General features: G+C 45.8%; 93 protein-coding genes and 5 pseudogenes (1 of these 98 cut by a window edge). 70 read left to right on the top strand and 28 right to left on the bottom strand.

The genetic code is table 11. The features are described from left to right. Window positions 1-681 precede the first annotated feature (681 nt). The 10 genes and pseudogenes from rpmH to EKN56_RS20755 all read left to right on the top strand — a co-directional run bounded on the left by rpmH (window position 682) and on the right by EKN56_RS20755 (window position 8413). Window positions 682-822, top strand: a complete 141-nt coding sequence (gene rpmH, locus EKN56_RS20800; RefSeq protein ID WP_115458131.1) for a 50S ribosomal protein L34 — start codon at window positions 682-684, stop codon at window positions 820-822. 17 nt (window positions 823-839) lie between these two features. Then, entirely contained in the window at window positions 840-1205 is a 366-nt protein-coding gene (gene rnpA, locus EKN56_RS20795) for a ribonuclease P protein component (protein WP_130593539.1), read from the top strand. Next, window positions 1169-1429, top strand: a complete 261-nt coding sequence (yidD, locus tag EKN56_RS20790; protein WP_130593538.1) for a membrane protein insertion efficiency factor YidD — start codon at window positions 1169-1171, stop codon at window positions 1427-1429. The genes rnpA and yidD overlap by 37 nt, the downstream gene beginning before the upstream one ends. Window positions 1430-1431: 2 nt before the next feature. Continuing rightward, entirely contained in the window at window positions 1432-3096 is a 1665-nt protein-coding gene (yidC, locus tag EKN56_RS20785) for a membrane protein insertase YidC (RefSeq protein WP_130593537.1), read from the top strand. A gap of 98 nt (window positions 3097-3194) precedes the next feature. After that, window positions 3195-4559 (top strand): tRNA uridine-5-carboxymethylaminomethyl(34) synthesis GTPase MnmE, encoded by a 1365-nt coding sequence (gene mnmE / locus EKN56_RS20780; RefSeq protein ID WP_130593536.1) that lies wholly within the window; start codon window positions 3195-3197, stop codon window positions 4557-4559. A 207-nt stretch (window positions 4560-4766) separates the two neighbouring features. Next, a pseudogene (locus EKN56_RS20775) lies at window positions 4767-5987 on the top strand (tyrosine-type recombinase/integrase). Window positions 5988-6323: 336 nt separating this feature from the next. Then, complete coding sequence (locus tag EKN56_RS20770; protein WP_130593535.1) at window positions 6324-7118, top strand: PoNe immunity protein domain-containing protein; 795 nt, start codon at window positions 6324-6326, stop codon at window positions 7116-7118. Window positions 7119-7175: 57 nt separating this feature from the next. Then, window positions 7176-7410 (top strand): annotated as a pseudogene (locus EKN56_RS20765) (transposase); the annotation flags it as partial. A gap of 434 nt (window positions 7411-7844) precedes the next feature. Next, window positions 7845-8126 carry a CopG family ribbon-helix-helix protein gene (locus EKN56_RS20760; RefSeq protein WP_130593534.1) on the top strand — a complete coding sequence of 94 codons (282 nt, stop codon included), beginning with the start codon at window positions 7845-7847 and terminating at the stop codon, window positions 8124-8126. Continuing rightward, window positions 8114-8413 carry a type II toxin-antitoxin system RelE/ParE family toxin gene (locus EKN56_RS20755; RefSeq protein WP_130593533.1) on the top strand — a complete coding sequence of 100 codons (300 nt, stop codon included), beginning with the start codon at window positions 8114-8116 and terminating at the stop codon, window positions 8411-8413. Before EKN56_RS20760 ends, EKN56_RS20755 begins: the two co-directional genes overlap by 13 nt. Before the next feature lie 81 nt (window positions 8414-8494). Here EKN56_RS20755 and EKN56_RS20750 read toward each other — a convergent pair whose 3' ends face one another. Together EKN56_RS20750 and EKN56_RS20745 are read right to left on the bottom strand one after the other, a co-directional pair. After that, window positions 8495-8830: a type II toxin-antitoxin system RelE/ParE family toxin gene (locus EKN56_RS20750; protein ID WP_130593532.1), complete on the bottom strand. Its 336-nt coding sequence runs from the start codon at window positions 8828-8830 to the stop codon at window positions 8495-8497. Between the two features lie 11 nt (window positions 8831-8841). Next, entirely contained in the window at window positions 8842-9114 is a 273-nt protein-coding gene (locus tag EKN56_RS20745) for a hypothetical protein (protein ID WP_130593531.1), read from the bottom strand. Between the two features lie 247 nt (window positions 9115-9361). Here EKN56_RS20745 and EKN56_RS20740 point away from each other — a divergent pair, with 247 nt between their 5' ends. Together EKN56_RS20740 and EKN56_RS20735 are read left to right on the top strand one after the other, a co-directional pair. Then, the gene (locus tag EKN56_RS20740) at window positions 9362-9964 is read left to right on the top strand and encodes a YdcF family protein (protein WP_130593530.1); all 603 of its coding nucleotides are present in this window, start codon (window positions 9362-9364) and stop codon (window positions 9962-9964) included. 236 nt (window positions 9965-10200) lie between these two features. After that, window positions 10201-10602 (top strand): DUF2628 domain-containing protein, encoded by a 402-nt coding sequence (locus EKN56_RS20735; protein ID WP_130593529.1) that lies wholly within the window; start codon window positions 10201-10203, stop codon window positions 10600-10602. 80 nt (window positions 10603-10682) lie between these two features. Here the strand turns inward: EKN56_RS20735 and EKN56_RS20730 are convergent, their stop codons facing one another. From EKN56_RS20730 to EKN56_RS20715, 4 genes are all read right to left on the bottom strand, one after another. Then, the gene (locus tag EKN56_RS20730; protein ID WP_210405321.1) at window positions 10683-12815 is read right to left on the bottom strand and encodes an OPT family oligopeptide transporter; all 2133 of its coding nucleotides are present in this window, start codon (window positions 12813-12815) and stop codon (window positions 10683-10685) included. A 322-nt stretch (window positions 12816-13137) separates the two neighbouring features. Beyond that, window positions 13138-13983: an EamA family transporter gene (locus EKN56_RS20725; protein ID WP_130593527.1), complete on the bottom strand. Its 846-nt coding sequence runs from the start codon at window positions 13981-13983 to the stop codon at window positions 13138-13140. 231 nt (window positions 13984-14214) lie between these two features. After that, window positions 14215-15558, bottom strand: coding sequence for an MFS transporter (locus EKN56_RS20720; protein WP_130593526.1), 1344 nt, complete (start codon window positions 15556-15558; stop codon window positions 14215-14217). Window positions 15559-15633: 75 nt separating this feature from the next. Then, complete coding sequence (locus EKN56_RS20715) at window positions 15634-16800, bottom strand: M20 aminoacylase family protein (protein WP_130593525.1); 1167 nt, start codon at window positions 16798-16800, stop codon at window positions 15634-15636. 561 nt (window positions 16801-17361) lie between these two features. Here EKN56_RS20715 and EKN56_RS20710 point away from each other — a divergent pair. The 8 genes from EKN56_RS20710 to ggt all read left to right on the top strand — a co-directional run bounded on the left by EKN56_RS20710 (window position 17362) and on the right by ggt (window position 24416). Beyond that, complete coding sequence (locus tag EKN56_RS20710) at window positions 17362-18405, top strand: hypothetical protein (protein ID WP_130593524.1); 1044 nt, start codon at window positions 17362-17364, stop codon at window positions 18403-18405. 13 nt (window positions 18406-18418) lie between these two features. Next, complete coding sequence (locus EKN56_RS20705; protein WP_130593523.1) at window positions 18419-18979, top strand: LemA family protein; 561 nt, start codon at window positions 18419-18421, stop codon at window positions 18977-18979. Continuing rightward, a complete protein-coding gene (locus EKN56_RS20700; protein ID WP_130593522.1) occupies window positions 18960-19346 on the top strand; it encodes a hypothetical protein in 387 nt (128 codons plus the stop codon). Before EKN56_RS20705 ends, EKN56_RS20700 begins: the two co-directional genes overlap by 20 nt. A 113-nt stretch (window positions 19347-19459) precedes the next feature. Beyond that, entirely contained in the window at window positions 19460-19852 is a 393-nt protein-coding gene (locus EKN56_RS20695) for a hypothetical protein (protein WP_130593521.1), read from the top strand. Between the two features lie 119 nt (window positions 19853-19971). Further along, on the top strand, window positions 19972-20901 hold the full coding sequence (locus EKN56_RS20690; RefSeq protein WP_130593520.1) for a DMT family transporter: 930 nt from the start codon (window positions 19972-19974) through the stop codon (window positions 20899-20901). Window positions 20902-21016: 115 nt separating this feature from the next. Then, window positions 21017-21991, top strand: coding sequence for a 23S rRNA (adenine(1618)-N(6))-methyltransferase RlmF (gene rlmF, locus EKN56_RS20685; RefSeq protein WP_130593519.1), 975 nt, complete (start codon window positions 21017-21019; stop codon window positions 21989-21991). A gap of 89 nt (window positions 21992-22080) precedes the next feature. Further along, the gene (locus EKN56_RS20680) at window positions 22081-22476 is read left to right on the top strand and encodes a GFA family protein (protein WP_130593518.1); all 396 of its coding nucleotides are present in this window, start codon (window positions 22081-22083) and stop codon (window positions 22474-22476) included. Between the two features lie 212 nt (window positions 22477-22688). Continuing rightward, a complete protein-coding gene (gene ggt / locus EKN56_RS20675) occupies window positions 22689-24416 on the top strand; it encodes a gamma-glutamyltransferase (RefSeq protein ID WP_130593799.1) in 1728 nt (575 codons plus the stop codon). A gap of 1040 nt (window positions 24417-25456) precedes the next feature. Here the strand turns inward: ggt and EKN56_RS20665 are convergent. The 5 genes from EKN56_RS20665 to EKN56_RS20645 all read right to left on the bottom strand — a co-directional run bounded on the left by EKN56_RS20665 (window position 25457) and on the right by EKN56_RS20645 (window position 29316). Further along, window positions 25457-26029, bottom strand: coding sequence for a LemA family protein (locus tag EKN56_RS20665; RefSeq protein ID WP_130593516.1), 573 nt, complete (start codon window positions 26027-26029; stop codon window positions 25457-25459). Next, on the bottom strand, window positions 26029-26529 hold the full coding sequence (locus EKN56_RS20660) for a hypothetical protein (protein WP_130593515.1): 501 nt from the start codon (window positions 26527-26529) through the stop codon (window positions 26029-26031). Before EKN56_RS20660 ends, EKN56_RS20665 begins: the two co-directional genes overlap by 1 nt. Continuing rightward, on the bottom strand, window positions 26508-27062 hold the full coding sequence (locus tag EKN56_RS20655) for a hypothetical protein (RefSeq protein WP_130593514.1): 555 nt from the start codon (window positions 27060-27062) through the stop codon (window positions 26508-26510). The genes EKN56_RS20660 and EKN56_RS20655 overlap by 22 nt, the downstream gene beginning before the upstream one ends. A gap of 106 nt (window positions 27063-27168) precedes the next feature. After that, window positions 27169-28329, bottom strand: coding sequence for a serine hydrolase domain-containing protein (locus tag EKN56_RS20650; protein WP_130593513.1), 1161 nt, complete (start codon window positions 28327-28329; stop codon window positions 27169-27171). Between the two features lie 66 nt (window positions 28330-28395). Beyond that, a complete protein-coding gene (locus tag EKN56_RS20645) occupies window positions 28396-29316 on the bottom strand; it encodes a Gfo/Idh/MocA family protein (RefSeq protein ID WP_130593798.1) in 921 nt (306 codons plus the stop codon). A gap of 114 nt (window positions 29317-29430) precedes the next feature. On the opposite strand from EKN56_RS20645, the gene EKN56_RS20640 reads away from it, so the two are divergent. Then, window positions 29431-30174 carry a hypothetical protein gene (locus EKN56_RS20640; RefSeq protein ID WP_130593512.1) on the top strand — a complete coding sequence of 248 codons (744 nt, stop codon included), beginning with the start codon at window positions 29431-29433 and terminating at the stop codon, window positions 30172-30174. Window positions 30175-30183: 9 nt separating this feature from the next. On the opposite strand, the gene rfaY is transcribed toward EKN56_RS20640, so the two are convergent. The 10 genes from rfaY to EKN56_RS20600 all read right to left on the bottom strand — a co-directional run bounded on the left by rfaY (window position 30184) and on the right by EKN56_RS20600 (window position 44076). Further along, on the bottom strand, window positions 30184-30960 hold the full coding sequence (gene rfaY, locus EKN56_RS20635; protein WP_246019912.1) for a lipopolysaccharide core heptose(II) kinase RfaY: 777 nt from the start codon (window positions 30958-30960) through the stop codon (window positions 30184-30186). Window positions 30961-31188: 228 nt separating this feature from the next. Continuing rightward, a complete protein-coding gene (locus EKN56_RS20630) occupies window positions 31189-31755 on the bottom strand; it encodes a LemA family protein (RefSeq protein ID WP_168189695.1) in 567 nt (188 codons plus the stop codon). Between the two features lie 213 nt (window positions 31756-31968). Beyond that, entirely contained in the window at window positions 31969-33336 is a 1368-nt protein-coding gene (locus EKN56_RS20625; RefSeq protein WP_130593510.1) for a hypothetical protein, read from the bottom strand. Further along, on the bottom strand, window positions 33333-34103 hold the full coding sequence (locus EKN56_RS21690) for an AAA domain-containing protein (protein WP_407656567.1): 771 nt from the start codon (window positions 34101-34103) through the stop codon (window positions 33333-33335). Before EKN56_RS21690 ends, EKN56_RS20625 begins: the two co-directional genes overlap by 4 nt. Before the next feature lie 24 nt (window positions 34104-34127). Then, complete coding sequence (locus EKN56_RS21685) at window positions 34128-36326, bottom strand: DEAD/DEAH box helicase (protein WP_210405319.1); 2199 nt, start codon at window positions 36324-36326, stop codon at window positions 34128-34130. Between the two features lie 48 nt (window positions 36327-36374). Continuing rightward, window positions 36375-39644, bottom strand: a complete 3270-nt coding sequence (locus EKN56_RS21050) for a protein kinase domain-containing protein (protein WP_210405318.1) — start codon at window positions 39642-39644, stop codon at window positions 36375-36377. 21 nt (window positions 39645-39665) lie between these two features. Continuing rightward, a complete protein-coding gene (locus tag EKN56_RS20615) occupies window positions 39666-40295 on the bottom strand; it encodes a 4Fe-4S single cluster domain-containing protein (RefSeq protein ID WP_130593509.1) in 630 nt (209 codons plus the stop codon). Further along, the gene (locus EKN56_RS20610) at window positions 40295-42145 is read right to left on the bottom strand and encodes an AAA family ATPase (RefSeq protein WP_130593508.1); all 1851 of its coding nucleotides are present in this window, start codon (window positions 42143-42145) and stop codon (window positions 40295-40297) included. Before EKN56_RS20610 ends, EKN56_RS20615 begins: the two co-directional genes overlap by 1 nt. 348 nt (window positions 42146-42493) lie before the next feature. Beyond that, entirely contained in the window at window positions 42494-43585 is a 1092-nt protein-coding gene (locus EKN56_RS20605) for a methyltransferase (RefSeq protein WP_246019910.1), read from the bottom strand. Window positions 43586-43674: 89 nt separating this feature from the next. After that, the gene (locus EKN56_RS20600) at window positions 43675-44076 is read right to left on the bottom strand and encodes a hypothetical protein (RefSeq protein WP_130593507.1); all 402 of its coding nucleotides are present in this window, start codon (window positions 44074-44076) and stop codon (window positions 43675-43677) included. A gap of 335 nt (window positions 44077-44411) precedes the next feature. On the opposite strand from EKN56_RS20600, the gene EKN56_RS20595 reads away from it, so the two are divergent. From EKN56_RS20595 to EKN56_RS20490, 22 genes and pseudogenes are all read left to right on the top strand, one after another. Further along, window positions 44412-45137, top strand: coding sequence for a beta-ketoacyl synthase chain length factor (locus tag EKN56_RS20595; protein ID WP_130593506.1), 726 nt, complete (start codon window positions 44412-44414; stop codon window positions 45135-45137). Continuing rightward, window positions 45125-45937, top strand: a complete 813-nt coding sequence (locus tag EKN56_RS20590; protein WP_130593505.1) for a lysophospholipid acyltransferase family protein — start codon at window positions 45125-45127, stop codon at window positions 45935-45937. The genes EKN56_RS20595 and EKN56_RS20590 overlap by 13 nt, the downstream gene beginning before the upstream one ends. Further along, the gene (locus tag EKN56_RS20585; RefSeq protein WP_130593504.1) at window positions 45937-46197 is read left to right on the top strand and encodes a phosphopantetheine-binding protein; all 261 of its coding nucleotides are present in this window, start codon (window positions 45937-45939) and stop codon (window positions 46195-46197) included. The genes EKN56_RS20590 and EKN56_RS20585 overlap by 1 nt, the downstream gene beginning before the upstream one ends. A gap of 16 nt (window positions 46198-46213) precedes the next feature. Further along, window positions 46214-46462: an acyl carrier protein gene (locus EKN56_RS20580; RefSeq protein ID WP_130593503.1), complete on the top strand. Its 249-nt coding sequence runs from the start codon at window positions 46214-46216 to the stop codon at window positions 46460-46462. Window positions 46463-46480: 18 nt separating this feature from the next. Then, on the top strand, window positions 46481-47068 hold the full coding sequence (locus EKN56_RS20575; RefSeq protein ID WP_130593502.1) for a COG4648 family protein: 588 nt from the start codon (window positions 46481-46483) through the stop codon (window positions 47066-47068). Then, window positions 47035-48414: an AMP-binding protein gene (locus tag EKN56_RS20570; protein WP_130593501.1), complete on the top strand. Its 1380-nt coding sequence runs from the start codon at window positions 47035-47037 to the stop codon at window positions 48412-48414. Before EKN56_RS20575 ends, EKN56_RS20570 begins: the two co-directional genes overlap by 34 nt. Then, a complete protein-coding gene (locus tag EKN56_RS20565) occupies window positions 48411-48755 on the top strand; it encodes a 3-hydroxyacyl-ACP dehydratase FabZ family protein (protein WP_130593500.1) in 345 nt (114 codons plus the stop codon). Before EKN56_RS20570 ends, EKN56_RS20565 begins: the two co-directional genes overlap by 4 nt. Then, entirely contained in the window at window positions 48746-50476 is a 1731-nt protein-coding gene (locus EKN56_RS20560) for a glycosyltransferase family 2 protein (protein WP_130593499.1), read from the top strand. Before EKN56_RS20565 ends, EKN56_RS20560 begins: the two co-directional genes overlap by 10 nt. After that, complete coding sequence (locus tag EKN56_RS20555) at window positions 50466-50894, top strand: acyl-CoA thioesterase (RefSeq protein ID WP_130593498.1); 429 nt, start codon at window positions 50466-50468, stop codon at window positions 50892-50894. The genes EKN56_RS20560 and EKN56_RS20555 overlap by 11 nt, the downstream gene beginning before the upstream one ends. Then, entirely contained in the window at window positions 50891-51517 is a 627-nt protein-coding gene (locus EKN56_RS20550; protein ID WP_130593497.1) for a LolA family protein, read from the top strand. Before EKN56_RS20555 ends, EKN56_RS20550 begins: the two co-directional genes overlap by 4 nt. Further along, entirely contained in the window at window positions 51492-53816 is a 2325-nt protein-coding gene (locus EKN56_RS20545; RefSeq protein ID WP_130593496.1) for an MMPL family transporter, read from the top strand. Before EKN56_RS20550 ends, EKN56_RS20545 begins: the two co-directional genes overlap by 26 nt. Next, window positions 53813-54391, top strand: coding sequence for a DUF3261 domain-containing protein (locus tag EKN56_RS20540; protein ID WP_130593495.1), 579 nt, complete (start codon window positions 53813-53815; stop codon window positions 54389-54391). Before EKN56_RS20545 ends, EKN56_RS20540 begins: the two co-directional genes overlap by 4 nt. Next, on the top strand, window positions 54388-55557 hold the full coding sequence (locus tag EKN56_RS20535) for a beta-ketoacyl-[acyl-carrier-protein] synthase family protein (protein WP_130593494.1): 1170 nt from the start codon (window positions 54388-54390) through the stop codon (window positions 55555-55557). Before EKN56_RS20540 ends, EKN56_RS20535 begins: the two co-directional genes overlap by 4 nt. Continuing rightward, on the top strand, window positions 55554-56039 hold the full coding sequence (locus tag EKN56_RS20530) for an ApeP family dehydratase (protein WP_130593493.1): 486 nt from the start codon (window positions 55554-55556) through the stop codon (window positions 56037-56039). The genes EKN56_RS20535 and EKN56_RS20530 overlap by 4 nt, the downstream gene beginning before the upstream one ends. Beyond that, window positions 56036-56767 (top strand): annotated as a pseudogene (locus EKN56_RS20525) (3-ketoacyl-ACP reductase FabG2). The gene EKN56_RS20530 and the pseudogene EKN56_RS20525 overlap by 4 nt, the downstream one beginning before the upstream one ends. Further along, the gene (locus tag EKN56_RS20520) at window positions 56764-57993 is read left to right on the top strand and encodes a beta-ketoacyl-ACP synthase (protein ID WP_130593492.1); all 1230 of its coding nucleotides are present in this window, start codon (window positions 56764-56766) and stop codon (window positions 57991-57993) included. Before EKN56_RS20525 ends, EKN56_RS20520 begins: the two are co-directional and overlap by 4 nt. A 3-nt stretch (window positions 57994-57996) precedes the next feature. Beyond that, window positions 57997-58716 (top strand): 4'-phosphopantetheinyl transferase family protein, encoded by a 720-nt coding sequence (locus EKN56_RS20515; RefSeq protein ID WP_130593491.1) that lies wholly within the window; start codon window positions 57997-57999, stop codon window positions 58714-58716. A 57-nt stretch (window positions 58717-58773) separates the two neighbouring features. Beyond that, window positions 58774-59790, top strand: a complete 1017-nt coding sequence (locus EKN56_RS20510; protein ID WP_130593490.1) for a hypothetical protein — start codon at window positions 58774-58776, stop codon at window positions 59788-59790. 42 nt (window positions 59791-59832) lie between these two features. Continuing rightward, entirely contained in the window at window positions 59833-61710 is a 1878-nt protein-coding gene (locus EKN56_RS20505) for a hypothetical protein (RefSeq protein WP_130593489.1), read from the top strand. Between the two features lie 727 nt (window positions 61711-62437). Further along, on the top strand, window positions 62438-74446 hold the full coding sequence (locus EKN56_RS20500) for an Ig-like domain-containing protein (RefSeq protein ID WP_130593488.1): 12009 nt from the start codon (window positions 62438-62440) through the stop codon (window positions 74444-74446). 125 nt (window positions 74447-74571) lie between these two features. After that, the gene (locus tag EKN56_RS20495; protein WP_130593487.1) at window positions 74572-74838 is read left to right on the top strand and encodes a hypothetical protein; all 267 of its coding nucleotides are present in this window, start codon (window positions 74572-74574) and stop codon (window positions 74836-74838) included. 102 nt (window positions 74839-74940) lie between these two features. Next, entirely contained in the window at window positions 74941-75924 is a 984-nt protein-coding gene (locus tag EKN56_RS20490; protein WP_168189694.1) for an OmpA family protein, read from the top strand. A gap of 60 nt (window positions 75925-75984) precedes the next feature. Here the strand turns inward: EKN56_RS20490 and EKN56_RS20485 are convergent, their stop codons facing one another. Next, window positions 75985-77319, bottom strand: coding sequence for an NCS2 family permease (locus EKN56_RS20485; RefSeq protein ID WP_130593485.1), 1335 nt, complete (start codon window positions 77317-77319; stop codon window positions 75985-75987). Window positions 77320-77574: 255 nt separating this feature from the next. Between EKN56_RS20485 and yieH the strand changes: the two genes are divergently transcribed. The 4 genes from yieH (at window position 77575) to mdtD (ending at window position 82010) form a co-directional block, all read left to right on the top strand. Beyond that, window positions 77575-78243, top strand: coding sequence for a 6-phosphogluconate phosphatase (gene yieH, locus EKN56_RS20480; RefSeq protein WP_130593484.1), 669 nt, complete (start codon window positions 77575-77577; stop codon window positions 78241-78243). Between the two features lie 114 nt (window positions 78244-78357). After that, window positions 78358-79602, top strand: coding sequence for a multidrug efflux MFS transporter MdtG (gene mdtG, locus EKN56_RS20475; protein WP_130593483.1), 1245 nt, complete (start codon window positions 78358-78360; stop codon window positions 79600-79602). Between the two features lie 290 nt (window positions 79603-79892). Beyond that, entirely contained in the window at window positions 79893-80612 is a 720-nt protein-coding gene (locus tag EKN56_RS20470; protein WP_130593482.1) for a FadR/GntR family transcriptional regulator, read from the top strand. A gap of 3 nt (window positions 80613-80615) precedes the next feature. Continuing rightward, the gene (mdtD, locus tag EKN56_RS20465) at window positions 80616-82010 is read left to right on the top strand and encodes a multidrug transporter subunit MdtD (RefSeq protein ID WP_130593481.1); all 1395 of its coding nucleotides are present in this window, start codon (window positions 80616-80618) and stop codon (window positions 82008-82010) included. Window positions 82011-82219: 209 nt separating this feature from the next. On the opposite strand, the pseudogene kup reads toward mdtD, so the two are convergent. Continuing rightward, window positions 82220-84075: pseudogene (gene kup / locus EKN56_RS20460) on the bottom strand (low affinity potassium transporter Kup). A gap of 212 nt (window positions 84076-84287) precedes the next feature. Between kup and ravA the strand changes: the two are divergent. Both ravA and viaA read left to right on the top strand, forming a co-directional pair. Then, window positions 84288-85811 (top strand): ATPase RavA, encoded by a 1524-nt coding sequence (gene ravA, locus EKN56_RS20455; RefSeq protein WP_130593480.1) that lies wholly within the window; start codon window positions 84288-84290, stop codon window positions 85809-85811. Next, on the top strand, window positions 85805-87259 hold the full coding sequence (gene viaA / locus EKN56_RS20450) for an ATPase RavA stimulator ViaA (RefSeq protein ID WP_130593479.1): 1455 nt from the start codon (window positions 85805-85807) through the stop codon (window positions 87257-87259). Before ravA ends, viaA begins: the two co-directional genes overlap by 7 nt. Here viaA and asnA read toward each other — a convergent pair whose 3' ends face one another. Beyond that, window positions 87260-88249: an aspartate--ammonia ligase gene (gene asnA, locus EKN56_RS20445; RefSeq protein ID WP_130593478.1), complete on the bottom strand. Its 990-nt coding sequence runs from the start codon at window positions 88247-88249 to the stop codon at window positions 87260-87262. A gap of 154 nt (window positions 88250-88403) precedes the next feature. On the opposite strand from asnA, the gene asnC reads away from it, so the two are divergent. The 15 genes from asnC (at window position 88404) to EKN56_RS20370 (ending at window position 101442) form a co-directional block, all read left to right on the top strand. Next, window positions 88404-88865, top strand: a complete 462-nt coding sequence (gene asnC / locus EKN56_RS20440) for a transcriptional regulator AsnC (RefSeq protein ID WP_130593477.1) — start codon at window positions 88404-88406, stop codon at window positions 88863-88865. A 92-nt stretch (window positions 88866-88957) separates the two neighbouring features. Continuing rightward, window positions 88958-89407: an FMN-binding protein MioC gene (mioC, locus tag EKN56_RS20435; RefSeq protein ID WP_130593476.1), complete on the top strand. Its 450-nt coding sequence runs from the start codon at window positions 88958-88960 to the stop codon at window positions 89405-89407. A gap of 373 nt (window positions 89408-89780) precedes the next feature. Next, on the top strand, window positions 89781-91670 hold the full coding sequence (mnmG, locus tag EKN56_RS20430; RefSeq protein ID WP_130593475.1) for a tRNA uridine-5-carboxymethylaminomethyl(34) synthesis enzyme MnmG: 1890 nt from the start codon (window positions 89781-89783) through the stop codon (window positions 91668-91670). 48 nt (window positions 91671-91718) lie between these two features. Further along, window positions 91719-92297 (top strand): 16S rRNA (guanine(527)-N(7))-methyltransferase RsmG, encoded by a 579-nt coding sequence (rsmG, locus tag EKN56_RS20425; protein ID WP_407656566.1) that lies wholly within the window; start codon window positions 91719-91721, stop codon window positions 92295-92297. Window positions 92298-92901: 604 nt separating this feature from the next. Continuing rightward, window positions 92902-93285 (top strand): F0F1 ATP synthase subunit I, encoded by a 384-nt coding sequence (atpI, locus tag EKN56_RS20420; protein WP_130593473.1) that lies wholly within the window; start codon window positions 92902-92904, stop codon window positions 93283-93285. 25 nt (window positions 93286-93310) lie between these two features. Continuing rightward, entirely contained in the window at window positions 93311-94129 is an 819-nt protein-coding gene (atpB, locus tag EKN56_RS20415; RefSeq protein ID WP_130593472.1) for a F0F1 ATP synthase subunit A, read from the top strand. Between the two features lie 47 nt (window positions 94130-94176). After that, the gene (atpE, locus tag EKN56_RS20410) at window positions 94177-94416 is read left to right on the top strand and encodes a F0F1 ATP synthase subunit C (protein ID WP_000429386.1); all 240 of its coding nucleotides are present in this window, start codon (window positions 94177-94179) and stop codon (window positions 94414-94416) included. Window positions 94417-94469: 53 nt separating this feature from the next. Then, complete coding sequence (gene atpF, locus EKN56_RS20405) at window positions 94470-94940, top strand: F0F1 ATP synthase subunit B (RefSeq protein WP_108900913.1); 471 nt, start codon at window positions 94470-94472, stop codon at window positions 94938-94940. A gap of 14 nt (window positions 94941-94954) precedes the next feature. Then, on the top strand, window positions 94955-95488 hold the full coding sequence (atpH, locus tag EKN56_RS20400; RefSeq protein WP_130593471.1) for a F0F1 ATP synthase subunit delta: 534 nt from the start codon (window positions 94955-94957) through the stop codon (window positions 95486-95488). Between the two features lie 12 nt (window positions 95489-95500). Continuing rightward, window positions 95501-97042, top strand: coding sequence for a F0F1 ATP synthase subunit alpha (gene atpA / locus EKN56_RS20395; RefSeq protein ID WP_130593470.1), 1542 nt, complete (start codon window positions 95501-95503; stop codon window positions 97040-97042). Between the two features lie 46 nt (window positions 97043-97088). Next, complete coding sequence (gene atpG / locus EKN56_RS20390) at window positions 97089-97952, top strand: F0F1 ATP synthase subunit gamma (RefSeq protein WP_130593469.1); 864 nt, start codon at window positions 97089-97091, stop codon at window positions 97950-97952. A 33-nt stretch (window positions 97953-97985) separates the two neighbouring features. Further along, window positions 97986-99365 (top strand): F0F1 ATP synthase subunit beta, encoded by a 1380-nt coding sequence (gene atpD / locus EKN56_RS20385; RefSeq protein ID WP_130593468.1) that lies wholly within the window; start codon window positions 97986-97988, stop codon window positions 99363-99365. Window positions 99366-99384: 19 nt separating this feature from the next. Next, window positions 99385-99807, top strand: a complete 423-nt coding sequence (locus EKN56_RS20380; protein ID WP_130593467.1) for a F0F1 ATP synthase subunit epsilon — start codon at window positions 99385-99387, stop codon at window positions 99805-99807. Window positions 99808-99917: 110 nt separating this feature from the next. Then, window positions 99918-100637 (top strand): L,D-transpeptidase family protein, encoded by a 720-nt coding sequence (locus tag EKN56_RS20375; protein WP_130593466.1) that lies wholly within the window; start codon window positions 99918-99920, stop codon window positions 100635-100637. 22 nt (window positions 100638-100659) lie between these two features. Next, entirely contained in the window at window positions 100660-101442 is a 783-nt protein-coding gene (locus tag EKN56_RS20370) for a hypothetical protein (protein WP_130593465.1), read from the top strand. A gap of 292 nt (window positions 101443-101734) precedes the next feature. Here the strand turns inward: EKN56_RS20370 and mglC are convergent, their stop codons facing one another. From mglC to EKN56_RS20350, 4 genes and pseudogenes are all read right to left on the bottom strand, one after another. Then, on the bottom strand, window positions 101735-102745 hold the full coding sequence (gene mglC / locus EKN56_RS20365) for a galactose/methyl galactoside ABC transporter permease MglC (RefSeq protein ID WP_130593464.1): 1011 nt from the start codon (window positions 102743-102745) through the stop codon (window positions 101735-101737). 19 nt (window positions 102746-102764) lie between these two features. Then, window positions 102765-104284 (bottom strand): annotated as a pseudogene (mglA, locus tag EKN56_RS20360) (galactose/methyl galactoside ABC transporter ATP-binding protein MglA). Window positions 104285-104350: 66 nt separating this feature from the next. Continuing rightward, complete coding sequence (mglB, locus tag EKN56_RS20355) at window positions 104351-105343, bottom strand: galactose/glucose ABC transporter substrate-binding protein MglB (RefSeq protein WP_168189693.1); 993 nt, start codon at window positions 105341-105343, stop codon at window positions 104351-104353. Window positions 105344-105958: 615 nt separating this feature from the next. Continuing rightward, window positions 105959-106852: a LysR family transcriptional regulator gene (locus EKN56_RS20350; RefSeq protein WP_130593462.1), complete on the bottom strand. Its 894-nt coding sequence runs from the start codon at window positions 106850-106852 to the stop codon at window positions 105959-105961. A gap of 256 nt (window positions 106853-107108) precedes the next feature. On the opposite strand from EKN56_RS20350, the gene EKN56_RS20345 reads away from it, so the two are divergent. The 6 genes from EKN56_RS20345 to EKN56_RS21405 all read left to right on the top strand — a co-directional run. After that, window positions 107109-108167, top strand: coding sequence for a LuxE/PaaK family acyltransferase (locus EKN56_RS20345; protein ID WP_246019908.1), 1059 nt, complete (start codon window positions 107109-107111; stop codon window positions 108165-108167). A gap of 65 nt (window positions 108168-108232) precedes the next feature. Next, entirely contained in the window at window positions 108233-109243 is a 1011-nt protein-coding gene (locus EKN56_RS20340) for an acyl-CoA reductase (RefSeq protein ID WP_168189692.1), read from the top strand. Then, entirely contained in the window at window positions 109240-110268 is a 1029-nt protein-coding gene (locus EKN56_RS20335) for an NAD-dependent epimerase/dehydratase family protein (protein WP_130593460.1), read from the top strand. The genes EKN56_RS20340 and EKN56_RS20335 overlap by 4 nt, the downstream gene beginning before the upstream one ends. Before the next feature lie 10 nt (window positions 110269-110278). Beyond that, complete coding sequence (locus tag EKN56_RS20330) at window positions 110279-112510, top strand: penicillin acylase family protein (protein WP_130593459.1); 2232 nt, start codon at window positions 110279-110281, stop codon at window positions 112508-112510. Between the two features lie 66 nt (window positions 112511-112576). Further along, window positions 112577-113158 (top strand): radical SAM protein, encoded by a 582-nt coding sequence (locus EKN56_RS21410; RefSeq protein WP_246019906.1) that lies wholly within the window; start codon window positions 112577-112579, stop codon window positions 113156-113158. A gap of 171 nt (window positions 113159-113329) precedes the next feature. Beyond that, window positions 113330-113600: the beginning of a hypothetical protein gene (locus tag EKN56_RS21405; protein ID WP_246019904.1), read on the top strand. The gene runs 395 nt beyond the window's last position; the window shows 271 of its 666 coding nt (coding positions 1-271); the start codon lies at window positions 113330-113332; its stop codon lies off the right edge, out of view.

Below are 113600 nucleotides of genomic sequence, written 5' to 3'. Positions count from 1 at the left end.
CAACGGGTAAAATTGTCCGACGGAAACCAGTGTTACTCTCGATCCTGTGGCTAGGATCAAATCATCGGTATCGACATATGATAGCGTAAAGTAGCGCTGAGATCTTCCTTTCCATGCAGAAGATCGTCACTTTATCCACAGGCTTTGAGGAGTGTACCTGAATAAATAGGATAAGTTGTCACTTAGATCAAAAACTACTGATAAAAAATAGTAAAGATGGGCCTGTTCCAGCAACTCATTGGAAAAGAGGTCACTGAAATATGTGGTTTTTACTCTTGCTGTGGATAACCTTATGCATAAAGGCGACAGACCAACGATCGCCATCACGATCCCATATAGATGAAAAGGATCTATTCACGATCCTTGCGATTTTTTAGGGAGTACGTATAATCCTCAGCCCTACTTGTGGCGCTTCTCGCTCTTTAGGTTTATCGCTTTCCCAAATCCTGCGTTAACTTTTTAATAAAAAGGTGAAGCAAGAGGACGAAAAAGGCCGAAAAACTGAAGATCGTAGTAGTAACTACGAGTTTTTAAGCAGAGATAAGCGTTCTGAATTGACTCGGGGCTGTACAATTATTACAATCCCGCCTCTTTGTACATTGTGATTGAGGCGTCGGTCGTTTTCACGTCGGGTAGCCAAACGCATTGACAGTAATAATTAAGATTTAGGTAGAGATCGCCATGAAACGCACTTTTCAACCGTCCGTATTAAAGCGTAACCGTAGCCACGGTTTCCGCGCACGTATGGCAACTAAAAACGGCCGCCAGGTTCTGGCTCGTCGTCGTGCTAAAGGCCGTGCTCGTTTAACTGTTGCCGGTTAATCGAGTTAACCATCTGTGTGGTTAAGCTTAAGCTAGCATTCCCTAGGGAGTTACGTTTGTTAACTCCCAGTACTTTCACATTTGTTTTTCAGCAACCGCAACGAGCCGGTAGTCCTCAAATCACCATTCTTGGCCGACTAAATACGCTGGGTCACCCGCGCCTTGGTCTTACTGTTGCAAAAAAATACGTGAAACGAGCTCATGAACGTAACCGAATTAAACGCCTCACCCGCGAAAGTTTTCGTACACGTCAACATGATCTCCCCTCCATGGATTTTATTGTAATCGCCAAAAAAGGTATTGCCGATCTGGATAATTGCGCGCTGACAGAAACATTGGATAAGTTATGGCGTCGTCATTGTCGGCTGGTTCCCGCATCTTGATTATGTTGATTCGGGGTTATCAACTGGTAATCAGCCCGTTAATTGGGCCACATTGCCGGTTTCGTCCTACCTGTTCTCAATACGGAATTGAGGCATTGAGCAGGTTTGGCGTAGTGAAAGGTAGTTGGTTGACAATCAAACGCGTATTAAAATGCCATCCTTTACATGCGGGTGGTGATGATCCAGTTCCGCCTAACAATACTGACCATAATAGAGAACATTAATAATGGATTCTCAACGTAATCTTCTTCTTGTCGCCCTGCTGTTTGTCACTTTTTTGATTTGGCAGGCATGGGAAACAGATAATGCACCACAGCCAGCACCAACGGCGCAGAAAACCACTGCGACTACCACTGCTGGATCTGCCGGCTCCACTCAGTCAGAACTGGCTGCAGGTGAAGGCGGTCTTATCACGGTGAAAACTGACGTTCTTTCTATGACTATCAACACCCGCGGTGGTGATATTCAGGAAGCCGACCTGTCAGCTTACCCTGATACTTTAGGTTCAAAGCAACCGTTCAGACTGCTGGAAAAAGCACCTGACTTTGCTTATCAGGCACTTAGTGGTCTGGTAGGTAAAAATGGTCCGGACAACCCGGCCAACGGTCCTCGTCCGCTTTATACCACTACACAAGACGTGTTTGAGCTGGCTGATGGTCAAAACGAACTTGCTGTTCCAATGACTTATACCGACAGCAATGGTGTGAAATACACCAAAACCTTCGTGTTTAAACGTGGTGAGTATGTAGTGAACGTTAACTACATCGTGAACAATACCAGTCAGCAACCAATGGATGTTGTGCTGTTTGGTCAGTTAAAGCAAACCGCTAAGCTGCCAAAAGCACGTGACAATGGTAGCAACAACTTTGCACTGCATACCTATCGTGGCGCAGCGTACTCTTCGGATGACAACAAATATAAGAAATACAGTTTTGATGACATCGCCGATGAGAACCTGAAACTCGATACCAAAGGTGGCTGGGTTGCTATGCTGCAGCAATATTTTGCTACTGCCTGGATCCCAAATCGCGATAGCCAAAGCACATTCTTTACCACCCATGGTGATGATGGTCAGTCATCTATCAGCTTCAGAAATGCACCGGTCATTATTCAGCCAGGCGCATCTGAACAGCTTGGTGCTCAACTGTGGGTTGGTCCTGAAATTCAGAACCAAATGGCTGCCGTTGCTGAACACTTAGACCTGACGGTTGATTACGGTTGGTTATGGTTTATCTCTCAGCCACTGTTTAAGTTACTGAAATTTATTCAGGGCTTTGTCGGTAACTGGGGCTTCTCCATCATTGTTATCACCTTTATCGTGCGTGGTATCATGTACCCGCTGACAAAGGCTCAATACACCTCCATGGCCAAGATGAAGCTGTTACAGCCGAAACTGCAGGCAATGCGTGAGCGTATTGGTGATGACAAACAGCGCATGAGTCAGGAAATGATGGCGCTGTATAAAGAAGAAAAAGTTAACCCACTGGGCGGTTGTTTACCATTAATCATTCAGATGCCAATCTTCCTGGCGTTGTATTACATGTTAATGGGCTCCGTTGAACTGCGTCATGCGCCGTTTGCCCTGTGGATTCATGACTTATCTGCACAGGATCCGTACTACATTCTGCCGCTGTTAATGGGCGGAACCATGTTCCTGATCCAGAAGATGTCACCAACGCCGGTGACTGACCCAATGCAGCAGAAGATCATGACTTACATGCCAGTTATTTTTACCGTCTTCTTCCTGTGGTTCCCATCAGGTCTGGTTCTGTACTATATCGTGAGTAACCTGGTTACTATTATCCAGCAGAAACTGATCTATCGTGGTCTGGAGAAGAAAGGCCTGCATAGTCGCGATAAGAAAGACAAGAAAGAGAAGAAAACCGCTTAATGCGACGGTAAGACCTCAGCAATATGCTTGATAAAAGGCGGTCACCATGACCGCCTTTTTTATATAATGACTTAATACACTTTTCAGAGAGCCAAATCATGAATACAACCGATACTATCGTAGCCCAAGCCACCCCTCCGGGACGCGGCGGCGTCGGCATACTTCGGGTTTCTGGAAAGCAAGCCGCAGAAGTGGCGATGCAGCTGCTGGGTAAAATTCCACAGCCGCGCTATGCGGACTATGTACCGTTCAAAGATGCAGATGGCACGATTCTCGATCAGGGGATTGCACTCTACTTCCCTGGGCCAAACTCTTTTACCGGCGAAGATGTGCTGGAGTTACAAGGGCATGGTGGTCCGGTCATTCTTGATTTACTGCTAAAACGAATTCTGACCCTGCCAGATGTACGTATTGCTCGTCCCGGGGAGTTTTCTGAACGCGCGTTTTTGAATGGTAAGCTGGATTTAGCACAGGCAGAAGCCATTGCTGATTTAATCGATGCCAGCTCAGAGCAGGCCGCCCGTTCAGCGGTGAATTCATTGCAGGGCGTTTTCTCCAGCCGTGTCCACCAATTAGTGGAAGCACTCACTCACTTACGCATCTATGTTGAGGCAGCTATCGATTTTCCTGACGAAGAGATCGATTTTCTTTCCGATGGCAAGATTGAAGCTCAGCTTCAACAAGTCATGGAGGAGTTAAACGGTGTCAGGGCCGAAGCCCGTCAGGGAAGCCTGTTGCGTGAAGGCATGAAAGTGGTGATAGCCGGACGCCCTAATGCCGGTAAATCCAGCCTGCTAAACGCGCTGGCAGGCCGTGAAGCCGCTATTGTGACCGACATTGCCGGTACTACCCGTGACGTGCTGCGTGAGCATATCCACATTGACGGTATGCCGCTGCATATTATCGATACCGCCGGCCTGCGTGAAGCCGGCGATGAAGTTGAACGTATCGGTATTGAACGGGCATGGAATGAAATTGAGCAGGCCGATCGGGTGTTATTTATGGTTGATGGCACCACCACCGATGCCACCGAACCTGAGCATATCTGGCCAGAGTTTATGGCTCGCCTACCCAAGACTCTGCCAATTACCGTAGTGCGTAATAAAGCCGATTTAACCGGCGAAACGCTGGGTATCAGTGAAGTAAACAGTCACTCACTTATTCGCCTGTCAGCTCGTACCGGTGAAGGTGTGGAAGCGTTACGTAATCATTTGAAAGAGAGTATGGGCTTTACCAGCAATACCGAAGGCGGCTTTCTGGCTCGCCGCCGCCACCTTCAGGCGCTGGAAACCGCCGCCCAACATCTTGATCAAGGTATGGATCAGTTAGTAAGCGCTCGCGCAGGAGAGCTGCTGGCAGAAGAGCTTCGCCAGGCGCAACAGGCGCTCAGCGAAATTACCGGTGAATTTACTTCTGATGATTTGCTGGGACGGATTTTTTCGAGTTTTTGTATCGGCAAGTAACCTTTCGTCCGTATTCATGCATAAACGTCTACAACCTGCAATAACTATCAGTTAATGCAGGTTTTTTTGTCCATATTCGTTTATAGCCGTTCATATACATCCGCCATTTTTGCATCCATTAATGTGTCCATCGTGGTTTTTACCATGTGTCATTGTTCAATTTTTGAGCTTCAAATCACATCAATGGACACAACGTCGAGGTGAAAAATGGCTCTTTCAGATACTAAACTACGCACACTAACTCCGAGAAGCCGCCCTTGGCAGCTTGCCGATCATGATGGACTAGTGATTGAAGTCCTTCCTTCTGGACGAAGAATCTGGCGTTTTCGCTATCGTTTTGACAACAAGTCGCAAAAAATTACTTTGGGAGAGTATCCAGCCTTCTCTCTTTCTGAGGCTCGCATATGGCGTGAAAAATGCCGCTCAATGGTTGCCCATGGTGTTAACCCTGCACAGAAAAAGCAGGAAGATAAGCTTAAACAAAAAGATCCAACAACAGCAAAAGCGTTCGCTAAACGCTGGCAGACTGAGATCGTCGAAAAAAATAACAAAAACCCGCGCAACGTTACCCGCATCATCGAAAAAGACATTGTTCCTATCATCGGTAAGCTGGAGATTGAAGAGTTAACAACCGTTCATATCCAAGTCGTGATCGACAAAATCAAGCAAAGAGGTTCCGATCATGTCGCTCTGTTAGTGCGAAACGTGCTGAAGCGAATGCTAGCCTATGCAATTTCCCGGGGAATCATCTTCAACAACCCTGCGGCAGCGATTGAGGCACGCTACATTGCACAGGCTTCAAGCCGTGATGTTGCACTGACTGCAGAAGAAATTGGCATCCTGCTACAAGGGATCTACACCTCCAACATGAACTAACGCCACAAGTTGGCCCTGCACTTACTGATTATCTGCATGGTGCGTAAGTCGGAGCTGATTGAAGCAACGTGGAGTGAAGTAAACTTCAACGCGTTGGAATGGCGTATACCCGGCGAAAGAATGAAAATGGACAATCCTCATATTGTCCCGCTGTCAAAGCAGGCATTGGCTATGTTCGAAGAGCTAAAATTTCTGGCGGGAGATTCTCCCAATGTATTCCCCAGCCGCAACGATTACCGGAAGCCAATTTCCAAAACAACGCTTAACTGTGCAGTGCGTACTCTGGATCTGAACGTTAGGGATTTTGTTATCCACGACTTCCGGCGTACTGCCAGCACATTGCTACATGAACAAGGCTACAACTCAGATTGGGTAGAAAAATGCCTTGCTCATAAAATCGGCGGTGTTCGTGGCGTCTACAACCGTGCAGAGTACCTGAACCAGCGTCGAGAGATGCTTCAGTCATGGGCTGATTTTGTTGATGCGCAGATTGAGGAAGGACGGAAAGTAATTATAGGGAAGTTTGGGAAGTCATATGAATCAATATATTAAAGACAATATGGAAAATGGGTGCTTGAGCAATTATTCACCGAGCTCATTTTTTAGAGTTTATCAATGCCCAACAGTGTAGAGGCGCTGTTCAAATGCTGGTGCATTTGTCCAAGTTTGGGCACCAGATTTAAATAAACTTGTTATTTTATAAAGGTTTTTTCTTTCTGATGATCGGTTCTTCACTGAATTCCTTTCAATTATTCACTCTGTTCCAGAGTTCGCCCAGCAGGCCAGTATTAGCGTTATTGTTTGAATGTTGCACAGATAAAATACTTACTGTATAAAATGGGCGAAAGAAAACGCGTAATCGGCCATAGTGGAAAAGAAGAAAGATAAATGTCAGAATTTGAACAAAAAATTAGACAAAAACTTATAACAGAACAACATTATTATCGTTATCTACAGCGTTATAATTATTTACTTGAAAGTATGGAGAAAGCTAAAATAGGGGTAAAAAGACCCTATATGGGACCCTTTCTTGAACTTGCATATGAAAAACTCTGTTTTGATTACACTGTTGGTGAGCCTATTACTAGTCTTATTCCTTACATGGAAAATATCATTCAGTATACAAACCAATCATTGGTTATTGTAAATGAAGATGGAGAGAAAGTTTGGCAGGAATCTCAGGTGACAATCGATGTATATAATAAAATGGCGGAGAAAGAACTGTTACCTAACTTATTAGGATTATGTATATTATTTGAAAGAACAGACTGGTTAGAGACTATTGTTTCTGCAATTAGCCCAATTGATGATGAAATAACAATAGATGTTTTAATTGCTATGAAAATACCTGATTATCCAATAACAGATGAAAAATCGCCGGGCATTTTCTCTTTTAGAAGACCATTATTAAAGGCCATTTTGGCAACGACAGAAAAAGAGACATTAAAGCATTTAGATGATTATTTAAACCGTTGGTATAAGGGAATGAAGAGATTAGTTGGTGAATATATTGACTCGCATTTATATCAAGGCACTGATATTTGTGGGTTCTTTGGCTATTGGGCATTTGACGCAGCGGCAGTAGCTTATTTGAAGAATATTGATGATAGCTCTTTATATAAATATCTTTATTATCCTAAAGATATGGTGAGTTATGCACATAGTAAAAGAGACTGTAAATGAAATTATGTAATTGCCTGTTTTTGATATGTTCATCCTAACAAAGAAAACAGGTATATTATGGACGAAAAGAAACTAAAGGCATTGACTGCTAAATTAGCTAAAGGCATTAAAAACAGAAGCTGACCTCAACTAGTTTTCCCGCATGTTAACTAAGCTCACGGTCGAAACCGCCATCAATGCGGAGTTAACCGACCATCTTGGTCATGAGAAAAATACCCCGAAATCCGGTTCAAATACCCGCAATGGCTACTCATCCAAAACCCTGCTGTGTGATGAAGGTGATATCAAACTCACTAGGTAATCCTCCCATTTTTAACAGGAGTTATAAGTAGAATTAAATGACTCGTTGTATATGTTGCATCGGCGTATAACCCTTTAGTGCCATATTAGGCCGTTCATGATTAGGTAATCCCCCCATAGACACTCTACTAAGAAAAAATAGAGTAATAATTTTATATAGTTAGCTCTATTTTCCAGCTTCTGTATCGATCCAGCCTGTCTCATGGCATCAATCTTGTTTGTCTTCTGATGTGGTCAGTTACGGCTAATGACGCTTACTATCTAAAGGAAGTAAAAGGCCGCGATGTCTGGAATCCATTTGAGGGTATTTTTTAATATTTTGGATATTTATTCAGAGCAATAATCTGTTCGATTATTGCTCTGATACTATTCACTGACTATACTGGTAAAAGGTAACACTAAGTATTCCATCAGAGATTCGATCCTATGCCTACATCAACTACTACGCTAAAAATCGACAATAAGCTTAGAGAACGCATCAAAAAACTGGCAGATTCGCGCGATCGTAGCCCACACTATTTGATGCTGGCAGCGATTACTGAATATATCGAACGTGAAGAAGCACAAGAAAGCTTTAAACAAGAAGCTCTGGATTCCTGGAGAGAGTATCAAGAAACAGGCTTACATCTGACTGGTGATGAAGTAAAAACTTGGTTACGAGGCTGGGGTACGGAGGCGGAAACGGATATTCCCGAATGCCACAAGTAATTATTACTCAACAAGCAGCAATAGGACTCGTTCGCTGCCGGGAATTTCTAAGAGGCAAGAATACTCTGGCTGCTATCAAAGCAGGTCAAATTCTTGAGCAGCATTTTGAGTTACTGAAAAACGATCCTGAAATTGGCAGACCATTTCCTGAACTACCGATACTGCGAGAGTTAATGATTAAATTCGGTGATTCTGGCTATGTTGCATTATACCGTTATCATAAAGAGGAAGAGCGAGTTTATGTGTTAGCCTTTCGCCACCAGAAAGAAGCTGGATATTCGCTTTAACTAAACATACATAGATGGTTATCGTCCCTGAGCGATCACCTTTAATAGGGTGGCAGTTACACAGAATTATTTACAGGGTCATTAAACGCTAATCAGCAACTGATACAATAACTGCTCTAAATCCTGCTTAACACTGATATACAGCAGAACATAGACTTCATTATTTTCAGTAACTTCATAAAGTACCCGATGCTTCTGCTCTTTATCGTACCATTGCCTCAAGCGTAATCCCTTATCAGTCGCCATATGATTGTAACCATAACGTAATGGTGACTCTGCTATTTCTTTTGCAGACAAGCTAAGTAGGTTATCTGCCAGCTTCTGAGCTTCAGCTACACCATGCAAAACGGTTTGATAATCCTCAATCACTTCCAGCGATCGAAATGCCGTTTCAGCAATAAAAAGACGATAAGTCATATCATTCCAAACTATTTATTACGCGCTTCTTTACGCCGACGAAGTGCTTCTTCCGGAGTCATTACGCGCTGATTATCAACATCCTGTTTTGCCAGCATAGCCAGTTTCAACAGTGCATTCGATTGCCGTTCCATAGAGCGTGCAACCAGTTCTTCTTCACGTTCCGCGGCTGTTTGAATAAATAATTCAGCTACGCCATTTTTCGTTACCAGTACACCACCAGAAAAATTCTCTGGGGTTCCCAACATTTCTCTTGCGGCTTTTTGTGAGATGGTTGTAGTCATTTTCCATACCTCGTCTGTTCCAGCACCAGATACACTAATCTGTTTTATTGCACGGTAAACAAATTAGGTGGTCGATATCTTAGTTGATACCTGATCTTTCCATTATATAGCCTAAAACCAAAGAGGGTAAAATTTATTACTAATTTTACCCCCAGATAATCTTCATCAAAGATCTGGTTCATTTCACCAACGCTTCACATAACGAGTTTAATATTCTGATTCTCATACTTCACTATGGATAGCATCAATGGCAGGGAAACTACTCAAATACAGCCTTTCGTTCCTGTTACCGTTTTTTATTATCGGCAACGTACTGATCTCTCACTATAAAGGAATTGAACCGGAGCCTGGTGCCGACACAATGATTATTCTTGGTGCACAGGTTATTGGTAATCCGGCCAGACCCAGCCTAACACTGCGCGAGCGTTTAGACGTAGCAATTCCCTATCTAAAAGAAAATCCCAATACCAAGGTCATTGTTTGCGGTGGTCAGGGAGGAAGAGAGACCGCGACAGAGTCCAGCGTAATGCAAAGCTATTTAATCAATAACGGCATAGAAAGCGAGCGGATCTATGAAGAGGATCAATCTACCCGCACCGCTCATCAATTTATCTATTCCCGTTCACTGACTGAGCTTGGTAAAACGGTTATCGTTACCAGCGATTTTCATATGTTACGTTCATTTATGCTGGCTAAACGTTCGGGAATTGAAGATATTTCAGGGCTACCCGCCGCCGTAGGAAGAGAAAGTCGGGAAACGAGGCGGGCATTCTTTCGTGAACCATTAGCGTTATTAAACTCATTCTTGTTTGACCATCCGGGGCAACAGCTCGATAAGATGACTCAATAAGATATTTATATCGAAGTCCCCTTAAATAACTATAGATTTAACAAGTAATAATAACCAATTGATTAATAAATAAAATAATATGACACGCATTAGAAAAAATATAATCAATTGTTTAATAGTCATTTTTATACTTGCATATCTTATAACTCAAACATAGTATTTTTCGTCCGACTTATTGAATATATGTAAGTCGGTCAATGATTAGTAAATAATTATAACAAGGACTTAGAAATATAATGGATAGAAGTAAATACTCTGAAAAATGGCAAACTCGTTTTGCTTTCTTTGATCAGCATGGTTCACCAAAAACGCCTGAACATAAAGCAGCGATTAAAGCTGAAAAACCAATGCGTAGAATTTTATTCAGTATGAATATCATCGCATTCTTTTTCGGCTTTATTTATTTCTTTGTTTTAGGCCTGTGGAAAAAGAATCTGGTGTTGTTCGGTATTGCTATTGGCATTGGCATTATTATCGTTGTTATTGAAACGATAACCGGTACCTACCTGCCAAAAGGTGCAAATACCGGGATTAACGTAGCTTGCGCCATGATGTGGTCAATGACGGCTAATTACGCCTACTATCTAAAAGAAGTGAAAGGCAGCGATAGCTGGAACCCGTTTGAAGGTATTTTTTAATATTGTGATTCTCTGTTAGTCATAATAAAAAAAGCCCACCGATTCTTATCGATGGGCTTAATAGTGCTCTCAGTTATAACTTATTTGGTTTTCAGTGCACTCAGCACGCGTTTGACAAACAAGATACAAACAATCACGAATACCGCCAGCCCCAGCAGTTGTTCAACCACGCCGGAACTACCGAAGACCGGTTCAAGCCATGAGCTGATAGACAGAGGCGCATCGCTACCGCCATTACTAATACTGATTACAATCAGCACCGCCAGCGCAACACCCACTAAGCTTTCACCGACAATCAGACCAGAGGCAATCAGGGCACCTTTACGCTCAACCGGCTTATACATCTCTTTGAAATCACCATTCTGTGCCCGAGCACGTTTTTTCACCTGAGACGCAACCAGCCAGGAAAGAACTGAACCAATGATCAGCGGAGCGGTAATAGCCGGTGGCAGGTAAATACCCATACCTACAGCCAGTGCAGGAATACGCAGCTTGCTGCCTTTCTTGGCCAGCATCACATCAATCATAATCGCGACTGCACCCACCACCAGACCGGTGATGATCATGGTCCACTCCAGTTTATGGGAGAAGATACCTTTGGCAATAGTGGTCATTAAAGTTGCCTGCGGAGCAGCCAGCACCTGATTTGGGTCCATATCCGGACGCGGTGTTGCACCAGTAAAGCCATAAGCGTTATACAGCAACTCAAGCACCGGAGAGATAACTGCCGCACCGACAATACAACCAATCAATAATGCAACCTGCTGACGCCATGGCGTCGCTTTTACCAGATAGCCGGTTTTCAAATCCTGCAGGTTATCGTTAGAAATAGTCGCAATAGCCAATACCGCACTGGTGGTAAAAATCGCCAACGCAGTCGCAAAGTTAGTGCCTTGCTCGGTTTCCAGCATCCCGTTCAGGCCGCCTAAGAACAACAGCAGCAAAGAGATGGCCGTAATCGCAATAATACCGATACCGGAAATTGGACTGGCAGATGAACCCACTAAACCCGCCATATATCCACAGGCCGCAGCAACCAGGAAACCAATCAGGAAAGCAAAAATAACGGAAGCAAACACTAAACCCCAGGCCGTTGTAGCAGATAAACCGCTATCAGCAACGAAAGAGTAGAAGGTTCCAATCAGTACCAAAAACATCACTACGCTGATTAATAAAACAATCTTCGGCGACAGATCCAGCTCGGTTCTTGGAATAACTTCCCCTGTGTTATTTTTATTTAACGCACGCAGGGAGGTTTTCATGCCTTCAATAATTGGCTTAACCAGCGTCAGCAGAGCCCAGATAGCAGCGATCGCTAACGTACCGGCACCAATAAAGCGCACGTTGGTTTTCCACAATGTCATCGCCAGTGCGCTAATAGAGCCACTATCGACGATATCCATAGGCACTGAAACACCCCAGGAACTTAACGTCGCCAGTCCTTCTGCACTGTCGGTTAATGAGCTAATAATTGGGATAGCAATGCCCCAGGCAATGATTGAACCCACCAGAATGGCAATACCCGCGGCAATCCCAATCAGATAACCCGCACTCAACAATGCTAAAGAGAAACCTAACGGAATCTGGAAAATGGCACGGCCCTGAGTAAACCAGTAGCTGGCGCCGTCCGCCAAAACGCGTAAACCATTGGTCGCGAAGCTAACGGCGGCGGCAATAAAACCACCAAACAGAATATCGCGAAAACCATTGTCTTTATCTGCACCAACACCGTCGTTGGTACTGACTAACTTATCGTTCTCATCCACATAGTCATTACAACCGGCTTTCAGAATCTCTGCCGCAGCAACCCCTTCCGGATACGGTAGATTGCTCTTCACCACCATCGCATGACGCAATGGAATGGAGAACACCACCCCTAACATTCCCCCCGCAGAACAGATCAATAACGTCTGCCAGAACGGGAAGCTGTTCCAGTAGCCGATCATTAGCAGGCCAGGAAGGATAAAAATAACGGATGACAGCGTACCGGCAGCGGATGCCTGCGTCTGAACCATGTTATTTTCTAAAATATTCGACTTCGAAAAGAAGCGGAGTACTGCCATTGAAATGACGGCAGCAGGGATTGCGGATGAAAAGGTTAAACCAACCTTCAATCCTAAGTAGACGTTTGATGCAGTGAATACCACGGTAATCAACGCACCAATGATAATTCCGCGCAGCGTAAGCTCGCGGATCTGTGATGTATTTTCCATATAATTCATGCTGTTAGTTTGCTTTCGTTATTTTTTATGCGGCCTGATACTTTCCGGCACGCTGTATATGTATCGGACAAATCAAAACGTACATATTTTGATGGGCCGATTATATCGAAATAATGACAAAGTAACTTCTAATTATTTTAGCAACGAAAGCATAACTTACTGGATATTGATATAAATCTTGTAACATTCAATTAATACTATCGTCTCATGCGATAATTTCATTGAAATCAGAGATCAATATTCACTATCGGAATTAAAAAATCATCATAGCGTTGGTTTTTTGGCGAGCATGAAACAAAAAGCAAAAAGGTGGTTAGCCTAATCGCGTCATTACCACACCGGTGACAATAACCAGACCTGCCAGAATGCGCATTTTATTCAGCGGCTCTTTCAGGAAATAAACCGAGATCACCATAGCAAACAAAACGCTGGTTTCACGTAATGCGGCCACTAACGCAATAGGCGCCTGACTCATGGCCCAAATTACGATGCCATAGGACAACAGGGACATAATGCCGCCAATAGTACCGGGCCGCCAATGCCGTTTGATTTTATCCCAGCTGGAAGATTTATATTTCAGATAAAAAATAAACGCCATGATGACGCCATTAATGGCAAACAACCACAGGGTGTAGGATACCGGATTCAAACTGGCGCGGGAGCCCGCACCGTCCGATAGGGTATAACATGCGGTAAACATCGCGGTAATTAGCGCATAAAGCAATGTTTGTCCGCTCATCTTTGATGCACTTCGTCTGCCGGAAATCGCCATTAACAATACACCGCTAACCAGCAGCATAGCGCCAACCATCCCCAAAAATGGTGGAACTTCACTGAGAATCATCCAACTTAACAATGCCGCCAGCATTGGCGCACTGCCCCTGGCGATCGGATAAACCTGTCCTAAATCTCCACTGGCATAGGCCCGGCTGAGAAACAGACAATATCCGGTATGAAACAGCATGGATAACGCTAACCACGGTAATGATTCTGCGGCAGGAAAATCGACGAAAAACAGCCCTATCAACGCCACTACCCCGGAAAATACCGCGACTAAAGTAACGCCAAGAAAACGGTCACTGCCGAATTTGACCATCGCGTTCCATCCGGCATGAAGCAAAGCCGCAGTCAGAACCGACAGAAATAGAAAGGTGGTCATGGCGCAAATATCCGATGATAGTTTTTATTGATATCGCCTGTGGGATAAAACACAGATACAGGCGAACGATCATATTGATTTTTCAATATGATAACTATCATCTTTTTGCTGAAGTTTCTACTGTGTTGTAGCTATATCGCGTTGAACAAAGCGTGAGTAAAGGAATAAACAAAAATTCCAAAAAACTGAACCGACCGGATATCATTTTTCAATTCCGGTCGGTTCGGTAAATCACTCTTCCAGACGTTTCGGATCTTTAAAGAATGGTAATGCCAGCATGGACAGCAGCGTTGCGCCCCCCAGATACCATGCAGGCGCAGTCAGGCTGTCTAACCAGACAATCGACTGAGTAGCAAAGAACTGAGCAAAGCCACCAAAAATGGCTACCCCGATGCTGTAAACCAGTGCAAACCCCAAAGCACGAATACGTTTTGGTAGTAATTCAGAGATAACCAACATTACCGGCACCGCTCCCAGCGTAGTGAAACACACCATCACAAACACTACTGAGAGTAAAACGGCAGGCTCAGGGTAATTCACCAGCAGCCAGAATGATGGATAGGCCAACAGCAGGATCACCGTTCGGGAAATCATCACCAGCTTTTTCCGCCCCACATGGTCACTTAATATCCCGACTAACAGACCACCAATAAAGGTTAATATGCCGGCTAACAGCATGGCCGCATAAGCATAGTTCTGGTCCATCTTCAGGTATTTAGCGGCATAGGTACCGTAATAGTACAGAGAGATGTAGGTAGCCACCGTGCTGCCAATGGTCAGCAGAATACCAATAATGATCACCCGAATATGCTGCCCCAGTAACTTCACTGCACTTTCACGCACTACCGCAGCTTGCGTTTTAGCTGCCTTTGGATGCGGCATATCATTTTCCAGACTCAGACGCAGCCAGCAACCAATAGGTGCCAGAGCCACACCAATGAAGAACGGCACACGCCATCCCCATTCAGACATCACATCAGGAGAGTTGGTTATTACCGGTAAATAAGCGCTCAGGCTTAACGCCACCAGACCACCAAAGGTCGTTGCCAGACCTTGAGTCGCCAATGCCCAGCTGCTGTAGAAACCACGGCGATTTGCCGGGGCAGATTCCACCAGCATTGACATAGAAGCACCCACTTCACCACCGGCAGCAACCCCCTGAATCAAACGGGCCAGCACCAGTGTGATCGTTCCCCAATAACCCGCGCTGGCATAAGTGGGAGCAATACCAATCAGTAAGGTACCCAAACTCATTAATGAAATGGTCAACACCATCGCCGGTTTACGGCCAAAGCGGTCGGCGTAAGCACCAATTAAAATGCCGCCTAAAGGACGCATAAAAAAGCTAACGCCGAAGGTGGCGAAAGCCAGCAGCAGTCCGATATTAGGATCGCTGGTCGGAGGGAAAAACAGTACACCGATATACACCACGAAGAAGTTGTACACCCCGAAATCAAAAAACTCTAAAGCATTACCAAACGCCGAAGCGAAGATAACGCGTCGACCGCTAACCTTCTTTTCCGGTTTAGCGACCGCAACCTCCTCTGAGGCGGTTGAGGTTAATGTATCTGCCATTTTTCCTGTCCTTAGTCATCCATAATGAAAAGCAATTTTTAATTTACTTCTTGTTTTCAATATTATTTTTATAATTTATTTCAAATAAGCTTCGGTCAGTGCGCACCAATAGGTGCTGCCTGGCACCAGACACTTATCGTTAAAATCGTAGCCCGGGTTATGCACCATGCAGGAACCCTCGCCTTTCTCCCCATTTCCCACTATCAGGTAACAGCCATTCGGGTTGGCATCCAACATAAAGGCGAAATCTTCACTGCCCATCAGCGGTTTGGCACCATAGATGGCTCGCTCTTCACCAAACTGCTGTTTCGCCACCTGCCAGGCAAACTGTGTCATCTGTTCCTGATTCACCAGCACAGGCGTGCCGTTGAGGTGGTTGACATCCGCCGTGGCACCAAAACTTTCAGCCTGTGCTTTTACCAGTTCAGGAATGCGCTTCAGCAACAGCTCCCGGGTAGGACGACTCAGGGAACGGACGCTGAGCTTCATCACCGCCGTATCAGGGATAACGTTAGCTGCTTCACCGGCAATAATGCTGCCAACGGTGATGACTGCCGCTTCCAGAGGATCAACATTGCGTGACACAATGCTCTGTAACGCCGTAGTGATATAAGAAGCAACCACTACCGGATCGATAGCTTTATGAGGCATGGCGCCATGTCCACCACATCCCTTAATGACAATTTGATACTGGTCCATTGAAGCCATAAACGCCCCAGGCTGAAACAGGAACTGTCCCGTAGGGAAACCCGGCATGTTGTGCATGGCGAAAATGGCATCACAAGGGAATTGTTCAAACAGCCCCTCTTTCACCATAATTTCACCGCCATTAATCATCTCTTCCGCAGGCTGGAAAATCAGGTGCAGGGTACCGTTAAACCGACGTGTTTCCGCCAGATACTTAGCCGCTCCCAGCAGCATAGTAGTATGCCCATCATGACCACAGGCGTGCATTCTGTTAGGAATTTTACTCGACCAGGGCTTACCACTGGCTTCATGAATAGGAAGCGCATCCATATCAGCACGAATACCCAACGTCTTTTTACCGTCACCCACTCTCAAAGTGCCGATCACGCCAGTGGATGCCATACCACGATGAACCTCATAACCCCATTCAGTTAATTTTTCTGCGACCAGATTGCTGGTTTTAATCTCTTCCAGTCCCAGCTCCGGGTTTTCATGAATCTGATGGCGAATATCCTGTAACAGGGTTTCATATTCACGAACTTTCTGTTCAATCATGATGGTTCCTTATTTTTAAATCTTACTACTGAGTATTAATAACCAGTGAGAATAATAGATCGTACTGTTATTACATATAGCATCGCTATCAAATGAAATAACCCAAAAGGTATATCCAGTTAACATCGCGAATATAAAGAATTTTGAGGGGAATGGATCAATAACAATTCACAATCAAAATGCTTTTAAGTGGGAGATTTCTCAGAAATATCAGATTAATGACATTTTTCTAAAAGAGTTAAAACTATTATCTGAACCGTTTTGAAATGTCTGTTTTTAGCAACATTAATGATAGTCAGACAGGCATCAATCGATATACTTAAAAAGATGCCATAAAAATAGCCACGGAGACAAGTGGATTATTTAATACCTATAAACCCAAACCTGATAAATAAAAAATAGCATGATGCACTTTCATTTTAGCTATTTATCATTCCTTTTAGCTGCTTATTAGGCTAAGTAATGGAAGAGTATTTGGTGGGCCGCGGTAGTTTTAAAGCCAGGGTTGTCAATATGCGGCTTAAGGTTACAATCATACTATCGCAACAGAATGGACTCATTATGGCATTTTTTATCGCCTTCTTTGCCGCAGCCATTGGTGGTTTTATCACGTTGGTTTTGCGTTTGCTGTATAACCTGAGCTCTCTGCCAGTTTGGATTGTACCTTTAGCCGCAGCAATCGCTGCCGGTAGCGCTTTCACTGTCGATGACCAATACGGATTTTATACGCTGGTTGGCCTGTTCATTCTGACGGCAGTGCTATTTATTGCTGCGTTTATCTACCAATTCTTCAGCGGATTAAAAGAGCGTTTTATTGAAGAGCAGCAAAAAAGCCAATCCACGCCAAAAACCATTCTCAAGTTTGTTGCCTCCGGATTATTACTACTGATTTTTTATGGCGCATTAATCTATGGCCCTATCGCTTTTGTTGGCCTTTTTCTGCTTATCTTTATTATTTCCTGGTTAAAACCCACCACTAAAGGCCAATTTTTTAAGCTACAGCAAATTTTACCTACGTCAAAAATCCGCTCGCTGGCAATGGGACTGGTTGAAGTGGAAGGGAAAGTGTCATCATCAAAACAGCTCACCGCCCCACTCAGTAAAGAGAAATGTATTGCTTACTATTATACGGTACACGAAGTCAGCCGTGACTCAGATGGTGATAAGCACTATCGCCTGATATCCATATCAGAGGAGTATCTGCCGTTTGAAATCAGTGACGAAACCGGAACGGTTTCCGTCGTACCGGATGGTCTGGAACTGGTGAGTTTTTCCCCTTCTGCCGAGCAGGAGTATGGCGGTCGTAGTCATACTGAATATGCGCTGTTTAATAACGACAAAATGATGTTGATTGGTGCCGCCAACGAGCAGGATAACCAGGTAGTGATTGTTAAAGACCGGGTGAAAAATATTCTGGCCATATCACCCGTCACCAAAGTATCCCTGTGGAATAAAAGCCGCCCGCTGGTGAATACGGCGCTGGTTTTTTGTGGTACTACCGCTTTTCTGATCGCCATCATATTAACCATCCCCTATACCTTTGATGGTCATACCCTCACGCTGAATTTTTGGCAGTCGCCGTTTTTCAGCTGGCTAAAACCATAACGGGATAAATGGAATGAATTCACTGATTGCACTAGTCATTGTTGTGGTACTGGCCCTACTGATAGTTCGCTATCTGGTCGTGCTGTATAACAAAATTGTTACCCTCAAAAACTATGTGGAAAAATCCTTTGCCAATATCGATGTGTTACTGAAACAACGGGCAGATGAAATACCGGAGCTGATTAAAGTGGCAGAAAAGGTAATGACACATCAAAGTGAGCTGTTTATTCAGCTAGCCCAATTACGCAGCCGTTATCTAACCAGTCGAAAAACTGAAGAAAAAGTTCAGGCGACCAATCAAACCGATGTACTGCTAAAACAAGTTTTTATGCTGGCAGAAAACTATCCGGAACTAAAAGCGATACACAATCTAACTGCATTACAACAGCGCCTCTCTCTGCTGGAAAATCGCATCGCCGATCGCAGGGAATTTTTTAACCAAAGCGTGATGCTCTATAACATTGGCATTCAGGAATTTCCCAATCTCATTCTGGCCAAACTGCTGGGCTACCAGACCCGCTCATTATTAAATATCACTGAGGGAGAGAAGCAATATGATGGAATTACCCTTTGAGCTGTTTGGTTTTACCCGGTTGATTGAAAATGAACCGGCAAGAATGGCATTTGTTGCCTCATTTGGTGTACTGATAACGGCTTGTATTTTTGCTTTATTAAGTCGCCTTCCACTATTAAACACCATCTTCGGCATTATTGCCGGAGGGCTTGCCCTGGCGCTGTTTCCCGGATTTGCAGTCTGTATGATTTTTGCCTTTTCCGGTATTGCCGGTATGCATATCTTTTTCTCCTGGGTCGTGATTGTTATCGCCTGTATATTGTTTATGCTGCTTAATTATCAAAGGGTCACTGTCACCCTGAGCGATGTTGTGGAGGTAAAAGGTATTCTGCGATCGTTTATCCCCTCAAAAAATAGAGAAATTTAACCAAAGCATGGCGCTATATATCTTCGGCCTTCAGATAGTTAAATATAATTCGGGTCAAACTACCGGCGATTAAACCTACTCATCATTGAACATCACTGAGGGAGAGAAACTATATGATGGAATTACCCTTTGAGCTGTTTGGTTTTACCCGATTTATTGAAAATGAACCGGCGATGATGGCGTTTGTTGCCTCGTTTGGCGTACTGATAGCCGCTTTTATTATTGCGTTATTTATTCGCCTTCCTTTATTGAAGACTTTCTTCGGCATTATTGCCGGAGGTCTGGCACTGGCGCTGTTTCCCGGATTTATTGTCTGTATGATTTTTGCTTTTTCCGGCATTGCCGGTATGCATATCTTCTTTTCCTGGGTCGTGATTGTTATCGCCTGTACGGTATTTGTGATGTTTAATCACCAGAGATTGGTCAGTCTGATGGGTGATATAACACCGCTAAAAGAGAATGACGTTAAAAAGGCCACGCCAAAAAAGAAGAAGAAGTCGCGGTAATTCTCTCCAATTCCATCTGGTTGATTTTAAAACTTGAAATACCGTTTCAATTCGTCCAGCATGTGCGGCTAACGTATTAATATTAGCGTCTTATTTTATCGTCAAACAGGAACGCCGCCGTGCAGGACAAAAGCGTATTCTTTACCCAAAAACACGTAGTTTACCTGACGGCTGCTTTTTGCTGCCTGCTTTGGGGCAGCGCCTATCCGGCGATCAAAATGGGCTATGCCCTGTTGAATATTACCGCTGATGATATCCCTTCACAGATCCTGTTTGCCGGTTATCGCTTTACTCTGGCTGGTCTGGTGTTATTGGCTCTGGCGGCTATTACGGGCAAACCCATTGCCCGTATGAATCGAATTCAGTTTGGGCAGTTAACCCTGCTGGGGCTCACGCAAACCACTATCCAATATATCTTTTTCTATGTTGGCCTCTCAGCGGTATCCGGGGCTAATGGATCAATAATTAACGCTACAGGCACTTTTTTTAGCGTCATCATGGCGCACTTTATCTATAAGAATGACCGTATTTCGATGAATAAACTGTTGGGCTGCCTGTTTGGGTTCGCTGGCGTACTGATAGTAAACTTCAACGGCAGCCTGATGAATTTTCACTTTACCCTCAGAGGGGAAGGGCTGGTGATGCTGGCGGCTTTTGTTTTGTCCGCCACCAGTATTTATGGCAAACGAATTTCCCAAACTATGGAGCCCGGTGTGATGACCGGTTACCAGCTAACCATTGGTGGCGTGGTTCTGACCGCTGTTGGCTTCCTGTGTGGTGGTCGCCTGACCGGCTTTGATTTAACTTCTGTTCTGCTATTGGCCTATATGGTGCTGCTTTCCTCTATGGCCTTCTCACTCTGGAGCATTCTGCTGAAATATAACCGTGTGGGAATGGTCGTTCCGTTTAACTTCCTGATCCCGGTATCCGGCACTGCACTATCGGCACTGCTACTGAAAGAGAATATTTTCCAATGGAAATATGCGGTGGCGTTGGTACTGGTTTGTACCGGTATTTATCTGGTTAATCGGGTGAAGAAAATCACCTGAGGCACTAAACCGATTTCTTCTGCCAGTCGGTTTCTAATTCACGTACAATGCTCCCATTGCGGTTCAGTTAACTGAACCTGACATTTCACCTTCTGCAATGGTAGCTGACACCACTATGACGCCATCTAAAAAGCCGTTTCCGACGCAAAAATCAGAATTGCACCCGCGTAATCTGCATCGCCAACGCTATGACTTCCCTGCGCTGATAGCTAGCTGCCCCGAACTTGCCCCTTTTGTATCACCCAATAAATATGGCGACCTTTCAGTCAATTTTTCCGATCCGGCTGCGGTAAAAATGTTGAATAAAGCGCTGTTGAAGCACTTTTACCGTATAGAACAGTGGGATATTCCGGCCGGTTATCTTTGTCCGCCGATTCCCGGTCGGGCTGACTACATTCACTATCTGGCAGATATTCTGGCACAAAACAATAGCGGGCAGGTTCCACGCGGTAATGCAGTACATGCGCTGGATATTGGCGTGGGTGCTAACGCCATCTATCCGATTATTGGTCATATCAGTTATGGCTGGAAGTTTGTGGGTACGGATATCGACCCGGTATCGGTTAGCAGCGCCAGACTTCTTGCAGAAGCCAACCGTAATCTGGCAAAAGCATTGGATATCCGCCTGCAAAAAGAAGCTGAGCGAATTTTCAATGGCATCATTAAACCCACTGACCGGTTTGATATTACCCTGTGTAATCCTCCGTTCCATGCTTCCGCCCAGGAAGCCGAAGCGGTTAACCTGAAAAAACAGCGTAATCTCGGCCATCTGAAAAATGATGATAAGCCAGTGCTCAATTTTGGCGGTAAAAACCATGAGCTTTGGTGTGAAGGGGGAGAGGAGCAGTTTGTGCGCCAAATGACACAGGAAAGCGCAACCTTTGCTCAACAGTGCCTGTGGTTTACCACGTTGGTATCGAAAAAAACCACGTTGCCCGTTCTGTATCACGCCCTGCGTTATGCAGGAGTCACTGAGATAAAAACGATTGATATGGCTCAGGGGCAGAAAGCCAGCCGTATTGTGGCATGGACTTTCTTATCTGATGAACAACGAGCGCAATGGGCTACAACCCACTGGCAAAGGGCCTGATGCGATAAAGACAGCTGTTGTTCAATTTGCAGCATCAGTCAATCAGTATATATTTTAATCTATCAGTGATTATCAATCCGGAGCGTACCATGTTAAAAGGCAGTTGCCTGTGCGGCACAGTAACCTATCAATTAGATGAACCTATTGACCAGCTGTTTTTCTGTCACTGCTCTAAGTGTCGTAAAGCAACCGGAACGGCATTTAATTCCGCTGCGCTGATTCATTCTGACAAATTCACCCTGCTGACCGGCAGAGAGTGTCTAAAAAGCTTTTCGTCTACCCCGGGAGTTCATCGTATTTTCTGTGGTGAGTGTGGTTCTCCACTCTACAGCGCCAGAGATAATCAACCCGAAGCCTATCGCCTGCGCATAGGAACGCTGGATACCCCCATCAACCCAACAGAAAAAATGCATATCTTCACCGCGTCAAAAGCCGAGTGGGAAGATCTGTGTGATGATAATCCAAAGTTTGAAGAACGCCCTTAAGAGTAAAGTTCAGGGGCAATGCCCCTGAATCTATTTTTGTTCCATCGGTTATTATTACAAAATGCCAGTTTTGTTTTAAAACGTGATGTTCCCCAAATTTCTGCCCCTATTCTTACCATTTCTTTGCTGGTCAAAGTCTAAATAATCCTCTAATGTAAATTTATTGTTACAAAATCAGGCTATTTCATCACAGAGGAAACGTTATGTTGAGTATGTTAAGAAAAGGCAGTGTGCGATATCTGATCTTAGCTTTTCTGCTGTTTTGGCAGGGAACACTAGCGGCAAAAGTCGTCTCCTACGGTGTTGAAGAGGATATCTTCCACCCGGTTTATGCGAAAAACGGTATGGTTTCCTCCGTGAATAACACGGCAACGCAGGTAGGGGTCGAGGTACTTAAACAGGGTGGTAATGCCGTTGATGCGGCCGTTGCCATTGGATATACCCTTGCGGTTACCCACCCACAAGCCGGAAATATTGGCGGTGGTGGCTTTATGCTTATTCGTACTAAAGATGGCAAAACAACCGCTATCGATTTCCGGGAAATGGCGCCATCAAAAGCGACGCGGGATATGTTTCTGGATGAGAAAGGCAATGCTGACAGCAAAAAATCACTCACCAGCCATTTAGCCTCAGGCGTTCCTGGCACCGTTGCCGGTTTTGCTTTAGCCAATGAGAAATATGGCTCAATGCCGGTGGCTGAGTTGCTGAAACCGGCAATTAAGCTGGCAAAAGAGGGCGTTGTGGTCAACGATGCGCTGGCAGATGACTTAGAGGTTTACGGTCGGGAAGTTTTACTTGATAACCCTAATAGCCGCGCTATTTTCATTAAGCCAGATGGCACCCCGTGGAAAAAGGGCGAAACGCTGGTTCAGACCGATCTGGCAAACAGCCTGAGTTTAATTGCCGCTAACGGCCCTGCTGCTTTTTATCAGGGAAAGATTGCTGATGAAATAGCCGATGAGATGGCAAAGAATGGTGGCCTGATTACCAAACAAGATCTGGCGACGTATAAAGCCGTTGAGCGCACGCCAGTTTCCGGTACCTACAAAGGCTATGAGATCTACTCAATGCCAGCTCCATCTTCTGGCGGTATTCATATTATTCAGATTCTGAATATTCTGGAAAACTTTGATTTGAAATCCATGGGCCAAAACAGCGCTGATGCTATTCACGTCATGTCAGAAGCCATGAAGTATGCCTATGCCGACCGCTCAGAATATCTGGGGGATCCTGACTTCGTTAAAGTACCGGTTAGCGCGCTGACCAGTAAGAAATACGCTAAACAACTGGCGTCACAAATTCATCTGGATAAAGCTAACCCATCCAGCGCCATCAAACCGGGCAAGCTGGAGCCATATGAAAGCGACCAAACCACCCACTACTCGGTGGTTGACTCTCAGGGCAATGCCGTTGCGGTAACCTATACCCTGAATACTAACTTTGGTAGCGGTATTGTGGCAGGAAAAAGCGGCATTTTGTTAAACAACCAAATGGACGACTTTTCTGCCAAGCCCGGCGTTCCTAACGTATACGGTTTAATCGGCGGCGAAGCCAATGCGGTCCAGGCTGGTAAACGTCCGCTGTCGTCCATGTCACCCACTATTGTCACTCAGGACGGTAAAGTGGTTCTGGTCACCGGTAGCCCTGGCGGCAGCCGCATTATTACCACGGTATTACAGATTGTCCTCAATACTATCGAGTTCAATATGAATATCGCCGAAGCCACAAACGCACCACGAATTCACCATCAGTGGTTGCCGGAAGAGATCCGGGTTGAGAAAGGCATTGGTATCGACACCATTAAACTGTTAGAGAAGAAGGGTCATAAAGTCAGCGTCAAACCAACAATGGGCAGCACACAGAGTATTGTAGTGACACCGGAAGGACTGTTTGGGGCAGCGGATCCGAGATCGAAGGATGATTTAGCGGCGGGGTATTAAGTCATATTTTGGTTGGAAGCCCATCTGCTTTTGATTCTGGTGTTCGGCGGGCTAAGCCCGCCAATTGGCACTTTTACTATTGGCTGCGGTGGGTATTCCGGCTGGAAGATCGTTTGTACTTAAGCTATGTGTACGTCGGCCTTGCCGACGATTGGCTTTTGGATAGTTGGAACCTGAGGATATTCCGGCCGTAAAGACCAGTATGTTCATATTATCTCTGTGCTCGGCCGGAAGACCACCCATACATAAGTCCAGAGTATGTCGGGCCTAGGCTGCCTACGGGCTGTTATGAAACACCTTGCGGTGTTTCACCCTTCGGGCCAGCGCAAGCGCTGTTCAAACAGGCTTTGCCTGTTTGTCGTTGGCTTACGCCAAGTCGACCCCCACGGCACCCTCTCCCGACAATTAACAATGTTAACTGCCAGCCAGATGATTCGTTCAGACATTTATTTTTATATTTAGCCCTTTGCCCTTTGCCCTTTGCCCTTTGCCCTTTGCCCTTTGCCCTTTGCCCTTTGCCCTTTGCCCTTCAGGTTAAAGCATCCGAATGTTGCCTCAGCCAATAAAAAAGTAGCACGACCAACATGGATGTTGGTCGAGGCGCAGCGACGTCGGGAGCGGCTCTGCGCCGGTGCGTTGGCTTTTTTATTGGCTGAGGTTGCCGCCGCAACGCGGCGGTCAACAGTCGGCTGCGCAGGCGCGGGGAGTGCAGAGGGGCGTTCGCCCCAACGCCCCTTTGCTCGACGCAAGCTCCACTACCAAGATAAACACAGCACTTAAAGCGGCGAAACTTAAGCCGGACCAAACATTCAAACAACGACGTCGGGAGCGGCTCTGCGCCGGTGCGTTGGCTTTTTTATTGGCTGAGGTTGCCGCCGCAACGCGGCGGTCAACAGTCGGCTGCGCAGGTGCGGGGAGTGCAGAGGGGCGTTCACCCCAACGCCCCTTTGCTCGACGCAAACTCCACGGCCAAGACAAACACAACTCTTAAAGCGGCGAAACTTACACCAGACCAAACATTCAAAAGCGACCAACTTCCATCAATGTATATCCGGCCGATACTCAAACCCACTCTCCGCCTGCGCATCACTAAACGTCTTCAACTTTCTCTTCTTATTAAACAAGCTATTAATCAGAGAATTAGGAACCACTTCAATACCGTTATTAAAGTCTTCCACATTCTGATTAAAGATACGGATAGCGGCACCGATGTTTTCCTGCTGTTCCGAAATTTCAGCCATCACATTGTTATACAACGATGAAGCCTTCAGATCCGGGTAGTTTTCGGCTACTGCATACAAACCACTTAGCAGACTGCTGGTTTTAGTCCGGGTTTCTGACAGCGTCGTCAAATCCATATCTTCGGTATTCAAGCGATTCAGTGAAGTACGCAGTTCCGTAACCTTAGCCATAATGGATGATTCATATTGGCTGTATTGAGCCGCAATCTTCTCCAGATCGGGAATAATGTTGTTTTTTTGCCGTTCCTGAACCACCACATCAGCCCAGGCGCGGGCAACGGCGTTCATGCGGCTAACGATACCGTTATAAATCACGATACCAATAATAATCACCAGTACGATGATGCCTAAAGGGATCCATAGCTCTAACATTATGTGGTTTTCCTGAAGTTACTGTCTGAATAGACCATTAAAGTTTCTATATGCGCTAATGCTGTTTTCAGCTTTGGCAGTTCATTATGTTGTCTGATTAACTGAATAAAATCATCAGGCGCGTTAAAGTCGCTGCTTCTTGGCAACGTAATGACATCGCTGTCCCTGAAAGACATGCACAATTCAGCCTGCGGATTGAACTCAAAATTCAGTTCACTCAGTGTTCCGGCTATCTCCTCGCAGGCAAGTACCAAAGCAGGCTTAAGGAATTTAGCCGCGGTCATTTCACTATCGCCAACCACTCGATAGAGTTTATTAAACCGGTTAGAGGCTGGCTTATAGGTGGAGCCTGACAACCCGCTAACAGATTTACCAACCAGCGCCAGATTGTTGACGTAGTTAAAGGGTAAATAGATACCATAACGATCGTAATGATCGTAGGTAGTGCGAGTTCTGGGCCTTCCCTTGCTGTCCGTGGTTACCGTAGTACGCTTATCCACATAGTGGAAATGGTAAAAGTGATAGTCAAAGGCATGCTCTTTTCCCTGATAATGCCCCTGAAAAGTGCTTTAATCTCCTGGGAATAGTTGCCACGATTGAACTCATGAAACCGTGACATCAATTCGCTTGCCGCTTCTTCTGGTTCAACACTTACCTGTTGCAGGCCGTTATCAAACAGTAAATCCTGTTGAAACAGCTCATCTGCCAGATTGCTGATGGAACTGTTTTTACGCCAGCTCCAAACCATCATGGCGATCGCCGTTATTGCCAGCAACACCAGCAAAATAGTGGTGCCGCTGCTCAGATGACGATATTGATACCATTGAACACCGGCAATAATAAAACCGGCCAGCACGGCAACAATCGCCACCGCATAGCGTTTACCATGGTTAAATTTTAGCGGCCCACCAAAAGCTTTAACCAGCTCGATAGCTTCAATCAGCTGTTGTTGATCCTGCGCGATATTTACCTTCTCTTTCACAGAAGCTAAAAGCGCACTTAGTTTTTGATTGTGGTTTTTAGGTTCAACCATATTGGATGGTTACATCCTTGTCATATAGGCCAATATCCTGGCTATCATAACCTATTTTTCACCACGCCTTATCATCAACAACTAAATCCAATAGCGGCTACTTATATCATGATGCCTTGGCTAACAGCGCCATATAAACCGTGTCGCGAATGTCCTCAATAAACTCGCCAAATAATCCTTCCGGAGCCGTATTGGTCATCACCACGACGCTGAGATCCTGTTCAAAATCGATAAACCAGCTATGGCCGTATACGCCTCCCCAGCCAATCGTACCCGGTGATTGCGGAGAGTTAGCCAATAGCGGGTCTCTTAATACCTGCCAGCTGGAAGCAAAACCCCAACCCGGATTAAACTCCAAATCCCCGGCCCGATCGGTTAACAGCTGGTTTAGGGTTTGCTTACCAAACAGAGGATGACCTCCGGTTCGGAACACCTGTAATAGCCGTTCAACATCTTCAGCAGTGCCCTGCATACCTGCACCGCCAGAGAAAAACTCATCAGCCTTCAACGCTCTGCCGGGAGAGAAATGGATACCGCCAGCAATCCCGGCTTCAGGATCAACCAGCCATTCATCTGCTTCCATCTTTCTTGGTTCGGGTGAGCTATTAACATAAGGCACAGCAAGCCGTTCTGGTTGAGAAATGCTAAACCCGCTGTCGGTGATTCCCAGAGGTGCTGTAACCAGTTGATGGATAGCATCGGCCAGATTAGTCGCACATACCTGAGCAATCACTGCGCCTAAAACATCTGTTGCCACCGAATATTGCATTGAGGTTCCCGGCGGATACAGCAACGGTGCACTAGCTATGCGCCGGAGATTCTCCTCCAGCGTCAATCCGGAAATATCCAGTCCATCTGAAACCCCTAACTGGTGATAGGGGCCATCCGGCTGTTCAGAAAAACCATAATTTAATCCGGCAGAGTGAGAGAGCAGATGGGCAATAGTAATATTGGGCTGGCTACCGTCCGGTAGAGATGGCATAAAATCAGGCAACCATTTAGTAATAGAGTCATCCAGCCCGATTAGCCCCTGTTCCAACAGTACGCCCGCCGCTGCCGTTACAAAAGGTTTAGTGACAGATGACAAGCGAAACGGCGTATCCAACATCATCGGGATCTGGTTTTCCCGATCAGCATATCCGGCAGCTCGTTGATATAACCGTTTTCCACATTGCGAAACTAATACCCCTGTACCAACAATAGTTGGCGTCAGGCCCGCTTCTGGTTGAATGGCTTCCTCAATAACTCGGTCTAAAGAACGCTGCATAGTCCTATCCTCGCTGGTAGGGCGTTAAGCCGGGTAATTCATCCCGGAACATAATTCTATTTTAGGTTACTCACTGCGGCTCTGCAGAAGTTGCTCTACAATCCGCTGCGCATAAATTGCTTGTTCTCCAGAGGTTTCTGGTTGAGTCTGATTGCTCACCGCTTCAACAAAATGGCGAATCGCCCCGTCAAAGCCGCGCTGTTCGAGTGTGGTCAGCCAGCCGGGTGTCGGTAATTCAACGATTCCCTGCGCACTTTCACTCTGCCAGCGGCGCATATCATCAACCTGAAAAATAGCCCCTGAGGTGACCGCCTGTATGCTTTCTCGCTGACTGCCTGCCTGTCGGTGCATACTGGTGGTAACAATCGTATTGCCACAGCGAAAATGATGCTCAGCATACAGCATCTGTTTTTGCTGATTATTCAACAGCTGTTCGCTCATTAGTTTAGCCCCCTGACCAGCCAGCCAAAGAGCGGTATCTACAACATGCAGGTAATCATCCAGCATGGTAAAGCGCACATCGTTTGGCCCTACGCTATTGGTACGATGCTTATCCATACGCAAAGAAGAAGCCTGAGCCATGTTCTGTTTAAGCTGCTGATACAACGGAGCAAAGTGTCGATTAAATCCCACCATCAACATTTTTCGCTGCTGGTGAGCCAGTTCAATTAACTGCTCCGATTGTTCCAGCGTTTCCGCCAGCGGCTTATCCACATAGACATGAACTCCCAGCTTTAGTAATTCACTAACAACCTGAAAGTGGCTGGCGGTACTGCTGTGAACAAAAACCGCATCGCAATGGTGAGTCAGTTCAGACAGGCTGGAAAAGCAAGGAATACGGTAGCTATCGCAAATCACTCTGGCCTTTTGCTGATTTGGCGAAAAAGCCCCAGTCAGAGCCCAATTTTCAGCCCGACTCAGGATCGGTAAATAGGCTTTTTGAGCAATACCCCCCAACCCGGCAATACCAATGCGTAATTGAGACATCATCTCTCCAGAGAATAAAAAGTTTCTGATATGATTTAGTTTATACGAAGCAGGTAAGGTTCCCTCATCAATTCCTGTCGTCACATTGATTATAAAAAGATTCCGCCATTTAAAATGATAGAAAAATCACTACATTCTTCCGAAACCAAAGAACAGCACCTGATAAAGATAGCGGAACAGACTGACGAACCGGCCTGTATGCTGGTACTTACCGACTTCTATCTGACAGAACAGCCACAACCACAGCAACTTTGGTACTGGCTGAATAAACTCTTGGCGAGGGATTACCTGCCAGCTTATCTGGTACAGGCGCAGCTGTATTTATCAGGTAACACCGTTGAACAAGATCTGAATAAAGCCGCCACAATATTTGAACAATTAGTGGAGCGTTACAGCCAAAGTGAAAATATTGAGACTAACCTTCATCAGTTAGCATTCTGTCACCTCTCACTGGCGCGGATATCCCATAGCCGGCGCCATACCGCCCCGATGTTAATGCACTACTTCTATGCTCTACAGTTTGACAGCGTAGAAGCTGCGGAAGATCTGGCCGACATGTTCTCTCCGGATAGGGCGAAAAACTCACAACAGACAGAATACCTGGCGATACTACAGTGCGTTTTCTTAACGCTGAGCGCTGTATTTTTACAGCAACAGAGCGATGACAGTAATGATGAACCGCAGCAGCAGACACTGTTGCAACATTATGCCGAACGAAAAAATCAGATACAGGAAAACATCCATCGTTATCAACTAACCGCCTCTCAGCGAGACGACATTCGTCAGCGAGTCAGGTTATGGAATGAGGGAGAACATCAGTATTTGATGGAAGAAGTCGTCAGCTATATTAATAACTGACGACTTCGATTAGTGTGAAATGCTATCAGCTCGCGATTTTAACCGCATCCGGAACTCTTTCAGATAAGCTCGAATATTTGTGCGCCAGGTAACAATATAGTAGCCCAAATCTTTCTGGGTATTTTGAATACCCAGCCGCTTCTCTAAATCGATGCGATCTTCTGCCCGACGAATAAAGTTGCAGTTCTTCCCTGATAAATCAATAATTCTTAGCCCTTGGTCGGTAACAAAAAAATTACCACCATTGGTATCACCCGAAATCATATCGTGCTGATGTAGCTCATCTATTAATTGTTTTGCATCCTGCTTAAGCTCATCAGTAATCTCTGGCATGTTCCACAGTTCAGTTCCCTCAATATACTCAACCAGCATGATATAGGTGCTGACATAATTGAAGGTTTTTTTCGTTGCCAGCAAATAGAAATCATTTGGCGCGTTCAAGCCGCGTTTACGAACCCTATTTATTTGGCGAATTAACTGAACGTAGTAATTACGTTTGAAAATAGACTTTATAACGCGTTCTAATTTTTTTTGTTTAGGAACAAATATTTTAAGTACAAATTTTCCCCAGTCGGTGTCAATTAACCAAACCTTAGTTTTATAATTACTCCTCATCACCTTAATAATAGATATCTTTCCATGCATAAAATCATCAAAAACAGATAAATACCTATCATCAGGTTGTCTGGAGTGCACATGATAGCCATGCAGGCGACGTGATACGATCATGCCGTTTCTCCAAAATTTCACATCCTGAAAAACGAATATACGATTACCATACGCCACTAACAACTCTTTAAGCACAAATAGCTTATTTATTAGCTCAATTATTTATATTTAATTTAAATAATAAATAAAGGTTATTATAATCGTGTTTTTAGAGTATTAAATTAATTATAAAAATAAAAACAAATATAATAACTAATTAATAAATATATTAGAGGACTATATATTAGCAATGCAGGTAAATATTTGGGGACAATTATCCCCAAAGATTAATAATGGCAGGAATGGTTAGCTGTTAAATTTAACGCCATCATAAGCGGTCTCTTCAGCATTGATTTTTAGCATCGACATCCGTTGGTAGCCCATCGCTTTGGCACACAACACATCAGGAAACAGTGCAATACCAATATTATAGAGATTGACGGCATCATTAAAGAATTCGCGGCGATGAGCAATTTTATCCTCAACTTCACTAACCGATTTTTGCAACTCAATAAAGGTTTCACCAGAAATAAGTGTTGGATAATTTTCTGAAATGGCAATCACCGATTTTAAAGCTGTTTCCATCTGATTGGCCGCATCCACCTTATCTTTTATTGAACCTGCATTCAGATAAGCCGCTCTGGCTTCACTTAAGCTGGTAAAGGTCTCTTGCTCATGGGACATGGCTTTAGAGACCACCTGAATCAAGGCGGGGATTTGGTCTGCACGCTGCTTTAAAATCACATCAATATTGGCAAAAGACGCATCAATATTATTACGCAGCGCCACTAAACGGTTATAAATACTTATTGCCCAGCCACCCAGCGCCAGTACAACAAAAATGATAACCACAATCGTAATCAGTAATTCCATCTCGATCTGCTCCCTGGTCTGTTAATTTAGTGGCTGAAATACAAGTTGCTCATTATATGATGACAAAGTCTGATTTGTTCAGTTGAGTACAGACAGTTTACCGACCGCTATCGGTGCCGATATAAGCACAGTGTTTTTACGGTCGGAATATTCGCAGGCGCTGATTTATTAAAGTTTGTCATCCATCTCCGCTACTCAGTATAACAACCCACCTTAGTCAAGACTACGGCTCCCCTCGCCACGATGATGGTAATCAGCCTGTTCCGCAGGGGCATCTGCCGGTCGGGCAACTTTAAGGGGTGAAGCCCCCGCCGCCATAGCGCGTTCTACAGTTAAAGTATCGCCAGTTTCTGCCAGTATCTGCTGAAGCTGCTGGTGTTCACCACACCAGATTGACTCAATGTCGGCATCACGTTGGGTATCCCGCTGTTCTGAAAACGCCACCGCCCGAACCTGAAAACGTTCGCTTCCTTTAGCACCCGCTAATTCCAGGCCATAGCCCGGCGTCGCTGATTTGCGAATCACGACTTTGCCATCATCCAGCCATACTTCCGCATCGCTCTCACGAACTTCATATCCCAATTTTGCCAGCCCATCAAGAATCGCTTCGCGTCTGGCTAACGCGGCAATATTCTGCTGCTGTTGTTCTGTGGCAGCCTGAGCGGTAGCAATAGCTTCAATCAGTGGCTGTAGCTCGCGGCAAGTAAGTACCAGATTCAGCTTCTCAATCAGTGCTGATATTTCGGAAGAGTGATAGCTCTCAAGCCCGGCAATCAGTAAACCGAGCTGCTGTGTTTTTTCTGCCAGCGTTCTGGCATGGCGGGTCGCCTGAGCCAAATCCAGAATCAATGAATCCGTTAACAGGTTCCAGTTCGGATCTTGCGTCAGCCGATCCAGTTCTGCAGCACGGTGAATAAAGGAGGCAATCTCCTGCTGAGGGTCCAGTACCGCCAGTTCGGCAATATGCCGGTCAATGCGCTGTAAAGCTTGACGGGTGTGATGGTCATCCTGTTGAGATATCGCCAGCTGCTCCTCAGGGGCTGACTCTTTCAAACGCTGATCCATCGTCCGCTGGGCTTCCGTCAGGCGGGCGGGTTGCTGGCTCATCATCAATACCGCCTGACTTAATACTTTTTCTGCGCTGCTGGTTTGCTCGCCTTTTGTCACTTCAGCAAGCTGCTGTAATAACGTTTGCTGTTCCGGCATTCGTTGCTGCAGGAGGTTCAACAACATTGCCGCATTTTCCTGCTGCGCACGCTGATGCTGGCGTTGTACGGTATGTTGTTCAATCAGCGCTTCCTGCATCTGTTCAATATCCTGACCCACAAACTCAATCATGCCGGGGATCTGCCCGGTTAAATGGGCAAATGCATCTGCGCTATACTGGCGAATATCCTTTTGATATTGCTTCATTTCCTGAAAGCGCTGACGTATTTGTTCAATCTTCAGTACATCCACATCACTGGATTGTCGGTTAACCGCCTCCCATTGCTTCATCAGCGCGCTCAGACAGGCCATAGAACGGCGATATTCTGCAATATCTTCACTTCTGGCTCGAATAATATGTACTGATGAACTCATGGATTTTCCTCGCTTATGTTTTGAGAGGTAGTGATGACAGCCTCAGGCTGTTGCGCATTGATTGCCTGCAAAATGGCCTGTTTTAACCGAGTCTTTTCCTGCGGGCCATTGTTATACCAATTCTGTATTGAGATACGATGGCGGAATGGTGCAACCCGCTTCAGTACTGACGGACGCCATAACTCACGAGCTCGGGCATGTTGCAACAGGCCATGACGAGGCATATCGCACTCAATTCCTAACAGATAGCGTCCCGTTTGCGGATCTTCAATAATACAGTCAAAGTAAAAAGCGCCTTCCTGACGGGACTCCGCAATCAGCCACCCCTGAGAGTGAATATACTCCACAACCGACGCAATAAAGCCATCATGTTGCCCGGTCTGCGCTCTGCTGGCTAATTCTGTCCGATGCATTCGTGTTAGTAGCGTCTGACTACTGGCAAATTCACTCGCCGACAGGCTACGGGCGTATTCCAGATAGCCTTGCAGAAAATCGCGAGGAATATCAGGCTGGCGACGAGTAGAGAGCAGATCTGAAATCTCTTCAATTGGCATGGAAGACATGATCATTACCTGTTTTCTGGCTCGGGTAATGGCAACGTTTAACCGCCGCTCGCCGCCCTGCTGACCAAGAATACCGAAATTACGCCGGAAGGTACCCTGCCGGTTACGCCCAAAGGTGGTGGAGAAAATAATCACATCCCGCTCATCTCCCTGAACGTTTTCCACATTTTTCACAAAGAACGACATATCCTCATCATCTTCCAGACGTTGCTGCTCTTCATAGTAAGCCTAACGGAACCCTTCATCCTGCTCCGCTTTTGCCTCAAGGACATTTTGAATAAGCTGAGCCTGCTTCTGGTTAAAGGTAACCACACCAACGGAAGGACGCTGGACGTAAGGCTGTTGCCAGATTTCCGCCAGCGTAATGGCAACCTGTTCCGCTTCCTGCTGGTTGCTCTGATTTTGGTACAGGCCATTCACCATCATCAAAGAGACCGGCTTAACGGCATCAATCACTTTGCTAGAGTGCTGTACTGGGATATTTAAGCGATTCTCATAGAATGCATGGTTGGAGAAATTAATCAGTTCCCGATAGGCAGAACGATAGTGAATCTCCAGAGTTTGTACCGGCAAGACGGTGCGGGCCAGATGCAGCAAGTCCGGACAATCGTTAATTTGTCGATAGTTCCAACTCTCTGCGGCGGCTTCCTGCTGAGTATCTTCTACCTCCAGCTCATCTTCATTATCATCGTCGTCGACAATACCCCTGCCGGAGAAGAAGGTGGATGGCGGCATCTGTTTCTCATCGCCGCTGACGACCATATTCCGGCTGCGAAACAGGGTAGGCAACGCATACTCTACCGGCATCTGCGAGGCTTCATCATAAATTACCGTATCAAACAGCCCGGCCTTTAACGGTAATACCTGGCTGGCAACGTCCGGCGTCATCAACCACACAGGACGTAGTTGCATCAATCCCAGAGTCGTTCCCTGATCCATAAACTCCCGTAATCGCCGTGCCCGTTTCCCCGTCAGGCGGGTGATCTCTTCCCATGCCCGCAATGGGCTAATATGGTTGGTTTTGATAACTTCAGTAAGTTCCAGTCGGTTCAGCGCCCTCATCTGACTATCCGCATTGGCCAACTGTTCAATCTTGTCATTGAGGGTGGTTTGCTCCTGCAACAATATGGGTAAGCGCCACTCCATCTGCTGTTTCCAGACTAAACGCACTTCGCGATCCAGCGCCCGTGCCACTACCAGTTCCAGCTGCGACTGATTGAAATCGTTCAGAATCGCCTGTTGCTGCCGCAAAATCCCCAGCACCGTTAAGCAAGTGTTATCCAGTTGAGCAGCCACAGGGCGGAACTGTTGATAAGCTGCCAGAGACGGTAACGCAGCCGTAATAGCATCAAGTGCGTCAGTCAGAGGATGGTTCTGATTAACCGCTAAAGTAAATTTGTCAGTTGCCGATGCTTCCAGCCAGCCCCGCAGGTTTTCCAGTGCGCTTAAGCTTGCAGCCCGTGCCTGACAGCGGCTAATAGCGGCAGCAACTTCCTCGCATTCCCCATCAAAACCCGCTTGCTGACGTTCAATAATCGCCGGTACTAATCGGTTAACGTCCGGAGAAATAGACAGCGGCTGATACAGTGAAGCACTGCGCCGAAAATCCCGCAGGGTAGAACCCAACTGATTAGTCAGCTCCAGACTGTCCAGCAGCCCGACTTGCGGCAGTCCCAAACGCTGATGCAGACGGTTAAGCTCGGCTCTGACTCCGCGCCATTGCTGTTCTGAACGAGCAGAAATCAGCAAACGAACCACGGTGTCATGGCTACTGTGTAGCCCTTGTTGCAATAAAAAAGCTCGCAATTTACCGCGACGCAGATAGTAAAACGGATTCAGTGCCTGAAGGAATCCGCGTTTTTCTGTTTCTGCCGTTGCAGCGGCAATCAGCTGTAACAGCAGCTGGCTATCACAATGAGCCAGCGGTTCAAACAGCAGTTGGTCACTGCCAAAGGAGTCTATTTGCTGTAACCGACCGGATAATTGCTCCAGCTGAGCTAATATCTGCTCACCCTGCACAATACTGCCGTTATAAGCGAAAAACAGCGGTAACCATCGGGCCAGATTCTCCCACTCGACGGAAGTTAGCCGTGCCAGTGATGTTCGGCAATTGGCCAAACTTTCCCGATGTTGATGCTCATCCATTACCTCAAAAGCACGATGTGGGTTAGCCAGAATCACATCTCTTTGCTGCTCTGCCTGACAAAACTGTTCAAAGCGACCCGTGAAATCAAGCAACGTTGCCTGATTCGATAAGAAAGGACTCAGTTGCACCAGCGGGCTTTGCTCGTAATTCGCTTCCAGCCATAGCGCAATGCCGGGAATAATTGCCCGTTTAATATCTTCAATTTGTTCAAGAGTACAATGCTGCAATATCGGTTGTAGTGCAGGGATATCCAGACGCTCCTGACAGGCCTCCAGCATCATTAGCTCACCTAACAGTGAACGGTAACTGATACCCGTCTGCTCATCTGATTAATACAAAGCCTGATAGTAACTATCCAGATCCTGTTCCAGCCGATCGAGATGGCGCCCGCTCTTTTCTCTGGACATGACCCATGGGTTAACGTCGCTGGTTTCTGCCGGTTTATACAACGTCTCGAGCTGAGCACGCACGTTGCGAATAATCGTATCGCGATCTTTTTGCGCATCTTTTACCATCACAATGCGATCGCCCAATCCACCCGCCATGATGCGCTTAAACACCACTTCCAGTGCCGCTGGCTTCTGGCAGATAATCAACAGACTGCGTTTCTGGCCAATGGCATCTGCCACCATATTAACGATAGTCTGGCTCTTACCGGTTCCCGGAGGCCCTTCAATCAATAATCCCGGCGCATTACGGGCAGCCAGAACCGCAGACTCCTGAGAAGGATCGCTGGCGGCGGTAAAATAGCATTCACCCGCGTTGACAGGCTGCCCTACGGTATGAACATCAGAATTCAGGCCCAGAGCCGTTTCCAGCGATGTTCCTCCCGGAGACTGAGTACTGAGCTGGCGTAAATCTTCACTGATCGCCTGACCAATAAACGAGGCATGAAACAATACCGCAGAACACACCAGCTGACTGGCGTTTTCCGGCACTTCGACATCCAGCGGCGGTAACCTGACCAGTTGATTCTCCCGGGCGGCCACCAGGGTGGAGAAGCTCTCCATCACCTCTTCGACGCTTAAAGCCGCCTGACTCAACAATTGATCTGCTACTTCCTGCCAGCGTTTTATTGCCGGAATACCAACAAAGTTCTCCAGTGCCGGGTTTAAACGTACTGCGCCACGATCGTGATCGAAACGCAGGCTGGCAACCCCACGAATACCCGCTTCCATATTGATATTCACCGGCCACAACAACAGTGGTGCAATGCGCGGTTTCATCTGCTTAGGCTGGGTATTAATCAACAGGAAAGGGAAGCCGAGATACATACCGTTAATGCCGGTATCTCGCATATAGAGCTGGGTCTGGGAATTCAGGGTCCGTAAGCGTCCACTCACCAGCTCATTATCCAGCAGAGTTTGACTATCGACAGGAATCGCCTGTCGATTACGCGTCAGCAGATGGTTAAGCAGCGCTTCTGAACTCTTTTTCTCTCCACCCAGTTCATAGAGGTCCACTCGCCCTGCGTGGGGGCTGATACTCATACGAACCAGTGAGCCGCGCATGGTGGAGGCGGTAATTTTTCGAGTAAAGAAATCCAGAACCTGATGAATATAGCGCTGTTTTTCCGGCACCATCCAGTGTTCTGGCGGTATCGCCAGCATCACCAGCACCTGTTCCAGCGGCAGACGACGCGTCAGTAAAAAGCGCTCGGCCCAGCTATCAATATCGGCAATATTACAGCGGTTAAAACCATCCAGACGATCGGCTAATTGCTGATAAATATCGGTGCGGGGAAGCGCCAGTAACGTGCGTAATTCTTCCCGATCGAAATTCATCACGTTGTAGCGCTCGGCTAACGCGCTGGCTTGCACCAGTAAGCTTTCCGCTGAGGTAAACTGCCCGATATCAGCACTTAACAGCAGAATCAGCTCATCTTCATTCAGGTTACGCCTGTCGATCAGCGTCCTCAACCCGCTATGGGTGGTATCCGGAAACAGCTTGCGCTGCTCCTCCCAAATAGCCAACAGCCGAGCCCGGGAAGTGGCCAATAAATGAATGCGCAATGCCTCTTCATCAAAGGCGATTCGCAGACTTTTCCCCCGCTGTCGAACCTTTACCTGCCGTATTTTTATTTGTGACAGCCAATGGCCCGATTCCATCTGACCAAGTAAATCGGGCAATGGGCTGAGTAATAACGCATAGCCTTCCAGCGGATGCTCCAGCAGCCAGCCTGGCGTTACAATCTCCCCCTGAAGAATCAGCGGCATATTGGGGTTCAGCAGTTTTAACACCAGCATCAGACGGTAGTTATCATCCAAATCCGTCAGTTCAGCCACCTGTTGTAACATACTCAATAACCCGTCAGCCAAGCCCGCCTGCTGTGCCCATGACGTTATCACTCCGCGTTGCATTAGCTCCAGCGCTTCCTGCCAGCATTGTTGTCTGGCGGCGGCTAAGGCAAAAATAGCTGGCTGGGTATAGTGCTGCTGGTTTAGCGTGATACCAAAATTTTGGTGACCAGAGACAGATAGGGTCTCATCCGCCACCGCTACTGGTCGACCATCCAGCCAGGCCTGTACTTCTGGCCACTGCCAGCGCTGGTGACGATCGCGGGTTAATAACCCTCGCAGCAAAAGGCGCAAATTGGCATCGAGGCTTTCGGGCAGCGTTACGCCATTAGCCAATACCTGAATGAGAAATGCATGAGGATGAATATTTTCAAAGCAACGGCCCTGCGTCACCTGCTCCAGCAATATAATGCCCAGACTCCACCAGTCCGAAGCGGCCGCTACGCCACCTGCTAAGGTTTCGGGTGCGCTATAGCGGCTAATTTCCAGTGGAGAAACAATATCCAAATCAAACTCGGACAGGCAGGCAGAGCCAAACTCGATAATCACGATATCCAGCGGATGGCGGGTGCGGATCAACAGGTTGCCAGGGCGAAGATCACGGTGGCGCAAACCATGCTCAGAAAAACTGGATAACGCACTGCCCAGCTCGCGGACAATATGAGGAATTTCATCCGGCAGCCAAAAGTCACCCCGGGTTGCGGAATCTGCCAGTGAACCGCCGGTCAGCTCCTCAGCCACCTGCCAGGCCCGATCGTTCCAGCGACCAGTTTCTATAATATCCGGCACATGCTCACGGGGCAGCCTGCGGATCACTTCATAGATGGCCGGATCAGGTTCAGCACCATAGGTATACAGGGTTAATACACCTTGCTGACCGCTTTGCTGGTGCAGTGCCTGATAGCGCTCACGAATACTGTCATTACGGTTTATACGGCGCAGTATTTGCCAGTTACCGATACAGGTCACGGCATGAGTATCGGCGACGTCCACAGGCCCGAAAGATGAAGCATCTGAATAATCTGGCGTGGCGGCATCCGCACCGCACTCCATACAAATCAAATCGCCTTCTTCCATCAGATGGCCGTTTTGGCAATGGATAGCTGCTGATTGGGTAACTACGCTTTCAACGGTTTCCTCAACCACATCCTCAGCGCTGATAATGGCAATGGGCCGCCAGCCTTCGGCATGAATAGGTTCCGAAGAGAGATCCCAACCGCAGGGATGATGGTCGATGTGCCCCTCACAGAAAATTTCTGTTAATGCACGTTCCGTGTGGCAATTTGGGCAAAAACGCATCATAGCGATAAATTCCGGGCCGGGTTATTTAGTTATTGGGGCAAAATGGTGCCCCTGCTGTTGAAGAATCGCCTGCAGACGCGTCATATCATCGCGGCGGGGAATACCTATCAGATTAACCATACCCTGCTCATCGATGGTCATATCCAGTACTTTTTCTTTATCATTTAATCGCTGGTTAAAGTCACCGAAGTTTGCCTTACCCCTCTCTGTCAGCAGGTGTAATACCTGATTATCACTGCCTCTGAGTTTAAGAGTCTGTGAACTCTGCTGCTCAAAAGGACCGGAAACCAGAGCGTCAATCAATCCATTCATCTCATCAAGATAAGCGCTGATTGCCGTATATGAATAACCGCTAAACACCAGAATATCGCCCTGAAAACGCTGACGAATGGTACGTAACAGTGCACTTAACGCCTCCGGCTGATCGAAAGGTTCACCACCGGAAATAGTGATGCCATCCGCCAGTGAAAACCAGGGGACGATTTGCGCTACCAGCGCCTCTGTTGCTATTTTGCTCCGGGTAAAACGCCATGTTTCCGGCGAAAGGCAGCCAACACAGCGAATTGAGCATCCCTGAAACCAGATGCCAATACGCTTTCCCGGCCCCAGCGTGGTGACCGGAAAATGTAACCGCGACAGGCCAATCGTCATCAGAATGATGGCCCCTGTTTAGTCAACGCTAACTGTGTTGATTCCCCGGTAAGTAAACCCGTTATCTGGTAGCTGTCCCCGGGTTGTGCATCCATATCAAACAGTGCACGGGAAAGAGGATTAACCAGATGTGCTTCCAGATGGTTACGAATTCCCCGTCCACCGTTAGATAAATCCGCCAGACAGAGCTGACGTAATACATGTAGCGCCGTTTCACTGATAGTGACCGTCAGGTCGAGCTTGGTTAATCCTTCCAGCGTATTGTCTACCATCTGGCTGAATATCTGTTCAGCCACCTCAGGACGAATAAAGTCGAAGACAATAATATTTTCTCCGATACGGTTAAGCAGTTCAGGGCGATTGAGCACCAGCTTAAAGTGACGCTCAATTTCTGCCTTCACATTTTTTTGTACCGTTTCGAATGGTTCTTCGGGCCTTACGTTAGCGACGCGCTCACCGCTGTGATCCAGACGATAAATCCCCAGATTAGAGGTGAAAATAATCAGCGCTTCAGAAAAATAAACCCGATCGCCACGACCGGAAGTCAGCACACCATCATCAATAATCTGTAGAAATTTATCCATCAAACGCGGGTGAGCTTTTTCTATCTCATCAAACAGCACTACACTAAACGGCTTTTCCCGAATGGCATTAGTGAGCTCACCACCAACGTTATAACCAATATAACCCGGAGGGGCACCAATCAGGCGCTGGTCCGCATGTTCAGCGCTAAATTCTGACATATCGAAACGAATATAGGCACTTTCGTCACCAAACAGTAATTGAGTGACGGTTTTTGCCAGTTCAGTTTTCCCCACCCCGGTAGGACCCGCCAGAAAAACCACGCCACGCGGTCGCCCACCCTGTTTTCCGCCACCAACGCCAGTTACCGCCCGCTTGATAATATCCAGCATATGGGTAACGGCGTGAGTCTGCCCCTTCACCCGTTTTTGAATAATGGTTCCGGCGTTACGGATTTTATCTTTTTCAATTTTTAACCATGGGTCTTCAGTAATACCCACTTTGTAACGGCGAACCGCATCGCTGATGCGCTCCTGACTAACTCCTTCAATACGGGCCAGTTGAGCGATAGCATTCATATCCAGCAGCAGTAACCATTCGGTTTCATCAACAAAATCCTGCGCGGTTTTTTCCTGCATCACAGTATCTTCAGACTGCCCCGGCAATGAACGCAACAGTGCCGGCGCTAAAGCCCGACGCGCAATGCGATCCGGTTTGGCCACCGGAATAGGGCGAATACGCGGGTTATTTATCAGAAACCAGTCGGGTAAATCTCCCTCTTTTTCCACCACCCACAGTACGCTATTAAAGAAAGCCTGACGCTGTTCACCACAGGGGCGTGCACGAGCCTGATGCGAAAGCACCAGCGCACGGGTAAACAGGTTATGTTCTACAGGAGAAAGGTTATCCCGATGGTTAATCAGACAGGAGGCAAAATCGACGATGAGTGCAACCGGCTCTCCCGGCAGCTCAATCAGTCTCTCCAGCATGCTGCTGAGCAAATCAATCCCACCGCTGACCCGGCCTTCAACCACATTCAGGCCTAGCTGACCAAGTAATTTCTGCGTAGGGGCGGGGTCGTCTCCCGGCGGTACCATCGGCGAGAAGCCATTAAGAGGATTAAATACAATAATGTGCTGATAGCCCGCTTCCCTCAGTGCATTATGCAGCGCATGGTTAAACGGCAGAGGCGTCACAATATCAGGACTAATCTCACTGGCCTGAAGATCCCGAACGTTACCAGAAAGCACAAACTGACTTTTTAACGGTAAAAAGCGTAGCAAATCACGCATCCAACGGGGTTTCTGATAACGATAATGCTGCTGCATTGAGATTCCTTTCTGTGCTTTTTCTGCGGATGTGGTCGATTGTACTCCCTCAGAATAAAAATCCGAACCACCCAGATAGTCAATCTGGCACGATATATGTTCAATAATTATTACAGACAGAATAATGCTATCCAAGGCATTAATTTGGTTAACCTGAAATAGAATATGAAGTAATTACTTATCAAACGCCTTCAGAATAGCGAAATATAAAATAATTCATCTTTTGTTATTAAAACAAAAAGCTATCAATTCGTTATTGTGTGAATAAAACTGAAATAAAGAGAAAATTAAAAGAGAAAGGAATTAATGGATAGCGTTAAAAGAACTTAACGGTATCCATTACAAAAATTAGTCAGGTAAGCGCTTACAAATCAGCAGGGTATGACCTAAACCTAAATTATCAATATCTTGTTGCACGTAAAATCCGGCTTTACGCAGGCAATCATACAGTACCCGAGAGTGATAAAAGCGACTGTTACCATTAGCCATACAGGTGAAGTAGAGGGATGAGGCATTCAGGCTTAGCGCCCCAGCTTCAAATGGTTGGCGATCCCAGAACACTTCCATAATGCAAACCTGCGCATCCGGCTTCATGCTTTTACCAATCAGCTTCAGAATATGCACGACTTGTTCCTCACTAAAACAGTCAAGGAACTGACTCATCCACCAGACATCCGCTTCACCTGGTAGTTGATCTGCCGTTAATAAATCAACGCCATAACCGTTAATACGCTCGCTGTATCCTGCGTTTTCAATGTTCTTTTTAGCTAAAGCAATTTGCTGAGGAAGGTCCAAAATGGTGACATTAACCTGCTCATCATTTTTAGCGCAGCACATCGCCCACTTTCCGGTATTTCCGCCAACATCATAAATATGCTGTGGATTTAAAAGAAAAATATGTCTGAATGCCTCATTGAACGCCGCATCGGAATAGAAATGGTCAAAAGCAAACCAGCTTTGTTGCGCGGCATCAGGTAACTGACTTAATGCAGGATAGATCGTTGCCCAGTCGCCAAATACTTTAAGACCGGAAGGTTGGCTTTTTTCCAACGCTTCATTGAGATGGAACATTCCCTGATAACAGACATCCTGGCTAAAATCCATATTGACCCGGGTCATTTTGTCATGCAGTAAAAAATGACCAACTTTACCCAACAGGAAGCGCTCACCATTTTGATAAACAATGCGACTACTTAAACCAACATCCAATAACAGCTGAATAGCATAGTGATTTAGATTAACCGATTGGGCTATTTCTTCAGGGCTTGCGCCCTGTTTACCGGCTTTATCCAGTGTGGTCAGTATTCCACTGTCACGAAGATTTAGTGCGGCTTGAAATAACATTGGGGCAAACGCAAGCTTCTGCGCTTCAGTGATAGCTTCTAATGCTGTGAAGGGGTCCTTATCATAGCCATAGCGTACTTCAGTCTCTGTACTCAAAAAATATTCCCTTATTTCTTATAGATAACACAAAAGCATACGAGTCAGGTCGTATGCTTTTTTGGAAACTAAATGAAAAACTAAAGTAGTTAGTTATACAGGTTCTGCTGTTCCAGCAGCTTAGTTTGAATATCCTGATCTAACTTGGTTGCCCAACGATTGTAATTATTAGGCACTTTTTCAGTGTCAGGAGTCAGGTTCTGGCTACCAACATACTCAATAGAATATTGAGATGAAGTATAAGGAATTCTGATTTCTGTCGAGTAACCACGGGTAACAATTTTGCCGGTGATTAAGCCATCACGCATCTTTTTCATTGCCCAACCGCGAGCTTTACCTGAGTCGATAATGGCTTTTTCAATTTGTTGTGATGTAAAGCTACCATTTATATCAGAGGTAATATCACGAGCCGCACGATTTCCACTACAGCCAGCAATAAAGATAAGGGCAATAATGCCAACCAGTAATCCTTTTAAACGATTTATTTTCATTTGATCAACTCTCCATTAATATCTTCAAATCCGCTGTAATAGCCATCATTCCGTATGGTTATTTATTTTTCAGGCCAGATAATAACCTAAGACATAACGGTTTATCTACAGATGAATAAAAAAGTACAATAAGTTAATAAACTAAACATTCCCTATAGAAAAATAAGAAAATATCCTGATTAATAATATGAAATTTAAATCATTCTGATAAAAACAGGATTTGCAGCAGCAAAAACATTTTCATTTATATATCATGTTATCCAATATTTTTGATTCAGGTATCAATCACCGCGCCAGGCATTAACAAGGGGTCGCTTAAAAAGCATTAATCATCAATGACATATTCATTTAACATTCTGGATTGGTGCGCACTGGCTCCGGGACTATCAAGCGTCGAACAATGGCAAAACTGGTCAATACATCCAAAAACAGACTGGGATGGCACCTTACCCAAAACCCAGCATATTCCGATGATGACCGCCCGCCGCATGAGTACTGCCAGTCGACTCAGCGTAGAAGTAGGCCTCACCTTACTGAACCAACAGCCCGATGCCGCTATTTTTATCAGCCGACACGGTGAACTTGAGCGAACCTGCAAAATTATTGAAGGGCTTTGCCAACAGCAAGATATCTCACCAACCGATTTTGCTATGTCCGTTCATAACACCGCATCCGGATTGTTAACCATTACCGGAAAACAGCCATTACCAATAACCTCTATTGCCGCAGGCATTGATGGTTTTCAACAGGGGATGCTGGAAGCACAGGCAATGCTGGCTGATGGCGCGAAAAAAGTGCTGCTGGTTGATTTTGATGGTGCAGTTCCTGATGCTTATCAGACACGGATAGTGCACCGAATACCGGCTTATGCCGTTGGTTTTTTGATATCTGCGGGTGAAAACCTCTGCTGTCAGCAAATAGATAAAAGCGTATCTCATTTACCTGTCGAAACAGAGACTCCCGCATTACCACAAAGCATCACTTTTATGCAGCACTGGCTGGCAAAAGATTCTCAATTCACACTACAGGGAATGAGGTCTGACTGGCAATGGCATCAATAGTAAATGCTCAGCAATCTTCCATTCTGAATCGTATCTGGCGTATTGCCGCTACCGGATTTTGCTTTGCCGTATTTGGTCTTGGTGGATTGCTGCTGTCTACTTTTTGGTTCTCAACGATACGTCTGTTAGTTAAAGACAGACAACGCTGCACCCAACTAACACAAAACAGTATCCGCTACAGTTTTAAGCTTTTTATCTGGCTTATGCGTTTTGTTCGTGTACTGGATTACCAGTTTTATAATATCGATAAGCTAAAACAAGATGCAGGCTGTATTATCGTCGCCAACCACCCGAGCCTGTTGGACTACGTTTTTTTAGCCTCTTGTATGCCACGCTGTGACTGCATCGTTAAACAATCTTTATTACATAATGTTTTTGTCCGCGGCGTGATTAAATCCGCCGGGTATATAGCCAATTCCGAATCAGAAATTTTATTACCGCAATGCAAAGAAATATTAAATAACAAAGGGATGATTTTGATATTTCCGGAAGGAACGCGAACGACTCCCGGCCAGGAAATGCATTTGCAACGCGGTGCCGCGAATATTGCCGTGCGATGCGATGCTGATATTCGGTTGGTCACGATCCATTGCGACCAACCAATGCTGACGAAACAGGGAAAGTGGTATAATATCCCGAAAATGAAACCCTTGTTTCAAATCGTAGTAAAAGAAAAAATTAGCGCAAAGGATTACGCTGCTGAGGGCGACGCTTCGCCAGCTATTGCCGCTCGCCGTTTGACGCGAATTTTAAGTCAGAAGCTCATCCCGGAGCCGATAAAAACGAATGAGAAAAAATAATGGATGTATTAAATCAAGATATTAAGCTGCTTATTATTGAATCACTGAATTTAGAAGGCATGACTCCGGAAGATATTGATACGGATGCACCTCTGTTTGGTGATGGTTTAGGTTTGGATTCAATTGATGCATTAGAGCTAGGTTTAGCCATTAAGAATCGCTACGGCGTTGTCCTTTCGGCTGAGAGTGAAGATACCCGCAAACATTTTTATTCCGTCGCCTCTCTTTCAGCGCTTATTGCTTCACAACGCGGCAAATAATTAAAGGTAAACAATAATGGATAAACAACAGATTCTTAATGAAATTCAAACCATTATGGTAAAGCTTTTTGAGTTAGATGCTGACGATATCAAACTCGATGCCAAACTATATGAAGACTTAGAGCTGGACAGTATTGACGCGGTTGATTTGGTTGTTCACCTGCAAAAAATGACGGGAAAAAAGATTAATCCTGAAGTTTTTAAATCAGTGCGTACTGTTGAAGATGTCGTTAATGCCATCGACCAGTTACTGAAAACTCAGTAACCACTGTCGTCATTGTTGATGAGTAGCGACAAGCCATTCCGGTTTTCCCCCTCAATAATTATTCAGGGAATAACAGCGCTGGCCGTTATCGGTTATCCATTTGCTGTCTATTTTGGTTTAACTTATTGGGGGTCATCAGTATTAGCTCCTGCATTGATAATCCTTTTTGCCAGCCGTTTAATACTGGCTCGGGGGAAGATTCGACAGCTATCCTGGCTGATGAAAGCCTTTGCGCTATTAGGTATAGCATTAGCCCTTACCAGCTGGCTGTTGAAGCAAAATCATTGGTTACTTTACTATCCGGTAGTGGTTAGCGTTCTGTTACTGGCTTTGTTTGGTCATTCACTGTTTAATCCGCCAACCATCGTCGAACGATTAGCAAGATTAACCGAACCTGATTTACCCCCTGAGGGCGTACGCTATACGCGAAAAGTGACTCAGGTTTGGTGTCTGTTTTTTATCTTGAATGGAAGCATAGCGCTCTTCACCTGTTTGTACGGCGATATCCAGTTATGGACCCTGTACAATGGCGCTATCAGTTATGTTTTAATGGGATTATTAATGAGTGCAGAATGGATAATCAGAAAAATGCTGCGTCACGCATAACATTACGCCTGCGTGACACGTTAAGCACTCAACGCCCCGATAATACGCTGATAGCCTGGCGCGGCGAGCAACTGCTCACGTTATCTGATTTTCGCCATCAAATAATAGCGCTAATCCGGCAACTTCAATCCTCGTCAGAAAAACGCTGGGCTATTTGTTTTAATGATAGCTATCTCTTTTCTGCCGCTATGCTAGCGTTACTTTACAGTAATAAAACCCCTGTCATTCCGGGGCATTTGCGTCAGGCTCAACTGCAGGAACAGCAACAACAAGGCGCTTTTGATGCGTTACTGACCGATTTACCGCTCCAAGTGAGCTGCCCGACCATCCAGATATCAACAACGGCACCAGAACAAAGCGCCTCCTTTTTCGACCTTCCTGACTGGCCAACACAGGCCGAAATTATTCTGTTTACCTCAGGTTCAACCGGACAACCGAAAGCCGTTTCTAAACCCGTCAGGTTACTGGAAGCGGAAAGCGAAATTCTGGCACGCTATTGCTCCAGGCAACTGGAAAATACCCGGGTGGCAGCAACGGTCTCCCATCAGCACCTTTATGGTTTAACCTTCCGTATTCTTTTACCTCTTGCTCTGGGGCTACCCTTTAATGCACTGGCAACAGAGTATCATGAGCAATTACAGCCCGTTGCTGGCACCCCACTGATGTTGGTCGCCAGCCCGGCCTACCTGAAACGGCTGGATTGCAGCCTTACGCCATTAAACTGTGTGATGGTTCTCTCTGCCGGAGGGCCATTAAATCGGGAAGAAGCCCAGCGTGTACAGCAATGTCTGGGGGTTTTACCTTTGGAAATTTATGGCACCAGTGAGACCGGCGTCATCGCCCATCGTATCCAACAGCATGCCGAACAACCCTGGCAGGCCTTTGACGGTATTGATATCGCCCAACTTCAGGACGATACCATCCATGTTACATCCCCCCTGTTTGAAGATGATTCCGGCAGTACTATTTACGATATCATTCGTATCGATGACCATGGATTTCACCTGTTAGGACGTAAAGATAAAATCATTAAGATTGAAGAGAAACGGCTTTCCCTTACCGACGTAGAGCAGCGCCTGCTGTCGTTAAATGAAATCAGTGATGTGGCTATTATTCCACTCACGCAGGGAAACCGAACCATTCTGGCGGCGATTATCGTACTAACAGAATCCGGTAAGCGATATTATCAACAGAGCGAGATCGTCCTGACCCACCATTTGCGCCAACAATTAAGAGAATGGCTTGAGCCGGTTGCGATACCGAAACGCTGGCGAATAGTGGAAGCCATTCCGCTAAATACTCAAGGCAAGCGCGCCTACAGTGAATTACAGGAACTGTTTTTATGAAGTTGCCACAGGAACATGCCCGTCAAATCTCTGATGACGGAAGTGCCACTCTCCATTTGAAACTCCAACCAGAACTGTTCTGGTTTAAAGGTCACTTTCCTGAACAGCCAATATTACCTGGCGTGACTCAAATTCACTGGGCGATACATTATGGCGCTGAGATTTTCCCACTCTCTCCGGTATTTAGCGCTATTGATGTAGTGAAGTTTCAACGCCCGCTCTTTCCCGGCGAAGAAATTACCCTGACCCTTAGCTGGGATGAAACAAAATCCCGGCTTAATTTCCAATATTGCTGTGGTGAAACGGTTGCCAGCAGCGGCAGGATAAACTTATGTCAGTAATACCATCAGGGAATCGGTTCAATCCCTGCCTGATCATTCCCTGTTACAACCATGGCAAAACCATGGCCGCTACCTTACAGCAGCTTGAATCTTTTCACCTGCATTGCGTTATTGTTGACGATGGCAGCCAAAAAGAAACCGCCAGTGAGTTAGACAGACTCAGTCAGCAATATGACTGGGTAACGCTGGTTCGACACCCTCATAACAAAGGGAAAGGCGGAGCAGTACTCAGCGCATTAAAAGAAGCGCAACGTCAGAAATACAGCCACGGCATACAGATTGATGCTGATGGACAACATCATCTGGAAGACATTCCCAAACTGTTGGCTGAAGCACAACAATATCCTGACCAACTGATTTCTGGTCAGCCCATTTACGATGACAGCGTGCCTAAGTCCCGGCTTTATTCCCGCTACATTACCCACGTTTGGGTGTGGATTGAGACACTGTCGCTATCTATTCGCGATAGCATGTGCGGATTTCGCGCCTACCCGGTAGATGTTGTTTTGGCTTTGGCGGATAAAGTCCCCCTTGGGCAGCGGATGGATTTTGATACTGAAATCATGGTGCGGCTCTACTGGCAAGGCACTCAATCCCGTTTTATTCCAACCAAAGTCATTTATCCTGAAGATGGTTTGTCTCATTTTGATGTCTGGCGCGACAACCTGCGAATTTCGTGGATGCATACCCGACTATTTCTTTCTATGTTACCCAGAATGCCGTCACTGATAATGCGACATTTCACAGCAGAAACTCACTGGTCGCGCACCAGTGAGCGTAAAGGCTTGTGGGGTATTCGCCTGATGGTAAAAACCTATCGCCTGTTTGGTCGACGGGCATTTAATCTTCTGCTGTATCCGGTTATTGGTTTTTACTGGCTAACAGGGAATCAACAGCGCAAAGCTTCAGAACACTATCTGCATCAGCTAAAAAAATATGCAGCACAACAGAATCATCCGCTACCACCTCACCTCAGCAGCTATCGCCACTTTATGCGCTTTGGTGAAGCCATGCTGGACAAACTGGCCTGTTGGTTAGGTGATATTAAGCTGGATCAGGTCGATTTCCCGGACAAAAATGAGTGCATGAACCAAATGGCAGCTCAACAGGGCACCCTGATCCTTGGTTCACATCTGGGCGATTTAGAAGTTTGCAGGGCTCTGGGCGAACTCTCCTTTGATTTAAAAATTAATGCGCTGGTGTTCACTCAGCACGCTGAGCGTTTCAACCAGGTGATGCAAGAAATTAATCCCGCATCCAATATCAATCTGATTCAGGTCAGTCATTGGGGCCCGGAAGTTGCCATTTTGCTAAAACAAAAACTGGATGCCGGAGAATGGGTCGCCATCGTGGGAGATCGCACGCCGGTCAGTCAATATCATCGGGAAAGTGAGCAGCGCATTGTTTGGGCCGACTTTTTAGGGAAGCCGGCCCCCTTTCCTCAGGGACCTTTTATTTTAGCGTCTGTATTGCGCTGTCCGGTATATCTCATGTTTGGCCTGAAACCTGAAGGTCAATTCTCTATCCATTTTGAAAAATTTGCTGACCCGTTAATTCTGCCACGAGAAAACCGCCAGCAAGCGATTCAGGAAACCGTTGAACGCTACGCAAAACGGCTGGAACACTACAGTCTGATATCACCATTAGACTGGTTTAACTTTTATCAATTCTGGCAGTTAAACTCGCCAGAAAAAAAGTCAGGTGATAATCATGAATCTTAACTCCGACCCTCGCTTATCCGTCGATATTGAACTGACGGTACCCTTTCATGATGTAGACTCCATGCATGTGGTCTGGCACGGTAACTACTTCCGTTATTTTGAAGTAGCGCGGGAAGCCTTACTAAAACAGTTTGATTACGGTTATCGACAAATGAGCGATTCCGGCTATGCCTGGCCGGTTATTGACACCCGGGTGAAATACATTGCTCCGGCCTGTTTTGAACAGAAAATCCGGGTCAACGCCCGCCTGACAGAATATGAAAATCGCCTGCGTATTGACTACCTCATTGTTGATGTGGCCAGCGGTAAAAAATTAACCAAGGGCTACACCATTCAGGTTGCGGTTAATCAACAAAATGGTGAAATGTGTTTCGTCAGCCCTTCCATACTGTTTGATAAATTAGGTGTTCAGCCATGAACTGCTTTTTCCGGTTACTCGCTTCATTGATTACCGGCACCTCCCTGTTGCTAAGTCAGGCGGCATCAGCGGTAACCCTTGATGATTTACAGCAGCGCTTCAGTCATCAACCCGTTCTGCGTGCCCAATTTGAACAACAACGCACCATTAGCGGCATGTCTCAACCGCTGAAATCCAACGGTAACGTTCTGATTGCACAAGCACATGGATTAATCTGGAATCAAACCAAACCTTTTCCTCTGGTGCTGATGATGAACGAAAGCAGAATGGAACAGCGTATGGCGGGTCAACCGCCTCAGGTGATTACTGCAGATAGCAATCCACAAATGTTTCGTTTTAACTCTATCCTGACCGCCCTTTTCCATGCGGACCGCAAAGCACTGGAGCAAAACTTTAACCTACAGTTTAGCGATCTTGGCAAAGGCAGCTGGCAGCTGGTCTTGCAACCTTCCACGACACCGCTCGATAAGTTATTTCGCCAAATTACGCTTAATGGTTCTGAGTTTCTGAATGAGATCCAAATTAATGATCTGCAAGGCGACAGTACCCATATTCGATTCTTTGACCAAACCACAGCCCCCACGGTATTAACTCCAGATGAAGAACACCATTTTTCGTCCTGAGATACATCGCCGCATTGCATACGCCTGGGCGATTGGCGTTATTGCGTTACTGATCGCGCTGATGGTGGTTTTGCCCAACAGTCGCCTGAACAGTAGTGTTATGGCCCTGCTGCCTAAAGAACATATTGAAAATATTCCTCCTGCGCTGGAAGAGGGATTTAACCAACGTTTAGACCGCCAGTTAGTCTGGTTAATCAGCCCGCTACAGCCCGACGATCAGGCTCCCGCTCTTTGGTGGCAACAGCAATTAAAACAGATGACTGCCTTTAGCAGTACATCAGGCCAGATGAGCCCTGACCATCAACAACAATGGGGGAAATTCTTTTTTGATAATCGTTATTCCCTGTTGGATAGCGCAACCCGGCAGCGCCTGACGGGTGATGCTTCGTCCCAATCTGACTGGATTCTGAGCCAGATCTACTCACCGTTTTCCGGCATTAGCGCCAAAGAGTTGAGTAACGATCCGCTGCTGACCATACGTTCAGCCCAGATGACCCAGCAGCAAAATAACCGAACCTTGCAATTAAATAATGGCTGGCTAACCAGCAAAGACCCACAGGGTAGAGTCTGGTATTTATTACATGGTGAACTGAAGACCTCGTCTTATGATATTCAAAGCGCCCGCCAGACCGTTGAAAAACTGGACCAGCTAAAACAGCAGATCGCGCAAAAATGGCCGGGCACCCAAGTATTACAGAGAGGAACCCTGTTTTATAGCGACTACGCCAGCCAGCAAGCCCAGCAGGATATTTCCACCATTGGTAGCGTCTCTGGTTTAGGGATTATTATTCTCATTCTGCTGGTTTTTCGTTCGCTAAAACCACTGTGGCTTACGCTGTTATCATTGACTATTGGCGCTATTAGCGGAAGCGTTGCGGTATTTATTCTGTTTGGTGAAGTACATGTGATGACGCTGGTGATGAGCACCAGCGTAGTGGGAATTTCTATTGATTATGCACTGCATTACTTAACTGAACGTATGGTGCATGGTGAAGATGAATCGGCCCTCATCAGTATGAAAAAGCTTTTCCCGGCGTTATTACTGGCGGTAATTTCCAGCTCGATCGCTTACCTTTTGCTATTTATCGCACCATTCCCTGGTTTACAGCAGTTGGCTATATTTGCCGCGGCCGGGTTAACCGGAGCATTCTTAACCGTTATCTGCTGGTATCCGTGGCTTTCCCGCCGTCTTCCGGTTCGTAAAACCCTGCGCCTTGGCTTTATCCACCGTTGGCTTTTCTACTGGCAAAACGGCAAGGCTTTCCGTATTGGTATCCCTCTGATTGCTTTATTGATTAGCGTGGCCGGTTTGGTTCAGCTAAAAACCGATGACGACATTCGTAAACTGCAAACTCTTCCTCCTGAGTTCCAGCAGCAAGAACGCCAGATTGCCGCACTAACCGGACAGCACAGCGATCAGAAGTGGTTTATGGTTTATGGCGAATCGCCAGAGCAGACTTTACAACGACTGGAATCATTAGAAAGCGCACTGGACTCGGCAAAACAGTCCGGCTGGCTCAATGGCTATCGGTTGCTTCCTTTTCCCTCGGAACAGCAGCAAAAAAAGAATATTGCTTTAATCAGGCAACAGGCACCGGAAATTATCCATCGACTACAACAGGCCGGTATCAACACCACACAACCCTCGTTTGAGCAGACAACGATTAAACCTCAGGATTGGCTTAATAGTGTTGCCAGTGAAGGATGGCGGCTACTCTGGCTCAGTCTGGATAATGGTCAGTCTGCTGTTCTGGTTCCGGTAGAGGGAGTTACCAACCCTGCGGCGTTGAAACAAATCGCCAGCAACCATAGTGGTACACACTGGGTAGATAAACATACCGAGTTCTCTACGCTATTTTCTGTCTATCGCCAGCATTTGACCACATTGCTTGGTATTTCAGTGTTAATCATTGGTGCACTGTTTTTATGGCGTTTTGGTCTCAAACAGGGTTTACGCTGTATCATTCCAACCATATTGTCATTAGGTATTGCTTTGGCCGTGCTTAGTCTGAGTGGGCAATCACTCAATCTGTTCTCTTTATTAGCCTTGATTCTGGTGCTGGGTATTGGCATTGATTACACACTATTTTTCAGTAATCCTGCCGGGACACCATCCACCTCCATGCTCTCTATTTTGCTGGCGGCATTAACCACCGAGCTAAGTTTTGGCCTGCTGGCTGCCAGTGGCACTCAGGCTATTTCAGGTTTTGGTCTGGTACTCAGTGGCGGGATCTTTGCCGCCTTCATTCTTTCACCGCTGGCGTTGCCAGAACGTACTAACCCCGGAAAAATATCATGAAAATAACAACAGGGATTATTACCACTTTCTTAATACTGCTGCTAAGCGGCTGTTCACTGAATCAGGATCAGAGTCATCCTCAAGCCTGGCTAAAGCGCGGTACCAAAGTCACATTGCCTGCGCCAACGTTGGCCTCTCCTCTGCATTATCAGCAACTACTGACCGCTACGGTTGAAGGAAAATCCCAGTCTATGCTGGTATTACTGGATGCTGACCAGGACAAGATCACGCTGGCGGCACTGTCTCCGGTGGGTATTCGGCTATTTAAACTGACTTATGATGCAACCGGTATCCATACCGAACAGTCCATTAGCCTTCCTCAACTTCCTCCGGCAGAGCAGGTATTAGCCGATATTATGTTGAGCTATTGGCCAATAGCTGACTGGCAAGCGCATTTGCCTGAAGGATGGCAGTTAAGTGACCAGCAAAACCAGCGAATACTCACGGATAACAAAGGCAATGTCATCAGCGAAATTCAATATCTGTCAGAGAATAATCGGCGTAAACCCGTGCTGATCACTCAGCACCATTTTGGCTATCAGATCAGCATTCAAAATGTGGATACCTCATCATGATCTATTTTTCTGCCGCCGGAATGGTGAACGCATTGGGCCATTCGCTGGAACAAATCAGCGAGAATCTGGCTCAGGGGAAATCCGGGCTTAAGCTTTCTACTGACTGGTTATTAAATCAGAACCCTACCTGGGTTGGTGAAGTTTGCGCACCATTACCGGAAGTGCCTGCTGAGCTGGTTGCGCATAATTCCAGAAACAACCGTCTGTTGATGGCCGCACTTGAACAACTCCGCCCGGAGCTGGATACCGCTATCAGCCAGTTTGGCTCAGATCGTATCGCCGTAGTGATGGGAACCAGTACCTCCGGCATACATGAAGGTGAACTGGCCATTGCCCATCAGCTTGCTAACGGAAAACTTCCCGATAGCTATTACTACCAACAGCAAGAGCTGGGCGATCCGGCTCAATTTCTGGCGGCCTTACTGTCGTTAAATGGCCCTGCCTATACGATTTCAACAGCCTGCTCCTCCAGCGTTCGTGCCATTATCAGCGGCTATCGATTAATTAAAGCCGGACTGGCTGATGCTGCGCTGGTTGGTGGGGCTGACAGCCTATGTCGAATGGCAATTAACGGCTTTAACAGCCTGGAATCTATATCCAGTCAACTCTGCCAGCCGTTCGCACAAGGACGAAACGGTATTAATATTGGCGAAAGCGCCGGATTAGTTTTGCTAACGCGCAATCCCGCCCGGATAGCGCTTTTAGGCATGGGAGAATCATCAGATGCCTGGCATATGTCCGCACCTCATCCGGAAGGGGAAGGGGCAGAAAAGGCCATGAGAATGGCGCTGGCGCAGGCAGAAATGACCCCGGAGCAAATTGGATATATTAACTTACATGGTACCGCAACACCGTTGAATGATGCCGCAGAAAGTAAAGCGGTTAACCGGCTTTTTGGTCATGCCACCCCCTGTAGCTCAACCAAGCACCTTACCGGACATACCCTCGGTGCGGCAGGCATTACTGAGGCAATCCTCAGCTGGTTAATTTTGGTCGGAGATCTCAATTTACCCATTCAGAACTTTTCAACATCGGCAAAAGACAGCACGCTTGCCGATATTAACCTGGTTACCTCATCACAAAAAATAACCAATAAAACAATTATTTCAAACTCATTTGCTTTTGGCGGGAATAACGCCTGTGTACTTCTGGGAGATGTTGGATGATGGAGTTTCAGCCCGCTGCATATTATCTACCCCATGAATCACCGATGGTGTTTCTGGAAAAGGTTTGTGCCGTTGACGATGACCATGCCATTTGTGAAGTGAAAGTCAGCACCGAAGGGATACTTTCTCCGTTTCTGAACGAGCATAAATCCCTGCCCGCCTGGTTTGCTATTGAAATGATGGCGCAAGCCATCGGCGTTTGGCGCGGATGGCACGGCATGAGAAAGAACGAAACGCCACGATTAGGTATGTTACTTGGCGCCCGGGGGCTTAAGTCAACGCTTCATGAATACCCATATAACAGCATATTACGTGTATCCGTCACCCGGCAATTACAGGATGAAAAGCTGGCCAGCTTTGACTGCTATCTGGAAATAAATGGCGAGCGGATAACTCAGGCCAGGCTGAATGTCTACCAACCTGACGATCGGGAATTAGCCCAGCTTATACAACCACCAACTTCAGAGGGAGCAACCGCATGATGCGTTCTGTTTTAGTCACCGGCGCAAGTAAAGGAATTGGGCAAGCCATTGCCCGCCGTCTGGCGCAGGACGGATTCACTATTGTGGTTCACTACCTGAGTGATAAAGCAGGTGCAGAGCAAACGCTGCAGCAAATCACTTCTGCGGGTGGCTGCGGTCGCTTAATCTGTTTTGATATCAGCGATCGTGAACAATGCCGCCAATAAATTGAACAAGATATTGAACAGCACGGTGCCTATTATGGCGTGGTGAATAATGCCGGTATTATTCGGGATGGTGCGTTTCCCGCGTTAACAGAAACCGACTGGGATGGCGTCATCCATACCAATCTGGATAGCTTCTATAACGTGATTCATCCCTGCGTTATACCGATGATAGGTTTACGTCAGGGTGGACGCATTATTACTCTTTCTTCCGTTTCAGGCATTACGGGAAATCGCGGTCAGGTAAACTACAGCGCTGCCAAAGCGGGTATAATTGGCGCCACCAAAGCGCTGGCTCTGGAGTTGGCAAAACGGAAAATCACCGTTAACTGTATTGCACCGGGGCTGATTGACACCGGTATTCTTGATATGGAACCGGCAGCGCTCGATGAAGCCATGCGCATGATTCCGCTCAAACGCATGGGAAACAGTGATGAAGTGGCCGGGTTGGCCAGTTATTTAATGTCTGACATTGCGGCTTATGTTACGCGTCAGGTGATATCAATAAATGGAGGTATGGTATGACGCGCAGAGTTGTCATCACAGGTATGGGTGGCGTAACCGCATTAGGCAATGACTGGCAGACTATCTCGCATCATTTGAAACAGAAAAAAAATGCCGTGCAGTTTATGCCGGAATGGCAAGAGTTCGAGGGGCTTAACACGCTGCTTGGCGCACCGATTAATGACTTCACGCTCCCGGAACACTATACCCGTAAAAAGATCCGCTCAATGGGAAGGGTTTCCCTCTTAGCCACCCGTGCAACAGAGCTGGCATTGGAACAATCCGGTTTATTAGGCCATGACGTTCTGAACAATGGCGATACCGGTATTGCTTATGGCTCTTCAACCGGTAGCACCAAACAGGTTGGTGAGTTTGGAACCATGCTAAACGATAAAAACGTTTACAGCATTACCGCCACAACCTACGTACAAATGATGCCTCACACAGCAGCGGTGAATACTGGCCTGTTTTTCGGCTTGCGCGGTCGGGTGATCCCAACCTCCAGCGCCTGTACTTCTGGCAGTCAGGCCATTGGCTATGCTTATGAAGCTATTCGTCATGGTTACCAAACCGTTATGGTTGCCGGTGGGGCGGAAGAACTCTGCCCTTCAGAAGCCGCGGTTTTTGATACCCTGTTTGCAACCAGTCAGATGAATGACAGTCCCAAGCTGTCGCCACGTCCTTTCGATACGCAACGTGATGGTCTGGTCATTGGTGAAGGGGCTGGTACTCTGATTTTAGAAGAGATGGAACATGCACTGGCGCGTGGAGCAAAAATTTATGGTGAAATTGTCGGCTTTGCCACCAATTGCGATGCATCGCATATTACTCAACCACGCAAAGAAACGATGCAAACTTGCATCGAACAGGCGCTAAAATCCGCTAACTTAACACCTGAAGATATCGATTATATTTCTGCACATGGTACTGCAACCGAGCGTGGTGATGTGGCAGAAAGTCTGGCCACAGAAGCTATTTTTGGCGATCGCACACCAATATCTTCGCTGAAAAGCTATTTTGGCCATACGCTGGGAGCCTGTGGAGCCCTTGAAGCCTGGTTGTCTATTGAGATGATGCAGGAGGGATGGTTTTCACCTACCATTAATCTGGAAACCCCTGACCCGGAGTGCGGTAAATTGGACTATATCGTTGATGATGGCCGATATATTAATGCCCAATATATTCAATCCAATAACTTTGCGTTTGGTGGCATCAATACCTCACTGATTATTAAACGCTGGTCGTAAAATATGAGTCTGCCCCCTGCCAACATTACCGTTGCCAAGCTGCGCCTGCCGAATGAGGAATGGTTACCAACTCGGCAATCGCGGCTTCCGCTATCCATACGGCAGCAAGGGGAACTGTTTAATCCTAAACGTCGACAGCAGTTTATTTCTGGCCGCTGGCTGCTGGCTGAACTGATGTTTCATCAACTTGGCTGGCTGGAACTGCCTGATATCGTTACTTCTGATAATGGGCGTCCTGTTTTTACCAATAGTGAATTACCTGATTTTAATATCAGCCACAGCGGTGAATACATTATGGTAGCGCTGGCGCAAAGCGGTCGAATTGGGCTGGATGTAGAGCACATCCGGCCGAGAAGAAAGCTAATGGAATTAGCACAGTACAGCTTTAGTGATGATGAATATCAGTGGCTGAAAAACTTACCTGAACCAAGACAAACCGACGGTTTTTGGCAGCTCTGGACGTTGAGAGAATCGGTACTAAAACTCTCAGCTAAAGGCGTCTGGCAGATGAAGCAGATTCAAATTAAGCCGCAGCAAAAAACGCTATTGGCCGACTTTCAGCCTGAGCTGTTTTGCGTTACCAGCCGCCATCAGGATATCGCCTGGGCCATCAGCACGAATTCAGCCGTTCAGCACATTCAAAGCTGGCTGGCAGACAGTGAAAAATGCATCCTTAGCCCAATGGAATTGCCGGAGTTAGTGGGATTCACTACACCAAAGTAAGCTAAAAATGCTATAACGAACCATTAGCAGAACAGACAGGGAATATTCAGCTTAATTATGGCACTCTCCACCGACGAACAAATTGCGCTGTTAGCAAATCTCGCCAGTCAAAACGTAATTACCGAGCAGGAAAGACGAAAAGCCATCGCCTGCCTGCTGTCCGGAACCGCCAACGGCTTTGACAGTGAATCCAGTGCTATCACCTGGTTATTGAATAACAAAATTATTGGTGCCCCACAGGCAGAGAGTACCCCTGAAGCACCGCCACAGGCAACTCCATCGGTCAGAGTCACTCAGCCAGAAAACAGCATTAGTCCCCAACAACAGCAGCATATCGATTTATTGACTCAGCTTCACAATACCGATTTTATTGATGACCAGCAGTTTGTTGATGCCCGTTCGCTGCTTTTGAGCCGTAATAACCTCAAATTCAATACCTCTTATCACCTTTTCTTATGGCTGGTAGAACAGGGAATTGCGCAAGAACAAGCTGACCACTCAGCAGCCCAACGTTCCATTCAGCAAGAAGCCAGTGAGCCCGTAGTGGTTCAACAGGCTCCACCAAGGTCTGCCAATCAGCCAAAGAAAAAGAGCGGGTTTATAAAGAGTAAGCTACTGCCGCTTATTCTCTTTTTCGTGTTCATTAGCTGGGTGAATAAATGCAGTAAGACAGATAACTCAGCCTCTGCTCCTCAACCAGTTGAATCTGTTGCTCCATTACCTGTGGCCGACATTCCTCCAGCGGCAGCAACGCCATCAGTCCGCTCAGAGCAATCCACATCCCCCGCCTCAGAACCCGTAGCCGTCGCAGCAAATTGCGATCATCCAATGATTGTTCAGAGCGTATTAAAGGCACTAAGAAAGCATTATGAGGAAAAGCACCCTTATGACAAAGTGCCTCAGTTTTCAGCAGGAAAAATTATTCAGACCAATAAGTCTGATGCTTTTCGCCTGTGCAATATGCGCATTGTGCCTTCCGATGGGGAATCTATTACTTACCAACTGAAACCCGGTAAAGATGTGAAAAGCGATGTCACCATGACCATCTCCAGCTTTCATGGATATGATGAGTAGAGTTACTTGATCAGAAAATAAAAATTACAGGAAAAATCAGAAATGTCAGATAGCACTCAACGGACAGAGTTACTTACCCGACTGTATGAACAAAACCTGATCACAGAAGACCAGTTAAGTAGGGCGAAGCTTTACCTACAGTTTATTTCCAATATTAGCTTTGACTCTCAGGATGGTGCTATCGACTGGCTGCTGGAAAATCGGATCATCAGCGAACGTCCGGTAACAAACGAACCTGTAATAGCACAAGAAACGGCTGAAGAAAGTCTACCCGAAGATATTCCTGAACAAGAAACTGCTGAAGAAAATCTGCCCGAGGATATTCCTGAACAAGCAGCGGTTGATGAAAGCCTGCCCGAGGATATTCCTGAACAAGCAGCGGTTGATGAAAGCCTGCCCGAGGATATTCCTGAACAAGAAGCGGTTGATGAAAGCCTGGCCGGGGATATTTCTGAACAAGATGCGGTTGAAGAAAGCCTGCCTGAGGATATTCCCGAACAAGAAGCGGTTGAAGAAAGTCAGCCCGAAGATATTCCTGAACAAGAAGCGGTCGAAGAAAATCAGCCTGAGGATATTCCTGAACAAGAGACTGTTGAAGAAAGCCTGCCCGAGGATATTCCTGAACAAGAAGCGGTTGAAGAAAACCAGCCTGAAAATATTCCTGAACAGATCGCCTCTAATGCTGAAATCATCATTGAAACAGTACCCAGTGAATCCGTAGCGAATAACGATGACCAACCAGAATCACTAAATATAGAACACGATGAAATATCGTCTACCGATAGCGATGTGCTGGAAATGTTAATGCTGTTGTACTATTCCGGCATTCTTAATGAACGCACGATAAAAAGAGCTAAGACAGTACTTTCTCAACACCCTGATATTCATTTTAAAGACAGCGATGAGTTACTGGCGTGGCTTGAGAAACGCGAACTGGTAAAGAAACCACCAACCAACTTACCACAAAAGAAAAAAGCCCCTAAAACCAAACAATATGTTACTCCTCCCAAAAGTACGGTAAAACTGCCACCATCAACGCCCCCAGCGCCAGTTAATGCCAAAAAAACGAATAGTGGAGGATGCCTTAAAAAACTGCTGATTCTTGTCGTTGCCGCCATCATTGTTATTATTTATTTCACGCAGTCAGAAGCACCGGACTGCAATAATATTAAAATTGTTCAGCAGCTAAACCAAAGCCTTAATATTACTGATGGTACAAAATCACCATCCAAAAACAACAGACTCCAGAAAATCATGGGGCAGCCAACTTTTTACCGCCTCAATTCAATAACCGAAATGAACCAAACTACGTATAACGATGAGTCTCGCGTACGCAGTTGCACTGCATCAGTAACCTACAAAGCAACGGGCAAAGATAAAACCGCTACTGATATTGTTGAAGAATTTAGCTATCAGGTTGCTCCAACCAGCAAAGACGATTTCACGGTAATCATTGAAGATAGAGCCAAAATCACAAGAAAAGTGAATGGTGAAAATGCCTATTACAATATGTTGCATGAAAAAGAACAGGGGATAAAAATCGCTTTTCTGGCTGGTCTTATGCAGTTAGATAAAATTATTAGTGGGGGTAAAACCAGTCAATACATTGTTTCCATGCCTGAAAAAGTAACATGGATTAAACCCATTGGTGAATGTCAGGTAACTAAAGACCCCTACTATATATGTCCACTTTCCGTTGGTTATAACGATGGTTTGATTAGTCGGCTGCTCGATGATGAAAAAAAGGACAAAGAGCTGGAATTACATATAGAGATGCCAGTCATTAAAAAGGATGATAAATGGTATCCAACCAATGGGTTCTTCAGCGTGTTTCTGACCGCTTATCGGGAAGCTCGTCAGGCTGTCGGTGAAGAAAACGAAACAGAATCACCTTCCCCTCCAGCGGCTCAGTCTCATTAACCGTCTTAGTCACTAATTAATGCCAGGAATCCCATGAGATTCCTGGCATTACTCCTACTTAATCTGCTCTATCCAATAACTATCTGAGATACCAATTATTGTCATCACCTGTCAGCATTATAAACTGACAGCCAACCTTTATTTATTTCACCAAATTATTATCAATTAATTTATATACTGTCCAAAACTAGACAGGTAATTTTGCTATTCAATAATAATTACTCATACCTATCCATTAAAAGACACCAACAATAAACACCACCATTCAAACAACACCTAACCAGAAATATCAAAGAGCATTTACTTGATATTTAAAATTAAATAAAACTTTAATTAAATTTACAATTACAATTACAATTACAATTACAATTACAATTACAATTACAATTACAATTACAAAAATAAAAACAATAAAAATCAACCAATTATCTAAATCAATATAATTTAATTTATTTACATTACTATCAAAAAATAATATTTAAAAAAATAAAAAACAACATTATTAAAACAGAAAATAAAATCAAAAACCTTCTTATAAATTACCCATCCATTATCGGACAGCGAAAATAAAAAACAACACAACTATTATATCCCCACACCCCGGATAAATGACGCGAAAAACAAATATGTTGTTCGCGTTTGCTGCATCTAAAAATGATAACAACACATCATTATCAGATAACCACTAATTTCGGGTAAACGAACAAAGTCTAACGGAGCTATCCACATGAGTAAGAACGCCAGTTTATTAGTGAATTCAGGAAACAGTACCTCTCAAGTAATTTCTCTTAATGCCCAAAAAACTATCAAGATTAAAATCCAGCCTGGAAGTAAATATGTTCTCAAAAATGAAGATGATAACTTTGCACCAGAGAACATAACGCTCCAACGCAATGGCGATAACTTAAATATCATTCTTGAAGGTGATTCAAACCCGGCAATTGTTATTGAAGATTACTACGCTACAGGCAATGACCAAGCCTTACTGGGTATGGCTGAAGACGGTCAACTGTATGCTTATATGGTAACGGATGGTTCTGCTGAAGGTTATTTGCTTGAAGATGGCAGCCTGGCACCGGCAGCGCTGGCTGGTACATCATTGGGCGATGGCTCTTACCTGTTTGCCAATACCGAAACTGAAGACGATAACAACCTGATGGCTTTATGGCCATGGTTCCTGGGTGCAGCCGTAGCAGGGATCGCAGGCGGTGCCATTTACAATCATAACAAGCACCATAATAAAGGTTCATCTACACCAGAAGCGTCTCCTGAACAATCTGTTGCAGAGCCAAAAGTTGCTGCGGTACCAACCTTGAGTGGCGCAACAGATATGACCGGTACCATTACTGGCCCTATCAGTTATGGCTCTTCTACTGACGAAAAAAATCCAATCATCTATGGTACTGGTGAAGCTGGTAATACCATCACTATTTACGATAATGGTATCGCTATCGGTACTGCAATTGTAAACGCCGATGGCACCTGGAACTTCAAACCAGAAACCGCACTAAAAGATGGCGATCACAAGATTACCGTTACTCAAACCGAGCCATCAGGCTCAATCAGTGCTCCCTCTGATGATTTCTCATTTATCGTTGATACCATAGCCCCGCTAAGACCATTATTTGGCGATATCATTGATAATGTTGGTGATATTCAAGGCCCGATTGCTAATGGTGCAACCACTGATGATGCACGTCCTGAAATTACTGGTACCGGCGAGCCCGGCAATACCGTCACTATTTTCATTAATGGTGAGGAAGTAGGTAAAGCTATCATCGACAGTAACGGAAACTGGACCTGGACGCCGGAAACGGATTTAGCCGATGGTCATTATCAAGTAACCATCACAGAAACAGATATAGCAGGTAATGTTAGCCCGCTTTCACCAACATTTGACTTTAATATTGATACTTCGGTTCCGGTTGTAGTTGATGTGGATAATACGCCTCCAGCTAAACCGGAAGCACCAACCGCCACTGACAATGTCGGTGATACCACCGGTGCTATCGAGCCGGGCAGTAAAACCGATGACGCTACGCCAACCTTTAACGGTGAAGGCGATGCCGGCGACACCATTATCATCAAGGATGGTGACGAAATCATTGGTTCGGTGATTGTTGATGAAGACGGCAAATGGGAATGGACCCCGGAAACTGACCTGAGCGAAGGCGATCACAGCATTACCGTTATCGAGAAAGACGAAGCGGGTAACGAAAGCGCACCGTCTGATGCGATTGAGTTTAATGTCGACACGGTAGCGCCAGCTAAACCAGAAATCCCAACCGCCACCGATAATGTGGGCGACACCACCGGTGCCATTGAGCCGGGCAGCAAAACCGACGACGCCACCCCAACCTTTAACGGTGAAGGCGATGCCGGTGACATTATCATCATCAAGGATGGTGACGAGGTTATCGGTTCAACCGTGGTGGACGAAGACGGCAAATGGGAATGGACCCCGGAAACTGACCTGAGCGAAGGCGATCACAGCATTACCATTATCGAGAAAGACGAAGCGGGTAACGAAAGCGCGCCGTCTGATGCGATTGAGTTTACCGTCGACACCATTGCCCCGGCCAAGCCGGAAGCACCAACCGCCACTGATAACGTGGGCGACACTACCGGTGCCATTGAGCCGGGCAGCAAAACCGACGACGCCACGCCAACCTTTAACGGTGAAGGCGACGCCGGTGACACCATTATCATCAAGGATGGTGATAAAATCATTGGTTCAGTTATCGTTGATCAAGACGGCAAGTGGGAATGGACCCCGGAAACTGACCTGAGCGAAGGTGAGCACAGCATTACCATCATCGAAAAAGATGAAGCGGGTAATGAAAGTGCGCCGTCTGATGCGATTGAGTTTACTGTCGACACCATTGCCCCAGCCAAACCAGAAATCCCAACCGCCACCGATAACGTGGGTGACACCACTGGTGCTATCGAGCCGGGCAGCAAAACCGACGACGCCACCCCAACCTTTAACGGCGGCGGTGAGCCGGGCGACACCATTATTATCAAGGACGGTGATGAAATCATTGGCTCAGTCATCGTGGATGAAGACGGCAAGTGGGAATGGACGCCGGAAACCGAGCTGAGCGAAGGTGAGCACAGCATTACCATCATCGAAAAAGATGAAGCCGGTAATGAAAGTGAACCGTCTGATGCGATTGAGTTTACCGTGGATACTATTGCCCCGGCTCTGGCTAATGTCAGTATCACCGACAACGTCGGTGCCGTTACCGGCTCCCTGAAAGATGGCGATATCACCGATGACAACACCCCGACCTTCAGCGGTCAGGCCGAAGCCAACGGTATGGTTATCATCTATAACGGTGACGACGTGATTGGCTCAGCTAAAGCCGATGCCAACGGTGACTGGACATTTACTCCGGATACGCTGGCTGACGGTGACTATCAGTTCACCACCACCGTAACCGACCAGGCCGGCAATACCAGCGAAACAACTCCGGTAGTCCATATCACCATCGATACCAGCGTAATTGAAGTGACCATCAGTAAACTGGTGGATAACGTGGGTGATATCACCGGCGATATCAAAACCAATGGTGTGACCGACGATGCCCGTCCGGAAATTATCGGTGAAGGTAAAGCCGACAGCATTATTAATGTGTATGACGGTGAAACCCTGCTGGGCTCCACCACCGTAGATAACGAAGGACACTGGAGTTTCACACCGACCACCGATCTGAGTGAAGGTGAGCACAGCATTACCGCCACCGCGACAGGTAAAGCCGGTAACATCAGCGAGCCAACCACAGCCTTCACCTTTACCGTGGACACGGTTGCGCCGGCCAAACCGGACGCACCAACGACTACCGACAATGTAGGTGATACCACCGGCGCTATCGAGCCGGGTAGCAAAACCGACGATGCTACGCCAACCTTTAACGGTGAAGGCGATGCCGGTGACACCATCATCATCAAGGACGGCGATCAGGTTATCGGTTCAACCGTCGTCGACGCAGACGGCAAATGGGAATGGACCCCGGAAACCGACCTGAGTGAAGGCGATCACAGCATTACCGTTATCGAGAAAGACGAAGCCGGTAATGAAAGTGAGCCATCTGATCCGATTGAGTTTACCGTCGACACCATCGCACCGGCTAAACCGGAAGCACCAACAGCTACCGATAACGTGGGCGACACCACCGGTGCCATTGAGCCGGGCAGCAAAACCGATGATGCAACGCCAACCTTTAACGGCGGCGGTGAGCCGGGCGACACCATTATTATCAAGGACGGTGATGAAATCATTGGTTCGGTGATTGTGGACGAAGACGGCAAATGGGAATGGACCCCGGAAACTGAGCTGAGCGAAGGTGAACACAGCATTACCATCATCGAGAAAGATGAAGCCGGTAACGAAAGTGAGCCATCTGATGCGATTGAATTTACTGTGGATACTGTGGCGCCAGCTAAACCAGAGGCACCAACCGCCACTGACAATGTCGGTGACACCACCGGCGCTATCGAGCCGGGCAGCAAAACCGACGACGCCACCCCGACCTTTAACGGCGAAGGCGATGCCGGTGACATTATCATCATCAAGGATGGCGATCAGGTTATCGGTTCAACCGTCGTCGACGCAGACGGCAAGTGGGAATGGACCCCGGAAACTAACCTGGCAGAAGGTGATCACAGCATTACCGTTATTGAGAAAGATGAAGCGGGCAATGAAAGCGTACCGTCTGACCCGATCGAGTTTACTGTCGACACCATTGCCCCGGCCAAACCAGAGGCACCAACGGCAACGGATAACGTGGGCGACACCACCGGTGCCATCGAGCCGGGCAGCAAAACCGACGACGCCACCCCGACCTTTAACGGCGAAGGCGATGCCGGTGACATTATCATCATCAAGGATGGCGATCAGGTTATCGGTTCAACCGTGGTCGACGCAGACGGCAAGTGGGAATGGACCCCGGAAACCGACCTGAGCGAAGGCGATCACAGCATTACCGTTATCGAGAAAGACGAAGCGGGCAATGAAAGCGTACCGTCTGACCCGATCGAGTTTACTGTCGACACCATTGCCCCGGCCAAACCAGAGGCACCAACCGCCACCGATAATGTCGGCGACACCACCGGCGCTATCGAACCGGGCAGCAAAACCGACGACGCCACACCAACCTTTAACGGCGAAGGCGACGCCGGCGACACCATCATCATTAAGGATGGCGATCAGGTTATCGGTTCAACCGTCGTCGACGCAGACGGCAAGTGGGAATGGACCCCGGAAACCGACCTGAGCGAAGGCGATCACAGCATTACCGTTATCGAGAAAGACGAAGCGGGTAATGAAAGCGTACCGTCTGACCCGATCGAGTTTACTGTCGATACCATTGCACCAGCTCAGGCTAATGTAAGCATCATCGACAACGTGGGTGCCGTTACCGGTGCACTGAAAGATGGCGATATTACCGATGACAACACCCCGACTTTCAGCGGTCAGGCGGAAGCCAACGGTATGGTTATCATCTATAACGGTGACGACGTGATTGGCTCAGTTAAAGCCGATGACAACGGTAACTGGACATTTACTCCGGATACGCTGGCTGACGGTGACTATCAATTCACCACCACGGTTACCGATACCGCCGGCAATACCGGTGAAACTTCTGCCATCGTGCATATCACCATCGATACCAGCGCAGTTGCTGTGACCATCACTAAGCTGGTGGATAACGTGGGTGATATCACTGGCGATATCAAAGCTAACGACATCACCGACGATGCCCGTCCGGAAATCATTGGTAAAGGCAAAGCCGACAGTACTATCAATGTGTATGACGGTGAAACCTTACTGGGTTCAACAACAACGAATGAACAAGGTAACTGGAGCTTTACACCAATCACAGACCTGAGCGAAGGTGAACATAGCATTATTGCTACCGCCACCGACAAAGCCGGTAACGTCAGTGCGCCAACAGATGCCTTCACCTTTACCGTGGATACCGTAGCGCCATTACTACCAACTATTGAATCAGCAGAAGACAATGTAGGTATTATTACTGGCCCTATGAGTAGCGGTAGCTTTACGGATGATTCGACACCAACACTGAGCGGTAAAGCGGAGAAAGGCAGCACTGTTAACGTATATGATGGCGAAACCCTGTTGGGTAGCACCACCGCAGACAGCAACGGCAAGTGGTCCTTCACTACTGAAGCCCTGGCTGAAGGTGAGCACAAGTTCCACGTTACCGCTACTGATACCGCAGGCAACGTCAGCGATAAATCTACCGATTTTGTACTGACCATGGACTTCACCAGCCCGGATAGTAGCCTGCTGGCTATCACCGGTGTTAATGATACCGTAGGTGCTTACACCGGTAACATTGAGTCTGGTAACACTACCGACGACAGCCGTCCAACCATCAGTGGTACCGGTACTTCCGGTGACACTATCATTGTGTATACCAAAGACAGCAGTGGTAGCCATGAAATTGGTCGTACGGAAGTAGATTTTGAAGGTAAATGGAACCTGCAACCAGCTACAGCCCTGAAAGAAGGTGAAAACGAGTTCACCGCAGTAGAAATAGATCCGGTAGGTAATATTACCGATCCAAGCGATAAGTACAGCATCACTCTGGATACCTCAATACCTGAAGTTCCAGTATTGGAATCCGTCAATGATAACGTGGGTAGTATCACCGGTGACCTGAACAAAGGTGATTTTACCGATGACAACACACCAACGTTCACGGGTACTGGTGCTAAAAACGGTATCGTCACTCTTTATAACGATGGCGTAGAAATCGGTACGGCTAAGGTTGATGCTGATGGTAAGTGGTCATTCACTCCGGCAACAGCGCTGACTGATGGTGAGTATAAGATAACCGTTGATACTACCAACACAGTAGGCCAGATCAGCGATAAGACTGATATGTTCAACTTTGTGGTGGATACCACTGCGCCGGGAGCAGCCACCGATCTGGCGATTACCGACAACGTCGGTGCTGTCACCGGCGCCCTGAAAGATGGCGACACCACCGATGACAACACACCGACCTTCAGCGGTCAGGCAGAAGCCAACGGGATGGTTATCATCTATAACGGTGATGAGGTGATTGGCTCGGCTAAAGCCGATACCAACGGTGACTGGACATTTACACCTGATGCGCTGGCAGACGGTGACTATCAGTTCACCACTACCGTGACTGATGCCGCTGGTAATACTGGTGCAGCTTCTGCCACCGTGCATATCACCATTGATACCAGTGTTGTCACTGTAGCCATCACTAAACTGGTGGATAACGTGGGTGATATTACCGGTGATATCAAAGCTAACGACTTCACCGACGATACGCGTCCGGAAATCATTGGTGAAGGTAAAGCCGACAGCGTCATCAAAGTATACGACGGTGAAACCCTACTGGGTTCCACCACTGTAGATGCCGAAGGTAACTGGAGTTTCACACCAGCTACCGATCTGAGCGAAGGGGCACACAGCATTACTGCTACTGCAACCGACAAAGCCGGTAACGTCAGTGCGCCAACAGATGCCTTCACCTTTACCGTGGATACCGTGGCACCAACCACACCAACCATCGATTCGGCTGAAGATAACGTAGGTGATGTACAAGGCACATTAACCAGCAACAGTTCTACTGATGACACCACACCGGCACTGAGCGGTACAGCCGAGAAAAACAGTACGGTTAATGTGTATGAAGGTGAGACCCTGCTGGGCAGCATCACCGCCGACAGCAACGGCAAGTGGACTTTCACTACTGAAGCCCTGGCCGAAGGTGAGTATACGTTCCACGTCACTGCCACCGATGCCGCTGGTAACACCAGCCAACCGTCAAATGACTTTGTACTGGATATCGACTTTACCGCTCCGGGTATCACCACCAATCTGGCAATTACCGACAACGTCGGTGCTGTCACCGGCGCCCTGAAAGATGGCGACACCACCGATGACAACACCCCGACCTTCAGCGGTCAGGCAGAAGCCAACGGGATGGTTATCATCTATAACGGTGATGAGGTGATTGGCTCGACCAAAGCTAATGCCAGCGGTGACTGGACATTCACCCCGGACACTCTGACAGACGGTGACTATCAGTTCACCACCACTGTCACTGATGCCGCTGGTAATACCGGTGAAGCTTCTACTACCGTGAATATCACCATTGATACCAGTATCGTCACAGTAACCATCACTAAACTGGTGGATAACGTCGGAGACATTACCGGTGATATCAAAACTAACGACATCACCGATGATGCCCGTCCGGAAATCATTGGTGAAGGTAAAGCTGGTAGCGTCATCAACGTCTACGATGGTGAAACTCTGCTGGGTTCAACGACAGCAGATGCCGAAGGCCACTGGAGCTTCACGCCAGCCTCTGATTTAAGTGAAGGAGAGCACAGCATTACGGCCACCGCCACCGACAAAGCCGGTAACACCAGCGAACCAACCACCGCCTTCACCTTTATCGTGGACACCGTGGCACCAACCGCGCCAATCATCGATTCGGCTGAAGATAACGTGGGCGAAATTCAGGGAACATTAACCAGCAACAGTTCTACCGATGACGCTACGCCAACCCTGAACGGTACTGCCGAGAAGAACAGTACAGTTAACCTATATGATGGTGAGACTCTGCTGGGCACCACCACCACAGACAACAACGGCAAGTGGACTTTCACTACCGATACCCTGACTGAAGGTAAGCATACGTTCCACGTCACTGCCACCGATGCCGCCGGTAACGTCAGCCAACCGTCTAATAACTTTGTACTGACCATGGACTTCACTGCCCCGGATGCCAGCAAACTGGCTATCACCGGAGTGGATGACCAAACCGGTATCGTCACGGGTAATGTTAAATCCGGTGATATTACCGATGAGACTCGTCCAACCATCAGCGGTACCGGTACTGCCGGTGACACTATCATTGTGTACACCACTGATAGCGCAGATAAGCACATTATTGGTAGCACAACGGTAGATGCCGAAGGTAATTGGAATCTGAAACCGGCTGAAGCACTGGTTCAAGGTGAAAATAAATTTACTGCTGTAGAAATGGATCCTGTGGGTAACCTCACTGACCCATGTAAACCATACACTATTATTTTGGATACCTTTGTATCAGACGCTAAAGTCACTATTACTGAGATTTCTGATGACCGTGGCGGCTCAAGTACAGACTTTATTACCAACGATAATACGCTGTTAATTAGCGGTACTCTGGATAAAGCCCTTCTGTCTGATGAAACGGTAGAAATCACATTGGATGATGGTAAAACCTGGACTAAAGCAACAACACTCACCGATACAGGATGGACCGTTGACCTGCAAAGTACTGAACTGGACGCTGGGGATTACATCATCAAAGCCCGAGTAGTAGATACTGCCGGTAACATTGGTAGCACAGATAACCATGCGTTAACTATCGCACTGGAAGGCCGTGATATGAACGGTCTGAACACAACGGCGAAGATATCTACTGATACCAGCCATGGTCTGGTGAGTGGCGACATCTTCAGCCACAGTGCAACAATTACCAATACCGATATGGTGACTCGTGACAGTAATGTAACCGTCAGCGGTACCTTAAGTGCAGCACTGCTAACAGGTGAAAAACTACAGATCTCGCTGGATAACGGTGTGACCTGGGCAACAATCACCATGAGCGGTAATAACTGGAGCTACGTATTGCCTGAAGTGTCAGTAGACACGACTTACAACTACAAGCTACAGGTTATTGATAATGCAGGTAACGTAGGTAAAAACACGGCGTTTGCCGAAAACTACAAAGTAGTCATTGACCTGACAGTGCCAGATGCTCTGACAGCTGCTCCGGATATTGCTACCCATGTCAGCACCAAAGATTCGTTCACTTTCGACAGTAGCCATTACGGTTCTGTCGAGGCTGGTACTATTGTTGCCCTGGTTAGTGATGAAAACGGCAACGGTAGCTATCAGGAGGGCCTGGATCAGGTACTGGGTTTTGCTAAAGCAAATGCAGACGGCAGTTGGAGTCTGACTACTTCCCTACCTGCCGGGGCACATAACCTGGCGTTTATGGTGTGGGATGAAGCGGGTAACCATTCCAGTATGGGTGCCAGCACCAGCGTCGGGGTAACTGACGGTGAAGGTAGCTTACTGATTGCTCAATCATGGGGTGGTACCACTGACGCCGATGGACGTGGCCTTAACTCTGCCGCCGTAACTATCAGCCAGGACGGTTTATGGTCATTCTTCCAAAGCGTACGCGGCACTTCAGGTACAACTACTGCTAACGCCGGTCGTGTGTATACCGCCACCGATCAGGAGAACTACAACTCTACTTATCTGGCACAACCATCCACCTCTAATGGTGCTGGCTATAACGTCGATGATGCCTCCTATAGTCGCTACATTAACTCGGCGGTATTTGCAGATATCAACCGTGATGGTTACACCGATGTCATGTCACAGGTTAGTTCATACGGTAATGGTGGTCGTACTGCTTACTGGATGCAAAATGCTGACGGTTCCTTCTCGCCGAAGGCAGTGGATCAGGGAACGCTGAATCATCTGGGTGGCGTGATTGCCTATGACCGTGAAGGTGATGGCTATCTGGACTTTGTACTGGCTGACTCCGAGTCAGACTCCATTTCATTCCTGAAGAATGTTAACGGAGTACTGTCTTACGAACAGGCATCAGGCTTCTCTACCGGTCATCCTGGTGGAGCTATCCCGGCAGCCCTGAGCATTATGCACGAAGTGGGTGCTGTGGATATTGATAACAACGGTACCGTAGATATTACCGCACACGTTGACTACAACGGAGCCGGAGTCAACGCAGGTAACGGTTCTCGTGGTCTGGGTATTCTGTATAACGAACTAACTGGTACAGGAAAAACTAACTTCGGTACTGTTGGTTACTATGCCAACGTGTTTTCTAACGATGGTGCAGATGACTACGGTAACCTGTCTATCTCCATGACCTATGCTGACTATAATGGCGACGGCTGGCTGGATCTGTTCTTAAGTCGTGGTACTAAAGGCGGCGCTAACAGTGATGAAAGTCGTATCTATCTGAATGATGGTACCGGTAAGTTGATGGCAACGGATGCACAGGCGCTGTGGTTCGGTGACAAGCAAGTTGGTGGTACATCACTAGCAGTAGACTGGAACCACGACGGTAAGATGGACATTATCGAAGTTCAGCGTTCTGGCATAAGTGGTAGCCCAATGTTGTACACCAACAACGGCACTAACGTCTGGGGAGCGAACGCAGTTAGCCTGACGGGTAGCACCAAGTTTGACAATATTACCGGTGCTGTAGCGCTAGACTACGACTGGGATGGTTCAATGGACCTGGTGTTATACCGCTCCGGCAGCGATGCCGGTGTAGTATCCAGCACCAACTCGGCTCCAACACTGTTAGTGAAAAATACCAACATCGCAGCAGATGGCACCAGCCTGCAGATTCGTATTGTTGACGGTAATGGTATCAATACTTTCTACAGCAACACCGTCAAATTGTATAACTCTGCGGGTGTATGTGTAGCAACCCAATTGATTAACCCACAGGCTTCCGGTTCTAGTAACAGTATGGGTCTGGTGAGCTTCTTCGGATTAGATCCAAATGAAGTGTACTCAGTGCAACTGCTACGTATCACTAACGGAGTCACTGACCATGTAGGCGCTACTTCCAGTATTGGTGGTTATACCAACAATACGGTTAACCTGAACTGGGGTGGTCTGACTACCGGTAAGTCACACGATGCCTACGTACTGACAGCGGAAAGTACTGATGCCGTCAACAATACTACAGGCACCGCGGGTATTATCGGTACTGGCTATAACGATACCTTCTTCGGTTCTGCCGGTGACGATACCTACACAGGTGGTGGCGGTTGGAATCGGGTGATGAGCGGTCAGCAAGTCTGGAGTGAAACGGAAGGTATGGACATTGTTGATTACAGTCGTTCCGCTTCAGCTATTACTGCAGACCTGAAGACCGGCGTTGCAACCGGACAAGGTAATGACAAGCTGATCAGCATCGAAGGTCTGATTGGTACTGATAAAGACGATACATTTACTGATAATGCTGCAAATAACCTGTTTGAGGGGCGTGGTGGTAATGACACCTTCCACCTGACAAACGGTGGCAATGATACGCTGATGTACAAAGTACAGGCTGGTAAAAGTAGCGACAGTACTGGTGGTAATGGCCATGACACCGTATATGGCTTCACCGTGGGTAACCTACTGACCAATAACAATGCTGACCTAATCGACCTGAGCGACGTGTTGAACTATTCCGGCCCATTGTCCTGCTTTATGGATGACGGAGTAATGAAACTGGATTCAGCCTCTCAGGGAATACTGAATTATCTGAAAGTTGAACAGGTTGGTAGCGATACCATCATCAGCATTGACCGTGATGGTAAAGGCGGTGCCTATGGTTTCGAGGAACTGTTAACACTGAAAGGTGTGAGTACTGACCTGGTGACACTGCTGTCTAACAACCAAATAGAAGTGGGTGATGATACCTTGACCAGTGGATCTTCCGGTACACATTCACTGTTATCAACTACTCAGCAATCACTACTCTCTATTTCTCAGATGTTTACTGCTGGTGACGATATGCTGTTCGGAACCGATAAAGCAGACATCCTGATGGGCGGTCTGGGCGATGATACCTTTAACAACATTAGTACTGGCGATCAGGTTATGGGGGAGCGGGTAACGATGTTATCAAGATAACCTCAACAGACTTCGCCTCTATTTCCGGTGATGAAGGCATTGATACTCTGGTTCTGGCTGGACATGACTTACTGCTAAACCTGAGTGCACTGAAAGATAACCTGAGCTCAGTAGAGATCTTCGATATGGGTAATGGCCATAACACCATGACCGTTTCTCTGGATGATGTTCTGCGTCTGGGTTCAGAAGAACTGGCAATTCACAATGGTGATAAAGCGATTATCGTCAATGGTGAAGAAGGTAGCACCCTGAAGTTAGAAAGTGGTGACGGCCAGTGGACCATGTCGCAAAGCAATTACCAACATGACGGTAACACTTACAACGTCTGGACCATGAGTGCTTCCGGTATTGAAGTGCTGGTCGAAGAAACCGTTAGCCCAATCATCATGTAATTGAGAACTGAAGTGGCCGTCATCTGATGGTCACTTCGAAAAACATTGCCTGATTTTTAGTAAGTAAATCATTCAGGAATAGTTATGTTTAAGGAAGATAAAATGTCACACGTAAATAAATATTCATCATTGTGCCGTAAATCAGCAGTCAGTCTAATTTCCGCACTGTTAGCTTTTAACGTTATGGCCAACCCTGTGTCTGATAATGACGCTATGATATTTGATTCGGTAGATACATCAACCGGTCCTACTGCATCTACATCAGGTCCCGCTGTCATTATGAAGCATACCGGCTTGCAGTATCTGCCTGTTGGCAAGATTGACAGTTCACTATCTCAAATTGTGTTTTATAACCCTAAAAAATCCAGCAATAACACCATTGGTGTGGCTGATGTTTATGTGGATCGCGAATTTCAGGGCGCATTAAGAGAAGGTCAATTTAGCGTATTCTGTCTGCTACCGGGTAAACATATTATTGAGGCTTATAAAAATGATGCGCCTCACTATAAAGGGAAAGAAGTACCAAGAACTATCACTCAACTCATTGGCGGAAAAACCTACTTTGTTGAAACTAACTCGGATAAAGATAACGGTACACCGGTGCCGGTAACCCGTGTCGCAGCAGAAAGCCAACTGTTTGGCTATAAAAGCAGCGCCACCATTAACCGGGCTTCCGCTGTTAAACCTTGTGAATATGTCGGTGGTATGTCGCAGTTAGGTAACGTACTGTTCAACTTTGCCGGTAACAAAGTGTCGGATATCGAGGCCGGTGGCATAGAGATAGTTAAAAATATGGCAAAACATATTAATAGCCTGCCTCAAATTCAACGGGTAGATATTGTCGGTCACGCAGACCCAATCGGTACGCCTGAATTTAACCAGAAACTGTCGGAACTACGTGCAGAAACAGTAAAAAAACTGCTGATATCCTATGGTGTATCAGGGTCATTACTGTTTACCAGCGGCGAGGGTGCCAATAACCCAACGGTGAACTGTGATAGTCTGGAGAGCAAAGAACGCAACTACTGTAACCGGGCAAACCGTCGGGTAGATGCTCTAATTCAATCCAATGATAGTGCGGAATAAAATTCGTTAATACATTAAATAAAAAACCGGCCTGAAATTCAGGCCGGTTTTTTTATCAAATTAATGATCGACAAAAACAATCTTAATCAAAAACAGTAAAGCAACAATCAGTACGCAAGGGTTAATTTCTCTCCAGCGACCAACGCCTGCTTTCATCACACAGTAAGAGATAAAACCTAAGGCAATCCCTTCAGTAATCGAGAAAGTAAACGGCATCATTACCGCGGTAATAAATGCTGGCGTTGCTTCGGTTAAATCATTCCATTTTACGCGAGACAGGCTGGAGGTCATCAGAACCCCCACATAAATCAATGCACCGGCAACCGCATAAGGCTGAACCATTTTCGCCAGTGGCGACAGGAAAATAACCAGCAGGAACAATAGACCAACCACCACTGCCGTTAGCCCGGTTCTTCCACCAACAGAAACCCCGGAAGAACTTTCAATATAGGTAGAAATAGAAGACGTACCCAAATAAGCACCGGCGGTAGAAGTAATACTGTCTACCATTAATGCCTGCTTCATACGTGGGAACTTACCGTTTTCATCTGCCAGCCCAGCTTTGTCGGTTACCGCAATTAGCGTACCGGAAGAGTCAAACAGGTTGATCAGCATAAAAGAGAAGATAATTCCGGCTAAACCGATATCCAGCGCCCCTTTTACATCCACCTGACCAACAATACTGGCAATGCTCGGTGGTGCAGAAAAGACGCCCTGATAGGTTACATCGCCCACTATCAGGCCAATACCTGTAGTAACCACAATGGAGATCAGCACGGCGGCATGAATATTTTTGGCTGCCAGTACGGCAATAATGAAGAAACCTAAAATGCCTAACGCAACATTCAGAGAGGTCAGGTTACCTACCGCCACCAGCGTATCCGGATTAGGTACAATAATACCGGCATTTTTCAGCCCCATCATACCGATAAACAAACCAATACCACTGGTAATACCAACACGCAGACTAACCGGGATACTGGAGATCATCCAGTAACGAATCCGGAACAACGTCAGTAACAGAAAACCAAAAGAGCCCCAGAAAATAGCGCCCATGGCGACTTGCCATGAATGGCCCATCGCCCCTACAACCACAAAGGCAAAAAAGGCGTTTAGCCCCATGGCTGGTGCCAGTGCAACCGGCAGATTGGCTAAAACCCCCATAAAGATGCTACCAAATGCAGCAACCAGGCAGGTGGTAACAAAAACCGCTTCGGTATCCATTCCTGCTACCCCTAAAATCTGAGGGTTAACAAAAACGATATAAACCATGGTTAAAAAGGTCGTAAAGCCAGCTACAATTTCAGTTCTTATGGTTGTACCATGTTGATTTAACTGAAATATGCGCTCTAGTAATCCTTGCCCATTAGCAGGTCCAGAAACTGGTTTGTTCATTTTAATATCCGGGAAGAAGATGAAGTAATAGAAACTAAGCCGCTACATATACCAAAATACGCAATCGATTACATGAATTATTTAAGTTTTTATCATTAAGTTCTGGTTATGATGGGTCGTTTTGTACTACAAACTCTATGATAAGTATCAAAAAATTCAAAATAAACAAAGATCTATCATTTTTTGAAACGCTGTTTTAATATATACAATGCCACATGGCATGAAACACATTGGTCACTTGTAAAGGAATAAATTATGCAACCGGTTGAATGCGTGCTGTTTGATAGCGATGGCACCTTAGTAGACAGCGAGATTTTATGTTGTGAATCTTTTTCTAACGTTTTTAAGAGTTATGGCATTCCGCTTTCCACAGAAGAATGCATAAAACAGTTTAAGGGAACCAATCTCTATAAAGTGTTTGCTCAAGTCAGGGAGACCTATGGTCTCGATCAGCCTGACGAAAAACTGGAAAAAGAGTACCGACAGGATATGGCACGGTTGTTTGAACTGAGCCTGAAGCCTATTGAAGGGATCCGCCCTTTACTGGAAGGTATTACTGTTCCTATGGCCGTTGTTTCTAATGGTCCGGTGAGTAAAATGCAGCACTCTCTGGGGTTAACCAAACTGATTGATTTCTTTGGCGACCATTTATATAGCGCTTTTGATATCCAGCGTTGGAAACCCGATCCGGCATTGCTGGCATTTGCCTGTGATAGCCTCGAGATTCCATTAGAAAAATGTATTTTAGTTGAGGACTCCGTCGCAGGCACTCATGCGGGTATTGCTGCCGGTATCCCGGTATTTTACTACTGTGCCGATCCACACAACCAGCCAATCGATCACCCTCTGGTCACCACATTCTATAATATGAGTGAACTACCGGAGTTATGGAAAGAAAGAGGCTGGAATATTTATCAGTCGTAAAATTGATTTACCGCCCTGTTTTAGCTGAATTCCAGTTTTAAAAGGGCGGTATTAGTGGCATGCTGAGATTGTGTATTAAACACTCGCCGTAATGCCACCCTATACAGGTTAAACATGCCAACAGAAGATCCCGCGACCATAGACCCCTCTCCGCCAGTTAACTGGCAGAGAAACCTGATGGTGGTTTGGATTGGATGTTTTCTCACCGGCGCAGCCTTTAGTCTGGTGATGCCTTTCTTACCTTTATATGTAGAACAACTCGGCATAACCGGCCACCGTGAGCTGAATTTATGGTCAGGTCTGGTTTTTAGTATCACCTTTTTATTTTCTGCTCTGGCTTCCCCTTTTTGGGGTGGGCTAGCGGATCGCCGTGGACGAAAACTGATGCTGCTTCGATCAGCGTTGGGTATGGCAATTATTATGGTGTTAATGGGGCTTGCTCAGAATATCTGGCAATTCCTTGGATTACGCGCAATGTTAGGAGTATTGGGCGGATTTGTACCCAACGCTAATGCGCTGATTGCTACTCAGGTACCCCGCAATCGCAGCGGATGGGCATTGGGAACGCTGTCAACCGGTGCCGTTAGTGGCGCACTGTTAGGACCACTAATTGGTGGTTTTCTGGCAGACCGTTACGGCCTGCGCCCGGTATTCTTTATTACCGCCAGCGTACTATTTATCTGTTTTCTGCTTACCTGGTATGCGGTTAAAGAGCAGTTCACCCGTGTTCACAAGAGAGATATGTTGAGTGGACGGCAAGTTTTTGCTTCATTAAAAAAACCAAAATTAGTATTAGGATTATTTATTACTACCATGATTATTCAGGTAGCTACCGGTTCTATTGCACCAATTCTGACGCTGTATGTGCGGGAAATATCGAATAATATTGAGAATCTGGCCTTTATCAGCGGATTTATTGCTTCCGTTCCGGGATTTGCGGCCCTGTTAAGCGCACCACGATTAGGCAAATTGGGCGATCGCATCGGGCCGGAGCGCATTTTGATAGCCATGCTGATTTTCTCCATTCTGGTGCTGATCCCCATGGCGTTTGTACAAAACCCATGGCAACTGGCCGTTCTGCGTTTTCTGCTAGGAGTAGCTGATGGTGCGCTGTTACCTGCGGTACAAACCCTGTTAATTTATAACTGCAGCAATCAGGTAGCCGGACGAATATTCAGCTATAACCAATCATTTCGCGATATAGGCAACGTTAGTGGTCCACTGTTGGGTTCCAGCGTGGCGGCAACCCTTGGATTTCGTGCAGTATTTGTCGTTACTGCTATAGTGGTATTGTTTAATGCCATCTACTCTTACTGGTTTCTGGCAAGAAAAGTACATGAGCCCCCATCGGAAGAGTAATTTATTTTCCAAAAGGTGTTTCATCCGCTAAAACTATTGTTAGAGATTCATTATTTATCCCAAATACAGAAAAATTTATTCGCAATTAGCCCAGTAGATAATTTCTATCTTATTTATTTAACTGGATTAAATACGTTATCGATTGCGTGTGATCATAATATGGCGAAGAGTTTGTTATTTTATCTTTCTTTATGGGATAAAATGAGACGTTCCTCGTTGAATAACAACAAATAATAATTATTAAAAATCAAATAGTTTACTCTGATAACCTCGAAAGGATACTTAACATAATGCAATTTAATGTTCAGCAGCAGGCTGCCCATCGAAATCTGTCTTACCTGGTTGCAGAGAAGATAGCGCACCGCATTTTGTCTGGCGAATTTGCAACAGAAAGCATACTGCCAGGTGAAAATGAGCTCTGTGAAATATATAGCGTTAGCAGGACTGCCATCAGAGAAGCAGTAAAAATGCTCACCGCTAAAGGAATGTTACTTGCCCGACCGCGGATTGGTACGCGGGTTATGCCTAAGTATTACTGGAATTTTCTCGATCAGGATCTGCTTTCATGGTGGATTAGCAAAGATAATTTTTTTGAAGTCACCCAACACTTTGTGGTACTACGTCGGGCATTAGAGCCTCAGGCAGCCGCTCTGGCTGCAATCAACGCCAGCAATGAACAGCGTTATCAACTCTCCCTTCTCATGGCAGAAATGCGTTCATTACATAAAGATTTCGATGCTGAAAAATGGATACAAGTGGATATGGAATTCCATAAGCTTATCTACAATGCCAGCTGCAATCCGCTTTTAACTTCTTTCTCCAGCCTGTTCAGTTCGGTGTATCAAACCTACTTCCGGTCAGTTACCAATAATGAAGTTATCAAGCTGGAACATCATCAATCCATCGTTGATGCTATTCTAAAAAAGGACAGTGCAGAAGCACTTAAGGCCACACAGGAATTATTAGAAAAGGATATTAAGATCTATAATATTGAATCAACAGCAGGATAATGAATGACTCAATCAGCACGTAGTGTAGCGGGTCTCCCCTGGATTGCCGCTACTGCGTTCTTCATGCAAGCTCTGGATGCCACCATATTAAATACGGCAATTCCAGCCATAGCTAAAAGTCTTAATCATTCCCCTCTGGCAATGCAGTCAGCCATTATTAGTTATACGCTCACCGTTGCCATGTTGATTCCCATTAGCGGTTGGCTAGCCGATCGCTTTGGTACCCGCAAAGTTTTCATGATTTCTGTTTTATTGTTTGTGCTTGGTTCATTGTCTTGTGCCCTTTCGCATTCACTCTCAATGCTGGTCATTTCGCGAATTATTCAGGGTGTGGGTGGGGCTATGATGATGCCCGTTGCCCGCCTTGCACTGTTAAGAGCTTATCCACGCAGTGAACTGTTACCGGTATTAAACTTTGTCACCATACCCGGATTGATTGGTCCCATTGTTGGCCCATTACTGGGGGGATGGTTAGTCACCTACGCCACCTGGCACTGGATATTCCTGATAAATATCCCTATCGGATTAATAGGAATGTTCTACGCCCGTAAATATATGCCTGACTTTACCGTTCCTGGCCGTAAATTCGACATCCTGGGCTTTCTGCTATTTGGTTTAAGCCTGGTGATGTTACTCAGTGGATTATCACTGTTTAGCGAACGTATTGTTTCAACACAGTTAGCCATACTTATCTTTATTTCTGGGATAATTTTACTTTTTCTGTACGTGTGGCATGCGCTTAGATACCGGTACCCGCTGTTTCATTTATCATTATTTAAAATCCGAACTTTCTCTGTGGGTATTCTCGGCAGCATCGTTTCACGTCTGGGAACCGGAAGTGTCCCTTTCCTGATGCCGCTAATGCTACAAATAGGGTTTGGTTATTCAGCGCTGATAGCGGGTTGTATGATGGCACCAACCGCCATTGGCTCATTGCTGGCTAAATCGATAGTCACAAAAGTGCTTAATAAGTTTGGTTACCGTAATACTCTGATTGGCGTGACTCTGTTAATTGGCGCAATGATCTCTCAATTCTCCTTACAAGACCCGGCAGAACCGCTCTGGATGTTGATCGTCCCACTATTTCTGATGGGAATGGTGATGTCTATACAATTCACCGCCATGAATACCATCACTCTGGGTGACTTAACCGACAAAACCGCCAGTTCCGGCAATAGCCTGATGGCAGTAACCCAACAGCTATCCATTAGCTTTGGTGTCGCCGTCAGTGCAACGGTACTTCACGCTTACGAAACCTTCTCTAACGGAAACACCATCGACCACTTCCACTACACCTTCATCACCATGGGCGTTATCACCTTCTTATCCTCGCTAGTATTCATCATGCTAAAACCTGGCGATGGAGATAATTTGATAACGGGTAGAAGAACTAAATAAGTTATGTGTTAACAAAGTTAATCGTCGGGAGAGACCGCTGTTGGGGTCGACTTGGCGTAAGCCAACGAAGTGCCCCTAAGCGGGCTAGGCCCGACACACTCCGGGCTTAAGTACTGACGGTCTTCCGGCCGAGCGCTATGCCAATATACGCAATAGTGCTTTTACGGCCGGAATATTCACAGCATCTAACTTAAAACAACAATAAAAAACTATATATCTATCTGCGTCCCCAACTCAATCACCCTGTTCGGCGGTATCTTAAACTGGTCCGGAGCCCGCAGCGCATTACGATTAAGCGCCAGAAACAGCTGCCCTCTGATTTTTAAATACCACGGACGTTTGCTCAATTTCACCGATTCATGAGAAAGGAAGAAGGAAGTTTCTTCCATGCTAAACGATAGCCCTTCCAGGCCACACAGATAAAAGATGTTTTCAACATTTGGTGTTTCTTTATAGCCATAACTGGATACAACGCGCCAAAACGACGGTGAAAGCTGCTCGATAGTCACCCGCTGAACGTTATGTACATAAGGCGTATCAACCGTTTTTATCGTCATAAGAATGACTCTCTCATGCAACACTTTGTTATGGGTTAAATTATGCAGCAAAGAGAATGGGATCACGTTGGTTGTACGGATCATAAACACTGCGGTTCCCTTAACCCGGGTAGGCGGATTCTTTTCCAGCGAAGCAATCAGCGCTTCCAGAGAGTTGCCATGCTCATGTAAACGACGCAGCAACCGGAATCGTTCGCTTTTCCAGGAAGTCATCACAATAAACATACACAGCCCCAGCAACAACGGTAACCAACTGCCGGAGAACACCTTAACGGCGTTAGCTGAGAACAATGGAATATCAACGCACAGTAAAACTGCCAGAATAGTTACAGTCGCAATACGCGGCCAGTGCCAGTTTTGATTAGCCACGATACAAGAAAGAATTGAGGTAATTACCATGGTTCCGGTGACGGCGATACCATAAGCAGCAGCAAGATTACTGGAGTGTTTGAACGTCACAATTACCAATACCACAGCGATATATAACAGCCAATTAATCACCGGAATATAGATTTGCCCCGCTTCCATATCAGAGGTATGCAAAATCTTCATCGGTGGCAAATAGCCTAAATGCACTGCTTGCCGGGTAAGCGAGAATACGCCTGAGAGGCAATAACCGTAGCTAACGCAGCTAAAATCAACAGTGGAATTAACGCCCAATCCGGAGCCAGCAGGAAAAAAGGGTTCTTTATCGCTTCCGGACTTCTTAACAACAGAGCACCCTGACCAAAGTAGTTCAGAACCAGACAAGGCAATACTACGGTAAACTAGGCATAACGAATTGGCATTTTGCCAAAGTGCCCCATATCCGCATACAACGCTTCCACACCAGTAATAGCCAGAACGACAGCCCCAAGGGCAAAAAACGATAACGCCTTATATTCAAGGAAGAAGCCGATGGCCCAGGAAGGATTTAATGCATATAACACTTCCGGACTGGCTATGATGCTGCGAACACCTAATAAACCAATAACAAAAAACCAAAGCAGCATAACCGGAGCAAATACTTTACTAACCCCACCGGTTCCATGCTTCTGGATACAGAATAAAATGGTTAAAACCACTACCGCACAGGGGACAATATAAGCATCAAGCGAAGGTGCCAGAATTTCTAACCCTTCCAGCGCTGACATCACGGAAACCGCCGGCGTAATCACCACTTCACCATAAAAGAAGCTGCCGCCAATCAAGCCGATAATCACCACAAATGCGGTTTTTTTATCACTGGCATATCTACCTGCCAGAGACATTAACGTCAGAATCCCACCTTCACCGGCGTTATCAGCCCGCATAACAAAGCTCAGGTATTTAAGGGATACCACTAAAATAAGCATCCAGAAAATTAATGACAGGAAACCAAAAATAACATCCGGTTCAACGCTAAATCCATAATAGCCCGAGAAACATTCCCTTAAGGTATAAAGAGGACTGGTACCAATATCACCATAAACCACACCAATCGTAGCTAACATGGTTGCCGGCAACGAGCGTTTATTATCTGTACTCATAAGTGCTTCTTGTTTCCGCGTTTTTATACGGTGGTTGGAGAACCAAAGGCATAATGACAAATATCTGCTTTATATAAAGCAGATACCAATAATATATTTCATAACGACTTTTAATTTTCCCTGATAGCTCTATTTTAGTTGGAAAGTAAAAGTATTACTAATCATTGATCTGCTATAATTTTTTAACTAATTATTATTCAGTTGCTCTCATCATGCTTAAATCTAAATACCTGTCAGAACGAATAACTCGTTTAAGCAGTATCCTTGAAACCGATCTTTATGAACGCCAACATGTCATAAGACTTTGTCTGTTAGCCGCGCTCTGCGGGGAAAGTGTTTTCCTGCTGGGGCCTCCGGGTATTGCCAAAAGCATGATAGCTCGCCGATTAAAATACTCATTTAAACAGGCTAATGCTTTTGAATATTTGATGACGCGTTTTTCAACGCCGGAAGAAGTATTTGGACCATTATCTATTCAGGCATTAAAAGAAGACGGTCGATATATTAGATTAACTAAAAACTATCTACCTGAAGCGGAAATAGTTTTTTTAGATGAAATATGGAAAGCAGGCCCAGCTATTCTAAATACATTGCTAACGGCAATAAATGAAAGACATTTTCGCAATGGTGATACCGAAATTGCCATGCCATTACGATTATTGGTTACCGCTTCTAATGAACTGCCTGAAGAAGACAATAGCCTTGAAGCACTGTATGACCGGATGTTAATTCGTTTATCGCTAAATAATATTCAGGATAAAACTAACTTCTTATCGATGATTAATCATCAAAGCAGTGAAAAGCTTAATTCTGCTATTGAATCATTAAGTATCAGTGATGAAGAGTATGTTGAGTGGCAGCAACAAATTAATCAGGTAAAGTTACCTGATGAGGTATTTGAACTTATCTATTCGCTGCGTCAAAATCTTAATGCATTGAATAATGGTCCTTATATATCAGACCGTCGTTGGAAAAAAGCTATCCGGCTATTACAGGCCAGCGCATTTTTTAGTGACAGAGATGCGATAAGCCCTGTCGATCTTATCTTATTAAAAGATTGCCTGTGGCACGATATTAATTCTTTATCGCTGGTAGAACATCAAATTGAACTGTTAATGACTGAAAAAGCATTTCAACAACAAAGTATTACATTACAAATTCAACAAATTAATGCTGACTGGTTAAAATACAAACAACAACAATCCAATCAGTTATCTTTAAAGTTAGAGCGTAAAACAACCCTGTTTAACCGTAAACAAACCTATGTATTACCAGCAAATATTACCGACCCTAAAATAACGCTATTATTACAAACGCCGTTAAAATTACACGGTATTGAAGTAACGCATATTGTTATTGAAAAACAGCAAATTGAATTATGGTTAACCAAAGGTGAATCACCAAAAGGTAAACTTAACGGCATTGGTTTTTCACAATCTTTGGATATGACCGTCGATGATAATTTACAACTTATTATTCGGGATTTAAGTTTATCCCCTTCTATTCTGTCACTGTCAGACAAAAACTTTCATATCCAACCAACCGAAGAGTTAGTTCAACGGTTAGAAAATGCTCAATCCAGGTTGAACCAGCAACGTAAATATTTTACTGATGCTCAACCCTGTCTGTTTATTAATAAGCAGTGGCTGGAAAAAATTGAAGCCAGTCTGTTTGTGGTACATGAAGAGATCAGCAAACAAAAACAGCGTTTTTCCGGGGCTGAACCGTCATTATGAGCCTGCAAACTATCGAGTTATTACTTTCTATCAGTGAAAGCGAAATAATCGAAGAATTGCTTATAGGTCTGTTGGCTGCGCCTCAGTTGGCTATCTTTTTTGAAAAGTATCCCAAAATCAGAAATGCTTTTAATAAAGAAATTGCAGGTTGGAAGATAAAACTTCAGGATAAGTTGCAGCAATCTGAAGTGCCTGCGGCTATTTATGCAGAATTTACACTCTATAAACAAAGTATCTCTTCAGAAAACACGCTGTTTTTTGAACAGTTGGATAGTGTTATTCAACAGCTTGAAGAACTCCATTCCCCTTTTTTTGACAGGGCTAAAAAGCTTTCAGCCACTGCAGAGCATCGCAATGAGAGTTTTCGCAGCCTGTTTCTACATCAGTGGCGAAAAAGCCTTTCAGTTCAGGTTACCACATTACATAAATCACTGATTGAAGGTGACTGGGAACAGTTAATCTCTCAGCTTCAGGATCGTCTGGCCATTAACAGCGCGCTGGAACCCTTTTTGGTGGAAAACGATCGGAGTTCTGGTCACCTGTGGGACATGAGCCGTGGAGAGAAATACCGTTCTGACTGCAACACACTCATTGAATACGGTAAGTTTCTGGCACAACAACCTGAATTACAAAAGCTGGCTGAACAATTAGGCAGAAGTTACCAACCTACTTCTGTCGATCGTAAAGATACTCAATATGAAAAGTATCGCGTCATGGTCAGAGAACCGGCAACGCTGCCAGAAAGCGTTAATGGCATCTTCCAAAGTAGCGATATCGTCAGAATGCTACCTACTGAAATGGTGCTGTTGAATATTGATGAGCTGGAAATAGAATTTTACCGGCGTTTTTTAGAACAACAGCTGCTGACCTATCAGCTAAAAGGCGATGTCTGGCGCGAACAGGTAAAAGTAAGAGCTATTTCTAAAACCGTTAATGAGCAGCTCCCCAGAGGGCCATTTATCGTTTGTGTTGATACATCAGGATCGATGGGTGGCTTTAACGAACAATGTGCTAAAGCATTTTGTCTGGCGTTATTACGCATAGCCATGGCTGACAATCGACGCTGCTATATTTTACTTTTCTCTACCGAAGTGGTGCATTACGAGCTGACATCATCAACGGGTATCAGTGAAGCCATTCGTTTTCTAAGCCAGCGCTTTAGAGGTGGTACCGATCTGGCAGCCTGCTTATCCGAAACGGTAGAAAAGCTAAACCAGCAAGATTGGATTGATGCCGATGTGGTGATCGTCTCTGATTTTATTGCCCAACGTTTACCAGAAAGTTTAATCAGTCAGATAAAAAATAAACAAAAAAAACATAACCACCGTTTTCACGCGGTGGCTATGTCTAAACATGGTAAACCAAACATAATGAAAATATTCGATCACGTCTGGCGCTTTGATACCGGACTTGGCCAGCGGTTACGTCGCCGCTGGCGTGCAGGCTAATTACAGCATGCAGTCTACGCTTTCACGCAGTTCTGGCGTCCATACACCACACTGTACCTGACCAATGTGCTTTTGTTGCAGCAGCAGCATAACCACGCGGGACTGACCAATACCACCACCGATGGTTTGTGGCATTTCTCCACGTAATAACGCCTGATGCCATTCCAGAGCCAGACGGCCTTCATCGTTGGTTAATGCCAACTGACGCTTCAGGGTTTCTGAATCCACACGGATCCCCATAGAAGAGAGTTCAAATGCATCTTCCAGTACCGGGTTCCAGACTAAAATATCCCCGTTCAGGCCTTCCCCATCAGCGCCTGGCGTTGTCCAGTCATCATAATCTGGTGCACGCATATCATGTGCTTCACCGTGAGATAACTTACCGCCAATACCAATCAGGAAAACCGCGCCAAATTCTTTCGCAATTGCACGTTCACGCCCTTTAGCATCCAGATCCGGATAACGCTGTAACAGTTCTTCACTGTGAATAAACTTAATTTCAGCCGGCAGGAAAGGTTTATAACCAAACTCCTTCGCTACAGCAGCTTCAGTTTCTTTAATTGCTGAGTAAATAGAGCGAACTGTTTGCTTCAGGTAATCCGTATTACGCTCAGAATCAGACATCACACGCTCCCAATCCCACTGATCCACATACACAGAATGGATTGGACTCAGGCGATCTTCATCAGGACGCAGGGCTTTCATGTTGGTGTAGATACCTTCACCAGGCACAAAACCAAAACGACCCAGCGTTTGACGTTTCCATTTAGCCAGTGAGTGAACCACTTCAAAGGTAGCGCCTGGAATGGCTTTCACTTTTACCTGAACCGCTTTTTCACAGCCGGACAGGTTGTCCTGAGTACCGTCACCAACGCGGCTTAATATCGGCGCCTGAATCTCAACCAGACCAAGCTTTTGCTCTAACTGGCGAGAAAGGAAAGATTTAACAAAGGTGATTTGTTGCTGTTTTTGAATAAAGGACTTTTTCATTGTGGTTATCTCAATACTGTGATGTCGTTGATGAGTATTAAGCAACAGAATGACACCTAAATTCAATATTCATTAATAAATATAGCTATAGTAGTTTCAATTATTCATTTTTAAAGCTAATTTAATAACAATTCAATAAAAAAGAGAGTTAAAAATGGCCGATAATTACCAGATCGATAATTTAGACCGCAGCATACTGAACGAATTAATGAAAAATGCCCGGGTTCCTTATGCTGAATTGGCAAAAAATTTCAACGTTAGCCCGGGAACCATTCACGTACGAGTGGAAAAAATGAAACAGTCAGGGATCATTTTAGGAACTCAGGTTGAGATCAGTCCAAAGCAGTTGGGTTATGACGTTTGCTGCTTTATTGGCATTATTTTAAAGAGTGCCAAAGATTATCCATCCGCCCTGGCCAAACTTGAAAACCTGGAAGAAGTGGTTGAAGCCTATTACACCACTGGTCATTACAGCATTTTTATTAAAGTCATGACTAAATCTATCGATGGATTACAGCAGGTACTTATCAACAAGATCCAGACTATCGATGAAATTCAATCGACAGAGACGCTAATCTCCCTTCAGAACCCGATTATGAGGACTATCAGACCATAAGCACTATTTTATTATACCCACATTATCCACAGGTAGATCCCAGCTGTTTCACAGCGTACAATACGCACGAAATTGAATAATTAAGGATGGGTATGCCTGATATAACGCTGATTAGCGGCAGTACTTTAGGTAGTGCTGAATATGTTGCTGAGCATCTGGAAGAAAAACTGACGGAAGCAGGTTTTACGACAGAAGTCCTGCATGGTGCTGAACTGGATGAATTAACCCCCGAAGGCATCTGGTTAATAGTGACATCAACCCATGGTGCAGGTGAAATACCCGATAACCTACAGCCTCTGTTTGAACAAATAGAACAGCAGAAGCCGGATCTTACTCAAGTCAGATTTGGTGCTGTTGGTTTAGGCAGTAAAGAATATGACACTTTCTGTGGCGGTATTAAAACTGCAGATCGTATTTTGCAGGATCGTGGCGCAAAACGGATCGGCGATCGACTGGAAATTGACGTCACTGAACATGAAATTCCGGAGGATCCAGCAGGAATTTGGATCGAAAGCTGGATTAATTTAGTCAAAAACGATTAAATAATGCGCGGTCAGTTGTGTATAAGTATAGTTAAAAGCAGCTGTTAACCTGTAGTTATCCAACTAACAACTTGAATGGTAGGTTGTGCTTGTGGATAACTACCACTATTATGCTCAGCTTATACTGTTCAGGATCACCGATCATCCACAGTAAAAGGATCCATTTAATAAATTGATCCCAAAGACGAATTATTGCTTATCCACAACATCAGAGGATCCTAGTAGTAGATCCAATAAGAAGATCTCTAAATAAAAAGATCTTTCTTTAATTAACCAAGATCCAAGCCAGTTGGACTAAGCTTTAAACTCAAGTAGAATCGCTGACTCAAGATCATTTATATTCGATCGTCCGAACATCCCGAGGTGTAATACCATGTTTTATCCAGATTCCTTTGACGTCATCGTTGTTGGTGGTGGTCATGCCGGAACTGAAGCCGCTATGGCTGCTGCTCGTATGGGGCAACAAACACTTTTATTAACCCATAACATCGACACGCTGGGGCTAATGTCTTGCAACCCAGCCATCGGTGGTATTGGTAAAGGTCATCTGGTTAAAGAAGTGGATGCTTTAGGCGGATTAATGGCTCATGCTATTGATAAAGCAGGGATTCAATTCAGAATTTTAAATGCCAGTAAAGGCCCGGCAGTAAGAGCAACCAGAGCTCAGGCAGATCGTGCTTTGTACAAACAGGCAGTAAGATCCGCACTGGAAAACCAGCCAAATCTGATGATCTTCCAACAGCCAGCAGAAGATCTCATCGTTGAAAACGATAAAGTCACCGGCGTGGTGACTAAAATGGGTTTAAAATTCAGGGCTAAAGCTGTTGTACTGACAGTGGGAACTTTTCTGGATGGTAAAATTCACATTGGACTTGAAAATTACAGCGGTGGCAGAGCAGGCGATCCGCCTTCCATTGGCTTATCTCAACGTCTGCGTGAACTTCCTCTGCGGGTAAGCCGGTTAAAAACCGGAACACCACCAAGAATCGATGCCAGAACTATCAATTTTGATATTCTGCAGCAACAGCATGGTGATACTCCACTACCGGTATTCTCGTTTATGGGAAATGCCAGTGAGCACCCAACACAGATCCCGTGTTATATCACCTATACCAATGAACAAACCCATGATGTGATCCGTAATAATTTGGATCGTAGCCCAATGTATACCGGGATCATCGAAGGGATCGGGCCGCGTTATTGCCCTTCTATCGAAGATAAAGTGATGCGTTTTGCCGATCGTAACGCTCACCAGATCTTCCTGGAACCTGAAGGCTTAACCAGCAATGAAGTTTACCCTAACGGGATCTCAACCAGTTTACCGTTTGATGTCCAGATGAAGATCGTTAGATCCATGGTGGGTATGGAGAACGCAACGATCGTTCGTCCTGGTTATGCTATCGAGTATGATTTCTTCGATCCGCGGGATCTCAAACCAACGCTGGAAAGTAAATTTATTCAGGGCCTGTTTTTTGCCGGTCAGATTAACGGCACAACCGGTTATGAAGAAGCTGCGGCTCAGGGGCTACTTGCAGGCCTTAATGCGGGTCGTTTCTCATCAGAGAAGGAAGGATGGTCACCACGTCGCGATCAGGCTTATATTGGTGTTCTGGTTGACGATTTATGCACTCTCGGTACCAAAGAACCTTACCGTATGTTTACCTCAAGGGCGGAATATCGCCTGATGCTGCGTGAAGACAATGCGGATCTACGCTTAACTGAAATCGGACGGGAAATGGGTCTGGTTGACGATCAACGTTGGGAACACTTCGTTACTAAGCAAGAGAGCATTGAACAAGAACGTCAGCGTCTGAGAAGCATTCTGGTCCATCCAAATATGGATCGGGTTGAAGAGATTAATGGCTTACTTAAATCACCGTTGTCTAAAGAAGCTACCGGTGAAGAGCTGTTAAAACGCCCTGAAGTTGATTATGCAACGCTGTCTACCTTGTCACTGTTTGCACCGGGATTATCCGATGAGCAAGCCGCTGAACAGGTAGAAATTCAGGTTAAATACGAAGGCTATATCGCTCGTCAGCAGGGAGAAATAGAAAAACACCTGCGCAATGAAAATGCGATCCTGCCGCCGGATCTGGACTATCGTCAGGTTCCCGGGCTATCTAACGAAGTGAGTATCAAGCTTAACGATCACAAACCAAGTTCTATTGGTCAGGCATCACGCATTTCTGGTATTACACCGGCTGCTATTTCCATCTTGCTGATTTGGCTAAAAAAACAAGGTATGCTGCGTCGTAGCGCTTAAGGATAAGTTTTGCAAAATCAATTTGATAAGCTGCTTAAAGCAGCAGGAATGGAACTGACTCAGCTTCAGAAAGATCAACTTCTGGGCTATGTGGCCTTATTGCACAAATGGAATAAGGCTTACAACCTCACTTCTGTCAGGGATCCTCAACAGATGCTGATCCGCCATATCATGGACAGCATCGTGGTTAACCCCCATCTTCAGGGCGAGTGTTTTATTGATGTGGGAACCGGACCAGGCTTGCCCGGAATTCCATTAGCTATCGTTCGCCCTGATGCTCAATTTACGCTGCTGGATAGCTTAGGTAAGCGTATTCGCTTTATTCGTCAGGTGATGCATGAACTGAATATTACCAACGTCACACCCGTTCAGAGCCGTGTGGGGGAGTATTCCATACCGCAAGGGTTTGATGGCGTCATCAGCCGGGCTTTTGCTTCGCTTCAGGACATGCTGGAGTGGTGTCACCACTTACCATCAAAAGAGCATGGCAAATTTTATGCACTAAAAGGGATTATCTCTGAAGAAGAGTTGTCACAGGTACCCGCAGGCTTTCATGTGCAAGAAATCGTTGCTTTAGATGTACCTGAACTGGATGGAGAACGCCATTTAGTTATCATTAGTGGCTAAATGTTAATCACTCAAATTAAATATTTATGCTTTTAATGAGTAAAACGTGCTCTTGTATATTTATTTTAAAAGATAAAATTAATTTACATAACTAAGAGTATTGCAAGTTTGAAGACCCTGTTTTTTAACATATTTCTTGCAACTATTTATCCACCTTTCTAATATGTTTCCATTGTGTTTGTTATCAGAAAGACAAAAACAGGGGATTTGACCATTATGGTCATTAAATTTTTGTTGAATCCTTTCAGGTCTTTGATTTTATATAAAATCAATAATAATTAGTAAGATATGTGATATTTAATTAAGTTGGGAAACTAAAATTATTTATGTGATTAGCTTCACAAAAGGATAATTAATCAAAACATATTTAACATTATTAGTAATAATAGGCCGCGCTTTCGTTAAAAATGCCAAAAAGTGAACATTTGGGAATTTAATCATTTGTTCACTTTTTTGTTACTTAAATATAGAATCAACCGCGTTTGTCCGTATAATCCACTGGTTTTTTCCGGCTTGACTCTGGTCGATAAAGACAGTTTTATACACTACTCGGTTTCTACTTTTTTAGTAGAGAGAAAGCTAACGCTCAAAGAGAGTATATGCCATGTCTGTAGCGCTCTATGATTCAGTCACAGCCCGCAGACTTTTGTTAGCACAATTTGCCATTGTTATTATACTTAGCGTGGTTTTTTGTCTTAGCAGCCAAAAATGGGCTATTTCTGCTTTTTTGGGTGGTTTATCCGGATGTTTGCCTAACGCGGTGTTTTTATTGTTAACATGGCGGCATCAGGATAGCGATCGGGCTCAGGGTAAACTGGCCTGGTCATTTTTTATCGGTGAGATAGTAAAAATTATTTTGACCATCGCGCTGCTTGTTATCGCGTTGGTTGTGTTTAAGGCGGCGTTTTTGCCTCTTTGCGTGACTTATTTGGCTGTGTTGATAGTGCAAGTAGTGGCGCCGGCTATAATAAATATTTTTCGTAACTAATTGATAATAAAGAGTGAGAGGCATCATGTCTGCATCAGGGGAAATCTCTACTCCACAGGAATATATCGGCCACCATTTGAATAACCTTCAAATGGATCTGCGTACGATGGAGCTCGTTAAGCATGGTGATACGCCAGGCTTTTGGGCGATTAACATCGACTCGATGTTTTTCTCCATTGTTCTTGGGGTACTGTTTCTGTTTATTTTCCGCCGTGTTGCGGTTAAGGCCAGCAGCGGTGTTCCAGGTAAACTTCAGTGTGCGGTTGAGCTGATTATTGATTTTGTTAATGGTACGGTTAAAGACATGTACCACGGCAAAAGTAAGCTGATTGCTCCACTGGCGCTTACCGTATTCGTCTGGGTTTTCCTGATGAATACCATGGATTTATTGCCAATAGATTTACTTCCTTACATCGGAGAACACGTTCTTGGTTTACCTGCTTTACGCGTGGTACCAACTGCGGACGTGAGCGTTACTCTCTCAATGGCGCTGGGCGTATTCATTCTGATTCTGTTCTACAGCATCAAGATGAAAGGCGTATCGGGTTTTGTTAAAGAACTAACCATGCAGCCGTTCAATCACTGGGCGTTTATTCCAGTTAACCTAATTTTGGAAGGCGTTAGCTTGCTGTCCAAACCTGTTTCCCTCGGTCTGCGACTGTTTGGAAACATGTATGCGGGTGAGTTAATTTTCATCCTAATTGCTGGTCTGCTTCCTTGGTGGTCACAGTGGTTACTTAATGTCCCATGGGCAATATTCCACATACTGATCATTACGTTACAGGCCTTTATCTTTATGGTTCTGACGATTGTCTATCTGTCGATGGCTTCTGAAGAACATTAATATTAACAACCCTGCTAAGTTTTAACTGAAATAAACTGGAGACTGTCATGGAAAACCTAAACATGGATCTGCTGTACATGGCTGCTGCTGTAATGATGGGCCTTGCAGCGATCGGTGCTGCTATTGGTATCGGCATTTTGGGTGGTAAATTCCTGGAAGGTGCTGCTCGCCAACCAGATCTTATCCCATTATTACGTACACAGTTCTTCATCGTTATGGGTCTGGTTGACGCCATTCCGATGATCGCTGTTGGTCTGGGCCTGTATGTCATGTTCGCCGTTGCGTAACATTGCACATTGAAACCACACCAAACTGTTAAATTAACAAGAGGCATTGTGCTGTGAATATTAATGCAACAATCCTCGGCCAGGCGATAGCGTTTGTCCTGTTTGTCTGGTTCTGTATGAGGTTCGTATGGCCGCCGATTATATCTGCCATCGAAAAACGTCAAAAAGAGATTGCTGACGGTTTAGCTTCTGCAGAACGAGCTAAAAAAGATTTGGATTTAGCGCAAGCCAATGTGACCGATCAGTTAGCTCAAGCTAAAGCTGACGCTCAGGTAATTATTGAGCAGGCAAATAAGCGTAAGGCTCAAATAGTCGACGAAGCTAAAGTTGAAGCTGAACAAGAACGCTCTCGTATTCTTGCTCAGGCTCAGGCTGAAATAGACGCAGAACGCAAAAGAGCGCGTGAAGAATTGCGTAAGCAAGTGGCTATGCTGGCGATTGCTGGTGCTGAGAAAATTATCGAACGTTCCGTGGATGAAGCTGCTAATAGCGACATCGTTGATAAACTGGTCGCTGAACTGTAAGGAGGGAGGGGCAGATGTCTGAATTTATTACTGTAGCTCGCCCCTACGCCAAAGCAGCTTTTGACTTTGCCGTTGAGCAGAACGACCTGGATAACTGGCAACAAATGCTGACATTTGCTGCTGAAGTTAGCCGTAATGAGCAAGTTGCTGATTTGCTGTCCGGGGCTTTGGCGCCGGAACATTTAGCCAGCACGTTTATTACCATTTGTGGTGAACAGCTCAACGAAAGTGGTCAAAACCTGATAAAGGTCATGGCCGAAAATGGACGTTTAATCGTGCTTCCTGACGTGTTAGAACAGTTTATTCAATTGCGTTCAGAGCAGGAGTCAACCATTGAAGTGGATGTTACTGCCGCTGCTCCATTGAATGATGCCCAGTTGGCAAAAATTGCCACCGCGATGGAAAAACGTTTGTCACGCAAAGTTAAGCTAAATTGCAAAATTGATAAGTCTGTTATAGCCGGTTTTGTCATCCATGCGGGTGACATGGTGATAGACGACAGTATACGTGGTCGTCTTGAACGTCTAACAGACGTCTTGCAGTCTTAAGGGGACTGGAGCATGCAACTGAATTCCACAGAAATCAGCGAACTGATCAAGCAACGCATTGCTCAGTTCAATGTTGTGAGTGAAGCTCACAACGAAGGTACTATTGTTTCCGTCAGTGACGGAATTATCCGTATTCACGGTTTAGCCGATGTAATGCAGGGCGAGATGATCGCGCTGCCAGGTAGCCGCTATGCGATTGCACTTAACCTTGAACGTGACTCCGTTGGTGCGGTAGTTATGGGTCCATACACTGACCTTGCAGAAGGCATGAAAGTTAAGTGTACTGGCCGTATTCTTGAGGTTCCGGTCGGTCGTGGTCTGCTTGGTCGTGTTGTTAACACCCTGGGTGCACCAATCGACGGTAAAGGTCCGGTTGAGCATGATGGTTTCTCTGCTGTTGAAGCTATCGCTCCGGGCGTTATCGAGCGTCAATCGGTAGACCAGCCGGTTCAGACCGGTTATAAGTCTGTTGACTCCATGATTCCAATCGGCCGTGGTCAGCGTGAGCTGATTATCGGTGACCGTCAGACCGGTAAAACTGCTCTGGCGATCGATGCCATCATCAACCAGCGTGATTCTGGTATTAAATGTATTTATGTGGCTATCGGCCAGAAAGCTTCAACTATCGCCAACGTAGTGCGTAAGTTAGAAGAACATAATGCATTAGCCAACACTATCGTTGTGGTTGCTTCAGCATCTGAATCTGCCGCACTGCAATATCTGGCTCCATACGCCGGATGTGCAATGGGTGAATATTTCCGCGATCGCGGTGAAGATGCTCTGATTATTTATGATGACTTGTCTAAGCAGGCTGTTGCATATCGTCAGATCTCTCTACTGCTGCGTCGTCCACCAGGTCGTGAAGCATTCCCTGGTGACGTATTCTATCTCCACTCTCGTTTACTGGAGCGTGCTGCTCGCGTTAACGAAGACTACGTTGAAGCCTTTACCAAAGGCGAAGTGAAAGGTAAAACCGGTTCATTGACCGCGTTACCGATCATCGAAACTCAGGCGGGTGACGTTTCTGCGTTCGTTCCGACTAACGTAATCTCCATTACCGATGGCCAGATCTTCCTGGAATCTAACCTGTTTAACGCGGGTATTCGCCCGGCGGTTAACCCAGGTATTTCCGTATCGCGGGTTGGTGGTGCAGCACAGACTAAAATCATGAAGAAACTGTCCGGTGGTATCCGTACCGCTCTGGCACAGTATCGTGAGCTGGCAGCATTCTCCCAGTTCGCTTCTGATTTGGACGATGCAACACGTAAACAGTTGAGCCATGGTCAGAAAGTTACCGAATTACTGAAACAGAAACAGTATGACCCTATGTCAGTTGCTAACCAGTCTCTGGTGCTTTTCGCAGCTGAACGTGGTTATCTGGAAGATGTTACGTTAGAGAAGGTTGGTAGCTTTGAAGCGGCTTTATTAGCCTATGCCGAGCGTGACCACGCTGAGCTTTTACAGAAAATCAACCAAACCGGTGGTTACAATGATGAGATCGAGGCAGGCTTTAAAGCCATTCTCGATACCTTCAAGGCAACCCAGTCTTGGTAATACCAAACGGCCTTCAGGGGCCGTAAGGTAGTGAGGAGAAGCTTAAATGGCCGGCGCAAAAGAAATACGTAGTAAGATCGGCAGCGTACAAAATACGCAAAAGATCACCAAAGCGATGGAGATGGTTGCCGCGTCTAAAATGCGTAAATCGCAAGAACGCATGGCGGCAAGCCGTCCTTATGCTGAGATGATGCGCAAAGTGATTGGTCACCTTGCGTTAGGTAATCTTGAGTATAAGCACCCTTATCTGGATGAACGTGACGTTAAGCGCGTTGGTTATCTGGTTGTGTCTACTGACCGTGGTCTGTGTGGTGGATTGAATATTAACTTATTCAAAAGATTACTGGCCGAAATGAAAGAGTGGAATGATAAAGGCGTTAGCGTTGATTTAGCGTTAATCGGCTCTAAAGGTGCCTCTTTCTTTTCATCGGTGGGTGGCAATATTGTGGCTCAGGTTACCGGTATGGGAGATAGCCCATCGGTATCTGAACTGATAGGTCCGGTAAAAGTTATGCTGCAGGCCTATGATGAAGGTCGTTTAGACAGACTGTATGTTGCTAACAACAAGTTTGTTAACACCATGTCGCAATCGCCAGAAATCAGACAGCTGTTACCGCTGCCGCCGTCAGATGACGAAGAAATCAAAAATAAGTCCTGGGATTATCTATACGAGCCCGATCCGAAGTCGCTGCTGGATACCTTGCTGCGTCGTTACGTCGAATCGCAGGTTTATCAAAGTGTAGTTGAGAACCTGGCAAGCGAGCAGGCCGCGCGAATGGTAGCGATGAAAGCCGCAACCGATAACGGTGGCGAGCTGATTAAAGAGCTTCAGTTGGTTTATAACAAAGCGCGTCAGGCCAGCATCACTCAGGAACTTACCGAGATTGTCTCGGGAGCTTCGGCGGTCTAGGGCTTGGTTTAGGAATTACGTAGAGGATTCAAGATGGCTACTGGAAAGATTATCCAGGTTATCGGCGCCGTAGTGGACGTCGAATTCCCTCAAGACGCCGTACCAAAGGTGTACGACGCGCTTGAAGTTCAGATCGATGCCAAGCTGGTGCTGGAAGTTCAACAACAGCTCGGTGGTGGTGTAGTCCGTTGTATCGCAATGGGTACATCTGATGGCTTAAGCCGCGGTCTGAAAGTATTAGATTTAGAACACCCTATCGAAGTACCTGTTGGTGTTGCGACGCTGGGTCGTATCATGAACGTACTTGGTGAGCCTATCGATATGAAAGGCGACATTGGCGAAGAAGTCCGTTGGGCTATTCACCGTGAAGCACCAAGTTATGAAGATCTGTCAGGTGCAACTGAACTGTTGGAAACGGGTATCAAGGTTATCGACCTGATTTGTCCGTTTGCTAAAGGTGGTAAAGTTGGTCTGTTCGGTGGTGCGGGTGTAGGTAAAACCGTAAACATGATGGAGTTGATTCGTAACATTGCGACTGAGCACTCTGGTTACTCTGTATTTGCGGGTGTAGGTGAACGTACTCGTGAAGGTAACGACTTCTATCATGAAATGACCGAATCAAACGTACTGGATAAGGTATCTCTGGTTTATGGCCAAATGAACGAGCCACCAGGAAACCGTCTGCGCGTTGCATTAACCGGCTTAACCATGGCGGAAAAATTCCGTGATGAAGGCCGTGACGTTCTGTTATTTATCGATAACATCTATCGTTATACCCTGGCCGGTACGGAAGTATCCGCACTGTTAGGTCGTATGCCATCAGCGGTAGGTTATCAGCCAACGCTGGCAGAAGAGATGGGTGTACTGCAAGAACGTATTACATCGACTAAAACCGGTTCAATCACCTCGGTACAGGCAGTATACGTACCTGCGGATGACTTGACTGACCCATCACCGGCAACCACCTTCGCCCACCTGGATGCAACGGTAGTATTAAGTCGTCAAATCGCTTCTCTGGGTATTTACCCTGCGGTTGACCCACTTGATTCAACCAGCCGCCAGCTGGATCCATTAGTGGTTGGTCAGGAGCACTATGATTGTGCCCGTGGCGTTCAGTCAATTCTGCAACGTTATCAGGAACTGAAAGACATCATTGCGATTCTGGGTATGGACGAGCTGTCAGAAAGTGACAAGCTGGTGGTATCTCGTGCTCGTAAGATTCAGCGCTTCCTGTCTCAGCCATTCTTCGTTGCAGAAGTATTTACCGGTTCTTCTGGTAAGTACGTATCGCTGAAAGACACTATCCGTGGCTTCAACGGTATTATGAACGGTGAATACGATCATCTGCCTGAGCAGGCGTTCTACATGGTTGGCTCCATTGACGAAGCTGTGGAAAAAGCCAAGAAACTGTAAGCTGCAATAGGAGGGCTACATGGCTGTATCAACTTTCCATCTGGACGTAGTGAGTGCGGAAAATAATATGTTTTCTGGCGAAGTACAAAGAATCCAGGTGACGGGTAGCGAAGGTGAACTGGGGATTTATCCTCAGCATACGCCGCTGCTCACTGCCATCAAGCCGGGCCTGATTCGTATCGTTAAGCTAAACGGTGATGAAGAGTTTATCTACCTTTCCGGTGGTATCCTCGAGGTTCAACCGACCATCGTTACCGTTTTATCTGATACGGCTATCCGCGGACAGGATCTTGATGAAGCTCGGGCAATGGAATCCAAGCGTAAAGCGGAAGAACACATCCGTAATTCGCATGGTGACATCGATTATGCACAGGCATCTGCAGAGCTGAGTAAAGCCATTGCAAAACTGCGCGTCATCGAATTGACCAAGAAAATGATGTAATCAGCACCCAGTATTTTGATTGCTATGTGCGTTATAAAAAGCCAATCTGTAAACAGATTGGCTTTTTTACTATGGATAGAAAGTTACAGAGATAATATGGACGTTATTAAATGAGAAATGTGCTTTTCATTATTATTCTGGTGCTGATTGTGATTGTCAGTCTGCTGATTTATCAGAATCTTACCAGCCGCCCTCCTGAAGGGCCTGGTCCGGACGATGGGACTATTCATCCCCGTCCACCTGAACCAGAAAAGCAGATTAAGTTTGGCGACCGTTTGTATATCCGAATTCTTAAAGCAGAAGATAAATTTGAGCTGTGGTTTAGTTCAGACAATAAACCTTATGAGCTGTATAAAAGCTATGTCATCTGTACCTATTCCGGCGGATTAGGACCTAAAAAGAAGCAGGGAGACTATAAAAGCCCGGAAGGTTTCTACTCAACCACTAAAGGGTTACTCAACCCTAATAGCAATTACCATCTTTCTTTTAATATTGGTTACCCAAATGCTTTCGATCGTGCTAATGGCTATACCGGTGATTTTCTTATGGTACACGGTGGTTGTGCCTCAGCCGGCTGCTATGCCATGACTGACCCCATAATCACCGAGATATATGGACTGGTTGAACAGGCTTTTGCCGGTGGGCAGAAGGTGGTTCCTATCCATATTTTTCCGTTTGCTATGACGCAAAATAAAATGACTCAGTATCAGGATTCGGAATATATTGATTTCTGGCAAACGCTAAAGCCGGCGTACGATTTTTTTGAAACTAACCACAGAGTGCCGATGATTGAGGTGAGTGGAAAGCAGTATCTGGTGAAAGCAGGCTGATAAGTACAAAGGAACCTAGTGGATGAATATTAAATTTTTAGGCCATGATGAGACGCATAATCCTTCAGGAGGCCTCTGTAATGAGTATCGAATCGATGAGATTGAAAGCCTGGATTGTTTGATCGATTTTTATCATCAAAAAAGTCAGGAATATAGCAATCAACGAATCTTATTAACGCTGGATGATGTATCTCAGGCTTGCTATACCTCAGGCCATACCAGAATGACCTATGATTTAGCCGATAGCGATGGTTTGGATTTATCCGGGCTACCAGCTGAATGTTTTGATGAAGGTGAGTATCTTGGGTATTTAAATACGCCATCTGAGATGTTTATTTGTCAGCATAATTTTCAACGTTTAATAAAAGACGTTGCCTTTGAACAGGTTTGTGAAAAAGGATTAACATTAACCGATGAGAATTTAGAAGAATGGATTGAATATCAAACAGATCCCTTTTCTATTTTTGATAGTCCGGTATCTGCATTAGTTGTACCAGTGAATCATAGCTATGAAACCTTATATGCGTTTCCTAATGGCTATTTTAGTTGTGATTTATCACCGGCAGAAAACTTTATATTGGCAAAACGCTTTCAACAACAATATGGCTTAGAACTTATAGGTATTGGTGCTTCCTATTTAGGGTTTATCAGGAAAGAGCCATTAACAGAGGTTCAGTTAAATCATCTGTGTGAAGATTTATTGTTGTTATACCATGTAGCGGATAGTGAAAAAGAAAAAATGAAAGCGCTGTTTAGCCAGATGATTTCAGATAGTGAGTTACTTTGGGTTAAATATACTGATTGATACTAATGTCTCTGTAGTTTTTATATCAGACAGCACTAAAGGTTATTAGGATACACGGGCGTGGGGGGTTGACTTGGCGTAAGCCAACGACAAACAGGCAAAGCCTGTTTGAACAGCGCTAGCGCTGGCCCGTCAGGGTGAAACACCGGAAGGTGTTTCATAACTGCCCGTAGCCCGGGGAGCCGACCCACCTGGCCTGTTTATCTACTACCCGGCCGTACTCAAGGGTAATATATGCTCTTAAGTTCTTACGGCCGGAATATCCTCAGAAACCAATTTACCCCATTACAACTTATTTCTTCTTCGCATACTTCAACGAATCCAACGCCACCGCAAAGATAATAATGCTGCCCTTAATAATATACTGCCAGTAAGGGTTCACTCCGATATACGTCAGGCCATAGTTGATAACGGTAAAAATCAGCACCCCGGTTACTACCCCAGCAACGGTACCAACACCGCCGCTAAATGACACACCACCAACCACACAGGCAGCAATAGCATCCAGCTCATACATAAAGCCCAGGTTATTGGTGGCGCTACCAATACGCCCGGCTTCCAGCATACCGCCAAAAGCATAGAACACACCGGACAGGGCATACACCATAATCAGATTCAGGGTTACGTTAACACCAGAGACTTTTGCTGCTTCCGGGTTACCACCGATGGCAAATATGTTTTTACCGAAGCGAGTTTTGTTCCATAAAATCCAGACGAATCCAATAGCGATTGCGGCGTAGAAGGTAATATATGACAGCTTAAAATCGCCAAACCGAATGAATCCCTGAGCAAAGGTAGAAAAGCGCGGGTCGAAACCGGCGATAGGAGAAGCGCCAACAAAGTCATAATAAAGGGAGTTAATACCATAAACGATAATCATGGTGCCTAAGGTGGTAATAAATGGCGTCACGTTAAGATAGGCAATAATTAATCCATTGATTAGTCCTATGATTGCACCAATAGCACAAACGATCAGGATCACCACCGGAATAGGAATTTCACCTAAACCCGGGAATACTTTATTTACGTTACTCATGGATTGCAGCAAAGTGGCAGCAATGACGGCAGCTAAACCCACCTGGCGCCCTGCTGACAGATCGGTACCCTGAGTTACAATTAGTCCGGCTACTCCAAGAGCAATAATAATTCGCACCGAAGATTGGGTCAGAATATTACTCAGGTTAAGCAAACTAAGGAACGAGGTATCCTGAATAATAATAATGCCAAGCAGTACGAAGAGAACGATATAAATACCGTTCTCTTTCATGAAATTCACAACAGAGCCTTTATTTTTGGTACTCATAATATGCCGATCCTATAACTTATAGATATTTGGAAGCCAGTTGCAGAATTTCACTCTGAGATGTTTCTTTAGTATTAACAATACCCGCCAGACGGCCATTGCTCATAACCAGAATACGGTCAGTAATACCTAATAGTTCGGGCATCTCAGAAGAAATAATAATGATTCCCTTCTCTTTTTTTGCCAGCTCAATAATTAATTGATAAATTTCAAATTTGGCACCTACGTCAATTCCCCGGGTAGGTTCATCCAATAATAAAATTTCAGGTCGGGTTAGTAGCCAGCGACCAATAATAACTTTTTGCTGGTTACCACCAGAGAGAGAACCAATCGCTGTTTTATGGCCAGGGGTTTTTACTCTCATTGAATCGATAACCCACTGAGTATCACTTTTCATTCGGTTATTATTTAATAAACCAACTGAGTTTTTGTAGGTTTTCATATTGGAAATTAAAGAGTTAAATCCAATATCCAGATGAGCATAAATACCGGTCGATCGGCGTTCTTCCGTTACTAAAGCAAAACCATGACTAATCGCTTCATTAGCGTTGTTATTCTTTATCTCTTTTCCATTCAGAATAATTTTACCGGCGCTTCTTTCGCGAATACCAAACAGTATTTCCACAATGTCAGTACGTTTTGCACCCACTAAACCGGCAATGCCTAATATTTCTCCTTTACGCAGAGAAAAAGAGACGTCCTGAACCGAAGGCTGTTTTTTTGAAGTCAGATTTTTAACTTCAAGAATTACATCACCAATATCATTGGTTTTTTCCGGAAAGCGTTGAGTTAATGAACGACCTACCATCATTGAGATAATGTCATTCATTGCTAACCCTTCAAGAGGGCGAGTCGTAACCCATTGACCGTCACGGAGTACGGTTATTTCATCGCATAGCTGGAATATTTCTTCCATTTTGTGAGAGATATAAACAATACCGCAGCCGCGATCTTTTAATTTACGAATAATACTAAACAGATGGCTAACTTCTTTTTCGGTAAAGAAGACGTGGGCTCATCCATAATGACGATTTTAGCATTGTAAGAAAACGCTCTGGCAATTTCTATCATCTGCATTTGGGAAACAGATAAGGTGGCGACTTTTACCAGTGGGTCAATATTAATATCCAGTTCATCGAATATAGCCTTAGTGTCTTGATACATTTTTTTATGGTCGACAAACAGGCCTTTCACCGGATATCGACCAAGCCACATGTTGTCCATAACGGTACGCTGGAGCACTAAATTAAGCTCCTGATGCACCATTGAAACCCCTTGTTCCAATGCTTCTTTAGAATTACTAAAGTTGACTTCTTTTCCCTGAAAGATAATTTTCCCGCTGTCTTTTTTATAAATACCAAACAGACATTTTAATAACGTTGATTTTCCGGCCCCGTTTTCGCCCACTAATGCATGAACGGAATGAGAGCGAACTTTTAGATTAACGTTATCTAACGCTTTTACGCCGGGAAATGACTTACTGATATTGATCATTTCCAATAATAGGTCATCAGTTGGCGGGGTTAGTTCTTCGCTCATACAACAGGTCCTGATTAAAAAGGGGCGGCAGCAAGCCGCCCCTTCTATTGCTATCAATAAAAAGGATTATTTAAATTTATCCAGATTGTCTTTATCTACTGCTACGTAAGGAACGCGGACAACTTTGTCTTTGATTTCCCACTTGGTACCCTGGGCTGCTGGTTTGCCTTCAGCCAGGTTTTTAGATAATTCAAAAGTGGCTTTTGCCTGGTTGCTGGCATCGTTTAACACGGTACCTGCCATGGTGCCCTGACGTACCAGAGCCAGTGCTTCTGGTAAGGCATCAACGCCAAATACCGGAATTTTGCCTTTGTTGTGCGCTTTTAATGCTTCGATTGCGCCCATGGCCATGGCATCGTTATTAGCGATAACCACTTCAATCTTGTCGGCATTAGGACCGGATAACCAGGCGTCCATTTTATCTTTAGCCTGTGCGGTGTCCCACATTGCGGTATCCAGCTGTAGCTGCTGAGTTTTCAGCTTTTCATCATCATTTAATGTTTTAACTACATAAGTAGTACGCGCTTCAGCATCCGGATGTCCCGGTTCACCTTTAAGCAGTACAAACTGAATAACGCCATCTTTATTCAGATCCCACTCAGGATGCGCTTTCCAGTGTTTGGCAATCAGTTGGCCCTGAATAACACCAGATTCTTTAGAGTCGGTACCAACAAAGTAAGCCTTGTCGTAGCTGTCCAGTGCGGCTTTTGAAGGCTCTTTATTGAAAAACACCACCGGAATGGAGTCGCCACGCGCTTTATCAATCACTACCTGAGCGGCCGCCGGGTCAACCAGGTTAATTGCCAGGGCTTTAACCCCTTTTGCGATCAGAACATCAATCTGGTCGTTCTGTTTGGATTGGTCATTCTGTGAGTCATTCATCAGCAAAGTGACATCTTTATTGCCGGCAGACTCTTTTTCAATCGCTTTACGGACAACGGACATAAAGTTGTCATCGTATTTGTAAATCGTAACCCCAATCTTGGTGGCTGCCAGCGTAGCTGCAGAGACGGCCATACAGGTACCAAACACAATCGTGGCTAATAGCGTTTTTTTCATGAAAATCTCCATGCATAACTATTTTAAGTTTGAATTGTTAACACGCGACAGCCAATTAGTAATAATATTACTAATAAGACTGAGGTATTAATATTTTTTACAAAACAACACGATAACTACCGGTAGGGGTTATGGATGTTAAATTAATCGTAGTAGAGTCTTAAAGGAATGCCATGAAATGTTATTAAATTGTGATTAATTTCGTATAAAAAAATAACGTCAGTTTATGGTGTTGTTTTTAGGGGACTGACAAACCAGATAAATTGGCATCAATGAATATTCCGGTCGTAAAAACGATGTTATTCATATCACCGTTGTGCTTGGCTGGAAGACCGTCTGTACTTCAGTTCGGAGCGCACCGGGCCTAGTCCACCTAGGGGCGGTTATAAAACACCTTGCGGTGTTTCACCCTGTGGGCCAGCGCGAGCGCTGTTCAAACAGGCTTTGCCTGTTTGTCGTTGGCTGACGCCAAGTCGACCCCAACGGCGGCCTCTCCCTCTGATTGGCTGTCAGACATAAACCCATCAAACTTTGTCAGTTGTCTGAAAATAACGTCAGGATATGGCGTTATTTTGGTTTAATTATTAAGGTGGGTATTTATATTAAAACTTTTATTTAAAGCATTATTTTTATTCGATGACTTAAGAAATCTAAAAAACAGGTGATTCTGGCAGACAGTTGGGTATTACGATAATAGACCGCGTTAATGGGTTGCATGACCTTGACCGTTTGCTGCGGCAGTATCTCTATTAAATCTCCCTGCATTCTGTCTTTATGGGTCATAAAATCAGACAGGCAAACAATGCCTTCTCCGGCTAAAGCCAACTGTCTTAATGTTTCCCCACTGGAGGCGGTCAGGTTTGGCGTTATATGTAACAGATGTCCATTATCATCGCTGAAGGGCCATTCATTTAGCTTATCTATTTGGGTAAAACCCAGCAGCTGGTGGGATGTTAAATCGTCTGTACAGGTGATTGTCGGATGGTTTTTTAGATACTCAGGACTTGCCAGAGCGCGCCTCTGGCTGGAGCCTAAATGGCGGGCATGCAGGGTTGAATCACGTAATTCACCAATGCGAATAGCGATATCGGTCTTGTGTTCCAGTAAGTCGATAAAGTGATCGTTGGTATTGAGTTCCAGTTCAATTTGCGGATAAAGGCGACGAAACTCACCGATAATTGGTACGATGGTATGTATCATAAAAGGCGAGGCTGCATTGACCCGAAGCAGGCCAGAAGGTTGCTGGCGGCGTATCGCTATCTGATCTTCCGCTTCATCGACTGCCGCCAGGATTTTTCTGGCGTGCACTAAGAAAGCCTGTCCCTCTTCCGTTAATGCCAGTCGCCGGGTGGTACGGTTTAACAGTGAAGTTTCCAGCTTTTCTTCCAGTCTTCCCAGTGCCCGACTAATACCTGAAACCGTTTGATTCAGTTTGCTGGCCGCATGAGTAATAGAATTACTGTCAACGACGGTAACAAATGCCAGAAGTTCTTCCAGAGTGGTTTTCATGGTGATTATTGATTCCCGATCAATGATATTCAGTATTTAAGCAGATTTTTGTGAAAAACAGGCATCAAATATTTGTGTTGTACCAATTCATCAGGGAACTTTCCCAAAGGTTATTGTTCTGAATAATAGATAAAGAGTGGATTTTCATTATTTTTTAAACTCATAATTAATTGATTATATTTAAAAAATAATAAAGGGATAGCGTAGTAAAAGCATTGTTCAGCCAATATTTTACTCATCAATTAGGGAAACAGAGATGTCTGATTATATGGAAAAAGCTGAGTCACTGACTGCTGTAGATGCATTGGCTGATTTACCAACACCTTATGCGTTAAGTTCGCCAGCGCAAGAGCAGATATTTACTGCGGCAATGCAGCAAATAGACAGTTGGCACTGCTTACATAATCCCACCTATGCGCAACTCTGCGAAGAGCAATCATCACCGGTTATCCCTGTTGGATTGTTTAAAACCCTTAATCTGGCTACACCAATGGATGAACCAGGGCAATGGCTCTCCAGCTCAGGTACCGGAACTCACGGAAAAACGCAGGTATTCTTTGATGCTGCCAGCATGGGCCGCATTCAACGGGCAATGACGCAAATGTTCATTGCCAATGGTCTGGTGTCATTAACCCCTTCCCGTTTTCTCCTGCTTTCTCCGGATCCTCACTCTGGGGATCATGCCGGGTATGCCACGGCCTTTATGAAGTTTACCGCCTGTGCACCGGTAAAGGAGTGTGTATTTGCCGTTCAGGCTGATGGTCATTTTGATAGCCAATTAGCCTGGGATACTTTACAACGCTGGGCCGGTGAGCCGGAACCTATCTATATTTTTGGCCTGACGGTGTTTTTTGAACATCTGTGCTTAAGTCGTCCGGATTCATTTACGTTACAAGCGCCAGTAAGAGGGTTAACCGGTGGTGGCTGGAAGGGAATGACTCAACAACTGGATCGCCAGCAAATTGTTGCCGGTTTGAATCAGTGCTTACAGGCGCCATTGGTAGATATTCGGGATATTTACGGTATGACGGAACATCCGTTGCACTATATCAGCTGTCAGGAAGGGCACTTCCATATTCCGGCTTACTCTTCTTTCACCATTATTGATGCGAATGGCAATTCTGCAGCTGCAGGTCAGCAGGGGCTTATTCAGCTTGAAAATCCGTTCTTTGCTTCATTGCCCGCTCAACGTTTATTAACTCAGGATTTAGGTTTATGGGGTGAGCATTGTTCATGTGGTCAACCGCGACCTTATCTGCGTTATTTAGGAAGAGCCACAACCCCGGAAGGGACCTGTGCTGCTGAAGCGTTATGAAACAGCAATCGCCTGAAAGGTTGATAAAAGTAAGAGCGTGGATTGCCAGCTGTATACGGTCGGAGATGCAATTTTCTTCCGATCCGGCTACCCAGCAATTTTGCCTGTCCCGACTTCATCTGTGGTGTTCAACCGATTTGCTGGAACAGAAAATTGAGCGCGAGCTGGCGGGAAGAAACTGGCGTCCACCAGATCGGTTGCTGCTGGTGATTTCTGAAAAAGACCCTTTGGGTACGCTGGAGGGTTTTTTAGCGGCTTATCTGATTGGTAGCCGTATGAGGATCAAAGCCCGGCACTCACGAGGTTGGCTGGAGTCTTTACGTCAGGCTTTGGACTTATCGGATGATGAATGCCAAATCAGCGACTGGCCAAGCCATCAGCAAAGTGATGAGCAGTTATTACAGGGAATTGATACGATTTTACTGGCAGGTGGCGAAGCGTTAATCCAGCATTACCGAAAGATAACGCCTGCACATATTCGTTTAATTGAACTTGGCCCAAAAATCAGTGGGATGGCTATATTGGGCCATCAGTTACCGCCGGTAGAAAAAATTCTGACGGATGTTTGTTTGTTTCTACAGCAAGTGTGTAGCTCACCTCGCTTTATTTTGCTGGATAGTGAACAGGCTGCAGAGCAGTTATACCAGCAATTACACCATGCTTTAGACGAGCTGCCCCGTCTGGCAGAAGATGAGCGAATCGCTCAGTTAGCCAAAGTGCGTGAACTGGCGATGTATCAGAAACTAACTCCGGATTGGGGCAAAATTGATTACAGTAAATCCAGCGGCTGGGGAGTTACCTTGAGTCGTCAATTCTCTCCTGAATTATGGTTACCTAAAGGCTTTCAGCTTATTTTATCTCCTGTTGATGTCAGCCTGTCTAATGCGGAATCACGCTGGCCGGGTCGCCTGCAAACATTAGGATACTGGGGAGATATTTCAGACTTTCAGCAGAGTAGTTTTACCCGCTATTGTCCAATAGGGCGCATGCATGACCGCTCGTTGCTGGCACCCCATGACGGATTTTTTATTCTGCAATCATTGGTCTCTTTTATCGACAAGGACGATTATTCATGATGAACAGGCCACGGGTTTTTATTACTGGTGGAACTGGGTTTATTGGTTCTCACCTGTTGCCAAAATTGTATCAGCAGGGCTATGCGCTGACCGTTTTAGTTCGATCCCCGTCATTGAAAAAAATAGTCGGTCGACCAGATTTACCGCCTGAAACTACTCTGGTTACTGGTGATTTAACTCAGCCGGAAAGTTATCAGAGCGCGTTAAAAGGTCATCAGGCATTGATTCATATGGCTGCGGATTATCGGGTTGGTTTACCCGCTTCTTCCTCTGCGCGCCGGACAATGTATCAAACCAATGTCACAGCAACGCAGGATCTGTTTGATGCAGCACAGCAGGCTGCCATTCCGCAAATGATTTACATGAGTACGACAGCAGCATTAGGGGAGACTCAGGGAAGCTACCCGGATGAGATTCACCAGCATAATGGCGTTTTTCGCTGCTATTACGAAGAAACCAAACAGATTGCCCATTACTTTTTGCAGCAAAAACAGCAGCAAGGCTTACCGGTCAATATTGCTATTCCTGGCGGAGTATTTGGCTCGGGCGATAACAGCGTATTAAGCCAAACCATTCGTGCTTTTTTTCGCGATAAGATTCCGTTTCAAATCGCTACCACCAGCCGTTTCCAACTTTGTCATGTGGATCATCTTTGTGATGGATTGATTCAGTTACTTAATCCGGATATTCAGCGGCAAAATTTTCTGTTTACCGGAAAGGATTTTTCAATGCCGATGTTGTTTACGCTAATGGCGGAAATGGGTAAACGCAAAATCCCACCTTTTAAATCAGCATCCTCTTTAAATGCCCTGGCTTGGCTAATGGACAAAGTTTCTTCTCTGGGGCCTCAAATGCCGCTTTCACAGGAAGCCTTGCGCATTATGGATGGCAGCACTTATATGTATTGCTCTGATAAAGCTAAACGGCAACTTAACTGGTCTGAAGGGGATCCCGTTCAGGAATTAACTGCATTTATACAGACACTGGCTGATGAAGTTGCGGCGGAAAACAGGTCGGCAAAATAAGGGATAAATAATGAAGACCACCCAATTAAACAGCCCCTGGGGAGACGTCAGGGTAATGTTGGAAAATCCTCAGCAATTGACGGTTCAGGGAAGTAGCGATAAAGCAGTGTTTTTTGGTCAGGGTTATGGCGCAGCCCGTTTGCGCCTGTGGCAACTGGACCTTTCCCGTCGGGTAGCCACAGGAACGCTGTCAGAAATTATGGGTAATGGTGCGCTAAGAACCGATATTTTCCAACGTCGTCTGGGGTTGGCTTCACTGGCACAGCAGGCAGAATCAATCGATGCGGGTGCAGAACCATCATCCTGGCAAGGCCAGCAGTATCAGCATATTCAGGCCTATGTGGCGGGTATTAATCAGGCACTGGTGGATATGAAGTTATTGCCGGTTGAGTGCCTGTTGTTACGCTATCGTCCGGCTTCTTTTCAGGTCAGAGATGCCTATTTACTGGCTCAGTTAAAGTATTTTATTAATTCAGCCTGGCAATATGAGCTGTTCCATACCCGCTTATCGGGTCGCTTAACGCCCCAACAGCATAAGCAGTTGCTCACTACGGTGGGTCAGGAAGGAAACCCAATACCGCCATTACCTCTGAATGAGGCAGGAGAACGCCTTGCTGAAGTCGAAGAAGCACTAAGAGATGGCCTGCTGGGTATGCAGCATCTGGGGCTTGCCTCACCGGATACCGGATCGAATGTTATTGCTATTAGTGGGCAACGTACGGTTTCAGGCAAACCCATATTAGCCGCGGATCCACATATGGGTCATGTAAATCCCGGTTATAACCTGATGTGCAAACTGGAAAGCGATGAAGGGTTATATGTCATAGGCTCTCACTTTCCTGGTGTGCCGGGCATTATCGTCGGTCGTAATCACCATGCTGCCTGGGGTATGGTAGGTATCATGGCGGATAATCAGGATCTGTTCTGGGGCAAAATTAATCTGGCGGAAGAAAAGGTTGAAACCACCGAGGGCTGGGTGCCACTTAAGCGGGAAAAGCAAACCATTCAGTGTAAGTCAGGTAAAACCCATGAGTTTACCGCTTACGGATTTTCTCAGGGACGATTGCTCTCTGAAAAAGGTGATTATGGTCTGTTTTTACGCTGGCCTTCTCTTGATCATCCTGACGGTGATATTAGCTTTTATTCTCTGGCGAAGTGCCACAATTGGCAAACATTTCGTGCCAGTCTGGCCCATGTGCATAATTCACCCATGATGGTGGGATATGCAGATATTCATGGCGATATTGGTTTGCAAACCATGGGATTTATCCCTAAACGGAAAACTGAAATTGGCAGTTTGATCCTTAATCTTACCAACCCGGACCATCAGTGGCAGGGATATGTTCCCTATGAAGATTTGCCGTTTCAATATAATCCGCCGGAAGGCTATGCGGTCTATGCCAATCAGTACAGTGAAGCGCTATTTAGCGGTAAATGTGCCTTATCAAACCGCTGGCATCCACCAAGTCGTGCATTACGGGTCAGTGAACTGATTGAACAAACTCATCAGCATGACCTCAATACGCTGCAAGCCATCCAGGACGACAAAGTTGATGTGTTTGCCCGCACTGCTTTAGCCATACTCCTTCCCTATCTATCGGTTTCTACGCCGCTATCCGACTGGAATGGTGATACACGAAAGATTGAGCAGGCACAGCTATTTGAACGCTGGATGCAGCATCTGGCGGATAAGCTATTACGTAAAGTACTTAAACGCGGCTCACGGGCGTTGTATTCGGATTTCTGGCCGGGTTGTCGATGGAATATGCTGACTATTTTGCATCATCATTTAACCGACTGGGGACATGAAAAAAACGCTGCCAGCCAATTGGTTCAGGACGCCTATAACAGCGCGTTGGCAGCTACTCAACATGCCACCGTTCCTGAAGTGGAGTTTCAACACACTATTAAACACCCGGCATGGTTAAGAAAATTACTCACCGGTCGTTACCCCTATCAGGGTGGAAATCGCGAGACGGTTCACGCGACCCGTCAACATACTGATTTTTTGACCCAATCCCAAATCGGGAGTGATAGCCCGGTAAAAAGTAAACCCTATACCTTTGGGCCAGGATTCAAACTGTTATGTGACTTAAGTGACAGAGGTGAAGTGCGATATATGATGAATACGCCTGCGAAAGGAGGGCCTTTCTTTTGGTTGTTAACACCAACACTATGGCGCTGGCAACAAGGGCTGCGTTGGTCAATGTCGATGTCTGATATGAAAAAAAATGATAAATAGCGTGAGTAATAAAATACCCGGCAATTGGTTTAGCCGGTATGTCGTGTCAATCAGAGGGATTATTGTATGGCTGGTTTAAAAGAGTGGCAAAAAAGTGGGCATCCTGCCCGTTTATGGCGGCCTTTGCCAGAAAATCGGGTGCAGTGTGAGCTGTGTCCGAGGGAATGCAAAATTAGCGAAGGGCGATCGGGAACCTGCCGTATGCGCCGCAATGAAAATGGGTCATTGGTCACGCTTAACTACGGTAAATCGGTACCCATGACTCAGGAGTGCATTGAGACCGAAGCGGTTTATCACTATGCGCCGGGAGAGCAGATTCTTTCATTGGGCAATATTGGTTGTATGCTGCGCTGTGATTTCTGCCAAAACTGGACTACCAGTCAGGCACGTTACGTACAAGATAGCCACGTGATGTACTACAGCCCGGAAGATGTGGTTAATTATGCCCTTAAGCATAATATCAAAGTGCTTTCATGGACTTATAATGACCCTATTGTCTGGCATGAGTTTGTGATGGATACCGCCAGACTGGCGCGTCAGCATGGGTTAAAAAATCTGTATAAGAGTGCCTTCTATATTGGTGAAAAAGGCATTGATGAACTGCTGGAAGTGATGGATATCTTCAGTATTTCTCTTAAATCAATGTAGGATAGTTTTTACCGTAAGCATACCGCCGGTCGTCTACAGCCGATACTGGATGGTATCAAGCAGGTTTATGCAGCAAGACAGGGAGGTAATGGCCCTCATCTGGAGGTTTCCAACCTTTGCGTTACCGGACGAAATGACAATTTAACGGAAAGCCGCAAGGTCTCTGACTGGATGTTAAATAATCTGGATGCTGAAATTCCTCTCCATTATGTGCGCTTCCACCCGGATTTTCGTTATACCCAGGTTGAACGTACCTCAGTACCTTTCCTTGAGCAGGCTCGCCTTCAGGCAATGGCTGACGGTATGCGTTATGTCTATTTGGGCAATGCCTACAATACCACCAGCACTAACTCTTACTGCCCGGACTGTCAGGCTTTATGGGTTCAACGCAATGGTTTGATTGCCCGATCGTTTCTGCAAAATGGCTGTTGCCCTCAGTGTG

Source organism: Limnobaculum zhutongyuii, from assembly GCF_004295645.1.
Classification (GTDB): Bacteria; Pseudomonadota; Gammaproteobacteria; order Enterobacterales; family Enterobacteriaceae; genus Limnobaculum; species Limnobaculum zhutongyuii.
Note: the sequence above shows the minus strand (reverse complement) of the source record. Positions and strands in the feature narration are given on the sequence as shown.

Bases quoted from the DNA above. Each gene is read 5' to 3' on its own strand.
- rpmH (WP_115458131.1), top strand. From the start codon at position 682: ATGAAACGCACTTTTCAACCGTCCGTATTAAAGCGTAACCGTAGCCAC.
- yidD (WP_130593538.1), top strand. From the start codon at position 1,169: ATGGCGTCGTCATTGTCGGCTGGTTCCCGCATCTTGATTATGTTGATT.
- yidC (WP_130593537.1), top strand. From the start codon at position 1,432: ATGGATTCTCAACGTAATCTTCTTCTTGTCGCCCTGCTGTTTGTCACT.
- mnmE (WP_130593536.1), top strand. From the start codon at position 3,195: ATGAATACAACCGATACTATCGTAGCCCAAGCCACCCCTCCGGGACGC.
- EKN56_RS20770 (WP_130593535.1), top strand. From the start codon at position 6,324: ATGTCAGAATTTGAACAAAAAATTAGACAAAAACTTATAACAGAACAA.
- EKN56_RS20760 (WP_130593534.1), top strand. From the start codon at position 7,845: ATGCCTACATCAACTACTACGCTAAAAATCGACAATAAGCTTAGAGAA.
- EKN56_RS20755 (WP_130593533.1), top strand. From the start codon at position 8,114: ATGCCACAAGTAATTATTACTCAACAAGCAGCAATAGGACTCGTTCGC.
- EKN56_RS20750 (WP_130593532.1), bottom strand. From the start codon at position 8,830: ATGACTTATCGTCTTTTTATTGCTGAAACGGCATTTCGATCGCTGGAA.
- EKN56_RS20745 (WP_130593531.1), bottom strand. From the start codon at position 9,114: ATGACTACAACCATCTCACAAAAAGCCGCAAGAGAAATGTTGGGAACC.
- EKN56_RS20740 (WP_130593530.1), top strand. From the start codon at position 9,362: ATGGCAGGGAAACTACTCAAATACAGCCTTTCGTTCCTGTTACCGTTT.
- EKN56_RS20735 (WP_130593529.1), top strand. From the start codon at position 10,201: ATGGATAGAAGTAAATACTCTGAAAAATGGCAAACTCGTTTTGCTTTC.
- EKN56_RS20730 (WP_210405321.1), bottom strand. From the start codon at position 12,815: ATGGAAAATACATCACAGATCCGCGAGCTTACGCTGCGCGGAATTATC.
- EKN56_RS20725 (WP_130593527.1), bottom strand. From the start codon at position 13,983: ATGACCACCTTTCTATTTCTGTCGGTTCTGACTGCGGCTTTGCTTCAT.
- EKN56_RS20720 (WP_130593526.1), bottom strand. From the start codon at position 15,558: ATGGCAGATACATTAACCTCAACCGCCTCAGAGGAGGTTGCGGTCGCT.
- EKN56_RS20715 (WP_130593525.1), bottom strand. From the start codon at position 16,800: ATGATTGAACAGAAAGTTCGTGAATATGAAACCCTGTTACAGGATATT.
- EKN56_RS20710 (WP_130593524.1), top strand. From the start codon at position 17,362: ATGGCATTTTTTATCGCCTTCTTTGCCGCAGCCATTGGTGGTTTTATC.
- EKN56_RS20705 (WP_130593523.1), top strand. From the start codon at position 18,419: ATGAATTCACTGATTGCACTAGTCATTGTTGTGGTACTGGCCCTACTG.
- EKN56_RS20700 (WP_130593522.1), top strand. From the start codon at position 18,960: ATGATGGAATTACCCTTTGAGCTGTTTGGTTTTACCCGGTTGATTGAA.
- EKN56_RS20695 (WP_130593521.1), top strand. From the start codon at position 19,460: ATGATGGAATTACCCTTTGAGCTGTTTGGTTTTACCCGATTTATTGAA.
- rlmF (WP_130593519.1), top strand. From the start codon at position 21,017: ATGACGCCATCTAAAAAGCCGTTTCCGACGCAAAAATCAGAATTGCAC.
- EKN56_RS20680 (WP_130593518.1), top strand. From the start codon at position 22,081: ATGTTAAAAGGCAGTTGCCTGTGCGGCACAGTAACCTATCAATTAGAT.
- ggt (WP_130593799.1), top strand. From the start codon at position 22,689: ATGTTAAGAAAAGGCAGTGTGCGATATCTGATCTTAGCTTTTCTGCTG.
- EKN56_RS20665 (WP_130593516.1), bottom strand. From the start codon at position 26,029: ATGTTAGAGCTATGGATCCCTTTAGGCATCATCGTACTGGTGATTATT.
- EKN56_RS20655 (WP_130593514.1), bottom strand. From the start codon at position 27,062: ATGGTTGAACCTAAAAACCACAATCAAAAACTAAGTGCGCTTTTAGCT.
- EKN56_RS20650 (WP_130593513.1), bottom strand. From the start codon at position 28,329: ATGCAGCGTTCTTTAGACCGAGTTATTGAGGAAGCCATTCAACCAGAA.
- EKN56_RS20645 (WP_130593798.1), bottom strand. From the start codon at position 29,316: ATGTCTCAATTACGCATTGGTATTGCCGGGTTGGGGGGTATTGCTCAA.
- EKN56_RS20640 (WP_130593512.1), top strand. From the start codon at position 29,431: ATGATAGAAAAATCACTACATTCTTCCGAAACCAAAGAACAGCACCTG.
- EKN56_RS20630 (WP_168189695.1), bottom strand. From the start codon at position 31,755: ATGGAATTACTGATTACGATTGTGGTTATCATTTTTGTTGTACTGGCG.
- EKN56_RS20625 (WP_130593510.1), bottom strand. From the start codon at position 33,336: ATGAGTTCATCAGTACATATTATTCGAGCCAGAAGTGAAGATATTGCA.
- EKN56_RS21685 (WP_210405319.1), bottom strand. From the start codon at position 36,326: ATGATGCTGGAGGCCTGTCAGGAGCGTCTGGATATCCCTGCACTACAA.
- EKN56_RS21050 (WP_210405318.1), bottom strand. From the start codon at position 39,644: ATGATGCGTTTTTGCCCAAATTGCCACACGGAACGTGCATTAACAGAA.
- EKN56_RS20615 (WP_130593509.1), bottom strand. From the start codon at position 40,295: ATGACGATTGGCCTGTCGCGGTTACATTTTCCGGTCACCACGCTGGGG.
- EKN56_RS20610 (WP_130593508.1), bottom strand. From the start codon at position 42,145: ATGCAGCAGCATTATCGTTATCAGAAACCCCGTTGGATGCGTGATTTG.
- EKN56_RS20600 (WP_130593507.1), bottom strand. From the start codon at position 44,076: ATGAAAATAAATCGTTTAAAAGGATTACTGGTTGGCATTATTGCCCTT.
- EKN56_RS20595 (WP_130593506.1), top strand. From the start codon at position 44,412: ATGACATATTCATTTAACATTCTGGATTGGTGCGCACTGGCTCCGGGA.
- EKN56_RS20590 (WP_130593505.1), top strand. From the start codon at position 45,125: ATGGCATCAATAGTAAATGCTCAGCAATCTTCCATTCTGAATCGTATC.
- EKN56_RS20585 (WP_130593504.1), top strand. From the start codon at position 45,937: ATGGATGTATTAAATCAAGATATTAAGCTGCTTATTATTGAATCACTG.
- EKN56_RS20580 (WP_130593503.1), top strand. From the start codon at position 46,214: ATGGATAAACAACAGATTCTTAATGAAATTCAAACCATTATGGTAAAG.
- EKN56_RS20575 (WP_130593502.1), top strand. From the start codon at position 46,481: ATGAGTAGCGACAAGCCATTCCGGTTTTCCCCCTCAATAATTATTCAG.
- EKN56_RS20570 (WP_130593501.1), top strand. From the start codon at position 47,035: ATGGATAATCAGAAAAATGCTGCGTCACGCATAACATTACGCCTGCGT.
- EKN56_RS20565 (WP_130593500.1), top strand. From the start codon at position 48,411: ATGAAGTTGCCACAGGAACATGCCCGTCAAATCTCTGATGACGGAAGT.
- EKN56_RS20560 (WP_130593499.1), top strand. From the start codon at position 48,746: ATGTCAGTAATACCATCAGGGAATCGGTTCAATCCCTGCCTGATCATT.
- EKN56_RS20555 (WP_130593498.1), top strand. From the start codon at position 50,466: ATGAATCTTAACTCCGACCCTCGCTTATCCGTCGATATTGAACTGACG.
- EKN56_RS20550 (WP_130593497.1), top strand. From the start codon at position 50,891: ATGAACTGCTTTTTCCGGTTACTCGCTTCATTGATTACCGGCACCTCC.
- EKN56_RS20545 (WP_130593496.1), top strand. From the start codon at position 51,492: ATGAAGAACACCATTTTTCGTCCTGAGATACATCGCCGCATTGCATAC.
- EKN56_RS20540 (WP_130593495.1), top strand. From the start codon at position 53,813: ATGAAAATAACAACAGGGATTATTACCACTTTCTTAATACTGCTGCTA.
- EKN56_RS20535 (WP_130593494.1), top strand. From the start codon at position 54,388: ATGATCTATTTTTCTGCCGCCGGAATGGTGAACGCATTGGGCCATTCG.
- EKN56_RS20530 (WP_130593493.1), top strand. From the start codon at position 55,554: ATGATGGAGTTTCAGCCCGCTGCATATTATCTACCCCATGAATCACCG.
- EKN56_RS20520 (WP_130593492.1), top strand. From the start codon at position 56,764: ATGACGCGCAGAGTTGTCATCACAGGTATGGGTGGCGTAACCGCATTA.
- EKN56_RS20515 (WP_130593491.1), top strand. From the start codon at position 57,997: ATGAGTCTGCCCCCTGCCAACATTACCGTTGCCAAGCTGCGCCTGCCG.
- EKN56_RS20510 (WP_130593490.1), top strand. From the start codon at position 58,774: ATGGCACTCTCCACCGACGAACAAATTGCGCTGTTAGCAAATCTCGCC.
- EKN56_RS20505 (WP_130593489.1), top strand. From the start codon at position 59,833: ATGTCAGATAGCACTCAACGGACAGAGTTACTTACCCGACTGTATGAA.
- EKN56_RS20500 (WP_130593488.1), top strand. From the start codon at position 62,438: ATGAGTAAGAACGCCAGTTTATTAGTGAATTCAGGAAACAGTACCTCT.
- EKN56_RS20495 (WP_130593487.1), top strand. From the start codon at position 74,572: ATGGGTAATGGCCATAACACCATGACCGTTTCTCTGGATGATGTTCTG.
- EKN56_RS20490 (WP_168189694.1), top strand. From the start codon at position 74,941: ATGTCACACGTAAATAAATATTCATCATTGTGCCGTAAATCAGCAGTC.
- EKN56_RS20485 (WP_130593485.1), bottom strand. From the start codon at position 77,319: ATGAACAAACCAGTTTCTGGACCTGCTAATGGGCAAGGATTACTAGAG.
- yieH (WP_130593484.1), top strand. From the start codon at position 77,575: ATGCAACCGGTTGAATGCGTGCTGTTTGATAGCGATGGCACCTTAGTA.
- mdtG (WP_130593483.1), top strand. From the start codon at position 78,358: ATGCCAACAGAAGATCCCGCGACCATAGACCCCTCTCCGCCAGTTAAC.
- EKN56_RS20470 (WP_130593482.1), top strand. From the start codon at position 79,893: ATGCAATTTAATGTTCAGCAGCAGGCTGCCCATCGAAATCTGTCTTAC.
- mdtD (WP_130593481.1), top strand. From the start codon at position 80,616: ATGACTCAATCAGCACGTAGTGTAGCGGGTCTCCCCTGGATTGCCGCT.
- ravA (WP_130593480.1), top strand. From the start codon at position 84,288: ATGCTTAAATCTAAATACCTGTCAGAACGAATAACTCGTTTAAGCAGT.
- asnA (WP_130593478.1), bottom strand. From the start codon at position 88,249: ATGAAAAAGTCCTTTATTCAAAAACAGCAACAAATCACCTTTGTTAAA.
- asnC (WP_130593477.1), top strand. From the start codon at position 88,404: ATGGCCGATAATTACCAGATCGATAATTTAGACCGCAGCATACTGAAC.
- mioC (WP_130593476.1), top strand. From the start codon at position 88,958: ATGCCTGATATAACGCTGATTAGCGGCAGTACTTTAGGTAGTGCTGAA.
- mnmG (WP_130593475.1), top strand. From the start codon at position 89,781: ATGTTTTATCCAGATTCCTTTGACGTCATCGTTGTTGGTGGTGGTCAT.
- rsmG (WP_407656566.1), top strand. From the start codon at position 91,719: ATGGAACTGACTCAGCTTCAGAAAGATCAACTTCTGGGCTATGTGGCC.
- atpI (WP_130593473.1), top strand. From the start codon at position 92,902: ATGTCTGTAGCGCTCTATGATTCAGTCACAGCCCGCAGACTTTTGTTA.
- atpB (WP_130593472.1), top strand. From the start codon at position 93,311: ATGTCTGCATCAGGGGAAATCTCTACTCCACAGGAATATATCGGCCAC.
- atpE (WP_000429386.1), top strand. From the start codon at position 94,177: ATGGAAAACCTAAACATGGATCTGCTGTACATGGCTGCTGCTGTAATG.
- atpH (WP_130593471.1), top strand. From the start codon at position 94,955: ATGTCTGAATTTATTACTGTAGCTCGCCCCTACGCCAAAGCAGCTTTT.
- atpA (WP_130593470.1), top strand. From the start codon at position 95,501: ATGCAACTGAATTCCACAGAAATCAGCGAACTGATCAAGCAACGCATT.
- atpG (WP_130593469.1), top strand. From the start codon at position 97,089: ATGGCCGGCGCAAAAGAAATACGTAGTAAGATCGGCAGCGTACAAAAT.
- atpD (WP_130593468.1), top strand. From the start codon at position 97,986: ATGGCTACTGGAAAGATTATCCAGGTTATCGGCGCCGTAGTGGACGTC.
- EKN56_RS20380 (WP_130593467.1), top strand. From the start codon at position 99,385: ATGGCTGTATCAACTTTCCATCTGGACGTAGTGAGTGCGGAAAATAAT.
- EKN56_RS20375 (WP_130593466.1), top strand. From the start codon at position 99,918: ATGAGAAATGTGCTTTTCATTATTATTCTGGTGCTGATTGTGATTGTC.
- EKN56_RS20370 (WP_130593465.1), top strand. From the start codon at position 100,660: ATGAATATTAAATTTTTAGGCCATGATGAGACGCATAATCCTTCAGGA.
- mglC (WP_130593464.1), bottom strand. From the start codon at position 102,745: ATGAGTACCAAAAATAAAGGCTCTGTTGTGAATTTCATGAAAGAGAAC.
- mglB (WP_168189693.1), bottom strand. From the start codon at position 105,343: ATGAAAAAAACGCTATTAGCCACGATTGTGTTTGGTACCTGTATGGCC.
- EKN56_RS20350 (WP_130593462.1), bottom strand. From the start codon at position 106,852: ATGAAAACCACTCTGGAAGAACTTCTGGCATTTGTTACCGTCGTTGAC.
- EKN56_RS20345 (WP_246019908.1), top strand. From the start codon at position 107,109: ATGTCTGATTATATGGAAAAAGCTGAGTCACTGACTGCTGTAGATGCA.
- EKN56_RS20340 (WP_168189692.1), top strand. From the start codon at position 108,233: ATGCAATTTTCTTCCGATCCGGCTACCCAGCAATTTTGCCTGTCCCGA.
- EKN56_RS20335 (WP_130593460.1), top strand. From the start codon at position 109,240: ATGATGAACAGGCCACGGGTTTTTATTACTGGTGGAACTGGGTTTATT.
- EKN56_RS20330 (WP_130593459.1), top strand. From the start codon at position 110,279: ATGAAGACCACCCAATTAAACAGCCCCTGGGGAGACGTCAGGGTAATG.
- EKN56_RS21410 (WP_246019906.1), top strand. From the start codon at position 112,577: ATGGCTGGTTTAAAAGAGTGGCAAAAAAGTGGGCATCCTGCCCGTTTA.